This window comes from Vogesella facilis (assembly GCF_042648525.1).
GTDB classification, from domain to species: domain Bacteria; phylum Pseudomonadota; class Gammaproteobacteria; order Burkholderiales; family Chromobacteriaceae; genus Vogesella; species Vogesella facilis.
This window is the reverse complement of record NZ_JBHRXN010000009.1, coordinates 54,372-167,208: the sequence shown is the minus strand read 5'-3', so window position 1 is coordinate 167,208 and position 112,837 is coordinate 54,372. Positions and strand designations below refer to the sequence as shown.

The following is a 112,837-nucleotide window of genomic DNA, read 5'->3' as shown; positions in this document are numbered from 1 at the left end:
CAGTCGCTGCCCGCCGAGCTGATTACGCGTTTCGAGCGTGATGGCTGGCTGCTGATCCGTAATTACAACGACGAGATCGGCGCATCGCTCGGCGAAGCCTTCGGCAGCAACGATCATTACGCGGTGGAGAACTATTGCCGTGCCAATGCCATCAAGTTTGCGTGGCAACCAGATGGCTCGCTACGCACCTGGCAGCACCGCAGTGCGGTGGTCAGACATCCCGTTACGGATCAACGCTGCTGGTTTAACCAGGTCGCCTTTCTGAATGAATGGACCATTGAGCCAGAGGTTCGCGAATACCTGGTGGATAGCTATGGCGAAGATGGCCTGCCGTTCAATACCCGCTTCGGCAACGGCGACCCGATCAGCCCGGAGACCGTACAGCTGATCAACAAGGCCTATAGCGACAACACCATGCGCGACCAGTGGCAACCTGGCGACATGATGCTAGTGGACAACATCCGCATGGCACATGGCCGGGAAAGCTTTCAGGGTACCCGCGAAGTGCTGGTCGGGATGGCTGACGCGGTGAGTCTGGGATAAGCCACCGCGCTTGATTCCACGGATGCTTGACGGCACCCGTTGTCAGAGCAAAGGAGTTCGTAATGTCAGCAAAGGAATATTCGACGTTGCTACAAAACGGGCCAGTAGCAACGGAGCAAACCACGAGGCGATATCGCCGACAGCCCGCAGAAATGGCCTTGGCGGTACTGCAGGCCAAGGTATTGATCTGCGACCCGATATCCGCTGTCGCTGTAGCACGACTACGCGATAGCGGGCTGCAAGTCGACGAGAGGGTCGGACTCTCCGCCGAAGCGCTGGAGGCGCTCATTGGCGGTTACGATGCCATCGTCGTCCGATCCGCCACGCGACTCACCGCCAAGCAGATCGCCGCGGCCAACCGCTTGCGACTGATCGTGCGTGGCGGCATCGGCACTGACAATATCGACCTCGACGCCGCCGCAAAACGCCACATCCCGGTATTCAACACCCCGAAAGCATCGACCGCCTCGGTTGCCGAGTTGGCCCTGGGTCAGCTGCTTGCCCTGGCACGGCGCACCCCGCAGGCGGATGCCGCGTTGAAGGCCGGGAAGTGGCCGAAACGTGAATTCTCGGATGGTGTTGAACTCAAGGACAAGACGCTGGGCATCATCGGCGTGGGGCGGATAGGCGGCACCTTGGGACGCTACGCTTTGGCACTCGGCATGCGCATCATCGGCACTGACACCAACACCATGCCGGCGGGCAGCTTCGACGGTCTCGAACTCGTCCCGCTGGCAGCCCTGCTCGCCCGCGCTGACTGCATTTCGGTACATACCCCGAGCCTGGATGGCCAGCCTGTTATCGGCCGGCAAGAAATTGCACAGATGAAAGATGGCGCCCTGCTGATCAACTGCGCACGCGGAGGCCTGATAGACGAGGCGGCGCTGCTCGAAGCCCTTGAGTCCGGCAAGCTCCGCGGCGCCGCCCTTGACGTCTTCAGTGAGGAACCGCCCCAGGAGCAGCGTCTCATCCACCACCCCCAGGTCATCTGCACACCACACCTTGGCGGCGCCACACGAGAAGCCCAGGCCCGCATCGGGATGGAGGTCGTCCGGATCTTGCTGGATGAACTGTAGTGCGTGCTACCACGGAGAGTCACATGCTGCTGCCAGCAGAGCATGAAGTGCATATCTGGTGTGTCAGTCTGAAAGTGACGCCAGAAACGGCGGCCCGCCTCTACGCATCACTTTCCATCGACGAACAGGAACGAAGCTCACGTTTCCATTTCCAGCACGATCAACAGCACTTTGTGGTTGCGCACGGAGCATTGCGCGACCTCCTGGGGCGCTATCTCGCGCTACAGCCAGCACGACTAAGCTATGTTTACAACGCATTCGGCAAGCCGGAACTCAGCCCTGTACTTGGCAGCCGGCTCAGATTCAATCTGTCCCACTCCGCCGATCTTGCCCTCATCGCGATTGCGGCCAACGTTGACGTCGGTATTGATCTTGAGGCCATCCGTGAACAAAGCGGGTATGCGGCAATCGCTCAGCAATTCTTCGCCGCAACGGAAATCCAGCAGCTGGACAGGCTCCAGGGCCGCGGTTACACCGAGGCTTTCCTCAGGTACTGGACCAGAAAAGAGGCGTATCTGAAAGCCCGCGGCGACGGCCTCACCATCCCCTTGGATAGCTTTACCATCCCTCAAGCAAGTAATCCGCCATACGCCTTACCTGGCTGCCAAACTCCGGAAGAGAGTGTCAGGATGGAGGGCTGGTCGCTCTATGATCTACAGCCTGCTCCCGACTACCTGGGGGCACTGGCCATTGAGGGAAACGGCTGGGGCTTAAAGCAATATCAGTGGATGCCATAGAAGGGGCAATCTGAATCGCCTCTGCGCCTGTAGTCATTTCTGATGGCAGCTTCACAGCCCTAACCGTTCCATGCATTGAGCATTGTCGAACGTCGCCTTTGGCCAACGATTTGCCGCTGACCATATTGGTTAGGCAGCTGGTCGGCCAAAGCGGACACCAGAGCGGAACGCACTAATCGGCAGCTTTATGGTACTAACCAGCCATCAGAAAGTGGCTACCCGAGCAGGGGAAATTCAGCCTGCAAGTGAGTGATGCGGACGTTTAAGAAGAGGCTGCCATCTCTTGACTCTACCGAACGGAGGCAGGCCCTCCCTCGTACTTGCCACGATTGTCACGGGATACCCGCCAATGTAGCAGTGACCTCATCGACTAGCTGGCATGCAAGGCGCGACTCACGCATGCCCCGGCGCCGTAGTGGATTGCGCCGTTGCAGACAGCAACTCTGAAATCACCCTCCGCAGCCAGCGGTTACCCGGGTCGTGGTGATAGCGTTCGTGCCAGTGCTGCTTGACTGCGTAGTCCGGCAGCTCGAACGGCACTGGAAACACCCGGAAGCTGCCACGCCCCTCCAGCACCTGTGCCAGCCGCTCCGGAATGGTAACCAGCATGTCGGTCTGCTCAACGACGAAGGCAATGCCCAAGTAGTTGGGCACTCGTAACGCCACCTTGCGGGCAATGCCCTGACGCACAATTTCACGATCCAGAATCAAGTGTCCGGTACCGGAGGACGTCACCACCGCATGCTCTTCGGCCTGGTACTGCGCCAGTGTCAGGCGGTCCTGTATGCGCGGGTGGTCAGTGCTGGCCACACATACATAGCGCTGGCGGAACAGCGCCTGCTGATAAAAGCCGGCTTCCAGCTGAGGCATGAAGCCCAACGCCAGGTCTGCCTCGCCGGATTCCAGCATGCGCGGCGTATCCGCAGACAATGGCACGATATCGATATGCACACCGGGCGAGGTGCGACGCAGGTGCGCCCACAGCCTGGGCAGCAGAACCAGCTGGCTGATGTCGGTCATGCTGATGCAGAACCGGCGTTCTGAGCTTGCCGGGTCGAAATCGATACGGTGGCCGAACACCAGGTTGAGCGAATCCAGCGCCTGCCGCACCGCGTGCTCAAGCTCCCGCGCCATCGGCGTCGGCTCCATGCCGTTGCCGATGCGCACGAACAGCAGGTCGGCAAAGTGCTCGCGCAGCTTCGCCAGCGCAATGCTTACCGCCGGCTGGCCCAGCCCCAGGTTGGCCGCAGCCCGCGTCACGCTGCGCGTCTTGTAGATTTCGTCGAATACCTGCAGCAGACGTATATCCGGCGTTTGCATCACCCCCACCTTTATTCGATTTTCGAATTAAGTACATTGATAGCATTGCATAGACCGAATGTCGACGGCTGCCTACATTGCCATCACCACAACAGCAAAACATCTGCCTTGAGCTGGATCATCACTTTCCAGATGACATCCCGGCAGATGATCCGCACAGATGGAGATGACAATGTTGGAACTTGCCCGACTGGACGACCTGCCCGCCGATTACCGCGCCGCCCTTGGTGAGCAGAACCTGGTGCCTCTGTGGCCCAGCCTGCGCGCGGTACTGCCGCCGGGCCAGCCGCGCCCGCGCACCCAGGCCACCTGCTGGCATTACGAAGCCCTGCGACCGCTGCTGCTGCAGGCCGGCGAGCTGACTCCGATCGAAAAAGCCGAACGCCGCGTGCTGGTGCTGGCCAACCCCGGCCATGGCCTGGACAAGATGCAGGCCAGCGCCGCCATCTACCTCGGCATGCAGCTTTTGCTGCCCGGCGAGATTGCCCCGTCGCATCGCCACACCCCTAATGCGGTGCGCATGATCGTGGAAGGCGAAGGCGCCTACACCACCGTGAACGGCGAAAAATGCCCGATGCAGCGTGGCGACCTGATCCTGACCCCGACCGGGCTGTGGCACGAACATGGCCACGATGGCGACGCGCCGGTGGTGTGGCTGGATGTACTGGACTTGCCGCTGGTGTACTACATGGAAGCCTCCTACGTGGAGGAAGGCCAGCCGCAAACCATCACCGGCCTGGGCAGCGAACGCGCCTACCTGCGTGGTGGCGTGGTGCCATCGCCGGTATTCACCCGCACCAACCCGCGCTACCCGATGCTGCGCTACCCGTGGGCAGACGTACGCGCCGCATTGCTGGCGCTCGCCGCACAACAGCCGGCCGGCGAGGCGGTGCAGGTCGCCTACGTGAACCCGGAAACCGGCAGCGACTGCCAGAACATCCTCGGCTACTCGGCACTGATGCTGCGCCCCGGCGAAACACTGCAGCTGCCGGCACGCTCACCGGCCACGGTACTGCACCTGATCGAAGGCGCGGCCGAAGCCGGCATCGGCGGCAAACCATTCACGCTGGCCGAGGCCGACACCTGCTGCGCCCCTGGCTTTGCCCCGCTCACCCTGCGTAACCGCAGCAGCGAGCAGCCCGCCTTCCTCTTCATCGCCGACGAAGCCCCATTGCACAAGAAGCTGGGACTCTACGAAGTCCGCCACGGCTGATACCGGCACACACAGCAAGGAGACAGACATGAAAACCACTCTTCCCGTGATTGTTGCCGGTGGCGGCATCGGCGGCCTGGCTGCCGCACTGGCACTGGTACGCCAGGGCTTTGCCGTACAGGTACTGGAACAGGCGCCGCAAATCGGCGAAATCGGCGCCGGCATCCAGCTTGGCCCCAATGCCTTCCATGCCTTTGACGCACTGGGCGTGGGCGACAAGGCCCGCAGCCGCGCCGTCTACACCGACGAAATGGTGATGCATGACGCACTGGACGAAAGCCTGGTTGGCCGCATCCCCACCGGCGAGGCATTCCGCCAGCGCTTCGGCAACCCGTATGCGGTCATCCACCGCGTGGATGTGCACCTGTCGCTGCTGGAAGGCGCGCAGGAGACCGGCCGCGTCGAGTTCCTCCCCGGCACCCACGTCGAGCGCGTGGAGCAGGACGCCGACGGCGTGACCGTCTACGACCAGCGCGGCAAGGCCTATCGTGGCTGCGCGCTGATCGGCGCCGACGGCGTGAAATCGGTGGTGCGTCAGCAGTTCGTCAATGACCCGCCGCGCGTCTCCGGCCACGTGGTGTACCGCGCGGTGATCGACAAGAAAGACTTCCCGGAAAACCTGCAGTGGAACGCGGCCAGCATCTGGGTGGGCCCTAACTGTCACCTGGTGCACTACCCGCTGCGCGGCGGTGAACAGTACAACGTGGTGGTGACCTTCCACAGCCGCCAGCAGGAGCAATGGGGCGTTACCGAAGGCAGCCCGGAAGAAGTGCAAAGCTATTTCCAGGGCATCTGCCCCAAGGCGCGCCAGCTGATCGAGCTGCCCAAGAGCTGGAAGCGCTGGGCTACCGCTGATCGTGAACCGATCGACACCTGGTCGTTTGGCCGCGTCACCCTGCTGGGCGATGCCGCCCACCCCACGCTGCAATACCTGGCGCAGGGTGCCTGCATGGCCCTAGAAGATGCCGTGACACTGGGCGAAGCACTGCGTGCATGCGACAACGATTTCAGCCGGGCGTTTGCGCTGTACCAGCGCTCCCGCGTGGCCCGCACCGCACGCATCGTACTGTCCGCCCGCGAAATGGGCCGCATCTTCCACGCCAGGGGCGTGGAGCGCCTGGTTCGCAATGACCTCTGGAAAGGCCGCAGTGCCGAGCGTTTCTACGACGCCATGGAATGGTTGTACGGCTGGAACGCCGACAACTGTCTGGCCCGCGACTAAGGGCGCCGCCATGCTGAAGCTCTACAACTTCTTCCGCAGCGGCACCTCGCACCGCCTGCGCATCGCCCTGAACCTGAAGGGGCTGGACTACCAGTACCTGCCGGTGGATCTGCGCAGCGAACAGCACCGTGCGGCCGACTTCCTGGCACTGAACCCGCAAGGGCTGGTGCCGGCACTGGTGGATGGAGGGCAAACGCTGATCCAGTCGCCGGCCATCATCGAATGGCTGGAGGAACGCCACCCTGAACCGCCACTGCTGCCGCAAGCACCGGACGAACGTGCCCGCGTGCGCGCACTGGCGGCAGTGGTGGGCTGCGACACCCACCCGCTAAACAACCGCCGGGTACTGGAATACCTGCGCCGGCAGCTGGGCTGCGAGCAGGCTGCCGTCGATGCCTGGTGCCACACATGGATCTGCGCCGGCTTCGACGCGCTGGAAGCGCTGCTGGCCAGTGACCGCCAGCGCGGCGACTTCTGCTTTGGCCACGCACCGACGCTGGCCGATATCTACCTGGTGCCGCAGGTGGAAAGCGCGCGCCGCTTCAACGTCGACCTGCGCCCCTATCCGCTGATCACGGCGGTGGACCACGCCTGTGCGCAGCTGGATGCCTTCCGCCGCGCCGCACCGGCCGCGCAGCCAGATGCCGTCTGACCCCACACTCATCACACACAGAAAGAATCCGCCATGAACTACCTGTTCCCACCTGCCGCCCCTGCCGGCCTGCCCATCGTTGGCCGTAACGAACTGTTCCCGGTGCGCCGCGTGTACTGCGTTGGCCGCAACTACGCCGCCCACGCCCGCGAAATGGGCTTCGACCCGGACCGCGAACCGCCGTTTTTCTTCTGCAAGCCCAATGACCAGCAATCCGTGGTGGCGGTGGCCGATGGCGAAACCGCAGTCATCCCCTACCCGGCGCAGACCGGCAATTACCACTACGAGATCGAACTGGTGGTTGCCATCGGCAAGGGAGGCAAGGACATCGCGGTAGCCGATGCGGCCAACCATATCTTCGGCTACGCCGTGGGCCTGGACATGACCCGCCGCGACCTGCAGATGAAGATGCGCGAGATGGGCCGCCCGTGGGAAGTGGGCAAGGCCTTTGACTATTCGGCCCCGGTCGGCCCGCTGACCGCCCGCAGCGACAGTGGCGACATCGACAGCGGCGAGATCGTGCTGACTGTGGATGGCGACACCCGCCAGCGCAGCGACCTCAGCCACCTGATCTGGAATGTCAGCGAGACCATCGCCAACCTGTCCACCCTGTTCGAGCTGCAGCCGGGCGACCTGATCTTTACCGGCACGCCGGAAGGCGTGGGCGCGGTGCTGACCGGGCAGACCATGCTGGCGCGCATCGACGGACTGAGCCCGGTCACGGTCCAGGTCGCCTGATTCCCCTTGCTGCACAAAAACGGAGACGGCATGCACGACATGCCGCCCACAACACTACACAGGAGATAACCCATGCGTGCCTCTATGGACGTTCAGCGCTTCATTGACGCTCTGCCGTTTTCCCGGCTGCAACGCCGCATTCTGTGGCTGTGCTTTCTGGTGGTAGCGGTCGACGGATTCGACACCGCCGCCATCGGCTTCATCGCTCCCGCCATCCGCGAGGAATGGCACCTCACCGCAGCAGCGCTGGCACCACTGTTCGGCGCCGGCCTGTTCGGCCTGATGGCCGGGGCGCTGCTGTTTGGCCCGCTGGCCGACCGTTTCGGCCGCAAGACCATCCTGGTGCTGTCGGTAGGCTTCTTCGGCCTGGCCAGTCTCGCCTCCACCGCCGCGCCCGACCTGACCTGGCTGATCGCGCTGCGCTTTCTAACCGGGCTGGGTCTGGGGGGCGCCATGCCCAATGCCATCACGCTGACGTCGGAATACTGCCCCGATACCCGCCGCTCCAGTCTGGTGACGCTGATGTTCTGCGGCTTCACCATCGGCTCGGCACTGGGCGGCCTGTTGTCGGCACAGATCCTTACCAGCTTTGGCTGGCGCGGCGTGCTGTTCCTCGGCGGCGTGCTGCCGCTGCTGCTGGTGCCGGTTCTGCTGCGCAGCCTGCCGGAGTCGTTGCGTTTCATGGTGCTGAAGCGCCGCCCGCAGGCTGACATCGATGCCGTGGTGGCACAGCTGGCACCGCAGCAGGGCGAGCAGCCACAGCTCACTGCCCATGAAGCCAGTGAACAGGCACCGGTGCGCGAACTGTTCCGCCCGCCGTTTGCCGTCGGCACCGTGCTGCTGTGGGTCAGCTTCTTCATGAGCCTGCTGATCATCTACCTGATCTCCAGCTGGCTGCCGACGCTGCTGCACAACACCGGTGCCAGCCTCAGCCGCGCCTCGTGGATCACCGCCACCTTCCAGATTGGCGGCACCATCGGCGCCATCCTGCTGGGGCGGCTGATGGATCGCTTCGGTTCCAGCCGCACCCTGGCCATCACCTATGTCATCGGCGCGGTGTTCGTCTCGCTGTGCGGCATCAGCGGTGGCCAGCTGTGGCTTCTGGTGCTGGCGGTGTTCGGCGTGGGCTTCTGCGTGAGCGGCTCGCAAGTGGGTGCCAATGCGCTGGCGGCGGCGTTCTACCCCACCAGCAACCGCGCCACCGGCGTGAGCTACGCCAACGCGGTGGGCCGTTGCGGCTCGGTACTGGGTTCGCTGTCTGGTGGCTGGCTGATGGCGATGCAGCTCGACATGGGGGTGATACTCAGCCTGCTGGCGATACCGGCGCTGATCGCCGCCGCCGCCATCAGCCAGTTGGGACGCGTGAATCGCCAGACAGGAGCATCTACGGCTCAACCGGAGCGGGCCAGCTAGTCAGCTATTTACTGTACAGTCCCTGGGCAACCAATTCACGGCCTCCTTCTACAGGAGGCCGTTTCTTATGCTGCGCCTGAACGGCTCAATCCACCCTTTGCTGGACGAGTGTGTCCGAAATTCTTTGTAAAACAGCCTTTGCGCATTCGCCGTTCGAAAGGCAGTTGAGGCCATTTCCAATATGTGCTCCTATGACTGCTTCGGCCGACGACTTGCCGCAGGCTGGGCTGGCGAGGCTGCTGGTCGGCCAAAACGGTCTATTACCCCATTTGTCCTGAACGTCTGCTCAGAGTCACATACCGGCCATTTCTCTGTTGCCGGCACCGAACGTCAGCTTTCTTCCCCTTTGGAACGCGTAGGAGCGTGTTACCATCTGCGCCGCGCTGTTTTTATTGCTTTGCAGCATAGGGCGGCGCCACGCTGCTGTGGCAGCACCCTTGTCCTGATGCGGCCAACGTTGGCCGCATTGCCTGTCGTCTTCCCGCCTTGTCGCCGGTCGCGGCGTAACCTGTTTCCTGCCGCCGCACGGCGCTTCCCATGATCATTCTGAAAAACGTGGCCTTGCGCCGCGGTACCAAAGTTCTGCTCGACAACGCGTCGGTGACGCTCAATCCCGGCGAGAAAGTCGGCCTGGTCGGCCGCAACGGCGCCGGCAAATCCTCGCTGTTCGCGGTGCTGAACGGCTCGCTGCACGAAGACGGCGGCGATGTGTCGATCCCGTCGCAATGGCGCATGTCGCAGGTGGCGCAGGACATGCCGGAAACGGCGCAGACGGCGACCGAGTTTGTGATCGAAGGCGATACCACCCTGCTCGCCGCGCAGCAGGAGGTGGCCGAGGCCGAGGCCGGCGAAGACTATATGCGCATGGCGCACGCCTATACCGCGCTCAACGACGCTGGCGCCCACGATGCGCCGGCACGGGCGCAGGCGCTGATTCTCGGCTTGGGTTTCAGCGTCGCCGAGCTGCAGCAGCCGGTGAACAGCTTTTCCGGCGGCTGGCGCATGCGGCTGCAACTGGCGCGCGCGCTGATGTGTCCGTCCGACCTGCTGCTGCTGGACGAGCCGACCAACCACCTGGATCTGGACGCACTGGTATGGCTGGAAGCGTGGTTGAAGCAGTACGCCGGCACCATGGTGGTGATCAGCCATGACCGCGAATTCCTCGATGCCGTCACCAACGTGACGCTGCACGTCGACAATGCCAAGCTGGTGCGCTACGGCGGCAATTACAGTAAGTTCGAGGACATGCGTGCCGAACAGCTGGTCCTGCAGCAGGCGGCGCAGGCCAAGCAGCAGGAAAAGATGGCGCACCTGCAGAAGTTCATCGACCGCTTCAAGGCCAAGGCCAGCAAGGCGAAGCAGGCGCAGAGCCGCGTCAAGGCGCTGGAGCGGATGGAGAAGATCGCGCCGGTGCTGGCCGATGCCGAGTTCCAGTTCGAATTCAAGGAGCCGATGAGCCTGCCGAACTCGATGCTGTCGATGACTGGCGCGGTGTTCGGCTATCCGGCGGCGGAGGGTGCGCCGGAAGATACGCCGCCGACGGTGATCGTGCGCAACGTGAACCGCACCGTGCTGGCCGGGCAGCGTATCGGCATTCTCGGTGCCAACGGCCAGGGCAAGTCGACGCTGGTGAAAACCGTGGCCGAGGCGCTGCAGGCGGTTGGCGGCGAGATCATCCGCGGCAAGGGGCTCAATATCGGCTACTTCTCGCAGCAGGAGCTGGACGTGCTGCGGCCGGAGGACGATCCGCTGCAGCACATGTTCCGTCTGGTGCGCGACACCCCGGCGGCGATGCGGCCGTCGGCCAACGATTGCCGCGAGCAGGGGCTACGCAATTTCCTCGGCACCTTCAACTTCAGCGGCGACATGGTGAAGCAGGCGGTCGGCAGCATGAGCGGCGGCGAGAAGGCGCGGCTGGTGCTGTGCATGATCGTGTGGCAGCGGCCGAACCTGCTGCTGCTGGATGAACCGACCAACCATCTGGACCTCGCCACCCGCGAGGCGCTGAGCGTGGCGCTGAACGAGTTCGAAGGCTCGGTGATGCTGGTCAGCCACGACCGGGCGTTGCTGCGCGCGGTGTGCGACGAATTCTGGATGGTGTCGCGTGGTGGGGTCAGCGATTTCGCGGGCGATCTGGACGATTACCAGGTCTACCTGCTGGAAGAGGCCAAGCGCCGGCGCGAAGAGGCGGCCGGCAAGCGTTAAGCCAGCCCGTCTGCGCGTTAGCCCCTGCGGCCAAGCATGGGGCAGGATTGCCTGCAGGAGCCGGGGCAGTCCATGAACGAAATGTCAGCTACCGGTCCCAAAGTGGAAATACCCTGATTAGCTAGATAGACGTTTAACAAGGTTGACGGCTCAAGTAAGTGAGCACTCGCAGCAAGGGGCCGTCAGTATCGCCCAGGCGCCCCTGCACGCAGGCTGGCCACCAAATGGTCAACCAGTGCGCGAACCTTGGCCGCCCCATTGGGTCCGCTGCGGTGTACTACATGGATGGGCAAGGGCGGCGGCTCGTATTCGGTCAGTAGCACCTGCAGGCGTCCTGCGCTTTCCCATTCCCTGATCTGATATGACAGTAACCGGGTAATGCCCGCGCCCCGGGTCGCCGCGACGATGGCCGCATCGTTGCTGCTGACCTGCATACGGGGGTGAATACGAACCGCCAGAGGCATACCTTGAGCCTGGAACTTCCACTCGACGGTAGGGCTGACGGCAGAGGCCGAGATAATCTGGTGTCCCAGCAACTGCTCGGGGTGTGTCGGAGTGCCATTCCGCGCCAGATATTCGGGCGAGGCGCAGACCACGCGGCGCACCTCACCCACACGCTGCGCCCGCAAATCAGAGTCGGGCAACTCGCCGATGCGCACGCCGATGTCGATCCCTTCTTCGAGCATATTGACTACCCGGTCGAGAAATAGCGCCGAAATCTGCAATTGTGGATGCTGATGCATGAAATCGACCAGCACCGGGGTGACGTGGATCCGGCCAAACAGGGTGGGGGCAGTCACTGCCACATGGCCGCGCAGGCTGGCGTTGATCCCGGCGGCGGCATCGTCGGCTTCGTCGGCCTCGGCGAGAATTCGCCGCGCGTCTTCCAGATAGCGCTGCCCTGCTTCGGTGGTGCGCACCAGTCGGGTAGTCCGGTGCAACAGCTTGACCCCAAGGCGTGCCTCCAGGGCGGCCACCGCGCGAGTCACTGCCGGGGCCGAGAGACCCAGACGACGGGCACCGCCGGCAAAGCTCTCGGCCTCAGCCACCGCGACAAAAGTGCTCATCAGATGAAAGCGGTCCATTTGATTATTCCACTTAATGGAATAATGAATTGTGTTCTATGAGGATTCTTCTTTCAAGTGGAGTTTGGCAAAGTGACCTCACCCGCTGTTCCACCGCTTGTCGTGACAGCGAGGCCCTTCCCACTCAATCAGGAGAATCACCATGTCCCGTCTGCCCATCCCCGCCGTCGAACACGCCCTGCCCGCTGCTCAACCGCTACTCGCGGCGGTTCATCAGCAACTGGGCGTGGTTCCCAATCTGATGAAACTGGTGGGCAACAGCCCGGCGGCTCTCGAAGGCTACTTGGCGCTCAACGGCGCACTCGCCAAAGGTAACCTCGATGTGCGCCTGCGTGAGCGGATCGCGCTGACCGTGGCCGAGCTCAACGGCTGCGCCTACTGCCTGGCCGCCCATAGCTACCTGGCGACGAATCTGGCCAAGCTCGACGCCGCCGAGGTGGACGCCGCCCGCGACGGCCGCTCCGCCGATGCCAAGGCCGATGCGGCGCTGCGCTTTACCCGCCGGGTGGTCGAGTCGCGCGGTCAGGTGAGCGATGCCGAACTCGCCGCCTTGCAGGCCGCCGGCTTCGGTCCCGGCGAAGTGCTCGAGATCGTGCTCAACGTAGCCCTCAATCTGCTGACCAACTACGTCAATAACGTGGCTGCCACCGAGATCGACTTCCCCACGGTCGAGCTGCGTAAAACCGCCTGATGCCCGTCGCCCCGCCTGGCGCGGGGCGCCACATCGAGCAGGAGATCGCCATGCCCCGCGCCTTTGCCCGCATCGCCTTCACTCCCCGGGTCCTTGCTGCCCAAGAAGCCCACGGCAGCCGCCAGGCCTATCGCCCGCTGCTCGAAGGGGCGGATCGCGACGGCCCGGACCCAGGGAGCCAACTGGGCCCTCGCGAAGCCGCCTTCATAGCCGAGCGCAGCAGCTTCTACCAGGCCACGGTGTCCGAGACCGGCTGGCCCTATGTCCAGCACCGGGGCGGACCGACCGGTTTCCTGCGGGTGCTCGACGCCAGGACGCTGGCCTACGCCTCCTTCGCCGGCAACCGCCAATACATCAGCGAAGGCAACTTGGCCGGTGATGACAGGGTGGCGCTGATCCTGACCGACTACGCCAACGGGCGCCGCCTCAAACTGTGGGGCCGTGCCTCGCTGCTGGAGGCCACCGCCGCGCCGCAGCTGTGCGAAGCCTGCAGCGATCCGGCGTACAGCGCTCCGGTCGAGCGGCTGATCCTCATCCGCGTCGAGGCCTTTGACTGGAATTGCCCCAAGCACCTGCCCCGGCTTTACGACGAAGCCCAAGTGCGCGCCATCATCGAGGCCGACCGACAGCGTCGGAAAGGCTAGGGAGCCCCCATGTTTGTCCTAGGAAAACACCTGAGTGCCGCTTTGGCGCGCATCGCCCAGCTCGAAGGCGAATTGGCCGGACGAGATGCCAAACTGGCGCAGGCCGATGCCCAACTCCGCGCCAGCGACATGCAGCGGCAGAGCGCCGAAGCACGCCACATGCAAACCCGGCAGTTACTCGCACAACTGCAAAACGTCGGCACCGCCATGACCCACGCGCAGACCAGCATGGGCGGCCTGGCCCAGGGCATGCGCGCCGAACGAGACCGTGCCCGCGAAACCTGCGCCGCCGCCGATCAATGCACCATGGAGATCTCCGCCATCGCCGAGCAGCTCGGCCACCTTGCCAGGGACTCGGTAGCCGCCGCCGAACAGGTATCCAGCCTGGATGGACGCGCCCGGCAGATCGGCGGCATCGTGCAATTGATCAAGGACATTGCCGACCAGACCAACCTGCTGGCGCTGAATGCCGCCATCGAGGCTGCCCGCGCGGGCGATGCCGGACGCGGCTTCGCGGTAGTGGCCGACGAGGTGCGCAAGCTGGCAGAACGGACTACCGGTGCGACCGGCGAAATCGCCGATTTGGTCGCTGCTATGCGTAATGACAGCACGGCCAGCCGCAGCCAGATGGAAATTCTTGCTACGCAAGCGGGGGAGTTCAGCCGCAACGGCAAGGCCGCCACCGCCACCATGAGCCACGTGCTCAAACTATCGCGCCTTGCAGAGGGCAGCACGACCGCCTCATCCCTGCGGGGCTTTTGCGAGGTGGCCAAGATCGACCATCTGCTGTTCAAGTTCCGCGTATATCGCGTCCTTTTTGGCATGTCGCAAGAAGGCGCACCAGACTTCGTTGACCACACCCAGTGCCGCCTTGGCCAATGGTATTACACCGGCGAAGGGCAGCAGCACTCTCACCTGCCGGCCTACAAAGACATGGATGCACCGCACCTGAGCCTGCACAAACACGTTCAGGACGCGCTGACCGCCCACCGTCGAGGCGATCCTGTCGCCACCCTGGCCGCCGTGGTCGCCATGGAGGCGGCGGGTAGTCAGGTACTGGCCGCGCTTGAGCGCATGGCGCAGGTGGCGGAGTCCGCCTAGCCAGTGAATCTCATGGTGTCCAACCAACCCAGACGTCATTGTGATTCCGCCATCAGGGCGACAGCTGCGCTCAGAAACCAGTGGTTAGACCAACGTTGCCTTGAGCGGCCGGAACGGGTCAAAAGTGAGCGTACCCCAAGTCAGAAGCCGCCCTTCGGCTTCGGTACAAGGAAAAGGCCGATATGTAACCCTAAACGGACGCTCAGGGCAGATGGGGGGAAGGCCGCTTAGGCCGACGATCTGCCACTGCTCACGGCGGACGGGCTGCAGGTCGGCCAAAGCGGCCCGTCACCATATCAGCACCATCTTCTGCCTTAGGAAAACAAAGCCGACAATCACTACTCAGCGATAGCACTCTCAACTAAACACTGGTTTGGCACCAGACTGGGGAGCAGATCACTGCTACAGGCCAGCGCCCCTGTCTCCGTGTCACAACCATAAAACTATTCAGCTGGCAGCTACACAGCGGTTAATCACCGTACCGATTCCCGACAACGTCCCTGCCAGCACATCGCCAGCTCTTAGAAAACGGTTGTAGTGGGAGCCATTACCTGCCGGCGAACCGGTAATCAGAATGTCCCCGGGAAACAGACGCACGCGACTGGAAAGGTACTCGATAAGCCGTTGCACACCGAAGATCATGTCGGCAGTGCTTTCGTCCTGCATCACCTGCCCGTTTAGGCAAAGCCTGATCCTGATGTCCTGCGGGTCAGTAACCAGCTCGGCTGGCACAATGTACGGCCCCATGGGAGTGTAGCCAGGCAGACTCTTGGCCATGACCCAATCAGAACCAATGGCCTTCAGATCTTGGCGATGCACCAGCTCGCGATTGGTGATGTCGTTGACGATGGTATAGCCGGCAATGTAGTCGTAGGCATCGGCGGCGGCGACATGAAACGCCTCTTTGCCGATCACTACCGCCAGCTCCAGCTCCCAATCCGGCTGCGACACATTGGCAGGCAGCGGAATGTCATCGAACGGCCCGGTGATGGACGACCAGGCCTTGGTAAAGATATAGGGCTCACCGTTGGCAGCCCTATCGTCCATCAGCTGCTCGGCATAGGCGCGCGCCGCGGCGGCGCTCATGCCCTGGGTGGCCGGATCGCGCGCCTGGTCAACAATCAGATCGATAACGTGCTTGCGGTAGTTGGCACCGGAGCAGAAAAACTGCCGCGGCTGCTCCAGTGGGGCATGTACCCGCAACAGCGCCACATCGACAAACGGCAGCCCACTCTCGCCATGCTGCAGCAGATGGTTGGCCGCATGGCTGATCGCCGCCTGATTTTTATCCCAGGCATCGAACACGTCCAGCAGCGTGGCACCCGGCAGCAGGTCATGGCCCAGTTTGCGGCACAGCGGCTGCAACGCACGCAGGGACACGACCCGGCCCTGCCCCAGGATCAGGCCGGCAAAGGGCAATGCTCCGGCGATGGAGAACGTACCCAGCGCATAGGCCGGTGTCGTGTTGCTCATGCCTTTCCCCTTCAGGATGCGGAACCAGCCTGCTCGTCCATCTCGTGGCCAAGCGCCTTGAAACGCCCGATAAAGGCCCGCATCGGCTCATGCAGCTCGGCAAACACCGGGTGGCCGCGGTGTTTGAGCATGACCTCGGAGAACAGCTTCAACCCCAGTGCCAGCGATGCGGCGGCATCGGCATCGAACACCGCCTTGGCGCGCGAACGCTCGATAATGCTGAACACATCATCGTGATTGCCGGTTTCGAAACTCAGGGGGGGGTGCAAGGCAGCATCGGCTTTCGGCGATGCCAGGTGCTCCAGCGTCACCCGGTAGCGGTGTTCTCGTTTCATGTGGAGGTCCCTGCCGCAGTGGCATTGTGTATCAGTCGCCCGATATCCCCGTCATGGCGAAAACCGATTGACTCCGCCGCCCGGGCATCAAGTGGCGGGTAGCAGCCGAAAGCCGCTTCCAGTTGTTGGTCTGGCCGGTAGCTTACCAGCGCGCGCCGGTCTGCGCCGTAAACCTCGGCTAGCCCATCGACCAGTTGCGCCATGCTCAGCCGCAGCACCGGCAGCGTGAATTCGCGCCGCTGCTGCAGCAGGTCCGGCGCCAGCCGTGCCGCATGCAGCAGGTTATCGACACAGCAGCCGACCGACATCCACCATGCCACCGCCTGCGCCGATACCGGGCAGGTAAACGGCTCGCCGGCAGCCAGCTTCCAGAACACATCGCTCATGAAGGCGGACAGCAGGCCGGATGGCGCCGGTGGGCGCGCCACGATGCCGGGTAGGCGCACGCTGCAGCCATCCAGCCAGCCGCGGCGGCTGTAGTCGCCCAGCAGGATTTCACCCATCAGCTTGTGCGCGCCATAGGACAAGCCGGGGCGCAGCGGCGAGGCATCATCCACCAACGCCGGCAGCGGCGAGCCATACACGGCAATGGTGCTGGTGAACACCACCCGCGGGCAGTTGCCCTGCTGGCACAGGCGCTCGAACAAGGCCAGCGTGGCCTGCAGGTTTACCTGCAGCCCCAGCTCGTAATTCCGCTCCGCCGCACCACCCGGCAGGCTGGCCAGATGGAACACCAGCTGCGGCGCCTCGCGCAGCGCCGCGTCCAGCACCGCCGAGTCGGCAATGCTGCCGGTCACCACCTGCAGCCGGGCATCGTCCGGCAGACCGTCAGCGCTCATGTCCAGCACCGTCAGCCGTGTCAGCGGCGGCTGCCCCGGCAGCACCCGTTCCGCCGCCAGCAGACGCCGTACCAGTTCGCGGCCAACAAAGCCATTACCGCCAGTTACCAGCACGTTCATGCCGTCACCTCCGCCGCCACCATGCGGTGCTCGATGGCACCAAACACCGACTGGCCATCCTCGCCCAGCATCTCGAAGCGCAGCACTTCGCCATACTGCATGAACGGGGTGCGCGACTCGCCATGATCGATCATCTCCACCGCCCGGCGCTCGGCGAGGCAAGCGGAGCCCACCTCACGATAGTGCGGGCTGGAGAAGGTGCCGGTTGCCAGCACCGTGCCGGCGCCCAGGTTGCGGTTGTAGGCCAGATGGCTGATCAGCTGACCAAAGCTGAAGTCCATCTCGCGGCCATTGGGCTGGCCGAACCATTCGCCATTGCGGCTGACGCGCATGTCCAGCTGCACCCGGCCATCGCGCCAGGCTGCGCCCAGCTCGTCCGGCGTCACCGCCACCGGGCCGAACACCGTGGCCGGCTTGGCGTTGATGAAGCCGAAGCCCATCGACAGCTCGCGGAACAGGTGTGCGCGCATCGACACATCGTTCAGCAGCACGAACAACTTGATGTGCTGCTCCGCGTCTTCGGCGGCGATACCCATCGGCACGTCGTCGAGGATGGCGGCCACCTCGCCTTCGAAATCGCAGTTGTCGGCTACGGTAGGGAACGGGTAGTCGTCGCAGGGGCCGAGAAAGTCATCACCCTGCCGCTGTACCAGGATCGGAATGCCCGGCGTTTTCTTCACCGACAGGTTGTAGGCCTGCTCCATGATCTTGCCGTGGTTGAGAAAGGCCGAGGCATCGACAAACTGGTAGGCCCGCGGCAGCGGCGCGGCTACCGCCTGCGGCTCGAAGCCGAAGGCATCGGCAGCCTCGCCAGCGTTGAGCGCGCGGTACTCGGCCTGCAGCAGCGGCTCAACCTCGGCCCAATGCTCGATCGCCTGCTGCATGCTGTTTGCCGCCCGGGCCCGCACCGCGTGACGCAGGTCGCGCGACACCAGCAGCAGGCGGCCATCGCGGCTGCCGTCTTTCAACGTTGCCAGTTTCATGTTGTGTCTTCCTTGCAGTAATGGTTAGCGGCTTGCGGCCCACAGCTCCGGCGCCTCGATCAGCTCGATCAGGCTGCCGGCGTTGTCACGCAAAAACGCCATCGGCGTGCCTTGCACCGTTTTCTGGAACACGATGTCGGCGCCCTTTTCGCGCAGCCCGGCTACGGTCGCCACCACGTCCTGCACGGCGTAGCAGACATGCTTGTTGCCATGCGTCAGCAAGTCGCGATTCGGCTCGCGGCGCTCGGCCGGTAGCGGTGCGGCGCCGTCCAGCTGGAACAGCTCGATACGGAAATTGCCGCGGCGCATGAAGGCCACGTGCGCGGGAATGATGTCGATGAACACCCGGCTTTCCAGCTCGAAGCCGAACATGCGGCCATACCAGTCGATGGAGGCATCCAGATCCGGCACGCTGATGCCGGCGTGGTGCGGTTTGATGTCGGGATAGTGGCTCATGTGTGCGCTCAACTCAGTTGCCGGCCGCCATCGACGGGAATCACGGCACCGGTGGTAAAGGTTAACTGGGTAGCCACCGCCAGCACGGCGGCGGCGACTTCTTCCGGTTCTGCCAGCCGCTGCAGCGGCGTGCGTCCGGCCTGCTCGTCACGCCAGGCCTGATCCATGCTTTTCACGAACTCGGTGTCCGCCAGCCCAGGCGACACCGATACCACGCGAATAGCGGGGGCCAGCGCCCGCGCCAGCGATCTGGTCATGTTGTCCACCGCCGCCTTGGAGGCGCAGTACATGACATTGCTGCCCATGGCGCTGACGGCGGCAATCGACGAGATGTTCACCACCAGCCCGGCGCCATGCTGTGCCAGCAGTGGCTGCAAAGCGCGCACGGCGGCAAACGGGCCACGCACATTGGTAGCCAGGATGTCGTCGATCAGCGCATCGTCCAGCCCAGCCAGATCGGCATGCGCGACAAAGCGCGTGGTGCCGGCACAATTGACCAGCAGATCGCAGCGGCCATATTGCCCGCCGATCTGTGCGGCCAACGCCTGCAGTGCCTGGCTGTCGGTCACCGGCGCGGCCACCGCCGCATGCGCCGGCTCGGCCACCGGCAGCATGGCCGCCAGGGTCGCCGCCGCATCGGCCGAACGGTTATAACCCACCAGCACGGTAGCCCCGGCCGCAGCCAGGCCACGGCAGATTGCCTCGCCGATACCCCCGGCGCCACCGGTCACCAGTGCCACTTTTCCTTTCAGGGATTGCGTCATCAACACCTTCCTCCCCGCCTTACCGGCGGCCAGCCGGATAGCCCGGCTATGGTTTGTTTGCAGCAAGGTTGGCCGCAAGCCTGCGGCCAACCTTGCTGCCTATGGCCAGCTCAACCTGGCAAGCAATGGCCGCAACCGGCATGGAGCGGTACCCCATGCAGAAGGCAGGCATTGCCGCCGGCTGAACCTGGTACACACCTGGCCGGCCGCGGCTCAAGCCGGCTGCTTGAAGCGGCGCACGCGGATATCCGCCTGCTCCTTGTGACCACTCATGTGCTCGTAGCCGCATAGCCGCGAGCAATACTCGCCCACCAGCACGCTGGCCTCGTCGGTCAGCACGCGCTGGTAGGTGTGGGTCTTGATGAACTTGCCCACCCACAGGCCGCCGGTATAGCGGCCGGCACCTTGCGTCGGCAGGGTGTGGTTGGTGCCGATCACCTTGTCGCCGTAGGACACGTTGGTACGGTGACCGAGGAACAGCGCGCCATAGCGCGTCATGCGCTGCAGATACCAGTCCGGGTCGCGCGTCATCACCTGCACATGCTCGGAGCACAGCCGTTCGGCCTCCTGCAGTGCCTCTTCGTCGTTGTCGCACAGGATGATCTCGCCATAGTCGCGCCACGACACGCTGGCCACCGGGGCGGTATCCAGCCGCGCCAGCACCTGTTCGATGGCTGCTGGCAGCTCGGCGGCGATCTTGGCGCTGGTGGTGATGCAGTACGCCGGCGACGTCGGGCCATGCTCGGCCTGCCCCAGCAGATCCACCGCCACCAGCTCGGCGTCCACGCTGTCGTCGCAGATCACCATGGTTTCGGTGGGGCCAGCGAACAAGTCAATGCCGACACGGCCGAACAGCTGGCGCTTGGCTTCCGCCACATAGGCATTGCCGGGGCCGACGATCATGTCCACGCCGGCGATGCTGTCGGTGCCGATGGCCATCGCGGCCACCGCCTGCACCCCGCCCAGGCAGTAGATTTCATCGGCGCCGGCCAGATGCATGGCGGCCACAATCTCCGGGCACGGCTTGCCGTCGAACGGCGGCGCGCAGGCGATCACGCGCTTGACGCCGGCTACCTTGGCGGTCAGCACACTCATGTGCGCCGAGGCGATCAGCGGATATTTGCCTCCCGGGATGTAGCAGCCCACCGAGTTCATCGGGATATTGCGATGCCCCAGGATCACGCCCGGCAGGGTTTCCACCTCCACATCCTGCATCGATTCACGCTGGATGGTGGCAAAACGACGGATCTGGGTCTGGGCAAACTTGATGTCTTCCAGCGTCTTGTCACTCAGCTGCGCGATGCAGGCGTCGATTTCCGCCTGCGACAGGCGGAAGCTGTCCGGCGACCACTTATCGAACTTGGCACTGTAATCGCGCACCGCGGCATCGCCGCGGGTCTCGATATCGGCCAGGATGCCCTCTACCGTGGCACGCACCTGGGCGTTGATATCGGCTTTGGCTGCGGCCGGTTTGCCGCGCTTGAGGTACTGAATCATGCTGCTCTCCTTTGTCGTCATCGGGTGCTGGCAGCCGCCAGGCGGCATGCCGTCAAACGTGTTATTCCAGCTCTATGTCCAACGTGTTGATGAAGCGGCCAACCATGTTGTAGGACGCGATCACCCCCACCAGCTCCACCAGTTGTGCCTCGTCCGGCAGCACCGCACGGGCGGCCGCCACCGCGGCGGCGCTGGCGCTGCTGTCACGCGTCATTTCCACCGCCAGCCGCAACACCGCCCGTTCGGCGGTATCGAACAGCGCGCTGTTGTTGATGGCGGCGTGCAGGTCGCCCAGCGCGGTAAATTGCTGTTCGCTGCCGCCGGCCTTCAGCCATTCGGCGTGGTGGTGGTGCAGTTCGTAGCGGCAGTTGATCTGTGCCGATACCGCGCACATCGCCAGTTCGCGCAGCCGGTACGGCAGCGCCACCTCGTTGCGCACCGCGCGCAGGAAGCCGTTCCAGCCACTGACGAACGGCTGGCTGTGCAGCAGCATGCGGTCGATGTTCAACAGCCGGCCGCCACGGCGGGCGCGGATCGCTGCCACCATCTCGGCCGGCGCGCTGTCTTCTTGCTTGAAAGGGATACGGGCCATCGTGGCTCCTCAGTTACCGTCGCTGATGGTGGTGCCACCATCGATAATCAGGTTCTGGCCGGTGATGAAGCTGCCGGCCGCCGAGGCCAACAGTAGCGTCATGCCGGCCACGTCTTTCACCTCGCCGACCCGGCGCAGCGGGGTCTGGGCAATGCGCCGCGCCATGAGTGTCGCGTCGTCCAGCATCGGCCCGGCAAAGCGGGTGCGGATCACCCCCGGCGAGATGGCGTTGACGCGCACGTTGTGCGGCCCCCACTCCACCGCCAGGTTGCGTGCCAGCTGGGCCACGCCGGCCTTGGACAGGCCATACAGGCCGATGCCCTTGTTGCCGCGCACGCTGGACAGACTGGCGGTAAGGATCACCGCGCCATCGCCGCGTGCCGCCATCGGCGGAATCGCCAGACTGGTCAGCCACAGCTGGCTTTGCAGATTGATGCGCATCACCTGCTCCCAATCGGCGTCGCTGGTTGCGGCCAACGGTCCGGGGGCATGGCCGATGCCGGCATTGCATACCAGGATGTCTACCTGGCCGTAGCGCTGGCAGGCGGCGGCAAACAGCGCGCCCACCTGCTGCCGATCGCCCACGTCGCAGGCCACAGCACAGGCCTCGATACCCTCGGCCCGCAACGCCGCCTCTGCCGCCAGACATTCATCCGGCTCCAGCCCGGAAATCACCACCTTGGCGCCGGCCTGCCCCAGCGCGGCGGCCATGGCGTATCCCATGCCGCGGCTGGCGCCGGTGAGCAGCGCCACCTTGCCGGACAAATCGAACAAGCTGTGCACCGGCATGTCAGGCCACCTTCTCTTCGCTGGCCAGCAGCGCGGCGTCGTCAATTTCCTGCGCGGAGGGCTTGCTGCTGCGCGGCAACAGGAAGTGCGCCAGCGCCGGCAGCAACACCATCGCGCCCACCATATTCCACAGGAACATGAACGCCAGCAGGATGCCCATGTCGGCCTGGAACTTGATCGACGACAGCACCCAGGTGGCCACCCCTGCGGCCAAGGTGGCTCCGGTCAGCAGCACCACCTTGCCGGTAAAGGCCAGCGCGCCGTGATAGGCGTCGGACAGGCTCTGGCCGGCGCGCATGCGCACCAGCGTCACCGACAGGATGTACAGCGCATAGTCGACGCCGATGCCCACCCCCAGCGCGATCACCGGCAGCGTCGCCACCTTCACCCCCATGCCCAGCACCACCATCAAGGCTTCGGCCAGCACCGAGGTCAGCATCAGCGGCAGGATGGCCACCAGCACCGCGCGCCAGGAGCGGAAGGTAATGAAGCACAGCACGGTCACCGCGCCGTACACCAGCAGCAGCATCTGGTGCCAGGCATCCTTCACCACGATGTTGGTGGCAGCATCGATACCGGCACTGCCGGCCGCCAGGCGGAAGTGCACATCCTTGCTATTGTTGGCCGCAGCAAACGCCTCCACATGCTGCACCACGCGGCTGAGGGTATCGGCCTTGTGATCCCGCAGGTATACGTACAGCGTCAGCAGGTCGCAGGAGTCGTTGTACAGGCCGCGCGGTGCGCCGGCGGTGATGAAGTTGAGCATTTCCTGGTTCTTGATCAGCTCGAACCATTTCGGGTTGCCCTCGTTCAGCCCGGTCAGCACGAAGCGGTTGAGCGTGGCCAGCGAGCTGGTGGATTCCACCCCCGGCAGCTGGCGCAGCTGCCACTCCAGCGCATCCACTTGCTGCACCACGTCGTAATTGGCGCAGCCGCCGTTGCCCGGCGTTTCCACCATCACCGCGAACACATCGCTGCTGGCGCCGAAGTTGTGATTGATGAAGGCCATGTCACGGTTGTAACGCGAGTCGGCGCGCAGCTCCGGCGCGCCCGGATCGAGGTCGCCGATCTTCAGCTGGCGGCTGCCCAGCACGCCGGCCACCGCCAGCAGCAATGCCACCACGATGGCCACCACCGCACCGCGGCGGCGGGTGAAGCGGTCGAGAAACGCCCACAGCGGGTGGCGCACGCCAGACTGGCGCTCGGCCAGCTCGGCCTTGACGCTGCGCGCCGCGGCGGCGGCGCCAACGCCGGTGTAGGACAGCAGGATCGGCAGCAGGATCAGGTTGGTGAAGATCAGCACCGCCACCCCCAGGCTGGCGGCAATCGCCAGCTCCTGGATCACGCGGATGTCGATCATCAGCAGCACGGCAAAGCCCACCGCATCCGCCAGCAAGGCGGTGAGGCCGGCCAGGAACAGGCGGCGGAAGGTAAAGCGCGCGGCGATGTATTTGTGGGTGCCGCGGCCGATGTCCTGCAGGATGCCGTTCATCTTCTGCGCGCCGTGGCTCATGCCGATGGCGAACACCAGGAACGGCACCAGCATCGAATACGGGTCCAGGTCATAGCCCAGGGTGGCGATCAGCCCCAGCTGCCACACCACCGCAATCAGCGAGCTGGCCACCACCAGCGCGGTGCTGCGCAGGCAACGGTTGAACCAGTACACCATCAGCGTGGCGATCACGATGGCGATGGCGAAGAACTGCAACACTTCGCGCAGGCCGTCGATCAGGTCGCCGACGATCTTGGCAAAGCCGGTGATGTGAATGCCGACGCCCTGCTGCGCGTACTTGGCGCGGATCTGCTCCAGCTGGCCGGAAATGGCGGCGTAGTCGATCTCGTGGCCGTTGGGCAGCTTGTCCAGCAGCGGCACATAGATCACGCTGGACTTGCCATCCAGCGCCACGATCTGGCCGATCTCGCCGGAGCGCGCCACGTTGGCCTGCAGCTTCTGCAGGCTGTCGGCACCGCCATCGTAGCCGTCCGGAATCACCGGGCCGCCTTCCATGCCCTCTTCGGTCACGCCGACCCAGCGGGTGTTCGGCGTCCACAGCGATTTCATGCTGCGGCGATCGACACCGGGAATCAGGAATACTTCGTCGTTGATCTTGCGTACGGTCTCCAGATACTTGGCGTCGTAAATGCTGCCGCCAGGGTTGGCCACCGCGATGCGTACCGCGTTGCCCAGCCCGAACAGCTCGCCCTTGTGCTTGAGATAGCTGGCGATATACGGATGACCGGCCGGAATGGTCTTCTCGAAGCTGGCGTTCAGGCGCAACCCCAGCGCCTGCCAGCCCAGCAGCAGGGTGACCAGCGCGCACAGCACGATCACCAGCAGCCGGTTATTGAACAGCAGCCGCTCCACCCCATTGCCGGAACGGGTGTCGAACTCTGCCAGCGACGCCACCACGGCGTCGTCGGAATGATTTGGATGCTTCATGATTGCCCCTGTTACATCACTGTGGGCGGCCCGCGGCTGGCGGCGGACCGAATCGCTAGGCCGTGCTTACGGGCGCAGCACGCCGCGCAGGCTGGTGACGATCAACTGACCATCGTCCAGCTGCAGCACACCGGTCAGCGGTGGTAGCGGCGGCGTAGCCAGCGGGCGGATGGTTTGCCCCATGTCGCTGGACGCCAGCAGCTGGCCGGCCTGGTTGGCCAGCAGCAACATGCCTTTGCTGCTGCGGCTGCTGGCCACCACCGACACCGGCGCCGGCAGCGTCAGCTGCTGCCAGCTGGCGCCCTGATCGGCAGAGCGGTAGACGTTGCCGCGCAGCCCGGCCAGCAGCACGTTGCCGTGCTCATCGGCCTGGGCGGTGAAGTAGCTGCCCTGGTACGGCGTGCTCAGCCGCTGGAACGGGCCGCCGCCCAGCGTGCTGCGAAATGCCAGCCCCTGCTCGCCGGCCAGATACACGGCATTGCCGCCGACCGCGATGCTGTACAGGTGGTGTGCCTGCGGGTTGTCCAGCTGCGCGGCCAGTGATTGCCAATGCTGACCACCATCGCTGGTGGCGAAGATCAGCCCGTAGGCGCCGACAATCAGCCCGCGGCGGGCATCGAAGAAATGCACATCCAGAAACGGTTTGTCCGGGCCATCGGCCACCAGCCGCTGGGCATTGGCCAGCGCCTTGGCCACGCCGGCATCGCCGGCCGGCGCAACCTTGGCGCGTGCTTCTACCTCGGCCAGCGCCAGTGCGGCAGCGCGTTTGCCGTCCAGCTGGCGCTGCCAGCTCTTGCCGCCGTCAGCCGAGTGCAGCACGGTGCCGAAGTGCCCCACCGCCCAGCCCTGGCTGGCGCTGGCAAAGTGCACCGCGGTCAGCGTCACGCTGACCGGCACCCGTGCCTGCTGCCAGCTTTTGCCCTGATCGTCCGAATACAGCGCCAGGCCGCGCTCGCCCACCGCCACCAGCCGCGCCCCGGCGCGGGTCACCGCCTGCAGCACCGCCCGTTCCGGCTGCGCCACCGCTACCGCCGCGCGCAGGTCGGCCTCGGCCACCGGCGCCGCCTGCACGTTGGCCGCAAGTACAGCACCGAGCATTAGCCCCAGTGCCACGGCACGGGCGGCGGCGGTTTGTAGAAACAAGACATTCATGTTCGATACCCCACGGTAAGACGCCTCGATGCCGCTCAGAAATTGATGCCGCCATCGACATAAAACGTCTGGCCGGTGATGAAGTCGGAATCGCGCGATGCCAGAAAGGCGACGATGCCGCACAGGTCCTGCGGCTCCTCGGTGCGCTTGATCAGCTGCGCCTGGCGCACCGCCTCGAACAAGGCGGCCGGAATGTGCTGCTCGGAGGACGGCGTGCGGGTCAGCCCCGGGCAGACCGCGTTGACGGTAATGCCCAGATCGCCGAACTCCGCCGCCAGCGCGCGGGTAAGGCCGATGCCGGCCATCTTGGTGGTGACATAGGCGGCAAAGCCGGGCATCGGCGTGCCGATGGTGCTGGAGGCGATCTGCACGATGCGGCCCCAGCCGCGCTCGACCATGCCGGGGGTCAGCGCCTGCGCCAGCAGCAGCGGCGCCTCGACATTGACCGCCTCGAAGCGGCGGAACTCGTCCAGGCTCAGCTCCGCCCACGGCACCAGCGGCATGTGCGCGGCGTTGTTGACGATCAGGTCGCAACGGCCGAACCGTTCCAGCACGCTGGCCGCAAAGCGGCGCACCGCGTCGGCATCGGCCAGATCCACCGCCTCGGCATAGGCTTCACGCCCCAGTGCGCGCACGGCGGCGGCGGTGGCTTCCGCCACCACCACATCGGCGATGGCAATGTGATAGCCGTCGGCCGCCAGGCGGCGGGCGAAGTGGCTGCCCAGCGCGCCGGCGGCACCGGTAATGACGGCAACGCGTTCTGCTTGCTGCGAATTCGGCATGAATGTCTCCTCTTTTTTTGATTGCTGTGTCACATGCGCTGCATGCGCGATCGCCAAGTGCTGTGCCGCCTTGTGCGATCGGTGTGTTGCTACCTTAGCCGCGGCCGCATCCATCTTAAAAATCGTTTATTTGGATTATTTGAATCCGTGATACCGATACATAAAACCGGCCACGCGTCACCGCCCAGCGCCGCGCCGGCAAAAAAAAAAGCGCTGCCGGACATCGGCAGCGCCAAAGCAAGGTACAACCACCACAACGCCGCCGTGCTGTCACGGCACGGCGGAAACCTTCAGGCCCGGAACGCGGACACCGATAGCGTCAGCTCGCCTGCCAGCGCCCCCAGCTTGCGCGCGGCGCCGGCCACCTCGGCCACCACCCGGTTGTTCTGCTCCACCATGCGCGCGATGTCTTCCACATTGCGCGCCACATCGGCGCTGCCGTCGCTTTGTGCGTTGATCACCCCGGCGATGCGGTCGATCTCGCCGTTCATCGACGCCACCGCGCCGCTGGACGCCTGCACCGCCGCCTGCAGCTTCGCCAGCTGCGCCAGCAAGCCGGCCAGCGACTGCTGCCCGGACTGCAACGATGTGCCGACCGCGCTGGAGCGCGCCCCCAGCGCCACTGCCACGTCCTCGATATCGCCGGCCGCGCTGCCGGATTGCTCGGCCAGCTTGCGCACCTCGTCGGCCACCACGGCAAAGCCCCGCCCCTGTTCGCCGGCGCGCGCCGCTTCAATCGCCGCATTCAGCGCCAGCAGATTGGTCTGCGCGGCGATGGCCTTCACCTGGGCGGTCAGGTCGGCAATGGCGGCGGTACGGGCGATGAAATCCTCCACCGCCCCGCGCAGGTCACGGAACGAGGCCTGCACCTGATGCACCTCGTCGTGCATCCACTGCAGCGCCGCGCCGCCTTCCTCGGTATCCCTCAGGCTTTGCAGCGAACTGCTGCGCAGCAGGTTCATGCCGGCGGCCATCGCCTGCACCCCGGCGGAGATATCGTCCATCGCGCGGGCCGCCGCCTCGGTCGCCCGGCTCTGCTCCGCCGCGCCACATTCGGCAGCGCCGGCGTCCGACGCCAGCGAGTTGGCCGCATCGTTCACCCCCGCGGCGCCGTTGAGCACCTTGCGCACCAGCGCCTGCACACCATCGATCAGCTGGTTGAAGGCGGCGGCGCTCTGCGCCACTTCATCGCGGCCCACCATCGCCGCACGCTGGGTCAGGTCGCCGGCCTGCAACTGCAGTGCCGCACTGCGGATATCGTTGATCGCGCCGACAATCTGGGCACGAATCAGCAGCGCGCTGCCCAGGGTCAGCAACAGCGCGCCGGCACAGGCCAGCGCCAGCAGCGTGGTGGCGGTGCGGCCAACCTTCAGCGCCTGCCGGTACTCCTCGCGACTGAGCTGGTCCTGAATGCGGTTCAGCTTGCCGGCCGCGGTCAGCACGCCGCTGAACCAGTGCCACACCATGCCGACGCGGTTTTCTTCCAGCGCGGCATCGCCCTGCCCGATGGCGGCAAGCAAGGCCTGCACTTCGTTACGGTAGCCGGCCAGACCGCTGCGCACTTCGGCATATGCCGCCTGTTCGCCCGCAGTCAGCCCCACCGTTCTGGCGGCGGCATCCAGCTGCCGGCTAACCGTTTGCAAATCGCCGGCCAGCCCGCCGGCCTGGGCGCGGATATCGGCCAACGCGCCGCTGTCGCTGCGATCCAGCGCGCGGTAGTCATTCAGCAGCAAGGCCAGGTCTTCGTTGATGCCGCGCACGGTGCCCACCTGTTGCGCGGTGTCCTGCAGCCGCTTGAAGCGGGTGTGGTAGATGTTTTCCAGCGCCGCCTGCTGCGTCTGCAGGCCGTAGTAGCCGCAGGCGGCCACCAGTAGCAGCAGCACGGTGACAATGGCCGGAGTGAGCAACAGCTTGGTGCCGATGGACCAGCGCGCCAGCAGCGGGGTACGGAGGTGTTTCATGGCAAAACCTGTCAACTGGGGTGTCCGCCACGCGCGGACATGGCCAATGGCCGCCCGGGCGCAGCATGCGGCACACGGAATAAGAAAGCCGGCAGCCGGTAGCGCACTGCCGACAAGGGAGAAACCGGCCAGCCGCCATGGCAGCGCGCTGGCGGATGGCGCGCTCAGCGCCCGGCCAGACTGTGGCGGATCGCCGGCTGGTACTCGCCAGCCAGCAGCACGAACAGCATGCGGCAGCTCTGGCCGGAGCGATTGGCCCAAGCATGGTTGGTGCCGCGCTGGATCACCACATCGCCGCTGCGCAGCACTACCTCGCTGTCGTCCAGCAACAGGGTGATCTCCCCGCTTAACACCACGCCGTAGTCCACCGTCTCGGTGCGGTGCATCAGCGGGTGCGGCGAGTCGGCCGTCACCGTGCTGGCCTGCGCCGCGCCGAGGCTGGCAAACGCCTGCCGCATGTTGGCCGCACCATGTGCCAGCAGTGCCTCGCTGTCCGGCGGAATATCCACCATGCGGATACGGCTGCCGGCTGGCGGCGGCGACAGCTTCAGCGGGCCAACGGTGGGATCGGCGGCATTATCGATAGCTGCCGGGCTGCCGGCGGTGGACCAGATTTCGTGAAACACCGTGCCCGGAATGTGCGCCAGCGACAGCACGGTGGGCAGCGCGCCATCGGCGCTGATTACCGCACGGCCATCGGCGGCATGGCCGGTGATCACGCGACGTACAGGTGGCAAAGTCATCATTTCGCCTTTTCAGGACGCAAGCCGGCCCGTTGCCGCCGCACAAGCGGGGCAAAAGGCAAACTGCATCAGGAATGGAGCCGGCCCACGACTACGGGCCGGGTTGGCCGCAGCCGGCGCGCCGATGGCGCCGGCCGCGTGCCGGTGCGTTACAGCGGTGCCCGCAACGCTTCCATCGCATGCATCATCACGGCGCGGTGTTCTTCCAGCGAACCACCGTCACGCTCGATCTGCCCCATGCGACCGGACGCCGTCACCACCAGCCGGGCGCGGTCGTAGTGACGGCCGGCATAGGCGGTGAGCGCGCCTTCCAGGAAATGGCGGCGACCAAGCTCCTCCGCCAGCACCAGCGCGCCTTCGATGGCAATGCCGGCACCGGAGGCCAGGTGCGGCGTGGTGGCATGCACGGTGTCGCCAAGCAGCACCAGGCGGCCACGGTGCCACGGCGCCGGAATCATGTGCCCGGCCAGCGGACGGTAGACAATGCGATGGTGTGTCAGCGTACCGTCAAGGAAGCCGCGGCGAATGTCGCCCACCGCACCGCCAAACTCGGCGATCAGCTCCGCCAGCATCGCCGGCCACTGCTCCGGCGGGATGAACTCCATGCCCTCGCGGCGATCCAGCACGAACAGATAGCTCTCGTCCGGGCTGACCGGGTTCAAGCCGGCCTTGGTGGTGGCACCCATGAAGATGGTGGAGTTCTGCCGCGTGCGCGGCACCACCGCGCGCCAGGAACCCTGGCCAGAAAACTTGGGGCCGGGAAAGTCTGGCAACACCAGCTGACGCAGCTTGGAGTTGACGCCATCGGCGCCGATCACCAGGTCGTAGCGCCCCTGGCTGCCATCGCTGAAACGCACATCGACGCCGTCGGCATCCTGCTCGATATGCTCGAAGGTCAGCCCCAGGCGTACCCGCACCCCGGCCTCGCGCACCGCGGTGGCCAGAATATCGGCCAGCACCGGGCGCATAATACCGCCGGCCGGCGGCATGTCTTCCGCCCCCAGCGCCGGCGCCAGCGGCACGCTGTTCAGCAGGCTGCCGTCGGCGGCGCAGATATCGACATGCGTCCAGTGCCCGCCGCGGCGCAGCACCTCGTCCACCACCCCCACTTCGCGCAGCGCGCGCAACGATGGGCCGCTGATGGTGATGCCGGCACCATCCGGTGCCCAGTCCGGATTCAGCTCCACCAGATCGACTGCCACACCCTGCTTGCGCAGCTGGATGGCGACACACATGCCGCCGACGCCACCGCCCACTACCAGAACCTTGTTCACCAATGCCATCACCTGCTCCTCTATTCTCTGTTTGTTAGCCAGGCATACAGCTCACCGCCGCCATCCACTTCCAGCGGCACCGGCTGCAGATACTGCCCAAGACACGGCCCCTGCACACACCGCCCACTCTCCGGCAGGAACTGTGCGCCATGGGCGTAGCACACGATGCGTGTGCCGCTGCTATTCAGATAGCCATCCCGCCGCCAGGCCATCGGCGCACCGTCCACGTGCGGACAGGCATTGCGATAGCCGTAAACCTGGCCGCCATGACTTAGCACGAACAGCGCATCCTGCCCGCGATCGAACGGGTCGAAACCGCGCGCCACGCCGTCGGCAATATCGTCACGCCGGCATAGCCATATGCGGCGGGCGTTCTCAGGCATAGGCGCCGTTTTCCGGGCAGCCCGGGCCTGGCGCCCATTTCTTGCGGTACTGCAGCAGGAAGGCCTGCGAGGTATCGGCTCCCACATTGGTGACACGCGGTTGCCAGCTATCGTCATGCAGGTCCATGTCGGCATCCATCTCGATATGGCAGCCGAACGGGCTGTTGAAGTACCAGAACCAGTTGGAGCCGAGGATGTGGCGACCCGGCCCCCAGAACGGCTGGTAGCCTTTTTCCAGGAAGCGGTTGCCGTGCTGCATCACTTCGCTGGGGCCGGCAAAGTGGAAGGTAAAGTGCTCGACGCCCTGCATGTGCGCCGGCATGCCGATCAGGAAATGGCTGTGGTGATCCAGCGTGCCGGCCGGCTGGATGAAGGGGCCGAGTTCGGCAAAGCGGTCGGTACAGCGAAAACCCAGACGCTCGACATAGAACGCCTCGGCCTTTTGCACGTCCGGCACGAAGTACACAATGTGCGACAGGCTGCGCGGGCGAATCACCGCGTCCACATCCACCCCCAGATGGTTGGCCGCACGCTGCAGCGCCGCACCGGGAGCATTGGACAGCTCGCCCGGCGTGGTCACCGCTTTACGCACGCTGAGCTGGAAGCCGATGACAAAGCCGGAGTCATCCACGGTTTCGATGGCACCATCGGCCAGCTGCTTCACCTCGCGGTCGCGCCCCAGTTCGTCGGCGATGGCGGCCAACGTTGCCGCGTCGGCCACGCCCATCACCGTCTTGCGCAACATGCAGCCGGTGGCCAGCGCCGGCGGCAGCGTGCTGTCGTCGGCACGGGCGATCACCACCGCGGTGCCATCCTGCGCCTCGAAGCGGCCGCCATGCTCGCCGGCGCCCACCGGGGTCAGGCCGTAGTCGGTAAGGAATTGCGTGCAGCCGGCGATGTCGTCCACCCCGAACACGATTTCATCAAGTCCAACGATATTCATGCTGATGTCTCTCTCTAATTGTGGTTATCAGGTGGTGGGTGGTGGTTTTTAACGTCAGACGGTACGGCCGCCCAGGGTCTCGGCAACCCAGTCGGCGATGTAGGCACCGGCATTGGCGCTGTTGTCGAAGCTGGAATGCTGCACGCCGCCTTCGCGGTCGGTGAATACCTTCAGCTCGCGCTTGGGGCTGTTCACCAGCTGCTCATAGGTGCGCTCGGCCCATTTCAGCGGAATCTGCGAATCCTTCTCGCCGTGGGTGACCAGGAACGGCACCTTGATGCGGTCGAGCACGCCGTCCAGGTGCACGTTCTCGGCGATCTGCATGAAGTCGTCGATGCTGTCGCCGCCCCACACCCAGCGCACGTGCTCCCAATAGTGCGGCACCGGGAAATCTCCTTCGCGCTGCAGGCGTTTCTTCTGCACATCGCGCCAGTCGTGGTTGGCACCCCACACCACGCCCATGGCGAAACGCGGCTCAAACGCCACCGCACGCGGGCAGTAGTAACCGCCCAGCGACACGCCTTCCAGGCCGATGCGCTGCGGGTCGATGTCGTCGCGGGTTTCCAGGTAATCCACCACCTTGCTGGCCCACTGCTCGCTGTTGAACACCGCCTTCAGCCCCTGCAGGCGCAGCGCCTCACCGGTGCCCGGCTGGTCGATGATCAGCGACGCCACGCCACGCTGTGCCAGCCAGCGCGGCAGGCCAACGAAGTATTTCATTTCCTTGGTGCTATCCAGGCCGTTGACCTGTACCAGCAGCGGCTGACGCCCCTGCACGCCTTCGGCGCGCACATACAACCCGGCGATATGGCTGTCACCGTAGGGAATCTCCACCCGCTGGCAATTGGCATGCGACAGCGCGATGCCGCGGTTGAACACCTGCTGGAAGCGGGCATACAGCGCAGTACGCGTCGGGTCACCATGGCCCAGCATGCGCTCGGCGGTCAGGTAGTAGATGGCCGCGCGCTGCAGCTTGTCGCCGGCGGAAATCAGCCGCCCCTGCTCTTCATCGTCGGCCGCCAGGCTGCACAGCTTGTCGCCCATGCGCACCCAGCTTCCGCGGAAGGCGCGCACGCCTTCGGCATCCGGCTGCCTGGAGGCTTCGATCAGCGGCGCGCACATCTCCTCGATTTCGCCGATGCGCGCGCCCATCTCGATGGCCAGGTCGATGCCCAGGTTCCACACATAATTGGTCGGAAAATATCGAAACACGCTATTGCTCCTTGATTTTGAAATCCGGTTTACCAGGCAGTGGAACCGCCATCGACGGGAATGTCCGCGCCGGTAATCCAGCTGGCTTCATCCGAGGCCAGGAAAATGGCACACCAGCCGATGTCCTCGGGCTGCCCCAGCCGCTTGATCATGGTCTTGTCCAGCACCGCGTCGCGGAAGCCGGGAATGGTGCTCAGCGGGATGCGGGTGGCGCTGGTTTCGATCAGCGCCGGCGAAATGGTGTTGGCACGGATGCCATGCGCCCCGCCCTCCATCGCCAGTTGCCGCGTCATCGCCAGCACCCCGCCCTTGCCGGCGCAGTGCGCCAGCGCCGGCAGCGGCTTGAAGGCACCGTGAGCATTGGCCGAGGCAAAGTTGATGATGGCGCCACCGCCCCGCGCCTTCAGCTGCGGCCAGGCGGCCTGGCACGGCAGGAACACCACGTCCAGCTCGCCGCTCAGCGTGCGTTTCCAGTCGGCGTGGTAGTCCATGTCCTCGATCCACTTGAAGGCGCCGAAGGCACCGGCATTCACCAGCACATCCAGCCCGCCGTGGCGCGCCACGGTGAAATCGACCAGCGCCTGCACCTGCGCCGGGTCGGTCAGGTCGCACGGCTGCAGGCTGTCGATATGCAGCCCCTCGGCCGCGGCCAACCTTACGGTGTCCTGCGCCGCGGCGGCGTCGATATCGGCACCCACCACCCGTGCACCCTCGCGGGCAAACATCAGCGCACAGCCGCGACCGATGCCGCTGCCGCTGCCGGTGACGATGGCCACCTTGCCGGCCAGACGGCCGTTGCCTGCTGTGTTCATCTGCGCACCCTCCCGCTGCGGCATCAGTGCACGATGCCCAGCGAGTGCCGGACGCCGTTGAGATCGGTACGCACAAAATCGAAGTACGCCACCTTGATGTCGGCGAACTTGCCGGCAGCGTCCAGCTGGTACATCACCAGCCCGCTGTAGTCGAAGCTCTCGCCGGCGCGCACGCTGCCGAACAGGCTGGCCGCGTCGTCCTGCTGCACGGCAAAGTGGGTTTCCAGCCACACCGCCAGCGTGCTGCCGTCACACACGAAGCGGCGCACACTCAGCGTTTCCTTCATCTTTCCCCAGATCTTGGCGTAGTGATCCTTCATGCCCTGCACGCCGCAGTAATGCAGGCGACCGTTCTGCACCGTGACCTCGGGCGCCAGGAAATCGTCGAAGGCACTGGCGTCTTCGGCGTTGAAACGGGCGATGTACTGCTCGAAGCGGTTGCGGTCCATTACTCGCCTCCCTTGCGGAATGGCAGCGTGGCCAGGAAGGCCAGCTGCTTGACGCCCAGCATCTTCAGGCCGGCGCGGGCCGAGGCCGCATCCAGGCGGGCTTCCATCGGCATGGTGCCGAAGCTCTTGCCCTTGATCACCAGCTCGTCGCCCACGCGCTTGAGCGATTCGACATTCATCAGCTCTTCGTCATTGGGGCCGCGCAGTACCAGGCCGCTGGACACGTTGGCCACAGGCTTGGCGGCCGGCGGCAGCGGTGCCGCGCCATCCTGCCGCGCGCCCTTGGCCACCGAGTTGAAATCCATGCCCAGCGCTTCGAACATCTTGATGGCGGTGGCGCGGCCGGCGCCGTACACGCCGCCACCCGGATGCTGGAACGGGCCGGCCAGGAACAGCCGCTCCACGCCCGGCACGGTGAACTGGCCCAGGTCCGGCGTCGGACGGTGGCCGGCGCTCTGGTACAGATACGGCGCCACGCCGTGCAGGTCGCCGCGCATCATGCTGTTGGGGCTGCTGCGCTCCAGATCCACCGGGCTGACGATCTTGCGGGCAATGATGTTGTCGCTGCTGAGGTTGGACACGTACTTGCGGTAGTGCGCCAGCGACAGGTCGCCGATCTCTTCCTTGAATTCGTCCCAGTGCTTGTCGGCCCAGCGCGGGTCTTTCACCTGATACGGCGCGAAGGTGATGCCGTGGAACATGCCGGCACCGGCCGGCACCCGCGTCTTGTCGCCGATGCTTTCGTCGCCGCCGGCGCACAGGCGGCGCTCGGTAATCAGGCCGCGCTTGAGGTCGTCGAAGTCGGCCAGCATCTCGTCCAGTTTGTCGGTGGCCATGAACTCCAGCATGGTGGCGTAGCCCACCTCCTCGCCGGCGTAGTATTTGGCGTTTTCCTTCAGGTCGTAGTGGCTGACCATGATGGAGAACGGTGCCAGCGTGGCGCGTTCGGCACGCTTGAGCACCGGCTCCGGCACGCCCTCGACAAAGCGGCGGATCACGTGCGGGTGCAGCGCGCCGATTACCGCATCGCGCGCCATGATGCGCTCGCCGTCGGCCAGCTCCACGCCGCTGGCGCGGCCGTCGCTGGTCAGGATGCGTGCCACTTCGGCATTGCAGCGCACTTCGCCGCCGTGGCTTTCGATACAGCGCACCAGCGACTCGGTGAGCTTGCCGCTGCCGCCGATCGGCTGCGACACGCCGTAGGTGTGGATGATGCCCGGCATCAGCAGCACGCCCATGCCGGTGCCCAGCTCGTTGGGCGCCTGCAGGTTCTCGCTTACCAGCCGCAGCAGGTGGATCTTGATCTTGTCGTTCTCGTACAGCTGGTTCACCAGGTCGAGGCAGTCGCGGTTCATGTAGTCCAGCATGGTCCGCCCTTCCTCGGTGCGGTCGAGCATGGCGAACAGCTCGCCCAGCGGCGGCGGCGGCGTGTACAGCCCCGGCATGAACACTTCCAGGAACTGCTGGCTCATTTTCACGAACTGGCGGTAAGTCTCGGCGTCCTTCGGCGACAGTTTGGCGAAGCACTCGCAGGTCTTGTCGATATCCTTATAGGTGTACAGCACCGACTGGTCGGGAAAGATGGTGGCGTGCGGCACCGGCGAGTAGTGGTAGTCGAGACCGTGCTGCGACAGCAGCCCCAGCTCGTCCTGGCGCAGCATTGGGTTGCCCTGGATCATGATGTGCACGCTGGAATGCTCGTCATGCCAGTAGCCGGGGGTATTCAGCTGCTGGGTGGATACGCCGCCACCCGGGTAGGATTTGCGCTCCAGCACCAGCACTTTCTTGCCGGCCTTGGCCAGGTAGGCGGCCGCCACCAGGCCGTTGTGGCCGGCGCCCATGGCGACGATGTCGTATTGCTGCGTCATGTATGTCTCCTTGCAAACCGCCTCAGTCGTTACCGAGCGGGCGAATGTTCTTATCGTGTTTACGGATGCTTGATGCCGCGGCACTGCGCTGGCGGGAGGCCAGCAGCAACAGCAGCAGCGCCACCGGGGCCAGCAGCGCGCCCATCAGCTTGATGGCGGCGGCGATGCCACCGCTGTAACCGGCCAGGCCAACCACCACCAGCGGGGTCAGGAACTGGCCGAGGAAGAACGCCGCCATCCAGGCGCCGGTACCCAGCGCGCGATGCGATTGCGGCAGGTTGTTCATGTTCCACACCTGCAAGGTGGGCATCAGGATGCCGCAGCCGATACCGGTCAGCACCGCGCCGCCCGTCACCTGCTCCATGCTGTACGCGCTGCCGGCCAGCAGGTAGCCGCAGGCGACGATGCCGAACGCCAGCCCCAGCCGGGCGCTGGTGCCCAGCCCGCGGCGCAGCACGCTGCGGAACAGCAGCGAGCCCACCACCACCGCCAGCTGCGCCAGCGAGGCGATCAGGCCGACCTGGGTACTGGATACCACGCCGACGCTTTGCAGCAGATAGGCGATGTGTACCTGCACCGCCATAAAGGCGATACCACCGGCCAGCGTCACGCCGCAGATGCCCAGCTGCCGGCGGGCACTCCACGGCAGCTCATCGGCGTCCACGGCCTGGACCACGTTGGCCGCACGGCGCTTGGCCGGCTCCCACAGCAGCCACAGGGTCAGCGGTGCCAGCAGCAGGCTGATGGCGTACACCCCGAACGGCACCCGCCAGCCGAACTCGCCCAGCGCGCCGCCAACCGCGATGAAGATCACCGCCGAGGTGGAGGCAAAGGTGGTATTCAGCGCCAGATAGCGTTCGCGCTGTACGCCACGGAAGTAGTCGCCGATCAGCGCGGTGCAGCAGGTCATGATCACCGCTTCGGCCAGGCCGACCCCGATGCGGGTGGCAAAGATGGTGTGCAGCGAGTCGATCCACAGCGGACTGACGCCGAAGGCGGCATACGCCACCAGCGCGGCAACCAGCAGCCGCTTGCGGCCAACCTTGTCGGCCACCGCGCCGATGAACAGTGACAAGGCGGCAATCACCAGCCCGGGCGCGGTCAGCACCAGCGGTACCAGGAACTCGACGCGCTCGACACCGGCAAAATGGGTCTGCATTTTGGGCAGGATGGGCGCGATCACTACCGCGGCCAGCACCGACATGCAGCCGCAGAGCAGCAGCAGGTAGGCATGCAACGGCCGGGCAAGCGGCGCGTGCTGTTGTGTAGAAGTCATGATGAAGGCTCCGATCTGAGGAGGTTCGGTATGCCCCGGCGGCGACAAGGCCGCCGGGGCAACGCAACACTAGGGCTTAGCGAACCCCCTCGCCGGCCATCGCCTCCGGCGTGAAGGTGGTATCGGCATACACCGGCATCACCTTGTACTGCTCTTTGGAGTCGTTGGTCAGGCCGTCGACATACCAGGCACCGGACAACAGGTCATAGAAACCGAAGCTCTGTGGCGACACGGTGGCCGGGATGTCCGGCATGCTGACCGGCAGCGAGAAGCCCATCTGCCACAGCTGGCCATTACCGTCCCAGTGGTCGGCCAGCACCGCATTCCAGGTGTCCTCGTCCACGTAGTAGCGACGCTTGGACGCCAGGTGGCGCTTGCCCGGGGCCACGGTGGCTTCCACCACCCACACGCGGTGCAGCTCAAAGCGCTGGTCTTCCGGGTTCAGGTGGTTGTCCAGCAGCACCTTGCTGATCGGGCGCTGGAACATGCGGTTGGCGTTGTAGGGGATGTACATCTCCTTCTTGCCCAGCACTTTCCAGCTGAAGCGGTCGGTACGGCCGTTGAACACGTCGGTCTGGTCGAACAGCGAGATGCCGGCGCTGGCCGGGGTCGGTGTATCGCAGCAGGCGTTCGGCAGCTTGCGTACCCGGCGCTGGCCGGTCATGTACACCCATACCTGCGCCTTGTCCGGATCGATGTTTTCGCGGCCAACGATGGACTCGCCGGCACGGATGGCCGGGCCGTAGTTCAGCAGCCGGATGCTCCACATCACGCCCTGGTTATCCTTCTCGAACTTGTCGAGCGAGCCATCCTTGAAGTAGTACGGCATCTGGAAGTCGCCGGAGGCAAACACGGTCGGCACGTGCTTGCCGTCGGCGGTGGTCTGCATGCCGCGCACGTCGACGTGGAAGGAGCTGCCGCGCCAGCGCGACAGGTGGTTCCACATGATTTCTTCGCCGCTCTTCGGAATCGGGAACGGAATGCCGCCGTAGGCGCCGGTCAGCTTGTGGTTGACCAGCTTGGCGCGGGTGGCGTTGTCCAAGGTGTTTTCATACACCCACTGCGGCGCGGCCGCGGTACGGTGCGTCTGGTACACCGGCACCTTGAAGGTCTTCGGGTACTTCTTCAGCATCGCCTTGAGGCCATCGGTCAGCTTGTCGTTGTACTGCGCCATATTGTCGGCGGTAATCACGAACAGCGGCTTCTCGTCGGCAAACGGGTCCGGACGGCGGCCGCCGTTCTTGAAACCGGCGCTCGGTTTGGTGCTGCCACCGCTCCAGGCGGGAATGCTGCCATCCTTGTTGCCGGCTTTTTCGGCGCCGAACGGGGTCAGCTCGCCTTTCAGCTTGGCAGCCTCGTCCGCGGACACCGCGGCGTGGGCGCCCGCGGCGGACAACATCAGCGCGGCCAGCACGGTGGCGCGCAGCAGGGTCACTTCTCTCATCTGTGTCTCCTCTTTATTAGAATGTGCGGCGTACCGACAGCGCGATGTAGTCGCGGTCGGCAAGGTTCTGCTTGTAGGAACCGTGACCATTGGCGTCGATGCCGTTGTCCACCGGGCCGAAGTAGTGGGTGTAGCTCAGGCCGAAGCGCCAGTCGTCCAGGTAAGTACCGTTGACCCCGATGCTGAGGTCGCCCACTTTCTCGCCATTGAACGACGCCACCACCGCGGAATTGCCGCTCAGGCCGTAGCCGATGCCGATCGGTACCGACAGGTCCAGCCCCGGCAGTACCTGGCGGTATTTCGGCTCGTACACCACGCGGATATTGGTGGCATCGCGGGTGGCATTGGGGTTGAGCGCCGAGGCGTTCTTGGTGATGGAGGTCATGCGGTTCCAGGCGATTTCACCGAGGAAATCCGCCTCGCGCGCGATCCACGACGGCCCCAGGCTGGCCAGCCAGTTCACCTGCGCATGCGCCGATTTACCAATCGCGTACAACGCGTTGTCGCTGTTGTCGGCGGTGCCGGTCACGTCGATCTGCGCGTCGCTGGCCAGCGGCGTGTTGTGGCGCACCGAGACCTCGGCCGCGACGTTGACGTTCTCGAAGGTGGTGGAGGCGCTCGCACCGAAAGTTTTTACCCCTTCCGGATATACCCAGCGGTATTGCCCGCTCACCGGCAGGATGTAAATCTGCGGCCCGGTCTCGTGGTAGCGTGCGGCATACAGACCGTAGTCGACATCGCCGGAACGCATGCGCAGGCTTACCCCGCCCTGCCCGGAATCCTTGGCCTCGATGTCGCTGGCACGGTCAAGTTTGCCCAGCCCCGGCACGTAGATGCTCTCCGCGCCATCGCTCAGCATGTCGATGCCGGAGAAGTAGCTGCCGGCGCCCGGCAAGCGGGTCTTGTCCCACTCCAGCTTGTAGAACATGCCCAGCGCCACATCCGGGGTGATCTGCAGCTGGGACGACAGCTGGTTCACCGGCCGCATCAGCTCCTGGAACTTGGTATTGGGCACCGACATGGCTTTCACCACGTCGATCGGCGCCATGGCGTTGGCAATGCCGTTGCCGCCAAAGAACAGGCTCTCGCCCCACAGCACGGTGTGGCGGCCCAGGCGGGCGGTCAGCGGCATCCCGGCCAGGTCGGCCTTGCCGAACACGAAGGCATCCAGCAGCTCGGCGTCCTGGCCATGCAGCTTCTTGGTGCCGTCGGTGAATTCGTTGTTGGCCACCGATACGTTGTTGGAGGTGGCCGCCGAATCGTTGTCGTTGCCGCCGTTGTATACCGAGTCGTACCAGGCGGCGCCACTGACGCGGAAGCCGTAGTTTTTCTTGTACACCACGTCCAGCTCGGACAGCAGATCCAGGCGATTGGAAATCACCCCGGCGTTGCGGAAGTTGCGGTCGCCGTCATCGGTGTTGGCAAAGCCGCTGAACGGCGCGGCGGTGAGGCGCGAATCGGCATCCTGCAAGCGATAGGCCGCGGAATACTTCACCGTGTTGTCCCAGCGGATGCTCAGGTCTTCGTTGTCGGTGGCGATCTCGAAGGCCTGGGCGCTGGCTGCGGCCAGGCCGCAGGCGATGGCCAGTACCAGCGGGCGCAGCTGGCTGCGTTTACTGCCCTGGCGACGGTGCGTGTTGATTTGACTGTTTCCCACTGTCTCTCCTCCTGTGTTTGTTGTGCCGCCCGCGCGGGGCGTGCCAGTGGTACTGCGTGCGCTGCTTATTGCCTCCAGTGCGCCAGAGGCTGCCCCGCTACCGGAGCGCGGAAAAAGGGCAGCCGGTCTCCGGCCAGACTACCCAAATACACGGTTTGCAGGTCCGGCCCGCCAAAGGTCAGGCTCGCCATCATCGGCGCCAGCGTGCCCTTGCAGGCGCCCATCAGTTCCGGGGTGGTGGTGCCGGCCTGGTAGTGCTGTTCATAGATGGCCAGAGCCTCGGGGTTGCCGTCGTCCAGCAGCGTGAGCACTTCGCCTTCCGGGGTCAGCGCGATCAGGCGCTCGGTCAGGATCAGGGTGATCCACAGATTGCCGTAGGCGTCGAAGGCAAAGCCGTCGGGGAAGCCGCCGAGGTCGGCCGGGCCGTAGATTTCGCGCGCCAGCTCCTTGCCGTCTGCGCCGATGCGCACGCGGGAGATGCGCCGGGCATTGGTTTCCACCACGTACAGCCACTCTTCGGCGGCATCGAAGCGGATCTCGTTGGTGCCGACAAAACCGTCCGCCACGATGCGAATGCCGTTGTCGTCGATCACGCCGACATAGCCATCGGCGGTTTTTTCATTGATGGAGCGGGTCCACGGCACCTGGCGGGTGGTGACCGAGAACCAGATACGGCCACGCGAATCGCACAGCACGAAGTTGGCCTTGCCCAGCGGCTGGCCGTCGATCTGGTCATACAGCAGCCGCGACTGGCCATCACGGCTCATCAGCTCGATGGCATCAGTGCCGAAATTGGCGATCACGATGTTGCCGTCGCGGTCGAACGCCAGGCCGTTGGGCAAGGTGCCGCCCAGCATGCGCTCGGCGGCCGAGGCATCTGCGGCCAACCCTTTGCCGGCCTGCTGCGCCACCAGGGTCTGGCGGCCATCCGCCGTGATGTGCACCACGCCGCCACGGGCGTCGGCAGTCCACAGCGAGCCATCCGGCTCCGCCAGAATGCACTCCGGCCGCTGCAGGCCTTCGCCGAGGGTGCGGATGGCGGCGCGATCCAGCTGCCAGCCTTTGAGTGGGTTGTTAGCCATGCAAGGTTTCCCCTTTGCCAAGGTGATGGGTGTGGTGATGGGCAGCAGGCGCGGCGGCGCCGGGTGGCGGCAGCGTGATGCCCAGCAGGCGTTCCGCATTGCCATGCAGCAAGGCGGCGCGCTGCGCGGCCGTCAGCTCGGTGAGTTCGCCCAGCAGCTGGTGCAGCTCATAGCTGCCCATATCGAACGGGTAGTCGGTGCCGAGCACCACCTGCGAAATGCCCACTTGCGCGATCAGCGCCCGCAATGCCTGCGGCTGGTACACCAGCGAGTCGAACCAGATTTGGGAGAGATATTCGCTGGGCGCCTTGGCGCAGCCGCCCGCCTCCGGCCGCACGCGGTAGCCGTGGTCGCTGCGCCCGGGATAAAACGGCAGGTAGCCGCCGCCGTGTGCGGCCAACAGTTTCAGGCCGGGATGGCGGTCCAGCGTGCCGCTGAAGATCAGCTGCGACAGCGCGATGGTGGTCTCCAGCGGCTGGCCGATCAGATTGGAGAGGTAATACGGCGCCAGCCGTGGCCCCAGACTGCTGCCGAACGGATGGATGAACACCACGCAGCCCAGCGCCTCCGCCTTGGCCCAGAATGGCGCAAACGCTTCGTCGGACAGCTCGAGCCCGGCAATGCAGGTGGAAATCTCGACCCCGCGCAGGCCAAGCTGCCGCACCGCCACCTCCAGCTGCTTTACCGCCAGCTGCGGGTGCTGCAGCGACACCGCACCCAGCCCGAGCAAGCGCGCCGGCTGTTCGGCGCACAAGCCGGCAATGGCTTCGTTCTGCAGCGTCACCAGCTGCTCGGCCAGCTCCGGCGGCGCCCAGTTGTTGTATTGCGCCGGGGACGGGCTGACGAGCTGGATATCCACGCCCATGGCATCCATGTCCGCCAGGCGGGCACTCAGGCTGGTCAGACGCGGGGCAGCCGCCGGCAGCATGTGCTGCAGGTTGTGCTGCACCGAGGCCGGCCCCGTGCTGCGATCGAATGCGCTCTTTTCCGCCAGCCGAGCCGGCTGCTCGGCCACCAGCGCCTCTGCCGCCGGTACAAATGCGTGACAGTGCACATCCACCGTCAGCTGCGACGGCACGCGCGCCGCTGCGGCCTGTTTGGCCTTGCCGGCTGCGGCGCAATCCGGCAAGCAGCCGGCGCCACAGGTATGCAGCTGGATGGTATTCATCGCCACCCCACCTGCCCGGCATGGGCTGCCATTACAACAGTCGTTGCGAGCATGCCCGCGCCGTGCCAACGGCACATGCCACGGGTGGCGCAGCTCCCGCCACCGACCGGCATGCCTGCACTACCGTCCACACTCATCGCCATGTTCTCGCCCTCTATCCTGTTGCGTGGTTCGCTGCTCACCGCGGTAACCAGGTATTCCGGCCAGCGCATCGACAGCGTTTGAACAGAGCATAGAGTGGCGCTCAACATCCGTTAAATCGTTTGTTACTATGTCATGTATCGAAGATGTGGATACCTAAGCCACGACGAAACCGGAACTGGACCCCAGATGCGCTTCAATCGCCTAGACCTGAATTTGCTGGTGGTGCTCGACGCCCTGCTCACCGAACAGAACATCACTCGCGCCGGACAGCAGGTGTTCCTCAGCCAGTCGGCCACCAGTGGCGCACTGGCCCGGCTGCGGGAGTTTTTCAACGATGAATTGCTGGTGCAGGTTGGCAGAAAAATGGTACTGACGCCGCTGGGGGAAAGCCTGGTGAAGCCGGTGCGCAGCATCCTGCTGCAGGTGCAGACTACGATTGAGCAGCGCCCCGAGTTCGACCCGACGCAGTCGCAGCGCAAGTTCACCTTCATCATGTCCGACTACACCGCGATGGTGCTGATGCCGGCAGTCGTCCGCCAAGCAGCCAAAATCGCACCCGGCATCACCTTTGAACTGATCACACCGACTGATGCGCCGATAGAAGAACTGGAGAATGGCAACGCTGATTTTCTGCTGCTGCCAAGCAATGCCATCTCGGAAAAGCACCCGAGCTGCAGCATTTTCTCGGAAGACTTTGTCTGTATCTGCTGCCGCGACAATCAGCAGATCGAAGAGGAAATCAGCATCGACCAGTACCTGAAACTTGGCCATGTGATTGTGAGTTTTGGCTCGCTACGGCGCCCCAGCGTAGATACCTGGCTACTGGAAAAATACGGTATTGATCGCCGGCCGGAAATTACCGTTCCCACCTTCACCGCCGTGCCGCAGTATGTAATTGGCACATCGCGCATTGCCACCATCCACCGGCGGCTAGCCAATTTTTGGGCCCAGCATCTGCCCATCCGCATCCTGCCAACCCCTATCGCCATCCCGACCATGGGCTGGAGCCTGCAGTGGCACCAGTACAAGGACATCGACCCTGCCACGCACTGGGTCAAGCAGATGATTCAGGATACGGCAGCGGACATGTACTGACTCTGAATCGCCCCGGCGTTTCGAGATACTGCAGTCACTGCCCCATGGCTTTTTCAATAACTTTGTAGAGAAGTCAGATTTTTTCAGAAATTCTTCGCCGATTCAGCTTCGCTGTGAGTTCACAAAGATGAAAAAAGCCTTGTCTGGCAAGGCAGGAAATTTTCACTAACTTTCCCTCCCTACATATAGGGGGCGGATTAATTAAAAAATCTGGGCACGAGACGTGAAATGCCCGTCCCTCCCAGCCGCAACGACCCCGCGTCCGAGAGGTCGCGGCACAAGGCTCGCAGCGATATTGGCCCTACTTACCAAGGGTGCTTTGTACCTTTAGCGCGCCGCTGTAATTGTTCTCGTGGTGGCTACGGATCAGCTGCTCGGACAGACCATTGAGGTTGGCCGCATCGCAGGCCAACGGTTGGATCTGGTAAGTCATGGGCACTCTCCTTCCGGTCGATGTCAGTGATGCAGCAGCGGGTACAGCAGCAGGCCGATCGCAGCGGCACCACCGACGATCACCGGCTCTTGCAGCTTCTTGAAACGCCACAGCAACAAGACGGTGCCAAGCGCCAGCAGCACGGTGGGCACGTCAATCAGCGAACGTTTGGCGATCACGATGACGGAGCCGGTGATCGCACCGACCGCCGCAGCGGTGATGCCGTTCACGAATGCCACCACCCCCGGCAACTTGCCATACTTCTTGAAGTACGGTGCAGGCAGCACGGTGAACAGGTAGCACGGCAGGAAGGTGCCCAGCGCCGCCACGCAGGCACCTGGCAGCCCGGCGACCAGGTAGCCGATGAAGCCCACCGTGATCACCACCGGCCCCGGCGTGATCATGGCGACGGCAACGGCATCGACGAACTGCTTGTCGTTGAGCCAGTGATGCTCAGTTACTACGCCGCCGTAGAGGAACGGCACGATGGCCAGTCCAGAACCGAACACGAACGCCCCGGCCTTGGCGAAGAAGACGCCAATCTGGCCCAGCAACGATAAATCCAGCTCGGCCAGCAAGCCGCTGATGCTCGGCAACTGGGCAACGGCGACCGCATTCATGCTGCCTTTGCCCAGCCATTTGGGCGGCGCATTCCAGAGCCAGCTCACGATACCGGCCGCCAGGAACAGCCAGGCGATTTCCGACTCGGTGACCACCGTGACGGCGAGCAGGGTCAGAAAGATGGCCCACAGCAGCTTGTCCTTGCCGACGCTCTTGGTAGTCAGCTTGTGGGCGCTGATCGCAATGATGCCGATCACCGCGGCACCGACCCCGTAGAACACGGCCTGCATCCATTGCAGTCCGCCAAATTGCTGATAGGCCCAGCCCAGTGCCACCACCATCAGGAACGAGGGCAGCACGAAGGCCAGCCCGACCAGGGTGGCGCCCAGGGTGCGGTAATGCACATAGCCCAGGTAAATGGCGGTTTGTGCGGCCATCGGCCCTGGGGCCAGCTGGGCCAGGGCGATGCCTTCCTTGTAGTCGGACTCGGAGATCCAGTCGAGACGCTCGACCAGGTCGCGGTGCATGTAGCCGACCAGGGCCACCGGCCCGCCGAAACCGAAGGTGCCAAGGCGCAGGAAGTACAGCACCAGCTGCCACAAGGTGTAGGCAGGATGCGTACTGAGGGGCGCGGTATTGCTGGCATTGCTCAAGGTGATCTCCTGCTTCGGAAAGATTGTCAGGGGAGCTTACGGTTTGGCCGTACCCTGGAAATGGGTGTAGAGCGAGTCCAGGACGTTGCTGATGTCAGCCAGCAGCAGGTCATCGTCCGCGATCCGGCTGCGCGCGCCGCCCAGCACGGCTTCGAAGCCGACGCCCTCCGGCACCACGCTGCCGCTGACATCGAGTGCGTGCACCAGCTCACCGAGTCGGGCCAGGGCCGGATCGTGCTCGAAGCCGAAGCTCGCCAGCAGCACCTCGAACGTCACCCGCTCCCCGATATGAGAGAACGTCGCCCCGTCGAAATCGAAGCCCAGCGCTTCCACCGGGCAGGCGTGGATGTCGGTCAGCCAGACGAAGCGAGCCGCGGGGTCGATGAAGCGGCGGATCAGCCAGGCCGAGGCAATTCGATCCACCCATGGCCGCGCCCGGGTGGCCCACAGTCGCTGCTGGTAGTCAGCCAGGGCGCGGCGGGGGATGTCGCCGTCAACCGCCAGTGGCTCATCCGGCGCGTAGTGGCGGGTCAGCCGCTTCTCGGCGTCGTTGCATTGCCGACGGGCCGATTCCAGCGATTCACCGGTAAAAAAGTCGATGGCGGCAATCGCTTCCAGCTCCTTGCGCAGCTGGCGCAGACTGCGCCGGGCTTCGCCCTCCGACGCCGGTAGCTGTGCCAGCAGCGCCGCCAGCGCCTCGCTCCATTGCTGGTAGGCCTCGCTCCGGTCGAACAGCGCCCGCCATTCCGCCTGGGCTGTTGGGTCGTCTTCCACCACCTGCAGCACGTGGGCCATACCATCTGCGGCCAACAGCTCATCGCGCAAGTTGACCAGCGCCTGGCGCAGTTCGGGCCGGGCCGGCAACAGGTAGACGCCGTCGCGTAGCGCGGCAGCGCCGATCGCTTTCATCTGCCGCCAGAGCCGCACCCGCAGGGTGCCGTTTTGCCCTGCCACGCTGGTGACCAAGGCGAGCCAGTTGATCTGATCCATTGCACCTCCTTTGCAATGAACATTACACCATCTGTAATGTTGGTGATATTACATTTAGCGCAAAACTCATTACACTTACCAGTAACCGACTGGAGGCCGGCACAAGCCTGGACAGTTCAGACGTCAGGAAGTCTTGCTACTGGATCTCGGTTTCCTTGTCTTTTCCTATCCCCCCGGATAGGATGTAAAGCCATGAGCACACACACCTCCCACCCTGACATCATCAAACGGCTCAAGCGCGCCGATGGCCACCTCAAGAGCATCATTGCCATGCTCGAAGAGGGACGCAGCTGCCTGGACATTGTCCAGCAGCTTCAGGCCGTCGAAAGCGCCGTCACCAATGCCAAGAAAATCCTGGTGCATGACCATATCGAGCACTGCCTGGAACACGCGGTGCGCGAGGGCCAGCAAAGCGCGGACGCTACCCTGCGCGAGTTCAAAGAGATCACCAAATACCTGTAGCGGACGTCTGTCCGGCGCGGAACAGGGCGACTACCTGGCAAGTGAGAAATCGTCATGAATTGGAAAGAAGGACTACGCCAGACTGGCGTGCCGGCGGCGCTGGGCGCCGCGCTGTTATTCGGCGCGGGGACGCCGTTTGCCAAGCTGCTGCTGCACAACGTGAACCCATGGCTGCTGGCCGGGCTGCTCTACCTGGGCTCTGGCGTTGGCCTGACACTGTACCGTCGCCTGACGCGGGCGCCAGCCGTCCGCTTGCCGCGCCATGAAGCCCCATGGTTTATCGGGGCCATCGTGTCGGGCGGTGTCATCGGACCGGTGCTGCTGATGCTGGGGCTGACCGGGATGCCCGCTTCCGGGGCGTCGCTGCTGCTCAATGCCGAAGGCGTGTTCACCGCGCTGCTGGCCTGGTTCGCTTTCAAGGAAAACTTCGACCATCGCATTGCCTTGGGGATGGTGGCCATTGTTGCAGGGGCACTGATCCTGAGTTGGCCGGGCGAGGCACGCTTCGCTGGCGTGTGGCCGGCACTGGCGATAGTTGGCGCTTGCTTCGCCTGGGGTATCGACAACAACCTGACCCGCAAGGTCTCCCTGACGGATGCCACCTGGATCGCCTCGGTCAAAGGGCTGGCGGCCGGTTCGGTCAACCTGGCGCTGGCGTTAATGCTGGGGGCGTCTCTGCCGCCGCTACCCAACCTTGCCGGCGCCATGATCGTTGGCTTCCTTGCCTATGGTGTGAGCCTGGCGCTGTTCGTGGTAGCGCTGCGTCACCTCGGTACGGCTCGCACCGGTGCCTATTTCTCGGTTGCGCCGTTCTTCGGTGCGCTGCTGGCGCTGGCCATGGGGGAACCGATCACCCTACCGCTGTTGCTTGCCGGTGGCTTGATGGCGCTCGGCATCTGGCTGCACCTCACCGAACGCCACGAACATGAACACACGCATGAAGCGTTGGAACATGAGCACGAGCACGTGCATGATGCGCATCACCAACACAAGCATGACTATCCGGTTGCACCAGACACCAAGCACCGGCATCAGCATCGGCACGATGTGCTGACACATTCCCATCCGCATTTCCCTGACTCGCACCACAGGCATAAGCACTGACCTAACGGTCCACTCTGGGGGCACCTGCAGGCATTCATCACATAGCGATGGATCGTCCGCTTAGGCCGACGCCCTGCCGGTGACGCTCGCTTGACTGCCGGGAGGTCGGCCAAAGCGGACAGCCACAAGCAGAGGTGAGTGCGCCTACCTTTTTGCACAAAGCGGCTACTCGACAGCCAATGTAAGAGCAGACAGTCTTACCTCAGCTTTCAGACACACCCTCCAGCTGATGTAGTCGACCGATCAGGCAGGAAAATCCGCAGACTGCAGTACACCAAGAGAATCCAGCTTGAGATGCCGTTCAAGCATGTCGGCAAGGCGGTCAATATGCTTATCCCGCTCGGCGCGGTAGTCATGCGCCGCCGGCTGCTGCAGCCCGGCCCAGCGCAGCAAGGCCTGGCAAGCCTCCGGGTGGTCGAACAGGCCATGCAGGTAGCTGCCCAGCACCTGGCCGTCGGCAGACACCGCACCGTCACAGCCGCCGGCCAGCGTGACAGCCGGCTTATCCAGCGCCGGGCCGCTCGACACGCCCATGTGTATCTCGTAGCCGCTTACCGCTGCGTCAGCAAATGCCAGCCGTCCTTCAGCCTGGGCCAGCCGCTTGTGAGCAGTCAATGTGGTTTCCATATCCAGCAGGCCAAAGCCGATTGAGCTGCCGGCAGGGCCTTCCAGCCCGAATGGATCATGGAGTTGCCTGCCCAGCATCTGGAAGCCACCACAGATGCCGATCAACTTACCGCCATAGCGCAAGTGGCGATGGATGGCGGGCTCCCAGCCATTGGCACGCAACCAGTCGAGATCATGACGAACGTTCTTGCTACCGGGCAGTACCATCAGGTCGGCCGGCGGGATCGTTTCGCCGGCACGCACCACGCTCACCGCCACCTGCGGGTGCAGCCGCAGCGCATCGAAATCGGTGTGATTACTCAGCCGCGGCAGCGCCGGCACCACCACGCGCAAGCGCTGGACGGCGCCCGCTGCCGGCAGCGCGGCGCCCTGGCTCAGGCTGTCCTCGGCTTCGATATGCAGCCCCTGCAGGTACGGCAGCACGCCCAGCACCGGCTTGCCGGTATGTTGCTCCAGCCAGTCTATGCCGGGCTGCAGCAGGGCCACGTCGCCGCGAAAGCGGTTGATCACCAGCCCTACCACCCTGGCCCGCTCGCTCGGCGACAACAGCGCCAGCGTGCCCACCAGGTGGGCAAACACGCCGCCACGGTCAATGTCGGCCACCAGCAGCACCGGGCAGTCCACCGCCTCGGCAAAGCCCATATTGGCGATATCGCCCTCGCGCAGGTTGATCTCGGCCGGGCTGCCCGCCCCCTCCACCACCACGCACTGGTACTGTGCGGCCAGCCTTTGATGCGACTCCAGCACTGCCTGCATCGCGCGCGGCTTGTAGGCGTGGTAACTGCGCGCATCCATGTTCGACAGCACCCGCCCCTGCACGATCACCTGCGAACCGGTATTACTGTTGGGTTTGAGCAGGATGGGGTTCATGTCGGTGTGCGGCTCGATGCCGCAGGCCAGCGCCTGCACCGCTTGCGAGCGGCCGATCTCGCCACCGTCCACCGTCACCGCGCTGTTGAGCGCCATATTCTGCGGTTTGAACGGCGCCACCCGGATACCTCGTCGCGCCAGCAGGCGGCACAGCCCGGTGGCAAGCGTGCTCTTACCGGCATCGGATGTGGTCCCCATGATCATCAGGGTTTTGGCTGGCATGGCTAAACTCCGTACGCTTTTTCGGGCATTGGCCCTAGAATTGCGGTCTTTCGATTCGGCTGTCGGTAGCCAGATCGCGCCCCGGGCGCGGCAGCACCGACCAGAACGGCCGAGATTATATAGGCGCATCCGGTGTTCACTTCCGTTTTTCTGCTGCTGGCGGTACTGCTCGACAAACTGCTGGGCGAGCCGCGCCGCTGGCATCCGCTGGTGGGTTTCGGCAGCCTGGTGCGGCGCGTCGAGGCGGCGCTCTACCCGGCCGACCCCGGCCACGCATCCATGCTGCAAATGCGGCTGCGCGGCGTGCTCGGCATTGCCTTACTGCTGTTGCCGTTCAGCCTGCTGGCAGCCCTGCTGGCGCGGCTGCCCTACCTTGGCGGCGTTGCCAGCGTCGCGCTGCTCTACCTCGCCATTGGCGCCAGGAGCCTGGGCCAGCACGCGCAGGCGGTGGTCGATGCGCTGCACGGCAACGATCTGCCGCTGGCCCGCCAGCGGGTCGGCATGATCGTCAGCCGCGAAACCGCTACGTTGGCCGCACCGGACGTGGCGCGCGCCACCATTGAATCGGTACTGGAAAACGGCAGCGACGCGGTGTTCGCCGCAGTGTTCTGGTTCCTGCTGCTGGGCGCACCGGGTGTGGTGCTGTACCGGCTCGCCAATACCCTGGACGCGATGTGGGGCTACAAAAACCAGCGCTACCTGCACTTTGGCTGGGCCGCGGCACGCTTTGACGATGTAATGAACTACATTCCGGCCCGGCTCACCGCCCTGACCTACATCGTTCTTGGCAATCTCCGCGACGGCTGGCGCTGCTGGCGCCAGCAGGCGCCCACCTGGTACAGCCCGAACGCCGGCCCGGTGATGGCCGCCGGCGCCGGCGCGCTCGGCGTGACGTTGGGCGGCGCCGCCCGCTACCACGGCAGCCTGAAGCAGCGCCCTGCGTTAGGGGTTGGCCGCATGCCCGGCACGCACGACATCAGCCGCGCGATACGGCTGGTCGACCACGGTCTGGTGCTGTGGGTGGCTCTGGCGCTGCTGGCCGGCACAATGATGGAGCTGAGCGGTGCTTGAACACGGAGGCGGCATTCTCGCCGCGGCGCGGCGCTACGGCATCCCGCAGCAACAATGGCTGGACCTGTCCACCGGGCTGAACCCGCACGGCTGGCCGGTACCCGCGCTGCCTGCCAGCTGCTGGCAGCGCCTGCCAGAAGAGCACGACGGCCTGGAGGACGCCGCCGCCGGCTATTACGGCAATGCCAGCCTATTGCCGGTGGCCGGCTCGCAGGCGGCCATCCAGGCGCTGCCGCTGCTGCGACCGGCTGGCTGCGTGGGGCTATTGGCCACCAGCTATGCCGAGCATGCCCATGCCTGGCAGCGTCACGGGCACCAGGTCGAAAAACTGACCCCCGAGCAGATAGACGCGGCGCTGCCGCAGCTAGACGTACTGTTGCTGGTGAACCCGAACAACCCGACCGGCGCCCGCTTTGCGGCGGCGACCCTGCTGCGCTGGCATGCCGCCCTGGCCGCACGCGGCGGCTGGCTGATCGTCGATGAGGCGTTCATGGACTGTGCGCCCGCCGACAGCCTGGTACCGCAAAGCGGGGCTGCGGGCCTGATCGTGCTGCGCTCGCTCGGCAAGTTCTTCGGCCTTGCCGGCGTCAGGGTCGGCTTCGTATTCGCCTGGCGCGAACTGCTCGACGCCTTGCGCGAGGCCCTGGGACCCTGGACGCTGGCGGGGCCGGCGCGCGCCGCGGCCCGGCTTGCCCTGCTCGATACCGGCTGGCACGCCGACACGCGCAGCCTGCTCGCGGCCGAGGGAAACCGCCTCGCCACCCTGCTGCACGCGCATGGCCTGCCGCCAAGCGGCGGCACAGCGCTGTTCCAGTGGCTGGACCACCCGCAAGCGCCCGCCCTGCATGAATTCCTGGCACGGCGGGGCATACTCTGCCGCTTTTTCGCCGGGTCGCACAGCGTGCGCTTCGGCCTGCCGGCCGACGAGCCAGGCTGGCGGCGCCTCGCAGACGCGCTGCAGGCCTTTCACGCCGCCCGGCAGGGTTCCCATTCCAGCTAGCGTCACGTATCATCCGCCACCAGCAAATGATGGCGCCCATACGGGTTAAACGGGAATGCGGTTCAATGCCGCAGCTGCCCCCGCAACTGTAAGTGACGAGCCAGCGCAACAGCACCACTGGGCCCAACCCGGGAAGGTCGCGCACCGGCAATGACGCACGAGCCAGGAGACCGGCCATCACTTTCAGTCGACGTGGGTTGAAACCGGGCGGGGTGTACCGGGGGATAACAGCGAACGGCCGAAACCAGTCGTTCAGTCCTCTCTCGCGGCGATACTCCTAGTTGAGGTATCTCATATGGCTTCGCTGCACGCTGCCCGATCCGTCCGGCGGACACTGTCCACCAGCCGGGCCTCCGCCTTGCTGCTGCTGGGCCTTGTTGCGGCCAACCTGCTCGCCTGGAGCTGGGCGCTGACCGCCTTCAGCGGCCACCCCGCCCTGCTCAGTACCGCCCTGCTGGCCTACCTGTTCGGTCTGCGCCACGCGGTGGACGCCGACCACATCGCCGCCATCGACAATACCGTGCGCAAGCTGATGCAGCAGCAGCAGCGCCCGCTTGGCGTGGGCTTCTTCTTCTCGCTGGGCCATTCGGCCGTGGTCATCATCGCCGTCGCACTGATCGTGTTCGCCACCGCCACCCTGCAGAGCCACGTCATCGGCTTCAAGCAGATCGGCAGCGTGATCGGCACCAGCGTGTCGGCACTGTTCCTGCTGGGCATCGCCCTGATCAACCTGTCGGTGCTGCGCGACGTGTGGCAGCACTTTCGCCGCGTCCGTCGCGGCGAACGCATCGACGAAGCGCAACTCGACCTGCTGCTGGGCAATCGCGGCCTGCTGGCCCGCATGCTGCGCCCGCTGTTCCGGCTGGTAACGAAGAGCTGGCACCTGTTCCCGATCGGCTTCCTGTTCGGGCTGGGCTTTGACACCGCCACCGAAATCGGCCTGTTCGCCATGGCTGCCGCCCATACCAGCGACGGCATCCCCCTGTGGCACCTGATGGTGTTTCCGGTGCTGTTCACCGCCGGCATGGCGCTGATCGACACCATCGACAGCATGCTGATGGTCGGCGCCTACGGCTGGGCCTTCGTCAACCCGGTGCGCAAGCTCTGGTACAACCTGACCATCACCCTGATATCGGTAATCGTTGCCGTGGCGATTGGCGGCCTGGAAGCACTGGGGCTGATCGCCGACCGCTTCGCGCTGTCCGGCGGCGTATGGGACTGGATCACCGCGCTCAACGAGAACCTGGCCCACTTCGGCTACTTTGTGATTGCACTGTTCATGGCGAGCTGGGCAATCTCGGCCGCCATCTACAAGTGGAAGCGCTTCGACAGCCTGACCGAAGCGCGCTAACCCTTAGCCGGACGCCCCGTCGCGTCCGGCACATTCCCGCCGCGACCCAATGAGAACCCACGACAAACACGTGCTGATGTGCACCGGCCCGCGCTGTACCGAAAACGGCGCCGAGGCCGAGGCCATGTTCAAGCAGCTCGGCCAGGCCATAGACGCCTGCGAAGGCCTGCGCGCCAAGCGCACCCGCACCCATTGCTTCGCCGTCTGCAAGGAAGGCCCCATCGTCGCCGTGTACCCGGACGGCACCTGGTACCGCAAGGTGGACGCCAGCGCCATCCAGCGCATCGTCAGCGAACACCTGCGCGACGGCCACCCGGTGGCGCCGCTGATCTTCCACCAACTCGGCATCGGCGATGTCGAACCGAAGGATGAAGCATGAGCGCCCGCATCGTACTGCTTAGCCACGCCGGCACCGACCTGTCCGCGCTGGCACGCGCCCGCGCGCTGCTGCCGGACGACTTTGCCGCCGTCGAGGCGGTGAACCTGCAAACCGTGGACAGCCCGGCGCGCATGGAAGCGCTGCTTGGCTCAACGTTGGCCGCAGCACGCGTGCTGCTGGTACGCCTGCTCGGCCGCGCCAGCGCCGTGCCCGGCTTTGACGCGCTGCGCCGCGACGCCGAGGCGAACGGCCGCGCGCTGATCGTGGTCAGCGGCACCGGCGAGCCGGACCCGGAACTGGCGGCGCTGTGCAGCGTGCCGCCGGCGCTGCAGCACGAGGCCACCGCCTACCTGCAGGCGGGCGGCACTGCCAATATGGCGCAGCTGTTGCGCTGCCTGTCCGACCGGCTGCTGATGACCGGCTGCGGCTACCTGCCGCCGGCGGCGCTGCCCGATCACGGCATCTACCACCCGGAGCTGGCGGGCCTGGCCACGCTGGACGACTGGCAGGCAGTCTGCAACCCGGCCTGGCCGACCGTGGGCATCACCTTCTACCGGGCGCACTGGCTGTCCGGCAACACCCGTTTCATCGACCAGCTGGTCGATGCGCTGGCCGAGCGCCAGCTCAACGCGCTGCCGGTGTACACCGCCTCGCTGCGCACGCTGGGCGCATCCGGCCTGCCGGCGGCGCTGGACTTCTTCGCCGACGGCGATGCCAGCCGTATCGATGCGCTGATCAATACCACCTCGTTCGCCATGGGCGATGTGAATGCCGACGGCCCCACCGCGGCCGGCTGGTCGGTGGCGGCGTTCGAGCGGCTGGACCTGCCGGTGATCCAGGCCATCACCAGCAGCATGACCGTGGCGCAGTGGCAGGCATCCGAGCGCGGCCTCAACCCGCTCGACACCGCGATGAACGTGGCGCTGCCGGAGTTCGACGGCCGCATCATCGGCGTGCCGATCTCGTTCAAGCACGAGCAGGACGAAACCGAATACGCACCGCTGCCGGACCGGGCGCGCCGCGTGGCCGGCATTGCCGCGCGCCAGGTGGCGCTGCGCCGCACGCCAAACGACAAGAAGCGCATCGCCTTCATCTTCACCAACTCCAACAGCAAGGCCTCGCAGATCGGCAACGCCGTCGGCCTGGACTCGCCGGCCTCGCTGTTCGCCCTGCTGCACGCCATGCGCGAGGCGGGCTACCACCTGCCCGACCTGCCCGAATCGAGCGACGCGCTGATCCACACCCTGATCGACCGCGGCGCCTACGACGAGGACTACCTCACCGCCACGCAACTGCAGCAGGCGGTGGCCAGCGTGCCGGCGGCGCGCTATTCCGAGTGGTTCGCCCAGCTGCCGCCCGCGCTGCAGGACAAGATGCAGCAGCGCTGGGGCGCGGCACCGGGCCAGGCCTATGTGCACGACAACAAACTGGTGTTCGCCGGCCTGGAATACGGCAACGCCTTCGTGGCGCTGCAGCCGCCGCGCGGCTACGGCATGGACCCGGACGCGATCTACCACACCCCCGACCTGCCGCCCACCCACCACTACTACGCGCTGTACTGCTGGCTGCGCGACGACTGGCGCGCCGACGCCATCGTGCACGTCGGCAAGCACGGCACGCTGGAATGGCTGCCCGGCAAGGGCGTGGGCGTGTCGGAAAACTGCTTCCCGGACGCGCTGCTCGGCGAGCTGCCGATGTTCTACCCCTTCATCCTCAACGACCCGGGCGAAGGCTCGCAGGCCAAGCGCCGCGCGCATTCGGTGATCATCGACCACCTGACCCCGCCGATGACCACCGCCGACACCTACGGGCCGCTGGCGCAGCTGACCCAGCTGGTGGACGAGTACTACCAGGTGGAGATGCTGGACCCGGCCAAGCTGCCGCTGCTGCAGCAGCAGATCTGGGACCTGATCAAGGAAGCCAGGCTCGATACCGACCTGGCGGCGATGCTCAAGCACGACCATGATCACGACCATGACCATGATCACGACCATCATCATGACCATGACCACCACGATCACGACCACCACGCCCCGCAGCCGGCTGCCGGCAAATACCGGCTGCAAGCAGCCAAACCGGTGGCGACCCGGCCGGCGCAGGCCAGCGGCAAGTACCGGCTGAGCCCGGCCCAGGCGCACCATCAGCATGGCCACGGGCATCACCATGGCCATGATCATGATCACCATCACGACCATCATGACCACCACCACCATGGCGACCATCACCATGACCACGACCACGAGTGGGACGACACGCTGAACGAGGATGGCGTGCCGCTGACGCTGGCCAAGATGGAAGGCGTGGACGTGGCGCACCTGATCGAGGACATCGACGGCTACCTGTGCGAGCTGGGCGCGGCGCAGATCCGCGACGGCCTGCACATCCTCGGCAAGGTGCCGCAGGATGCGGCGCTGATCGACATGGTGTGCGCGCTGGTGCGCCTGCCCAATCTGGCGATTCCCGGCCTGCCGGCCGGCGTGGCCGCGGCGCTGGGCGTGGACTGGCAGATGCTGCAGGACGAACAGGGCAAGCGCCTGGCCACCGTGCCGGAGGCGCTGCAACGCCTGAGCGCCAGCCCGCTGATCACCCGTGCCGATGCCCATGACGCCATCCGCGCGCTGGGGCGGCAGCTGATTGCCGGCCTGGCCGACCGCGGCTTCGACGCGGCCGCGATCGACACAACGTTGGCCGCAACGCTGCCCGGCATCGGCGCCAGCGACGCGCTCAGGACCACCCTCGGCTACGTCTGCCGCGAACTGGTACCCAACCTCGCACGCACCACGGAAGAGATCGCCAACCTGCTGCGCGGCCTTGCCGGCGGCTACGTGCCGGCCGGCCCCAGCGGCGCACCCACCCGCGGCATGGCGCATGTGCTGCCCACCGGCCGCAATTTCTACTCGGTGGATCCGCGCAGCCTGCCGTCCCAGGCGGCATGGCGCATCGGCACCGAACTGGCCGGCGAGGTGCTGGCGCGGCATCGCAAGGAAACCGGCCACGATCCGGAGTCGGTCAGCATCAGCGTGTGGGGCACCAGCGCCATGCGCACCCACGGCGACGACATCGCGCAGATCCTGGCGCTGCTCGGCGTGCGCCCGCGCTGGCAGGCCGAGAGCCGCCGCGTGGCCGGCATCGAGGTAATTCCGCTGGCCGAGCTGGGCCGCCCGCGCATCGACGTGACGGTGCGCATCAGCGGCTTCTTCCGCGATGCCTTCCCGCACCTGATCCACCTGGTGGACGAGGCGGTGCACACCGTGGCGCGCCTTGACGAGCCTGTCGAACAGAACTTCGTGCGCAAGCACTACCTGGCGGACCTCAAGCAGCAGCTGTTCGCCCGGGAAGCCGCAGCCGACACCGAGCAGCAGGCGCTGTACCGCGTGTTCGGCTCCAAGCCCGGCACCTACGGCGCCGGCATCCTGCCGCTGATCAACGAGCAGAACTGGGAGACCGACGCCGACTTCGCCACCGCCTACATCAACTGGGGCGGCTACGCCTACGGCCGGCAGGCCAATGGCGCCGACGCGCGCGACGCCTTCCGCCACCGCCTGTCCGGCGTGGAGGTGGCGCTGCACAACCAGGACAACCGCGAGCACGACATTTTCGACAGCGACGACTACCTGCAGTACCACGGCGGCATGATCGCCACCATCCGCAGCCTGACCGGCCGCCAGCCGCGCCACTACTTCGGCGACAGCCACAACCCGGACAACCCGGCGGTGCGCGGGCTGAAGGAGGAAGTACTGCGCGTGTTCCGCTCGCGCGTGGCCAACCCCAAGTGGATCGCCAGCATCCAGCAGCACGGCTACAAGGGCGGGCTGGAGCTGACCGCCACGGTGGACTACCTGTTCGGCTACGACGCCACCGCCCACGTGGTGGACGACTGGGTGTACGAGCAGCTGGCAGAGACCTATGCCTTCGACCCTGCCATGCAGCAATTCTTCGCCGAGAGCAACCCGTGGGCGCTCGGCGCCATCACCGAACGGCTGCTGGAAGCCGCGCAGCGCCAGCTGTGGGCAGAACCCCGGCCGGAAACGCTGGCGGCGCTGCAGGCGCTGCACCTGCAAAGCGAAGCGCAGCTGGAAGCGCGCGGCGAGAACCCGACACCATGAGACACAACTACCCCTTTGCCGCCATCGTCGGCCAGGAACAGCTCAAGCGCGCACTGCTGCTGTGCGCCATCGACCCGACCCTGGGCGGCGTGCTGATCCGCGGCGACAAGGGCACCGCCAAGAGCACCGCCGCGCGCGGCCTCACCGACGTGCTGCCGCCGATCCGGCGCGTGGCCGGCTGCGCCTTCAACTGCGCGCCGGATGCGCCGCTGGCCGAATGCGAGCCCTGCCAGAGCAGCCACGCCGAGCATCGCCATTCGCCGGTGCCCTTCGTCAACCTGCCGCTGGGCGCCACCGAAGATCGCGTGCTGGGCAGCCTCGACTTCGAGCGCGCACTGAAGGACGGCAAAAAAGCGTTCCAGCCCGGCCTGCTCGCCGCCGCGCACCGCGGCCTGTTGTATATCGACGAGGTCAACCTGCTGGCCGACCACCTGGTGGATGTGCTGCTGGACGTATCGGCGATGGGCCGCAACACGGTGGAGCGCGAAGGGCTGGCGATCAGCCACCCGGCACGCATCACCCTGCTCGGCACCATGAACCTGGAGGAAGGCGAACTGCGCCCGCAGCTGCTGGACCGCTTCGGCCTGATGGTGGAAGTGAGCGCGCCGCGCGACCCGGCCATCCGTACCGAGGTAGTGCGCCGCCGGCTGGCGTTCGAGGCCGACCCGGCGGGCTTCATCGCCAACTGGCAGGCGGATACCGACGCGCTGCGCGCCACCATCCGCAGCGCGCAGGACACGATCGCCGGCGTCGCCCTGCCCGATTCGCTGCTCGCCTTCATCAGCCAGCTGTGCTGCGAGTTCGAAGTAGCCAGCCTGCGCGCCGACATCGTGATGCACAAGGCGGCGCGCGCCATTGCCGCGCTGGCCGGCCGCGACACGGTAACGGCGGAAGACGTGCGCGATGCCGCCGAACTGGTGCTGCCGCACCGCCGCCGCAAGAAGCCGTTCGAGCAGCCCGGCCTGGATCGTGACAAGCTCGACGAGCTGACGCGCCAGGCCGCGCCGCCGCCACCGCCGCCGTCTGAATCCGGCCACGGCGAGTCCGACACAGCGGACGAGGCCCCGGACAACGCACCGGATGACGGCCACGAGCAGCCCGGCCACGCCGCCGAACAGCTATTCGCCGCCGGCCCGGCGGCCGAAGTTGGCCGCATAGAAGTCACTGCGCTTGGCGCGCACGATGCCAGCGGCCGGCGCAGCAGCGTCAGCGGCACCCGGCGCGGCCACAGCGTGAGTGCGGTGAAGAACGAAGCGCCCAGCCAGCTGGCGGTGGATGCCACCCTGCGCCACGCGCTGCTGCGCAACCCCAACGATTTCAGCGTCACCCGCGCCGACCTGCACCAGAAAGTGCGCGCCGGCCGCGAGGGCAATCTGATCCTGCTGGTGGTGGACGCCTCCGGCTCGATGGCGGCGCGCCGCCGCATGGAACTGGTGAAGTCCTGCGTGCTGGGCCTGCTGCAGGACGCCTACCAGCGCCGCGACCAGGTGGCGGTGATCGCCTTCCGCGCCGACGCGGCCGAACTGGTACTGGCACCTACCCGCCAGGTGGAACAGGCGGAGCAGGCGCTGCGCGAGCTGCCCACCGGCGGACGCACCCCGCTCGCCCACGCCCTGCAGCTGGCCGCGCAGACGCTGGCAAAACAGAACGAACTGACGCCGCTGTTGGTGCTGCTGTCCGATGGCCGCGCCAATATCGCGCTCGACGCCGGCGCCGACCCGTGGCGTGAAGCCTTGACGTTGGCCGCAAGCATTGCCGGGCTCGGCACGCCGGCGCTGGTGCTGGACACCGAGGAAGGCTTCGTCAAGCTGGGCCGCGCCCGTGAACTGGCACAGGTGCTGCAGGCCGACTACCTGCCGCTGGAGCAGCTCGGCAGCGAGCAGCTGACCATGACCATCCGCCAAAGGCTGCCGCAATGAAGCCGGGTAAGGTTTACCTGATAGGCGCCGGCCCCGGCGACGTGGAACTGCTGACGCTGAAGGCGGTACGCCGCCTCGGCCTGGCCGACGTGGTGCTGATCGACGATCTGGCCAACCCCGAGGTGCTGCAGTTCGTGCCGCAGCACGCCGAGGTGGTCTACGTCGGCAAACGCGGCGGCTGTGCCTCGGTGGCGCAGGCCGATATCGAGGCGCGGCTGCTGGCCGCGGCGCGCGCCGGCCACTGCGTCGCCCGCGTCAAGGGCGGCGACCCCTTCGTGTTCGGCCGTGGCGGCGAGGAAATGCAGACGCTGCTGGCCGCCGGCATCGAAGTGGAAGTGGTCAACGGCATCACCGCCGGCCTGGCGGTACCGGCCACGCTGGACATTCCGCTGACCCACCGCGACTACGTGCACGGCGTCACCTTCGTCTCCGGCCATACCCACCAGGGCGACGAGCCGGACTGGGCGGCGCTGGCCGCCAGCGGCATGACACTGGTGATCTACATGGGGATGAGCCGGCTCGGCTTCATCACCGCACAATTGCAACACGGCCTGCCGGCCGACACCCCGGCGGCGGCGATCCAGTACGGCACCCGCCCGCAGCAGCGCCAGGTGGTCGCCACGCTGGCGACGCTGGCCAGCGCGGTTGCCACCGCCGGCCTCGGCAGCCCGGCACTGGTGGTGGTAGGCCCCACCGTGGGCCTTGCCCGCCTGCCGGCGCACGGCCAAACCATTGAAAAGGAATCCACATGATTGTCTGCATCGGCGCCGGCCCCGGCGACATCGGCTACCTGCCGCAACGCTCGGCGCAACTGATACGCGAGGCCGACGTGGTGGCCGGCTTCAACGCGGTGATCGACGTGGTGCGCTCGCTGATCCCGGACACTGCCGAGGTGATCCAGATGGGCTACCGCGACCAGGTGGCGCAGCTGGACATCGTTGCCGAGCGTCACCATGCCGGCAAGAAGTGCGTGGTGGTGTTCATGGGCGACATCCACTTCAGCGGCTTCCAGTACCTGGAGCGCGTCGAGCGCGCCTGCGGCCACCCGGTGGACACCATCCCGGGCATTTCGTCGGCCCAGATCCTCGCCTCGCGCGCCAAGGTGTGCTTCGACGAAACCACCTTCGTCACCTTCCACCGCCGTGGCGACCTGACCCCGTTCAAGCGCCACCTGGTGCACGTGCTGCAGGATCAGCGCAACGCCATCGTGATTCCCTGCCCGTGGGACGAGGCGCGCTCCTTCATGCCCTGGCACATCGCCGCCTACCTGCTGGAAAACGGCATCCCGGCCGAGCACCGCGTCGAAGTGTGGGAGAACCTGACCCGTGGCGATGCCGAGTGGCACGGCACGTTGGCCGCATGCGCCGAGCAGCGCTTCTCCGACATGAGCATCATGCTGATCCGCACGCTGCAGCCGATGGACAGCCAGATCGAGCCGACCCACAAATGAGCGCCAACGATTACGCCATCGTGCTGGCCGGCCACGGCAGCCGCGACCCGGACGGGGTCAACGAATTCATGGCGCTGGTGGCGCTGCTGCGCGAGCGCGCCGGCGGCCGCACCGTCGAGCATGGTTTCCTCGAATTCGCCACCCCGACCATAGACCAGGCGGTAGCCTCGGTGATCGCCGCCGGCGCCAGCACGGTGGTGATGGTGCCGGGCGTGCTGCTGGCCGCCACCCACGCCAAGAACGACATGCCAAGCGAGCTGCTGGCGCTGCAGCAGGCACACCCGGATACCGGCTTCCACTTCGGCGCGGCGATGGACCTGCACCCGAAACTGCTGGCGCTGTGCCGCGAACGCATCATCGAAGCGGAAGCGCGCTCGGCCAGCACCGTGTCGCGCGCCGATACCTGCCTGGTGGTGGTCGGGCGCGGCACCAGCGACCCGGATGCCAACTCCGAGATTTCCAAGCTCACCCGCATGCTGGAAGAAGGCATGGGCTTCGGCACCTCCTTTGTCTGCTATTCCGGCACCGCCAGGCCGCTGGTGGCCGACGGCCTGCGCGCCGCCGCACTGCTGGGCCACCGCCGCATCGTGGTGCTGCCCTACTTCCTGTTCGACGGCGTGCTGGTGAAGCGCATCTACGCTGCAGTAGACGACCTGGCCGCCCGCCACCCGGAGATCGAGGTGCTGCCGGCCGGCTACCTCGGCGTGCACCCGCACGTGGCCGATGTGTTCCTGGAGCGCGCGCAGGAAGGCGTGGAAGGCCGCGCCGCGATGAATTGCGCGCTGTGCAAGTACCGGGTGCAGATCGTCGGTTTCGAGGAACAGGTCGGCACGCCGCAGCAGGGCCACCATGGCCTGGTGCGCGGCCTGCTGGGCCGCAACGATGCCGCGCCGGCGCCGGCAGCGACGTGGCCGCCGTATGTGCCGCACCCGATCGAAGCGGAGAGCATGCGCATCATCGACGAAGGCCGTGACTGGTCCGCGGTGCCGGCCGATCACCAGATCGTGCTCAAGCGCCTGGTACACACCAGCGGCGATTTCGACATCGTCGACGACCTGGTGTTTTCGCCCGGCGCGGTGGAAACCGGCATCCGTGCGCTGCTGCGCTGCCGCCGCATCGTTGCCGACGTCACCATGGTGCAGACCGGCCTCAAGCGCGCGGTGCTGGACCAGCTGGGCGTGGAAACCTGGTGCGGCGTGCACGACGAGGAAACCCACCTGCTCGCCAGGGCGCAGGGCATCACCCGCTCGGCCGCCGGCATCCGCCGCGCCTGGCAGAAGTTCGGCAACGACGTGGTGGTGGCGATAGGCGATGCGCCCACTGCCATCATGGAAGTGGTGCGGCTGGTGCGCGAGCACGGCTGGCGCCCGCAGCTGGTGGTCGGCCTGCCGGTGGGCTTTGTCGGCACCCGCGAGTGCAAGGAGGAGCTGGCGCGCCTGATGCAGGTGCCGCGCATCACCAACCGCGGCACCCGCGGCGGCTCGCCGTGGGCGGCCTCGGCGGTAAACGCGATGATGATCGCGGCAATAGACCGCGTGTACCGCGAAAACCAGGAACAGCAAGCCGCGCAATGAGCGAACCTGCCCGCCGCCCCTACGACCTCGCCACGCTGGCCCCCAACGGCCTGCGCCGCGGCCGCACCACCGGCAGCTGCGCCACCGCCGCGGTAAAGGCGGCGCTGACGCTGCTGCTGCGCGGCGAAACGCAGAGCGAGGTGGAGGTGAGCCTGCCGGACCCGGACTACTACCTGCTGGTGCCGGTGGAGAAGGTAGCGCGGCTGGCCGGCGGCGTGGTGCGTGCCGAGGTGCTGAAGTACGGCGGCGACGACCCGGACAACACCGACGGCGCGACCATCTTTGCCGAGGTCGCAGTGAATGGCAGCGGCGCGGTTCGCTTCATCGCCGCCGCCGGCGTCGGCACCGTTACCCAGCCGGGCCTGCGCATTCCGCCCGGCGAGCCGGCAATCAACCCGGTGCCGCGCCAGATGATGCAGTGGGCGGTGGACGAAGTGCTGAACGGTGCGGCCAACCCCGGCTTCGACCTCGCCATCGGCTGCGTCGATGGCGACAGAATCGCCAAGCGCACCTTCAACCCGATGCTGGGTATCGTCGGCGGCATCTCGATACTCGGCACCAGCGGCATCGTGGAACCGATGTCACTGGCGGCATGGATGGCATCGATCGAGGTGTATATCCGCGTGGCGCTGGGCCACCGCCCGGCCGCCATCGCCTTCACGCCGGGCAAGATCGGCCGCGGCTACGCCGCCGACACGCTGCAGCTGGAAAAAAAGGAAGTGGTACAGATTGCCAACTTCGTCGGCGTATCGCTGGACTACACGCAGACGACGCTGCAAGAACAACAGACGAGGCTTGGCACGCTGTGGGTGCTGGGCCACCCCGGCAAGATTGCCAAGCTGCTCGATGGCGTGTGGGACACCCACTCCAGCAAGAGCGGCATGGCGATGGGCCCGGTTGCCGCCGTGGCAGCCGAAATGGGTTTTGCCGCCGACCTCGTCGACCAGATCGAGAAAGCCAATACCGTGGAAAACGTAGTGCAAATCATGAGAACCCAGGCCGACGCGCGCGGCTACTGGATGGAAATCGAGCGCCGCGTCGCCGCGCTGATGGCGCCCAGGGTGCCGAACGCGGACCGCGTGGCGGTGCGCCTGTTCAGCATGGATGGGACGCCGCTAGGAGAGGCAGCATGAACCTCGGACACTTCACCGGCGTAGGCGTCGGCCCCGGCCCTGCCGGGCTGATTCCGGTAGCGGCGCTGGCCGCGCTGCAGCAGGCCGACCTGATCTACCTGCCGCGCGCGCGTGGCAGTGAGGTTTCTGTCGCCCGCCAGTGCCTGGCCGGCCTCGCCATCCCGGAGCAGAAATTCCGCGAGATCGAGTTCCAGATGGACCCGGACCGCAGCGTGCTGTCCAGCCACTACGGCGAGTTGGCCGCAGCGGTGGCCACCGAACTGACCGCAGGCCGCCACGTCGCCTACCTGACCATAGGCGACTCGATGACCTACTCCACCTACGGCTACCTGCTCGCCGCGCTGCGCGACCAGCTGCCGGGCCTGGCCCACACCACCTTCCCCGGCGTGACCAGCTTCGCCGCCACCGCCTCGGCGCTGTCCTGGCCGCTGGGCGAAGGCAAGGAGCGGATACTGATACTGCCCTGCCCGGACGACATGGCCGCGTTGCGTGCCGACATCGCCAGCCACGACATCGTGGTGCTGATGAAGATAGGCACGCGGCTGCCGGACGTGCTCGGGCTGCTGGCCGACATGGGCATCGCCCGCCACTGCGCGTTTGCGCGCCGCATCGGCCTGCCCGGCGAGGTCCTGTGCAATGACGTGAGCCAGCTTGGCGCCGATGCCAGCGGCTACCTCGCCACCATGCTGATCCGCAAAACCGCCCGGGAGCAACGCCACCCATGAGAGTCTATTTCATTGGCGCCGGCCCCGGCGCCGCCGACCTGATCACCCTGCGCGGCAGCCGCCTGCTGGGCGCCGTGCCCATGGTGCTGTACGCCGGCTCCTTGGTACCGGCCGAGATGCTGCAGCACTGCAGGCCTGACGCGGAAATCTTCGACACCGCCGAGCTGTCGCTGGACGAGCAGGAAGCGCTGTACCGCCGCGCCCAGCTTGAAGACAAGGACGTGGTGCGGCTGCACTCCGGCGACCCGGCCATCTACGGCGCCACCGCCGAGCAGATGCGCCGGCTGGAGGCACTGGGCATCGGCTACGAAATCGTGCCCGGCGTGTCCTCGTTCACTGCCGCCGCCGCGGCGCTCGGCAGCGAGCTGACCCGGCCGGCGGTGTCGCAGTCCATCATCCTGACCCGCGTGTCCGGCCGCGCCTCGGCGGTGCCGGAGCTGGAGTCGATCGCGCGCTTCGCCGAGCACCAGGCCACCATGTGCATCTTCCTGTCCGGCCAGCGGCTGAAGCACACCATTGCCGACCTGCTGCTGCACTACCCGCCGGACACGCCGGTGGCGCTGGTGCGCCGCGCCAGCTGGCCCGACCAGGCCATCCACCGCAGCACGCTCGCCAACTTGATGAGCGAGGTGAAGCAGAAGGACTGGCTGCTGACCACGCTGCTGCTGGTCGGCCACGCGCTGTCGCGCGAAGGCGGCGTGGAGTCCAGCCTGTACGCCGCCGGCTTCACCCATATTTTCCGCGACGGCACCGACCGCAAGACCCCGCGCCCGAGCAAGCAGAAGGCGAAGGACAGCGCGTGAGCGATATCGCGATCTGGCTGGTGCGCGACGACGCCCTGCCGCTGGGCCAAAGGTTGACTGCAGCGCTGGGCGCCACGCTGTACCAGCCGTGGCAGACACCGGGCGACAGCCCGCGCGAGCAGTTCCGCCGCTGCTTCCACCAGCACCGCCAGTGGGTGCTGGTGATGGCAAGCGGCATCGCGGTGCGCTACCTCGACGGCCTGCCGGCAAGCAAGTACAGCGACCCGGCGGTGGTGGTACTGGACGAAGCAGCACGCTTCGCCATTCCGCTGCTGTCCGGTCACGAGGGCGGCGCCAATGCACTGGCCTACCAGGTGGCCCGGCTCACCGGCGCCACCCCCGCCGTCACCACCGCCACCGAGGCGCTGAAACCGCTGACGCTGGGCATAGGCTGCCGCCGCGGCAAGCCGCTGCACGACATCGAACGCGCGGTGCTGAGCGCACTGGGCACGCGCGGCCTGGCCGAAGTGCGCGAGGTCGCCACCATCGACCTCAAGGCCGACGAAGCCGGCCTGCTGGCGTTCTGCGAGCGGCATGCGCTGCCGCTGCGCGTGATCTCCCGCGAAGATGTGGCCGCGCGCGGCTGGACGGGGCAGCCATCCGACTGGGTGCAGCAGAACGTCGGCGTGGCCGGCGTGTGCGAGCCATGCGCACTGATCGCCAGCCCGCGCGGGCAGCTGATCGTCCCCAAAACCGCGTTCGATGGCGTCACCGTCGCCATCGTCGAGGACCGCCCGCAGACGGCGGTTCGCCATGAACCATGAAGCACGGCGCAGCAGCGCCCTGCATTGCAGAAAGATGAAACCATGACCGGCAAACTCTACCTGGTCTCCGTCGGCCCCGGCACCGCCGAGCTGATTCCGCCGATGGTGAGGGACGCCCTCGCCGCCAGCGAGGTGATCGTTTCCTACGAGCTGTACCTGACCTGGATCCAGCCGTGGATCACCGGCAAGGATATCCGCACCCTGCCGCTGACCCAGGAGCGCGAACGCGCCCGCCTGGCGCTGGAACAGGCACGCGCCGGCAAGACGGTGGCGCTGATCTCCAGCGGCGATATCGGCATCTACGCCATGGCCACGCTGGCCTACGAGGACATGCTGGAGAGCGACAGCTTCGACGTGCAGCTGATTCCCGGCATTACCTCGGCCAACGCCTGCGCCTCGCTGCTGGGGGCGCCACTGTCGCACGACTTTGCCACCCTGAGCCTGTCCGACCTGCTGTGCCCGTGGGAGTGGATCGAAAAGCGCGCCCGCCACATCGCCGAGGCGGACCTCGCCGCCGTGTTCTACAACGTGCAGAGCCGCCAGCGCCAGGAAGGCGTGTACCGCGTGCTGGACATCATGCTTGAGCACAAGCGCCCCGAGACGCTGTGCGGCATCGTGCACAACGCCTACCGCGAGGGCCAGACGGTGGAGGTGGTGACGCTGGCCGAGCTGCGCACGCGCCGCTTCGACATGCTGACCTCCATCGTGATCGGCAACCGCTTCACCAAGCGCAAGCGCGGCTGGATCTACTCGCCGCGCGGCTACGGCAACTGGGACGACACGCCGGACACGGTAAAAGCCGACGCGCTGCCCACGGGCGCGGTGTGGGTGTTCTCCGGCACCAGCGACGGCAATGCGCTGGCAAGCGAGATCGCCGGGGCCGGCCACGCAGTGGTGGTATCGAGCGCCAGCGACTACGGCGCGGAACTGGTCGGCCGGAACTGCCCGGGGCTGACCACCGTTGCCGGCCGGCTGGGGGTCGAACGCCGCCGCGAGCTGCTGCGCGACAGCGCGGCACGCGCCATCGTCGATGCCACCCATCCGTTTGCCAGCGATATGTCGCAGCAGCTGATTGCGCTGGCCGCCGAGCTGTCGCTGCCCTATCAGCGCTACGAGCGCCCGGGCAGCGCCAGTGCCGCGCCGGCCGCCCATGTGCAGCGCGTTGCCAGCATGGATGATGCCGCACAGCTGGCGATGCGCTGCGGCCAACGTATCTTCCTCGCCACCGGCAGCAAGGAGCTGGTGCGCTTCGTCAAGGCCGATGGCGCCGCCGCGCAGCAATGGTTCGTGCGCCTGGCGCCGGACCCGCAGCACCTGCAGCGCGCCATCGACGCCGGCATTCCGCGCGCCAACCTGCTGGCGATGCAGGGGCCGTTCTCGCAGGCGGCCAACGAGACGCTGTGGCGCGACTGGGGCATAGACTGCGTGGTCACCAAGGATTCCGGCGATGCCGGCGGCTACGGCGCCAAGGTGGCGGCCACGGCCGTGCTGGGCATTCCGCTGATCGTGGTGGAGCGCCCCCGCATCGACTACCCCGCCGTCAGCACCGGTTTCAGCGGCGTGCTGGCAGCCCTTGCGGAGGCCCGGCCATGAGCACGCCACGCATTCCGGTTACCGTGATCACCGGCTTTCTTGGCGCCGGCAAAACCACCCTGCTGTCGAACCTGATTCGTGACAGCAAGCAGCGGCGCCTCGCCATCCTGGTCAACGAGTTCGGCGAAGTGTCCATCGATGGCGCGCTGCTGCGCAATGAAGGCAGCGGCGCCGAGATCCACGATCTGGCCAATGGCCTGGTCGCCTACGACGATGACGCAGACTTCCTGCCCACCATGCTGGCGCTGTGGCAGCGCCGCAGCGTGATCGACCATGTGCTGATCGAGACCTCCGGGCTGGCGCTGCCGTCGGCGGTGATGGAACAGCTGCAGGGCGAGGTGCTGGCGCCCTGCTTCGTGCTCGACGCCACGCTGGCGGTAGTCGACACCCCCTTGCTGCTGGACGGCGCCTTTGGCCAGCCCGCAGGCGAGGCGCGCAGCATCGACGCCCCGGTGGCCGAGCTGTTCGAGCTGCAGCTGGCCAACGCCGACATCGTGGTGCTGAACAAGATCGACGGCCTGGACGACGAGGCGCTGCTGGCGGCCGAAAGCCGCGTGCGCGCGCTGGCACCGTCTATCCGCTTCATCGAACTGGCCCACGAGGCCAGGCTCGACACCCGGCTGACGCTGGGCCTGCACCTGCACGAGCCGGCCAACAGCGCCCACCGCCACTACGGCCCGGTGGCCAGCATGCCGGGGCTCACGATGCGCCCGCTGGCCAACCAGGGCCTGCTCGACGGCCACAGCCACAGCGGGCTGGGCGCGCACAGCCACGGCCTGGCCACCCACAAGCACTTCCATGAGCAGGACCCGGGCTGGCAGTCGTTCATGATCCGCAGCAAGGAACAACAGCACCCCGACACCCTGCGCGACGCCGTCGCCGCCCTGGCCCGCAGCGAACCCATCCTGCGGGTAAAGGGGTTCGCACCGTGCGCAGCAGGCCGGCTGCTGATCCAGGCGGTGCGCAGCCGGGTCGAGGCCAGCATTGACCCTGCAGGCACGGCACGCCAGGCGCAACTGGTGTTCATCGGCTACCACCCCAGCCGCCCGCGCCTGCTGGAACGCCTGCAGCAGCTCACCGGCACGGCATGGCACTAGACGCACGCCCATGAATTCATGAAGGAAAGCAGATGAAAACCGATCACGAATCGCACCAGCGCATGACCGAGCGGCGCAAAGCCGGCTTCGAGAAGAAGAAGGCGGCGGCAACACAGGAAAAGGGCCTGCTGATCGTCAATACCGGCACCGGCAAGGGCAAGAGTTCGGCGGCGTTCGGCATGGGCCTGCGCGTGGTGGGTCACGGCATGCGCCTTGGCGTGGTGCAGTTCATCAAGGGTGCGCTGCACACCGCCGAGCGCGACCTGCTGGGCGGCTTCGACAACTGCGACTTCCTCACCATGGGCGATGGCTATACCTGGAACACGCAGGACCGCAGCGCCGATATCGCCACCGCCCGCAAGGGCTGGGACGAGGCGCGCCGCATGATAGCCAGCGGCGACTACGACATGGTGATCCTCGACGAACTCAATATCGTGCTGAAGTACGAATACCTGCCGCTGGGCGAGGTACTGGCGGTGTTCGCCGCCCGCCCGGCCAACCTGCACGTGGTGGTCACCGGCCGCCATGCACCGGAAGCGCTGATCGAGGCCGCCGACCTGGTGACCGAAATGCGGCTGGTGAAGCACCCCTACCGCGAACAGGGCATCAAGGCGCAGCAGGGCGTCGAGTACTGAGATGAGCACCGACACCGTCCGCCACTGCCCGGCGCTGTTCCTCACCGCGCCGGCCTCGCACCAGGGCAAGACCACACTGACCGCCGGCCTGGCGCGCTACCACCGCGCCCAGGGCCGGCGCGTGCGCGTGTTCAAGACCGGCCCGGACTACCTCGACCCCTATATCCTGGAACAGGCATCGGACCACCCCGTGCATTCGCTCGACCTGTGGATGACCGGCGAGGACGACTGCCGGCGCCGGCTGTACGCGGCCGCCGCGGATGCCGACCTGATCCTGATCGAGGGCAGCATGGGGCTGTTCGACGGCACGCCATCCAGCGCCGACCTGGCCGCCACCCTGGGCGTACCGCTGCTGGCGGTGATAGACGCCACCGGCATGGCGCAGACCTTCGCCGCCGTGGCGCACGGCCTGACGAGCTTCCGCCCCGGGCTGGCTTTCCATGGCGTGCTGGCCAACCGCGTGGCCAGCGCCCGTCACGCCGAGATGCTGCTGCAGGCGCTGCCGCCAGAGCTGCGCTGCGTCGGCACCGTGCTGCGCGACGAGGCCATGGCACTGCCGGAACGCCACCTCGGCCTGGTGCAGGCCCAGGAAGTAGACGACCTCGAAGCGCGGCTGCAGCAGGCCGCCGCGCAGATTGCCGGCACGGCACTGGTCGAGCTGCCACCGGCGGTGGCCTTGCGGCCAACCTTTGCCGCTGCCGTGCCACCGCTGCTGGCCGGCACAACCATCGCCATCGCCCGCGACAAGGCGTTTTCCTTCATCTACCCGGCCAATATCGAACTGCTCGCCGCGCTGGGCGCAACGCTCGCCTTCTTCTCGCCGCTGGCCGACGAGGCGCTGCCGCCCGCCGACGCCGTCTACCTGCCCGGCGGCTACCCGGAGCTGCACCTGGCCACGCTCGCCGCCAGCCAGCGCACCGCGGCCGGCCTGCGGCAGCACGTCGCCGCCGGCAAGCCGCTGTACGCCGAGTGCGGCGGCATGCTCTACCTGCTCGATGCGCTCACCGACAAGGCCGGTGCCAGCGGCGCCATGCTCGGCCTGCTGCCCGGGCATGCCACGCTGGGGCGACGCCTGGCCGGGCTTGGCCTGCAATCGGTAACGCTGGGCGGCGGCGAGCTGCGCGGCCACACCTTCCATTACACCAGCCTCGCAACGCCCCTGACCCCGGCTACCCATGCGGTGCGCAACAGCAGCCCGCTGCCGGGCGAGGCGCTGTATTGCCACGGCAGCATCGTCGCCAGCTATCTGCACCTGTACTTTTCATCCAACCCCGTCGCCACCGCCAGGCTGTTCACGGGCAAGGCCACACCATGAATCGATATAACGACCTCGAAATTGCCGCCGTCTACCGCGCCATTCGCGAGCGGCGCGACATGCGCCACTTCCTGCCCGACCCGATTGACCCCGAGCTACTCGCCCGCCTGCTGCAAGCCGCGCACCTCGCCCCCAGCGTCGGCTTCATGCAGCCATGGCGCTTCATCCGCATCAGCGATAGCCGGCTGCGCCGCGACATGCACGCGCTGGTGGAAGCCGAACGCGTACGCACCGCCGTGGCGCTGGGTGAACGCGAGGACGAGTTCATGCGGCTCAAGGTGGAAGGCATTCTCGACTGTGGCGAGGTGCTGGTGGCAGCGCTGATGGATGAGCGCGAGCGCCATGTCTTCGGCCGCCGTACCTTGCCGGAGATGGATCTGGCCTCGGTGGCCTGCGCCATCCAGAACATGTGGCTCGCCGCCCGCGCCGAAGGCATCGGCCTGGGCTGGGTTTCGCTGTTCGACCCGCTGGCGCTGGGCGAGCTGCTACAGCTGCCGCCCGGCGCCAAAGCGGTAGCCATCCTCTGCCTCGGCCACGTGGAACAGTTCTACGCCAAACCCATGCTGGAGCAGGAAAACTGGGCACAGCGCCAGCAGCTGGAAAGCCTGCTGTTCGAGAACCATTGGCAAAATCACGCCCCCTCAGCTGAATGAAGGTTGCCAAAATCAACAGACAGCTTTTTTGATAGCCCCGTCCACATCCGGGCATGTGCGGAATGCTGTGTAAACCGGTCGCTACCCATCAACCGGTTGAAAGACTGCTATGGCCGGATTCTGTTGAAAAACGCCTGCCCCTTCGGCGTGACGGCAAACCATGCCCAGTGCATTAGGATGCCGAGGTGCCGATATGCCGGGGCAGCAGAGAGGCACCAATAGCTTAGAAAATCGGCCTGCCCAGATCATTTTTAGGGTGAAAGTCATGAAAAATGGCTTTAACAACCAAAGCCAACTGCTACTCCGGCGGGTTTGTCAACAGAATCGCTGAATTGCACGCGTTGGCTACCCGGCAGGTACAGGAGCACCACTCGACTTCAAGCGCCATTGATCTTGATGTACTGACAGGATGGTTTGAGTCAGCGGCGAAATATCGAGTTGCCAATAGGCTTGGCTGGGGGCCTGCAACACATGCAGGATGACTGCTTTTATTACACTGGCGTGGGTGATAATCAGCGTATGTCCAGGTACCCAGCGATAGTGCTCGAGCCATTGGCTGATCCGCTCGATTGCACTGCTTATGGACTCCCCGCCGTGTGAAGCTAGTTCCGGGTCGGATAACCACGAGGCAATCTCGAGCGGCTCCGATACCGCGACCTCCTTGAGTGAACGCCCAGCCCAGCGCCCGTAGTTCACTTCGCGTAAAGCGGGCTCAATCGTGGGCACGAGGCCCAATGCCCTGGCCGTGTGCTGAGCACAGCGCGCCGGGCTGCACAGCACCTGGTCTGACCGGCTGAAGACATGGGCCAAGCCTGCAATGCTTTCGGTTTGTTCGAAATCTAGTGGTTCATCCGCCGGAAACCGCCCTGCACGCAGGGCCGCGGTCGCCGGCAGACACAGCAAGGTAATGCGCGTCGTCATTCTGTTACCACCCTTTCAATCGCCAAAGTTCTTTGACATGTCGGCGTGCCCCTCTAGAATGCACAGCACTTCGATGGGAAGAAGCTGGTGAGAAACCGGCACGGTCGCGCCACTGTGTATCAACCTGATGCGTCGTTTCGACGAATGAGGCTGAAAAGTCAGACCTTCACATTGAAGCATTCATCCGTTTCGGGACGCGTCATCCTCAAGGAGATACATCATGCACGCAAGCATCACCATCACACCGACCATTCAACCGGTATCCATCCCTGTTCGCGAACTGCTGCCATGGGCGATTTTCGGCAGCATGCTCATGCTCTTGGCCATCTACTTCGTTGGCATTGAAGAAGGGGCTGCCGCCATCTTCAACAACATGTATGTGCACGAGCTTGTCCATGATGGACGGCACTTGCTCGGCTTCCCCTGCCACTAAGGCGGGGCCATCATGGTAAGGAGTCTTCTGATCCGCGGCATGATCGCGGGCTTTCTGGCGAGCCTGTTAGCGTTTGGTTTTGCCAAGATCGTCGGCGAACCGCAGGTGAATCGTGCAATTGCCTTTGAAATGCAGATGGAGCAGGCAAAAAGCAACGAGCATGCGCATGAGCATGAGCATGACGCTACACCAGAACTAGTCAGCCGCGATGTGCAGTCCGGCATAGGCCTGTTCATTGGTGTAGGGGTATTTGGTACCGCTGTCGGTGGTCTGTTTGCACTGGTATTCGCCTTTGTTTACGGCCGTGTTGGCGCATTGCGTGCCCGTGCTACGTCAGTGCTGATGGCCCTGCTCGGCTTCATCGCGTTTGTACTCGTACCCTTCCTCAAGTACCCGCCCAACCCGCCGGCGGTGGGCGACCCTGGAACCATCGGCTCACGTACGGCGCTGTTTTTCACGATGATCGGCCTGTCGTTGGCAGCGCTGGCAATTGCGTTGTTTGTTGCTCGAAAACTCACCGCACGCTTCGGAACCTGGAACGCCACGCTGAGCGCAAGCGCGGTGTTCTTGGGATTGGTACTGCTGGCTCAATGGCAACTACCCGAGGTGAACGAGATTCCGGACCAGCTCTCGGCCGTGCTGTTGTGGCGCTTTCGGATGGCCTCGTTTGGCATCCAGGCAGTGCTGTGGACCGGTCTTGGCGTGTTGTTCGGCAGCTTGGTGGAACGCCTGCTGGAAGAGCGGCACAGCGCTTATCGTATTAGCTAAGTCGGAGTCTGCCCCTTCGCAAAGAACCCCGCCACGGCGGGGTTCTTCTTTTCCCTCCACCAGAAAAACTGTTTTGGTCGGAGGTGCCCTGCTGCTGAGGAAAGTAGCCATTTAGACAGCACGTATCGCCACGAGCAGCAAGCAGCTAACTGCCTGATTGCAGACGTTGCGCAGGGTACATGACCGTTTTGTACGTGTGCGCCAATCAACCGATTGCCGCCCAGACCGTGGATCAACTGCTCGACGACCTAGACGTTGAGGAGCGCAAGGGAGCTCTGGCGTCAGCAGACCGCCCTGGCTTGCTGCCGCTGCCCCCTCAGATCACCCGCAGTTGTACATTTAACTCCAGCCGAACGAGAGGCTGATACGCAGACCGCAGCAGCATAGAGTGTCAGGAACAACAGATTGTTCTGCCCCACTCCCTGTGGACACCAACTTAACGCCTCCCCACCTGGCTACCCGCGGCTTGCACGAAAGCGTGCCTCGGCCTCCCGAAACAGCGCCTTTGCGTGCTCAACGTTCCATGGCTGTTCGATGAGCGTTTCGTGATCCCATTCACTTCGCGGTACGGGGGGCGCGAAGAAATCACCGCCATAAACGTGTAGCGCACAGGCCATCTTCCCTATCGGATTCAGCACCGAGTGAATGACGTCGCGATCGAGCGTGGCAACATCGCCAGCACCCAGCGACTGAGCACCGGCTGCCGCGATCGTCGTTCCCGTCCGCTGCCAAAAGACGTTGTCCTCGCGCCCGGTATAGATACCGACCACCGAAAACATTTGGTGATTGTGCGGCATCAAACTCATGCACGGCGCCCAGACAAAGCTGATGACGGTAAGGTCGGGCGACCGGAAGAGCGGGGTAAGTCCGGCATGTTCAGGCTCACCAAGCTCGGCCATTATTCCAGCGCTGTCCGCAACCGCTTCGGCCACCAACTCGCTAATCGCCTCATGGCCTCCGGAAATAGCGCTCAAACAATCCTAGATAAAACGCTCCTTGCTGAACATGATCCCATGCCCTCCCGATCTGGTTCATCGTGCCAGGGAAGATCCTCGCAAGTGGATGATTCCTTTGGCTATTGACCAAGGTATAGCTCAAGCCAAGCACTCGGGCCGCGGCCTCTCAGGGGATTTCTGGGAGGACATCCGTACAAGCAAGCTTGCTGGTTAAGGGCTGTTTGGCTTTTCGCGTCACGACGCTGCGCCCGCCCGGCATCCAGTTGACGTGCGATGACCGCCTGACTTTGCTGGTGCAGCACTCCGGTTGCAGCCGTATCCATGTAATAACTTAGCCATCCACCCCGGCCGATCATCGCCACAGCGACCTGCCCGCGGAGCGGTGAGCCACGGCCGGTTTGCGCAGAATTGCGGACACCCCAGCCTGACAAAGGCAGGCGTGCCGCACCGGTCTCACCCCAGCCCCACCCGTTCACCCACTCCCAGCAGACACCTCGTTCGCGGCGCTTTTGCTGCCGGCGTGCTAGTGCAACGCCCTGCGCTGCAGCCACGCAGCACACCGAAGGTGCAAGCCGGCAACACCTTGAGACGATACGGTTTTTCTGCTATTTTGATTTTGTACATTATCAATTAAGCACCATGAGACTTGCACACCTCTCCCGCCCGGCCCTGGCCGGCTTTCCGTCGCCGGCGGCGGACCTGCCCACCGACGAGCTGGATCTCAACACCCTGCTCTGCCCGGACCGCATGGCCACCTTTTTCCTGCGCGCGCGTGGCGATGCGCTGGCCGACAGCGGCATCCTGGATGGCGACCTGCTGATTCTCAACAAGGGGCTGACGCCGCAACATGGCGACCTGGTGGTGTACTGGGAGGACAGCGGCTTTGTCGTTCGCAAGCTTGCCCGGGTAAACGGGCAATGGTGGCTGGGGCACCGCGACGCCCAGCGGCGCTGGCGCGAACAAGCGCCGCCCGCGCATTTCGATGCGCTGCTGTGGGGCGTCATCGTCGGTGTGGCGCGGCAGTTGCATCGCCCCTCGGCAGCCGGTCATGCGCACTGAACCCTGCTACGCCCTGCTCGACGGCAACAATTTCTACGTTGCCTGCGAGCGGCTGTTCAACCCGGCCTTGCAGGGCATCCCGGTGGTGGTGCTGTCCAACAACGATGGCTGCATCGTGTCGCGCTCGGCAGAGGCCAAGGCCATCGGCGTGCCGATGGGAGTCGCCTTTCACGAAGCGCGCAATCTGCTGTATCGCCACCGCGGCAAGGCGCTGTCGTCCAACTACGAGCTGTACGGTTCGCTATCGCGCCGCATGATGACGTTGGCCGCACGCTATGCCAGCGCGCAGGAAATCTATTCCATCGACGAGTGCTTCCTGGATTTTGCCGGCCAGGCCGACCCGCAGCAGCAGGCACGCCAGCTGCGGCTGGCGGTGCAGCGTAAGCTGGGGCTGCCGGTCAGCATTGGTCTGGGGAGCAGCAAGACGCTGGCCAAGCTGGCCAATCTGGTGGCCAAGCAGCAGCCACGCTTCGGCGGCGTGTTCGACTGGCGCATGCTGGATGCCACCGAGCGTCAGCAGCTGCTGCAACGGCTGGATGTCGGCATGGTATGGGGCATTGGTCACCGCTTGCGCGAGCAGCTGCAGGGGCTGGGCATTGCCAGCGCGGCACAGTTGGCCGCGGCCAACCCAGCGTGGGCACGACAGCGTTTCGGCCTGGCGGTGGAGCGCACGGTACGCGAGTTGCAAGGCGAGGCCTGCCTGAGCGTGGCGGACGTGGCGCCGCCACGCCAACAGATTCACTCCACGCGCTCGTTCGCACGACGACTGGATGAGCTGGCCGAGCTGCAGGCGGCCATCAGCCACCACGTGGCCCGCTGCGCCGAAAAACTGCGCGCCCAGCACAGCGCCACCCGCCTACTGCACATCATGCTGCGCACTGGCCCGGCCGAGCGTGGCGGCAGCGTGCAGCAACAATACTGGGCCAGCCTGCCACTGCTGCTGCCCGCCACCGACAGCCGCCAGCTGACCGCCGATGCGCTGCAGTTGCTGCAGCGCCTGTATCGGCCGGGTGTGCGCTACCACAAGTGCGGGGTCATTCTGGACGAACTGGTCGACGCCGATTTCAGCCGCCAGGGCGACCTGTTTCTGGCGGGGGAATCGGCCCGCAGCCAGCAGCTGATGCAGGCGCTGGACGGCATCAACCAGCGCTTTGGCAAGGACAGCATCCGCGTGGCCAGCAGCCTGCTGGGCAATGGCCGCTGGCATATGCGCCAGGACCAGCGCTCGCCGCGCTGCACCACCCGCTGGGATGAAATTATGAGCGTCAGCACCTGACAAGCCAGGCCGCGACAACAAAATGCGGCCAACGTTGGCCGCAAAAGGAGGAGGAGAAACACGGTACAACTCAGGACACACAACAAAACGTATCTGGCATAGCTTCAGCCTAGTCGTGTTTGCCGAGAAGACAAGCAAGAAAAAACCCCGGCAAGTGCCGGGGTTTCTTTGCGCGAGGCGAAGGCTTAGTTGTCAGCCTTGGCCATGCGGCGACGGTCGTGCTCCTGCAGCCAGCGCTTGCGGATACGGATGGATTTCGGGGTGATTTCCACCAGTTCGTCGTCGTCGATGAACTCCACTGCGGATTCCAGCGTCAGCTTGATCGGCGTGGTCAGACGCACGGCTTCGTCGGTACCGGAGGCGCGCACGTTGGTCAGCTTCTTGCCTTTCAGCGGGTTCACTACCAGGTCGTTATCGCGGCTGTGAATGCCGATGATCATGCCTTCGTACAGCTTGTCGCCCGGGGACACGAACATGCGGCCGCGGTCTTCCAGGTTCCACAGGGCGTAGGCCACGGCTTCGCCGTTGTCCTGCGAGATCAGCACGCCGTTGTGACGGCCCGGCAGGTCGGCTTTCACCGGTGCGTAGTCGTCGAATACGTGGCTCATCAGGCCGGTACCGCGGGTCATGGTCATGAAGTCGGACTGGAAGCCGATCAGGCCGCGTGCCGGAATATGGTATTCCAGACGGGTACGACCCTGACCGTCGGATTCCATATTGGTCAGCTCGCCACGACGACGGCCGATTTCTTCCATCACACCACCCTGGTGGGCATCTTCCAGGTCGATGGTCAGGTTTTCGTACGGCTCGCTCTTCTGGCCGTTGATTTCCTTGAACACCACGCGCGGCTTGGCCACAGCCATTTCGAAGCCTTCGCGACGCATGTTTTCCAGCAGAATGGTCAGGTGCAGTTCGCCACGGCCGGACACGCGGAACACGTCGGAATCCTCGGTGTCTTCCACGCGCAGAGCCACGTTGGTCAGCAGCTCTTTGGTCAGACGGTCGCGAATCTGGCGCGACGTCACGAACTTGCCTTCGGTACCGGCCAGCGGCGAGGAGTTCACCATGAAGTCCATGGTCAGGGTCGGCTCATCCACCGACAGCATCGGCAGGCCTACCGGCTGATCCTTGTCGCAGATGGTCACGCCGATACCGATATCGTCCAGACCGGAGATGATGATGATGTCACCAGCTTCGGCTTCTTCCACCGGTACGCGATCCAGACCCTTGTAACCCAGCACCTGGTTGATGCGGCCGGCTGCCACCTGGTCGTCGTGGTTCATTACCACCACCGCCTGGCCCGGCTTGATGCGGCCGTTCAGTACGCGGCCAACACCCAGACGGCCGGTGTAGGTGGAGTAGTCCAGTGCCGAGATTTGCAGCTGCAGCGGTGCATCGGCGCTACCTGCCGGGGTCGGCACGTGCTTGAGCACGGTCTCGAACAGCGGGCGCATGTTGTCGGACTCTTCTTCCAGTTCCAGCTTGGCGAAGCCGTTCAGACCGGAAGCGTAGATGATCGGGAAGTCCAGCTGCTCGTCGGAGGCGCCCAGCTTGTCGAACAGGTCGAAGGTCTGGTCTACCACCCAGTCCGGACGTGCGCCCGGACGGTCAACCTTGTTGATCACCACGATCGGGCGCAGGCCCAGGGCCAGTGCTTTCTTGGTCACGAAGCGGGTTTGCGGCATCGGGCCTTCCACCGCATCCACCAGCAGCAGCACACCGTCCACCATGCCCAGCACGCGCTCCACTTCGCCGCCGAAGTCGGCGTGGCCCGGGGTATCCACGATGTTGATGTGCACGCCTTCGTAATCGATGGCAGTGTTTTTGGCCAGAATAGTAATGCCGCGTTCTTTTTCCAGATCGTTGGAATCCATCACGCGTTCGTCAACCTGCTGGTTGTCGCGGAAGGTACCGGACTGGCGCAGCAGTTGGTCAACCAGGGTGGTTTTGCCGTGGTCAACGTGGGCAATGATGGCGATATTGCGAATTTGTCGGGTCATGGGTGCTCGGTGTTCAGCGAAAAAGTCGCGCGATTCTATCATGAACAGGGTGACACTGCAGTGAAAGCCGCTATTTTTCGGTACACTGCGCCGTTTTGGGGAGCAACACCTATGTATGACTGGAATGCGCTGTGGCATGTCCATGACGACTACCGCACCGGCTACGCCGGGCCGGCGGCGGACATCAACCAGCTGGCCGACGAGCTGGGCGGCAAGCTGCTGAAGTCCGCACGCGACGAACACGACCTGGCGGTCTACGACACCGGCGACGCCTATACCCTGCTGCGCCACGACAACGGCCTGCAGATGCTGAGCCTGGCCAAGCGTCACCTGTTCGATATCGGCGTGCGCCTGGTCACCACCGACGAAGGCCAGCCACTGGCGCTGCCCTACCTGGAAGTGCTGGTCGACAACCTGGCCACCGGCGAGGAAGCCGTGTGGCGCGGCGAAGTCGGCTGCAACGCTGCCGGCGAACTGGAAACCGGCGGCGAAACGCTCAGCGCGGACACGCCGCCGAGCATGCAGTTCCAGCTGTCCTTCAGCAATGAAGCCCGCTTCCACGCCGCGCTACAGGAAGCCTGGCAGGAGGCGGCCGAGCACATCACGCTGGATGCCGCCGCCTGGTTCAACGCCGAGGCACTGGAAGACGCGCCGGCCGAGCCGCCGCTGGATGCCCGCATCCAGCAGATGTGCGACCGTTACGCCGAGATCATCCGCCGCGAGCAGGCCATGCTGTCGCGCCGCTTTGCCGATGCCGAACTGCACCTGGTGGCCGAAGTGCTGCGCGGCGTGCACTTCGACGGCGCCGAATCCTGCCGCGGCCTGTGGCTGGCGGTGGAGGCGCGTATCCTGCACGACGAGCTGGACCACAAGTACAAGGTAGACGGCGAGGCGCTGCTGGATAAGCTGCGCCTGCTGGGCTACACCCAGGAAGTGGCGCTGATCGAGGCGCTGGCGCCGGTGCAGCCGTAACAGCCTGGCCGCAAGCAAACGGGCGACCACTGGTCGCCCGTTGTTGTTTCCGCCCGCAAGCTTTTGCGCGTTCGCGCGCGCAGCTCAGCCGGTAATCACCGGCATCAGGCTCAGCACCACCTTGCCCAGGTTGCGGTTTTCCTCCACGTAACGGTGCGCATCGGCCACCGCCGCCAGCGGATAGATGCTATCCAGCGTGACATGCGCGCGACCGTCCTGCAGTGCCGGCAGCACTTCCTGCGCCAGCGCTGCGGCCAACCTGGCCTTCACCGCCTCCGGCTGGCTGCGCAGCGTGGAGCCGATGATCTTCAACCGCTTCACCAGCAGCAGCCCCAGGTTGAGGCTGCCCTGCACGCCGCCCATCACGCCGATCAGCACCAGACGGCCATCCTGTTTCAGCGCCGCGATATTGTCGTCGAACAGCGACGCCCCCACCGGGTCCAGCACCACGTCCACGCCACCCAGTTCCTTTATATAGGCAGCAAAACCCGGCTGGCGGCTGTCGATCACCGCATCCGCGCCCAGGCTGCGGCAGAACGTGCGCTTTTCCTCGCTACTGGCACTGGCGATCACCGTGCAGCCCAGCAGGCTGGCCAGCTGGATCGCCGCCGCGCCGACACCGCTGGCCCCGGCGTGAATCAGCACCGTTTCGCCGGCGCGCAGCTGGGCGATTTCCACCAGGTTGAACCAGGCGGTCATCCACGCCTCCGGCAGGCTGGCCGCTTCCGCCCAGCTCATCAGGTCCGGCTTGGGGATCGCCGCCGAGCTGTCCAGCAGCGCGAACTCGGCATAGCCACCGCCGGACACCAGCCCGAACACGGCGTCGCCTTCCTGAAAGCGCGACGGGCCGTTGACGGCATCCACCACCCCGGCCACCTCCAGCCCCAGGATAGGCGACGCACCCTTGGGCGGCGGATATTTGCCCTCGCGCTGCACGATGTCGGCGCGATTGATCCCGGCCGCCAGTACGCGCACGCGCAGCTGCCCCGGGGCCGGCCCCGGTTTCTCCACCACGTCCAGCCGCAGGGTGTCCACCCCGCCGGCGCCGGACTGTACAACCGCCTGCATAGCCATGCTTGACCCTCCACAAACCAGGCAAATGTTCTTGCATTACAATAGCACGCCATGAACCAGCCCTGTTTTCACTGCCACCTGCCGGTACCCGCCGGCCAGGATTTCCCCATCCGCTACCGCCAGCGTACCGAACAAGCCTGCTGTGCCGGCTGCCAGGCCGTGGCGCAGACCATCATCGACAGCGGGCTGGGCGATTACTACCAGCACCGCACCGACGGCCAGCAAAAGGCCGAGGCCCTGCCGGCCGAACTGCTGCAACAGATCGCCCTCTACGACTCGGACAAGCTGCAGCAGAGCTTCGTTCGCCACGAAGACGGCGCGGTGCGCGAGGCCACGCTGATGCTGGAAGGCATCACCTGCGCCGCCTGCGTGTGGCTGAACGAACAGCACGTGCGCCAGTTGCCGGGCGTGCTGGGCGTGGACATCAACTACAGCAGCCACCGCGCCCGCGTGCGCTGGGACAACAGCCAGCTACAGCTGTCGCAGATCCTGCATGCCATCGCCGAAATCGGCTACCGCGCCCACCCTTACGACAGCGCGCGCCAGGAGGCCGCGCAGCAGCGCGAGCGCAAGCAGGCGCTGAATCGGCTGTGGGTGGCCGGGTTGTCGATGATGCAGGTGATGATGTACGCGGTGCCGATCTACATGGCGCCGGAAGGCGATATCGAGCCGCAGTGGCTGTGGATTCTGCACTGGGCCAGCTTCGTGCTGACCCTGCCGGTGGTGCTGTACTCGGCGGTGCCGTTCTACCGCGCCACCTGGCGCGACCTGAAAACCCGCCGCGTGGGCATGGATACCCCGGTGACCATCGGCATCCTTACCGCGTTCTTTGCCAGCCTGTGGGCGCTGCTGCACAAGGTGGAACACGGCGTGTACTTCGACTCGGTGTCGATGTTCATCTTCCTGCTGCTGGGCGGCCGCTACCTGGAAAGCATGGCGCGGCGCAAGACCGGCGAGGCCACCGAACGGCTGGTGAAACTGGTGCCCGCCTTCGTGCACCAGCTGGATGGTTGGCCGCATAGCCACGAGACGCGCGAAGTAGCTGCGGCCAACGTTGAGCCCGGCGCGCAGCTGCTGATCAAGCCGGGCGAGACCGTGCCCTGCGACGGCCGCATCCTGGACGGCCACAGCAGCGTGGACGAAGCGCTGCTCACCGGCGAAAGCACCCCGATCCGCAAAGACGCGGGCGACACGGTGATTGCCGGCAGCGTCAACCAGACCAGCCCGCTGGTACTGAGCGTCACCCAGACCGGCAGCGACACCCGCCTGGCCGGCATCGTGCGCCTGCTGGACCAGGCGATGGCGGAGAAACCGCAGCTGGCCAAACTGGCAGACCGCTTTGCCGCCTGGTTCGTCGCCCTGCTGCTGCTGGCCGCCGCCGGCACCTACCTCGGCTGGAGCCTGCTGGACAGCCCACAGCATGCGCTGTGGATTACCGTGGCGGTACTGGTGGTGTCCTGCCCGTGCGCGCTGAGCCTGGCCACCCCGGCGGCGCTGACCGCCGCCACCGGCCACCTGGCGCAGATCGGCGTGCTCACCACCCGCGGCCATGCACTGGAAACGCTGGCCAAGATCAGCGACGTCGTGTTCGACAAGACCGGCACCCTCACCCATGGCCGCATGCAGCTGCTGGCCACCCAGGAAGCGGCCCATGCCGAGCCGACGCCGGCCATCGTGCTGGCCGCCGCGCTGGAGCAATCCTCCGAACACCCGATCGCCCGCGCGCTGAGCGCCGCGGCACATGACGCCCCGCTACCGACCGTGAGCGCGCTGCGCAACCAGCCCGGCCGCGGCGTGGAAGGCAGCATCGCCGGCCAGTGCTGGCGGCTGGGGCAGCCGGATTTCGTCGCCGAACTGAGCGGCGCCGCGCCGCAACCCGCGCTGCCAGCCACCGCCACCGTGGTGGCGCTGGGCGACGCGCGCGGCATCAAGGCCTGGTTTGCCGTCGGCGACCAGTTGCGTGACAGTGCCACGGCACTGATCGGCCGCCTGCAGGCACAGGGCCTGCGCGTGCACCTGCTGTCCGGCGATGCCAAGCTGGCGGTGGCCACGTTGGCCGCAGAGCTGGGCATTGCCCACTACCGCGCCGGCGCCACGCCGGAAGACAAGCTGGCCTATGTCAGCCAGCTGCAGCAGGGCGGCGCCCGCGTGCTGATGCTGGGCGACGGCGTCAACGATGCGCCGGTACTAGCGCGCGCCGACGTGTCGCTGGCCATGGGCGGCGGCACCGATGTCGCCCGCGCCAGCGGCGACATGGTGCTGATGGGCGACGATATCGCCCAACTGTCCGGCGCGCTGGCGCTGGCGCGACGCACCATGCGCATCATCCGCCAGAACCTGCTGTGGGCGGCGGTGTACAATCTGGTGGCGCTGCCGCTGGCGATTGCCGGCCATGTCACCCCGTGGCTGGCCAGCTTGGGCATGGCGGCCAGCTCGCTGCTGGTGGTCAGCAACGCGCTGCGGCTAGTCAAACGGAGCAAGTAATGGAAAGCCTGTATTTATTGATCCCCGTCAGCATCCTGCTGGTGTTCGTGATTGGCCTGCTGTTCTGGTGGTCCACCCGCTCCGGCCAGTTCGACGATCTGGAAGGCCCGGCGCACCGCATCCTGATGGACGACGACAGCCCGCCGCGCGACGACGACGCACACTGAACACCGACACTGCGGCCAACCTTCCAAGGTTGGCCGCAGTGCTTTGGCGCCGCGATATGCCATGACAATCGCCGGCGCAATGGCATAATCTGGCCGCGCCCGCGCCGCCAGCGCGCGGCCCCACCACCAACGCAGTACGGCACGCGCGCCGCGTGTGCCACCGGCACGGATCTCTCGGCATGAAAATCCTCATTCTCGGCGGCGGCCAGGTCGGCGCCAGCGTGGCAGAAAACCTGGTTGGCGAAGGCAACGATGTCACCCTGGTCGACCAGGACAGCAACCTGCTGAAGCTGCTGCAGGACAGGCTGGACATCCGCACCGTACAGGGCAACGCCGCGCAGCCGGGCATCCTGCAGGAGGCAGGCATCGAGGAAGCCGAGATGCTGCTGGCGCTGACCCGCAACGACGAAACCAATCTGGTGGCCTGCGCGCTGGCCGCGCAGCGCTACAACGTGCCCACCCGCATTGCCCGCCTGCGCGCCAGCGATTACGTGGACGGCGAACAGCCGGTGATGGCGCAATTCGGCGTCGAACACGCCATCTGCCCGGAACAGATCGTCACCGACAGCCTGCAGCGCGTGCTGGCCTACCCGCGTGCGCTGCAGGTGCTGGATTTTGCCGGCGGCCTGCTGCAGCTGGTGGTCACCCGCGCCGAGGCCGGCGGCAAGCTGCTGGGCAAGCCGCTGCGCCAGCTGCGCGCCGACATGCCGGACAGCAACTGCCGCATCTGCGCCATCTACCGCCAGGACAAGCTGGTGCACCCGGACGGCGACACCGTGCTGGCGGCCGACGACGAAGTGTTCTTCATCGCCGCCCGCGCCGACGTGCCGGCCATGCTCGGCGAACTGTGCGCCGAGGCAAAACCGGTGCGGCGGGTGATGATCGCCGGCGGCGGCAATATCGGCTACCGGCTGGCGCGCATGCTGTCCGGCGCCTACGAGGTCAAGCTGATCGAACACGGCGCAGCGCGGGCGCGCTGGCTGGCGGAGAACCTGCCGCAGGTGCTGGTGCTGCACGGCGAAGCCACCGACGAGGGGCTGCTGGAAGGCGAGAATGTCGACGAGATGGACGTGTTCTGCGCGCTGACCAACGACGACGAGGACAACCTGATGTCCACCCTGCTGGCCAAGCGCATGGGCACGCGGCGGGTGATCGCGCTGGTGAACCGCGCCAGCTACGTGGACCTGCTGGAAGGCAACCGCATCGACATCGTGATCTCGCCCTATCTGTCCACCATCGGCTCCATCCTCGCCCATCTGCGCCGCGGCGACGTGGTGGCGGCGCAGCCGGTGCGCCGCGGTGCCGCCGAGGTGATGGAAGTGGTGATCCACGGCGACGAGAAAACCTCCAGCCTGGTTGGCCGCACGCTGCAGCACATCACCCTGCCGCGCGGTTGCAGCATCGTGGCGGTGCTGCGCGGCACACAGGTGCTGATGGCGCACCACGATTTGCAACTGCAGGCCAACGATCACGTGATCTTTTTCGTGCATGGCCGCCATAAAGTGCGGCAGATCGAGAAACTCACCCAGGTCAAACTGGGGTTCTTCTGATGGCCATCCGCGGCATCCACCACCTTGCCATCATCACCGCGGATTACCCGCGGGCACGGGCGTTCTATACCGCCACGCTGGGCTTTGCTGTGCTGTCCGAGCATTACCGCCAGGCGCGCGATTCGTGGAAGCTGAATCTGGCGCTGCCCGACGGCAGCCAAATCGAGCTGTTCAGCTTCCCCGCGCCGCCGCCGCGGCCAAGCCGGCCGGAAGCCTGCGGCCTGCGCCACCTGGCGCTGCGCGTCGACAAGCTGGACGAGGAAATCCGCCGCCTGCAGGCCGCCGGCGTAGTATGCGAGCCGGTGCGGGTAGACGAGTACACCGGCCAGCGCTTCACCTTTCTGGCCGACCCGGACGGCCTGCCGATCGAGCTGTATGAACAGGCGGACTGAATGAGCAAGCTGCTGCCCATCCTGCATGTGCTGTCCAAGCTGGTGCTGCTGTACTCGCTGCTGTTCGCCGTCCCCTGCGCGGTATCGTGGCTGTACCACGATGGCACTGCCCGCCACTTCGCCCTATCCGCGCTGGCCGGCGGCGCCGGCGGTAGCCTGCTGTGGCTGCTGACCCGCCGTTTCGAGCGCGAGCTCAAGCCGCGCGACGGCTTCATCCTGGTGGTGCTGCTGTGGGTCACCTTCGCGCTGATGTCGGCCATCCCGATGCTGCTGTACGTGCCCGGCCTCAGCTTTACCGACGGCTTTTTCGAGGCCATCTCCGGGCTGACCACCACCGGCTCCACCGTGCTGGCCGGGCTGGACCGCCTGCCGCCGGCCATCAACTTCTGGCGCCATTTCATCAACTGGGTGGGCGGCATGGGCATCATCGTGCTGGCGGTGGCGATCCTGCCGCTGCTGGGCATCGGCGGCATGCAGCTGTACAAGGCCGAGATCCCTGGGCCGATGAAGGACAGCAAGCTGGCGCCGCGCATCGCGCAGACTGCGGCCAACCTGTGGTACGTGTATGCCGCGCTCACGCTGCTGTGCATGCTGTGCCTGTGGCTGGCCGGCATGACGCCGTTCGACGCGCTGTGCCATGCGCTGGCGGCGATGTCGCTCAGCGGCGTATCCACCCACGATGCCGGCATCGCCTACTTCGATTCGCCGGCCATCGAGCTGGTGCTGTCCTGCTTCATGCTGCTGGGCGCGCTGAACTTTGCCACCCATTTCCTGTGCTGGCGCCAGCGCAGCCTGCGCTTCTACCTGCTGGATGTCGAGGCCCGCCACATCGTGGCGCTGCTGGCCGCCAGCATCCTGCTGCTCAGCGGCTGGCTGTGGTGGCTGGACATCTACAGCTTTCATGCCGCGCTGCGCCACGTATCATTCAATCTGATCTCCATCGCCACCGACGCCGGCTTTGCCAGCGTCGACTACGCGCAGTGGCCGCTGCTGGTGCCGCTGTGGATGCTGTTCCTGTCCTGCGTGACGGCCAGCTCCGGCTCGGTCGGCGGCGGCATCAAGATGATCCGCACCCTGATCCTCACCCGCCAGGGCTACCGCGAGATGAGCAGCCTGCTGCACCCGCGCGCAGTGCTGCCGCTGATGATAGGCACGCGGGTGATTCCGGACAGCGTGGCGTTTTCGGTGCTGGGCTTCATTTTTGTGTATTTCATCAGCGTGGTGCTACTGACTTTCACCATGCTGGCCAGCGGCCTGGATTTCATGTCGTCTTTTTCGGTCATAGTAAGCTGTATCAATAATGCCGGCCCCGCCCTTGGCCAACTGGGTCCGGCCAGCAATTACGCCGGCTTGAGCGATTTCCAGACCTGGGTCTGCAGCTTTGCCATGCTGCTGGGCCGCCTGGAAATCTTTACCATCCTGATATTGTTCACCCCTACTTTCTGGCGAAAATAATCATGCTGCACACCCCCCCCACTGCCGGCGGTCAACGCCGGTACGCCAGAGCACCTTGGCTGCGCCCGCTGGCGCTGGCGCTGGCACTGTTGCCGGCCACCAGCCATGCCCTGAGCGACAACCAGCTGTTCGATGCCCGCGACGCCTACCGCAAGGGCGATGTCGCCACCCTGGCCAGCATCAGCGCGCAGGCCGACAGCGGCCTGCTGGACAACTGGCCGGCCTACTGGCAGGCACTGAAGGCGCTGGAAGGCGGCGACAGCGTGCCGGCGCGCGCCTTCATCAACCGTTTCCGCAGCGGCTACCTGGTCGAGCGCACCCTCAACGAGCTGATCGAAGACCTGGGCCGCCGCTACCAGTGGGACGAGCTGCTGCAGGTGGCGCCAGCGCTGGCAGATAGCGCCCGCGACGAGGAAACCGGCTGCTACATCACCCTGGGCACCCTGCAGCGCCGCCAGAGCGAGCGCCCCGACAGCGACTACCTGTCCACCACCCTGCCCGATGGCTGCGCCCGCCTGATCGACGAGCAGGCGTCGCGCCAGCTGCTCACCCAGGCCCAGGTGGCGGCACGCTTGCGCCAGCTGCTGAACGGCAACTTCCAGACCACCGCGCGCCGGCTGGCGCAGGCTGCCGGGCTGGATGGCGAGTTCTTCCGCCCCGGCGGCAACGAGCAGCAGGTGCAGGCCATCGTCAAGCTGGGCAAAAGCAACTACAGCGGCGCGCTGGACAGCCTGGCCCGCGCCCGCAGCGGCCTGTCCGACGCCCAGGCCGGCTTTGTCTGGGGCCAGCTGGGGCTGGCGGCGGCGCGACGGCTGGACATGCAGCAGGCGCTGGATGCCTACGCCCAGGCCGACCCGGCGCAGCTGACCGACGAACAGTGGGAATGGTGGCTGCGTGCCGCGCTGCGGCTGCAGGATTGGGCCAAGCTGGAGCAGATCAGCCGCGCACTGCCGGCCGACCTGGCCGCCAAGGGCGGCTGGCAGTACTGGCGCGCCCGCGCACTGCGTGCGCTGGGTCGCGGCGCCGAAGCCACCCCGCTGCTGGTGAAGACCAGCTTCGAGCATAACTACTACGGCCTGCTGGCCCGCGAAGAGCTGGGCGCGGCGCTGGAGGCGCAGCCGGAACGCATCGCCGCCGGCAGCACGCAGCAGCAACAGTTGGCCGCAGAGCTGCCGATCCGCCAGGCCATGGCGCTGTTTGCGCTGGCCGAACGCAGCGGCCGTGGCGAATGGCGCGAAGAAGGCCGCCGCGTCTGGCGCTGGGCGCTTCGCGATCGCAGCGACGAGCAGTTGCTGGCCGCCGCCGAACTGGCGCGCAGCAACGGCCAGTACGATATGGCGATCTACGCGGCGGAACGCACCAAGACCAGCCACGACTTCGGCCTGCGCTACCTGGCGCCGTACCGTGACATCACCCGCCCCTACGCGCAGCAGCTGGAAATCGACGAAGCCTGGGTATACGGCCTGATCCGCCAGGAAAGCCGCTTCTACAACGTGGCGCGCTCCGGTGTGGGCGCCAGCGGCCTGATGCAGCTGATGCCGGCCACCGCGCGCTGGGTCGCCGGCAAGATCGGCCTCGGCAACTACCAGGTAAACGACATCGACACCAATATCCGCCTGGGCACCTGGTATCTGCGCTACGTGCTGGACAACCTGCAGGGCCAGCCGGTGCTGGCCACCGCCGCCTACAACGCCGGCCCCGGCCGCGCGCGCGGCTGGCAGGCCAGCCTGCCGCTGGAAGGCGCCATCTACACTGAAACCATCCCGTTCAACGAAACGCGGGATTACGTGCAGAAAGTCATGGCCAACGCGGTGTACTACGCCGGTGCCTTCCGCCAGCCCGGCGGCTCGCTCAAGCAGCGCCTGGGCGTGATTCCGCCGCGCTAGACCAGCCATACAGGGATTACACACCATGAAAATTGCCATTATTGGCGGCGCCGGTTTCATCGGCAGCTACATCGCCGAACAGCTGAGCCGCGACGGCCACAGCCTGGACATCGCCACCCGCAACCGCGAACGGCATCGCGAGGCGTTTCTGCATCTGCCGACGGCGGAGCTGGTGGAATGCAATGTGCACGACCGGCAGCAACTGTTTGACTTGCTGGCTGGCCACGACGCGGTAATCAGCATGGTGGGCATCCTGCATGGCAGCCGCGCCGCCTTCGAACGCGCCCATGTCACGCTGGTGGGCAATATCGTCGCCGCCTGCCAGCAGCTGGGCATCCGCCGCCTGCTGCACATCAGCGCGCTGGGCGCCGCGGAAAACGCGCCCAGCGACTATCAGCAGACCAAGGGCAAGGGCGAAGCGCTGGTGCGGGCCAGCGGCCTCGACTACACCATCCTGCGCCCGTCGGTGGTATTCGGCGCCGGCGACAGCTTCCTCACCATGTTCGCCAGCCTGGCCGCCAGTGCACCGCTGCTGCCACTGGGCGGCGCCGACACGCGCTTTGCCCCGGTGTGGGTGGAGGATGTCGCCCGCGCGGTGGCCGCCTGCCTGCGCAAACCGGCCAGCATCGGCCAGACGCTGGAGCTCGCCGGCCCCGGCGTTTACACCCTGCGCCAGCTGGTGGCGTATGCGGCCAACCTTGCCGGCCACCCGCGCCCCATCATCGCCCTGCCGGAAAGCCTGGCCATGCTGCAGGCCACGCTGATGGAGTGGCTGCCCGGCCCCACGCTCCTGAGCCGCGACAACGTGCGCTCGCTGCGGGTAGACAACGTCAGCAGCCAGCCCTTCCCCAGCGCCCTGCTCGGCTTTGCGCCCGCGGCGCTGCAAAGCGTGGCGCCGCTGTACCTGGGGCAGGCCGGCTTCAAGCGCCAGCTGGATGGCTACCGGGCCAAGGCGGCACGCCGATGAAGTGCTATATCGTTGGCGGCGCGGTGCGCGACCGCCTGCTGGGGCTGCCGGTAAAGGACAGGGATTGGGTAGTAGTGGGCGCCACGCCGGAGGCGATGCAGGCACGCGGCTTCCGCCCGGTGGGCAAGGATTTCCCGGTATTCCTGCACCCCAGGACGCAGGAGGAATACGCGCTGGCGCGCACCGAGCGCAAGGTTGGCCGCGGCTATCACGGCTTTACCTTTCACGCCGCGCCGGACGTGACGCTGGAAGAAGACCTGATCCGCCGCGACCTCACCATCAATGCCATTGCCGAGGATGACGACGGCAGCCTGATCGACCCCTACGGCGGCATCGCCGACCTCCGCGCCCGCGTGCTGCGCCATGTCAGCCCGGCGTTTGCCGAGGATCCGGTACGCATCCTGCGCCTGGCGCGCTTTGCCGCCCGCTTCGACTTCAGCGTGGCGCCGGAAACCATGGCGCTGATGCGGCAAATGGTGGCCGCTGGCGAGGTGGATGCGCTGGTGGCGGAGCGGGTGTGGCAGGAACTGGCCAAGGGCCTGATGACCGACACCCCGTCGCGCATGCTGCTGGTGCTGCGCGACTGCGGCGCGCTGGCGCGGCTGCTGCCGGAGGTGGATGCGCTGTTCGGCGTGCCGCAGCGCGCCGACTACCACCCGGAGATCGACACCGGCGACCACGTGCTGCGGGTGCTGGATTACGCTGCGGCCAACCATGAGCCGCTGGCGGTGCGCTTCGCCTGCCTGCTGCACGACCTGGGCAAGGCACTGACGCCGGCCGACATCCTGCCGCGCCACATCGGCCACGAACAGCGTGGCGAAGCGCCGCTGCTGGCGCTGTGCGAGCGGCTGCGGGTGCCGAGCGACTGCCGTGACCTGGCGCGCATCACCGCGCTGCAGCACACCAAGGTGCATACCGCCTTCGCCCTGCGCGCCGACACCGTGCAGCGCCTGCTGCGCGACTGCGACGCGCTGCGCCGGCCGGAGCGCTTCGGCCAGCTGCTGGCTGCCTGCCTGGCCGACGCCCGCGGCCGGCTGCACTTCGAAACCGTGGACTACCCGCAAGCCGACTACCTGGCCGCCATGTTGGCCGCAGCCGCCGCGGTGGATGCCGGCGCCGTGGCGCGCGACTGCGTCGACAAGAAGGCCATCCCGCAGGCGGTGGACGCCGCCCGGCTGCAAGCGCTTGTCGCCTGCAAGCAGCAGTGGGCGGCCCGCTGCTGAGTCCGCGCGGCGGGCCATGGACAGCAAAACGGCCAGGCGTCAGCGCCTGGCCGTTTTGACTTTCATCCTGCCGCTCAGTCCCAGAAGCTGAAGTTGCCGCTGGCATCGCGGCGCGGCTGCAAGGTAACGGTGAAATCCGGAAACAGCCCGCGGCGCACATGCCAGCTCAGCAGCAGGGTCAGCACCGCCAACAGCAGCAGCCACAGTTCGAGCAGGCCGCCCGCCAGCGCCTGCTCCAGCAGCTGCGGCAGGCGGATCAGCGTGTACAGCAGGTAGACATTGAACGCCGCCGCCTGGTAACGCAAAAAGCCGGCGGCAAAGGCGATCGGCACCAGCGCGTAGAACAACGCCAGCCACAGACCGGCACTGCCACCCAGCAGCTGACCGCCGCTGTAGCCGGCGAACAGCGCCAGCAAGGCCTGCAGCACCATCACCACGATCAGCGCGCGGTTCTTCTGCCGCAGCTGCGCCTGGCGCGCCGGGCTGGCGCTGGCGGCCAGCAGATACGCCAGCCGGGCATCGTTGCCGGCGCTGCCGCGCAGTTCGGCATAGATCTCCTGCTTGGGGCGCCCCGCCTGCAGCAGGCTGGCGGTGCGGTGGGAAAGTTCGGCGTTCTGCATGATGTTCTCCGGCGACAAGGGCGGCATTGTGCCATGGCACACGGCGTTAGGGGCGGCAAATACCGGCGGCCCCGGCAAGGACAACTGGATAACTTATCGGCGGCAGCTTATATAGAAGCTATTGTTATTCGATATGGAGGCATCATGCCCAGCCACGTCCTGATCGCAGAAGACAGCAGCAGCCAGCGCGCCATCTTGGCCACGCTGTGCCGGCAGCTGCCCGATGTCGAGGTGCACGAGGCACCAGATGGGCGCTGGGCATTGCAACGGGCGCGCCAGCTGCCACAGCTGGACCTGGTAATCACCGACCTGAACATGCCCGGCATGGATGGCATCGAGCTGATCGAGCAATTGTCGCGGCTGGTGCAGATTCCCACCCTGTTGCTGCTGAGCGGGCACATGCCGGAACTGCTGGCCGGCTGCATGCGCGCGGCGGAAGAACTGGGTTTCCCCGCCATCGCCTACCTGGCCAAGCCCATCGATGTCGAGATGTTCCAGAGCGAGGTGCGGCGCCTGCTGCTGGCCGCCAAACGGCCACCCAATCTGGAGCGCGCCATCCCGCTGGCCGAGATTTTCAGCGGCCTGGCGCAGAACCAGTTCTGCGCCTTTTTTCAGCCCATCTTCAGCCAGAGCGCGCACCGCGCGGTGCAGATCGAAGCGCTGGCGCGCTGGCAGCATCCGGCCTACGGCATCATCGGCCCCGGCAGCTTTATCGACCGCCTGGAGCACGAGGGCTTTATCGTGCTGCTGACGCGGCGCATCGTGCAGACCAGCCTCGACCTGCTGGCGCGCGACCCGTGCGCACAGGATCTGCGGCTGTCGATCAATCTGTCGCGCAGCCTGCTGGAGGACGCGGATTTTTTCGACTGGCTGGTGGGCGAGGTGGCGTCCCGCGGGCTGTCACCGCAACGCATCGTACTGGAAATCACCGAAACCATGGCCTTCAGCGATCTGGGGCACACGCTGGTAACGCTGCTGCGGCTGCGCATGCGCGGCTTCGAGCTGTCGCTGGATGATTTCGGCACCGGCCACACCAACCTGGAGCAGCTGAAAGAGCTGCCGCTCACCGAGCTGAAGCTGGATCGCAGCCTGATTCGCGGCATTCACCGCTCGCCGCGCAGCCAGAGCATTCTGGACGGCATCATCCGCATCGGCCGCGAGCTGTCGCTGCGCATCGTGGCCGAAGGGCTGGACAACGGCCACGACCTGGCTTACCTGCAGGGGCGCTACCCGGACCTGGAGCTGCAGGGCTTCCTGCTCAGTGTGCCGGTCAGCGCCGGCGAGCTGTCGCAACACCTGGGGCTGGACGACCCGGACAGCAGCGCCCAGGCCTGATGCCGCGCTAGCCCGCCTCGCGGCGATTGCGGCGCCAGTCCCACGGCGCCTGCGGCGTGGCTTGCTGCCACAAGCCCAGCCGCTCCTGCTCGGCCTGCTGCTGCGCCGCCTCATAGCGGGCAAAATCGCTGCCGCTCTGGGTTTTCTGCGCATATTGCCGGTAATGCCAGGCATAGCCTTGCTGCACCAGCAGCAGGTTGATGTCCTGATCCTGGCGCCACACGCGGCCAACGTTGCGGCCATAACGATCCTGCTCGATCACCTCTACCCGCACCGGCTGGCGGAACACCTGCTCGGACAGCGCCTGGCGCGCGCGCTGGCCATAGGGCTGCGCCTTCTCAGGGGCATCGATAAACGCGAAGCGCACCTTATGCTGCCGCTGCGCCGCATCCAGCAGCGTCAGCGTATCGCCGTCGGCGATCGCCACCACCGTACCCTGCAGCTCTGCCCCCGCCGGCGCCGACGCCGCGCCGCCATGCTGTGGCCACAGCCAGGCCGCCAGCGCTGTCACGAGCACCAGCGCGGCCAGCAGCTTGCGCACCGGATTGGCATTGGAAAACAGGGTATTGATGGCGGCCAGCTGGCGACGATTGATGGGCATGGGGCATCCTCCAGGCAGAACGGTAAAATGAAAAACGGCCCGCAGGCCGTGTGTGCATCAGCTTTCCTGCTGCAGCCGTCGCGGTCGCCACAGCACGTCGCTAACGTTGGCCGCAGCGTTGAGATGGCGGGTCAGGATGAACAGCACGTCAGACAGGCGGTTCAGATATTGCCGCGGCAGCGCCGGCAGCGTGCTTTCTTCCTCACCCAGCGCCACTACGCTGCGTTCGGCGCGCCGGCACACCGCGCGCGCCTGGTGCGCCAGCGCCGCCGCCTTGCAACCGCCGGGCAGGATGAACTCCTTCAGCATCGGCAGTTGCTCGTTCCAGCCGGCCGCCTGCTGTTCCAACATCGCCAGCTGCGCCTCCTGCAGCGCCTGATAGCCGGGTACGGCCAGCTCGGAACCCAGGTCGAACAGGTCGTGCTGCACCTCGGCCAGAAACGCATCCACCTCGGCGGGAATGCTCTCGCAACGGATCAGGCCGACGATGCAGTTAAGCTCGTCGACTTCGCCCAGCGCATGGATACGCGGCGAATGCTTGGAAACGCGGCTTCCATCGCCAAGGCCGGTGGTGCCGGCATCACCGGTACGGGTGATGATGCGGGATAAACGGTGACCCATCAGTTGTCCTTGCCGTGCCGGGGCGCCACTTCGTCGAGCGCTTCACGTAGCGACTCCTTCAGCGACTGCGCCAGCATCATGTCAAAATCTTCTTTCATCTGCTGCATAACGCCGGAGATCAGCGATTTTGCCTGCTGCTCCAGTGCATCCTGCATCCACAAGGTCAGCTCGACCTTCATGCGCGGCAATACCCGCGCATACAGCGCCTCGATCAGCGCGTCTTCATCCACATTGCCCAGTGGCGCAGTGGCCGCCAGCGGCGGCGTGACCGACTCGACGCGGATGTCGCTACCCTCCAGCGGCAGCGGCGTTGGCGCCATGGTGAACGGAGGCGCAACGGTCAGTGCCGGTTCGCCGTCCTCCGCCGCCGGCTGACGGCGAGAACGCATCACCATCGCCTCCGGCTCCAGCGCCATCGGAGCCTGCGGCGCTTCGGCATGCAGATCCCGCGCCCAGTCCAGCTCGACATCGCGCTCGTCGGCACTGCTGCGCAGCTGATCGCGCAGCGGCCAGCCATCGCCGCCGGGCAGTTGTTCGGCGGACGCGCCCAGCTGTGCCGCTGCGGTAGCGGCAGCCGCCGCACTGGCCAGGCCCAAACCGCCGCCCAGCACGCCAGTCGGCAGGCTATCCAGCGAGATGGTCTGCAACGGCGGCTCGGCAGGCGCGCGTGGTGCATCCGGCGGCGCATCCAGCATGGACCAGTCGGCGGCCACCTCGGCGGTCACAGCAGCCGCAGCCACAAGCGGCGGCCCGTCCGCTGCCGGCAAAACCGACTCCGCACCGGCAAGGCTGTCGGCCAGCACCGGCGCCAGCTCGGCCTCGGCTTGTTGCGGCCAACCGGCCTCATCGTCGAGCGCCGCTTCCGCCTCCGGCTGCCAGTCGGCCGAATCCAGCGGTGCGGCGGCCGGCGACGCCGGCATTGCGGGTCTGGCGACCAGCTCCTCCAGCTCGGCTGGCACCGTCTCTTGCGGCCAACCATCGTCGTCGGCCAGCGAATCGGCCACGTCAGTCAATACCGGCACCACCGCTGCCGCTGTTTCCGGCGGCAATGTCGCTGCTGCAGTTGCCGCTACGGTATCCACCGCCGCCTCGCGGCCCGGCACGGCGGCATCCTCCGGCGGCATCGCTGCTGCTGCGGTTACTTCCGGCTGTGCCAGCGGCTCCGCCAGCCAGTCCGGTACCACGGGCTCGCCCAACGACCAGTCCGCATCGGCGGCAAGCACGGCATCTTCCGCAGTGGCCGACAACGCCGCAGACTCCGGCAACTCGGCGCCAGAGATAGCCTCACTCGGCTCGCCAGCCTCGAATTCACCAGGCATGGCCGCTTCCACCGCAAACGCGGCATCGACCGGCAGCGCCTCTGCGGCGACAACCGCGTCATCCCACGGGGCGGCGCTGATCGAACTTGCCGCATCAAGGTTGGCCGCATCGACTGCCAGCCCTGCTACGGCCGGAGGGGCCACCTGCGGCGCCTCTCCAGCCGTCACGGCCGGCTGCAGCGCGGCCAGGAAATCATCCATCGACACGTGGTAACTGCCATCCAGCTCCGGTGCAGGCATGTCGGCTTCTTCCGCCAGCAACGGCGGCTCGGCAGCCAGCACGTCGGACACAACCGGCGGCAGCGCCTCGTCGGCGGGTTCCGGCAAGGCTGGCGGCTGCCAGTTGTCGGCCCATACCGGATCCGGTTCGGCCGCCGGAATCAGCGTGCTGTCAGTCGCCACGTTGGCCGCGGCGTCGGCCAGGAATGCATCGGCAGGCAGGTCCGGCATTTCTGCCGGCGCCGCAAACTGGTCCAGTTGTGCCGCCAGCGCCGCCACCGTGCTCTCGTCACTGTCCACGCTGCACGGCTCGGCAACAGGCATGGCAGCCGCATCGGCTGCGGGCAGCAGCGGCTCGAAGCGTGCACGGGCAAACAGTGCGTCCAGCCCGGCTTCGGCCGATGCTGCTGGCGCCGCAGCGCCGGCGGCATCCAACAGAAAAGCAAAGTCGGCGTTCTCGGCCGCTGCGCCCTCGCTGTCTGCCATGATGTTCATGCCCGGCAACACGTCGTCCAGTGTCAGCTCGCCCGGCTGATCCACCTCCAGGTCCAGCGACGGCAGGCTCTCGATCAGCTTGCTGGCATCCAGGGCCGGCGGCTGGTCGGCCTGGCTGTCGGCCACTTCGCCCAGCACGTCATCCAGCGACAGCTCGGGCGGCAGCTCCAGTTCGGGGATGTCTTCGGCCGGCAGGCTGCGTGCCAGCTCGTCCAGTTCGGCGCTGAAATCAAAAGCCGGCACGTCCAGGGCGCCGACGTCTTCATCGTCGACCACCTCGGTCAGCACCGGCAGGTTTTGCAGATTCCAGTCGTTTGCGCTCTGTTTCGGATCGGTCATGCCGCATCACTCATGTTGTGATGGTGAATGTCAAAGCCCAGGTCGAGGTAGCGGCGGTAGCGCTTGCGCGCCACCGCTTTGGACGCCTCGTCCTGGCCTACCACTTCCAGAATACGGGAAAACGCCGCCGGATCGGCCGGCATGTCGGGAGACAGGTTCAGTAGTACCCGCCCGGCGGCGGCTTCGGGAAATTCGCCGGCGGCCAGCCAGATCGGCGTCATGCCGGCTTCCGGCTGCTGCCATTGGCAATGCGGGATGAAGGAGATATCGCCGAATGACCACAGCGCCTGGCTGAATGCCTGCAGCGCCGATTCATCCGGCAAGGCGATCAGCAGCGACTCTCCCTTGCGGTACACCGTCTGCGCCGCCCGGCAGGCAAAGTGCCGGGGCTGCGCTACGTGGGTGTAAAAATCAATCCGCGTCATCTTCTACCGCTTCGACTACTTCACGGCGTGGCCGGCCACGGCGCACCACGTTGCCCAGCGCGATGTCGGCGCGATCCTGCAGGAATTGCACCAGCATCGGCACCGGACGCCCGGTGGAGCCCTTGTCCTTGCCACTACGCCAGGCGGTACCGGCGATATCCAAGTGCGCCCAGTCGTAGGCCTTGGCGTAGCGCGACAGGAAGCAGGCGGCGCTGATACTGCCACCCGGACGGCCGCCGATATTGGCCATGTCGGCGAACGGACTCTTCAGCAGCTCCTGGTATTCGTCCCACAGCGGCATGTGCCAGGCGCGGTCGCCGACTTCTTCGCCCGCCTGCCACAGCTCCTTGGCCAAACCATCCTGATTGCTGTACAGGCCGGTGGCCACATTGCCCAGCGCAATCACGCAGGCGCCGGTCAGGGTAGCCACGTCCACCACGGTAGCCGGGTTGAAACGCTCGACATAGGTCAGCGCATCGCACAGCACCAGACGGCCTTCGGCGTCGGTGTTCAATACTTCCACCGTTTGGCCGGACATGGTGGTGACGATGTCGCCCGGCTTCAGCGCACGACCGGACGGCATGTTTTCGCAGGTGGCCACCACGCAGATCAGGTTCAGCGGCAGTTTCATTTCCACCGCGGCACGGAAGGCGCCGAGCACGGCGGCAGCGCCGCCCATGTCGTACTTCATTTCGTCCATGCCTTCGCCCGGCTTCAGCGAGATGCCGCCGGAGTCGAAGGTCAGGCCCTTGCCCACCAGCACCAGCGGACGGTCACCCTTGTCCTTGGCGCCGAGGTGCTTCAGCACCACGAAGCGGGCCTCCTCGTCGCTGCCCTTGGCTACCGACAGGAAGGAATCCATCTTCAGTTCGGCGATTTCCGCCGGCCCCATCACTTCGGCCTCGGCACCGAACGTCAGCGCCATTTCGCGCGCGGTTTCCGCCAGGTAGCTAGGGGTGCAGATATTGCCCGGCATATTGGCCAGATCCTTGGCCAGCTTCATGCCGGCGGCGATGGCCAGGCCACGACCCAGGCCGCGCTCACCATCGGTCAAGTCGCTGCGACGCGGCACCGCCAGGGTGAACTTGCGCGGCTCCTTGGTTTCTTCCTGCCGCGACTTGAAGCGGTCGAAGCGATACAGCGCATCCTGGGTCACCACGGTGGCCTGCTCGATCATCCACTCCACGTCGTGTTTCTTCACGTGCAGCTCGGTGAGGTAGCTCACCACTTCGTTGGCCTGGGTGCTGGCCAGCGCTTTTACCGATGCGCGAATCGCCTCACGGTATTCCTTGGCGCGGAAATCGCGCTCCTTGCCCAAGCCGACCAGCATGACGCGGTCGCACAGGGTATGCGGCACGGAATGCAGGATCAGGGAAGAGCCCAGCTTGCCATCCATGTCGCCACGCTTGAGCACGTCAGCGATGAAGCCATTGGAGATGCGATCCAGCAGATCGGCAGCAAAAGACAGTTTGCGGGTTTCGTAAACGCCGACCACAACGCATGCTACGCGCTGCTTCTCAGGGCTCCCGCTTTTAATGTTAAACTCCATAAGACGCTCCACCGTGTGTGTTGGGTTCTTCAAGGCGCATTCCAGCAGGCTTGTGGCCCACTCGGAACCGGCCGCCAAGCCACGATTCCTGGCCGGCAATCAATCGATTGAAACCTTTCCAATTATCACTACCCTACCGACGGATTGTCAAAACAGGCCCGTTTTTATGCTTTTTCAAAAAAGCCTCAGCCGCGAGCTGACTTATACCAGTATCGGCGTTTTTTCCGTTTTATTCGCGATTTTGCTCTCTACCCAGACCATCAACATGCTGGGACGTGCCGCCCAGGGTCTGATTGCCAGCAACGCCATTTTTGCCCTGATCGGCTTCTGGTCGATCGGCTTTTTCCCGGTGCTGATGATTCTGACAATTTTTGTCAGCGTCATCGTGGTACTGACCCGCATGTCGCGCGAGCAGGAAATGGCTGTGTGGATGGCCAGCGGCAAGTCGCTCACCGACTGGATCTCCCCGGTAATGCGCTTCGCCCTGCCGCTGTGCCTGCTGATTGCCGCCGGCACCACCATCGTCGAACCGTGGGCCACCCAGCGCAGCAAGGAATACGCCGAGACCATGAAGCAGCGCGAAGACATGACCGCACTGTCTCCCGGCATCTTCAAGGAATCGCAAAGCGGCGACCGCGTGTACTTCATTGAAAGTTACTCGGTACTGTCCGGCGCCACCCGCAATGTGTTCGTGCAGGTCACCCGCAATGGCGAGGTGTCGTCCATCTTCGCCAAGGAAGGCCAGGTCAGCACCGATGAGGAAGGCAACCGCATCCTGATGCTGCAGGACGGCCGCCGCTATACCGGCGAACCCGGCAATGGCAACTTCGAAGTACTGGAATTCAAGCGCTACACCGTCAAGATCACCGAGGCGGGCCAGCTGGCGCGCCCGAGCATCAATAGCGAAAGCCGGCCGACGCTGGAACTGCTTGGCAGCAGCGCCCCGGCCGACAAGGCCGAGCTGGCCTGGCGCCTGTCGCTGCCGCTGTGCGGCCTGATCCTGGCGCTGCTGGCGATCCCGCTGAGCCACTACAACCCGCGCGCCGGCCACACCTACAACCTGATCTTTGCCCTGGGTTCCTACCTGCTGTACCAGAACCTGCTCTGGCTGCTGCGCGACGGCATTGCCAGCGGCAAGATTCCCACCGCACTGGGCATCCTGCCCGCCCATTTACTGATGCTGGCACTGGCCTTGCTGCTGCTGCACTACCACAACCGACCGGCCCGCCCGATGCTGCAACGCCTGAAAAACCTGTTGCGGAGACAGTCCGCATGAAGCTGATCCGCAACTATCTGCTGCGCCGCTTTAGCGCCGCCACCGTGTTTGTGCTGGTCAGCCTGCTGGGGCTGTACGGCTTCTTCGATGCCATTCAGCAGCTACCCAGCCTGGGCAAGGGCAACTACCACGCCGGCACACTGGTGACCTATGTACTGCTGCAGGCCCCCGGCCATGCCTACGAGCTGATGCCGCTGGCGGTGCTGATCGGCGCCATGGTGGCCATGTCGCAACTGGCCGGCAGCTCGGAGTACACCGCCATCCGCACCAGCGGCGTGTCGCTGCGCGATATCGCCAGCACCAAGCTGCTGTTCGGCGGCGTGATCGCCATCATCGCCCTGCTGCTGGGCGAATTCGGCGCGCCGTACGCCGAGCAGCAGGCGGAGCGGATCAAGCTGCACGCCACCCATTCGCTGGTGGCGCAGGAATTCCGCTCCGGGCTATGGGTGAAGGACGACAACAACATCATCAATATCGGCGAGATGCTGCCGGACAACACCCTGCTCGGCGTCCGCATCCAGACCTACGACCAGAACTACCGCCTGACGCGCGTCCGCTACGCCGAGCGTGCCCAGTACCTGCCGGACAGCCAGGAATGGCGGCTGCAGAACGTGCGGCAGTCCGACCTCGCTGCCGACAGCGTCAAGGTTGGCCGCATCGCCGAAATGAACTGGCATTCCATCCTGCAGCCGGAACTGCTGTCGGTACTGCTGGTGGTGCCGGAGCAAATGTCGGCGCTAGACCTGATGACCTATATCGAGCACCTGCGCAACAACAGCCAGAAGACCCAGCGCTACGAGATCGCACTGTGGAGCAAGCTGTTCTACCCGCTGGCCTGCATCTCCATGGCCATGGTGGCGCTGGCGTTCACGCCGCTGAACGGCCGCCACAACGACCTGGGCATCAAGCTGTTTGCCGGCATCTGCATCGGCATCGCCTTCCACTTCAGCAACCGCCTGTTCGGGCACATGGGCCTGCTCTATAACTGGAATCCGATCATTTCAGCCACCTTGCCCACCCTGCTGTTTCTTGCCGCAGGGGTGGCCGCCATCTCGCGACAGGAACGAAGATGAGCTCCGACAGCCGCAACACCCATTGCAAGCGCTGGCGCCAGGCCCTGCAGCAAGGGCGTGAGGCGCTGGCCGCCGACTACCGCGAGCAGCGCAACGCCCGCGACTACCTGTTGCGGCACGGCCAGCTGGTCGACGGCATCATCCGCTCGGCCTGGGAGGTGCTGGGCATGGGGCAGCGCGCGGCGCTGCTGGCAGTGGGCGGCTACGGTCGCGGCCAACTATTCCCGTATTCCGACATCGACCTGCTGCTACTGCTGCCGGAAGCCACCTCGCAAAGCCTGAACGGCTTCGTCGAGGACTTCATCGGCGCGATGTGGGACATCGGCCTGGAAGTCGGCCACAGCGTACGCACCGTGCAGCAGTGCCTGAGCGAAGCGGCGCAGGACATCACGGTGGAAACCACGCTGCTGGAAAACCGTCTGCTGGCCGGCAACCCGGCGCTGTACCAGCAACTGAACGCCGCGGTAGAAAAGCATCGCGACCCGCTGGCGTTCCTGGAAGGCAAGCTGCTGGAGCAGCAGCAGCGCCACACCAAGCACTTCGGCGTAACCAGTAACCTGGAGCCCAACGTCAAGGAAAGCCCGGGCGGCCTGCGCGACCTGCACACTATCCTGTGGATCAGCAAGGCCATCGGCGTGGGGCAGAACTGGGAATCGCTGACCCGCAACGAGATTCTCACCCCGTCGGAAGCGCGCCTGATCCGCTACAGCGAGCGACAGCTGGAGCAGATCCGCATCGACCTGCACCTGGCGGCGCGGCGCCGCGAAGACCGGCTGATCTTCGACCTGCAACAGCAGGTGGCCAGCATGGCCGGCCTCGCCGACAACAAGGCCAAGCGCGCCAGCGAGCAGCTGATGCAGCTGTATTACAAATCGGCCAAGAACGTCAGCCAGCTCAACGGCATCCTGCTGCCCAATCTGCGCGCGCGGCTGCTGTGCGACGTGCCACGCACCACCCAGCAGCTGGACCAGCACTTCTACAGCGTCAACAACATGCTGGGCATCTACGACAGCGACGTGTTCGACCGCGAACCGTCCACCATCCTGCTGGCCTTCCTGCACATGCAGCGCCACGCGCTGAACGGCATGGCGCCGCGCACCCTGCGCGCGCTGTGGCATGCCCGCCGCCAGATCAACGAGCGCTTCCGCCACGACCCGCAGAACCTGCAGCTGTTCATGCAGCTGTTCCGCGAGGGCCGCGGCCTGACCCGCACCCTGCGGCGCATGAACCTGTACGGAGTGCTGGGCAAATACTGGCCGGCGTTCGGCCGCATCATCGGTCAGATGCAGCACGACCTGTTCCACGTCTACACCGTGGACGAACACATCCTGATGGTGGTGCGCAACCTGCGCCGCTTCGCGGTGCCGGAGTTCACCCACGAATACCCGCTGCTGTCGCGGCTGATCAATGACTTCGACAAGCCGGAACTGCTGTACATCGCCGGCATGCTGCACGACATCGCCAAGGGCCGCGGCGGCGACCACTCACAGCTGGGCATGGCCGACGCGGCGCAATTCTGTGACACGCACGGCATCGCCGGCGACGACCGTGCGCTGGTGATCTGGCTGGTGCAACACCACCTCACCATGTCCAGCATCGCGCAGAAGCAGGACATCTACGACCCGGCCACCATCCAGCAGTTTGCCGATCTGGCGCAACGCCCACGCTGGTTGGCCGCACTCTACATTCTGACGGTGGCCGACATCCGCGGCACCAGCCCCAAGGTGTGGAATGCGTGGAAAGCCAAGCTGCTGGAAGACCTCTATCACGCCACGCTGCGTACGCTGACCCGCGGCGGGCAGATCGATGCCGATTCCGAGCTGGAAGAACGCAAGACCGCGGCGCGCAAGCTGCTGCGCCTGAACACCGTACCGGAAGGCGCCGAACAGGCGTTCTGGGCGCAGCTGGACATGGTGTACTTCCTGCGCCACGAACCGCGCGAGATCGCCTGGCATACCCGCCTGCTCAATCGCTGCCTGCACACCACAGAGCCGGTGGTGCGCGCCCGCCTGCTGGACGACAACAAGGACGGTCTGCAGCTGCTGGTATACACCCCGGACCAGCCGGAGCTGTTTGCCCGCATCTGCGCCTTTCTGGGGCGCCACAACTACAGCATTGCCGACGCCAAGATCTACACCACGCGCCACAACTACGCGCTGGATACTTTCCACGTGTTCCTGCCGGAATTCCACGACAGCAACTACCGCGACCTGATCAACTTCATCGAGTTCGAGCTGGCCGCCACGCTGCAACGGCAGGATCCGATCCAGCTGCCGCCCAAGGGCCGCCTGAACCGCCACCAGAAGCACTTCCCGATCCGCCCGCAGGTGCTGATCCGCCCGGACGACAAGGGCCGCCACTATGTGCTGTCGATCACCGCTGCCGACTCCCCCGGCCTGCTGGCGCGCATCGCCAAGGTATTGTCCGATTACCGCGTCAGCGTCGATTCGGCCAAGATCATGACGTTGGGCGGCCGGGTGGAAGACTCGTTCCTGCTGTCGTCCGCCTGCCTCGGCGATGACAAGACCCTGCTGGCATTGGAAAACGACTTGATCAACAGCCTGCGCATCTAGACCCGCCATGCTCTATTTCGAAGACCTCACCCCCGGCCTGCGCTTCCACACCGCCAGCGTCACGCTGAGCGAGCAGGATATTCACGCCTTCGCCCATCAGTACGACCCGCAGTATTTTCATACCGACAACGCCCGTGCCGTAGGCAGCGTGTTTGCCGGCCTGGCGGCCAGCGGCTGGCACACCAGCAGCCTCACCATGCGCCTGGTAGTGGACAGCGATTTCGGCCGCAGCGTGGCAGGCGGCCTAGTAGGCATGGGCGTCGACAAGATGCGCTGGCCGCGGCCAACCCGCGCCGGCGACACGCTGCAGGCCAGTGTGGAAGTATTGTCGGGGAAGCGCTCCGGCTCGCAGCCGGACTTTGGCGTGGTGAAACTGCGCTGGGTGACGCGCAATCAGCAACAGGAAGAAGTGATGTCACTGGAAACGGCGATCTGGGTGGCGGTGCGCCAGCCCTGATCGCCGTCGGTCAACGGCCGTCGCTCAGCGGCCGTTGCTATGCCACTTGCGGTAATCGCGGGTCAGCTTGTCCAGATCGGATGCGGCCAACTCCAGGTGCTGCGAACTGCCCAGCACCGCATCGGCAGTGGCGATGTTCTGCTCACCCAGCATCGCCAGCTGCTCCACCGAAGCGGCCACCTGGTGCACCGACGACGACTGCTGCGCCATCTGCTCCACCAGCGTATGCGCAAACTGCCGCGCCTGATCGGCGATCTGCAACAAATTCTGCAGATGCTCGCCGGACTGGCGAATCTCGTTGCTGACCTGGCCCACCTCAATCACCGACTGGTCCATATTGCCACTGACGCTGTCGGTAATGGCCACGATATGCTGCACGGTCTCGGTAATGCCATCGGTGGCCTGCGCCGTGCGTTCCGCCAGCTTGCGCACCTCATCGGCCACCACGGCAAAGCCGCGCCCCATCTCGCCGGCACGGGCCGCTTCGATGGCGGCATTCAACGCCAGCAGGTTGGTTTGCTCGGCAATTTCATGGATCAGATCGGTCATGCTGCTGATCTTGCCCATTGCCTGCTCCAGCTGCAGCAAATCGGCCTTGGAGCGATGTACCGAATCTACCGCCTGCACCGCAGCATTTGCCGCCGACTGCATCACCGCCTGCCCGGTGGTGGCCGCCTGGCGAGTGGCATCCGCCCCTTGTTCGCTTTGCTCGGCCATGGTCGCCACCTGCGCTACGCTGCCGCTGATTTCTTCCATGCTGGTGCTGATGTGATGCAGGCCGGTGCCCTGTTCGCGCGCCCGCGCCACCAGACCCTCCACCTCACCGCTCAGGCTGCGCGCCTGCTGGTAGGTCAAGCCCCCGGCGGACAGGCTGTCGGCCACCAGCGCTCGCTGGTGCAGGCGCAGCCCTTCCAGGCTGTCCATCATGGCGCCCAGCTGGCCGCCAAGATGCGTGCGCAGCGGGTGCTCCAGCCGCCCTTCCGACAGGGCCATGAAACCGTGGTGGATGCGTTCCATCACCACGCCTTCACGATGGCGCCACCAGTACGATGCCGCCCCCAGGCCAACAAAGCTGATGCCGCCAACCAGCTGGCGCACCACATCGGCCAACCCCGGCCACACCGCAGCCAGCAGCAGGCCGGCACTGAAGATACCGGTCAGCACAAAGCCGGCACGACCGGAATCCGACCGTTTCTGCAGCGCCTGCAACGTCGACGGCATCGCCGCCTGCTTGTTGCGCAACTGCACATAAAACGCCTCGGCCGCCGCGATTTCATCGCGCTTGGGCGTGCTGCGCACCGAAATGTAACCGATCAGCTTGCCGTGCTCGGTCAGGGGCGTGACATAGGCTTCCACCCAGTAAAAATCGCCGCTCTTGGCGCGGTTCTTCACCAGCCCGCGCCACGGCTTGCCCTGCTTGATGGTGTCCCACAGATCGCCGAACGCCTCCGGCGGCATGTCCGGGTGGCGCACGATGTTGTGATTGCGCCCCAGCAGTTCGTCTTCGCTGTAGCCGCTGATGTCGATAAAAGCACGGTTGGCGTAGGTGATGGCGCCTTTGAGGTCGGTCTTGGTAACAATCGGGCGGGCGGGATCAAGAAACAGTTCGTTGGCCGTGACCGGCATATTGATTTTCATAATGGTTTCTTAATGATGTGTGCGTGTTGGCGGCAAGATTATCAAACAACGCTAATCAAGCCCACTGTTAAATACGGTGCCTGCTTGGGTATAGCGAAGGGGGCCGTGCCTGCCAACCGCCGCCAGCAAAACCGCCTGCACCCGCAGCATACGAACGGCAGCAGCATGCCTGCACTGTCAGTATGGATTTTCATCCTCCCGACCCGCTTGTGCGCAGCGCCGACCGCGCAAAAGGCGGCGGCGCCCAGGTACAAAGGTTGGCCGCATGCGGCCAACCTGCTTGCCGGCTAGCAGGCGACGACGATCATTTCCACGTCGCGCAACGCCGCCAGACCCATGCCGCCGGCGTAGCTGATCGACGACTGCAGGTCTTCCTTCAGCTCCACCAGCAGCCGGGCCATCGAGCCCTTGTACTCGACTAGGATCTTTTTGCCTTCGACGTTCTTGTATTCGCCCTTGTTGAACTGCGAGGCGCTGCCGAAGTATTCCTTGTAGTGCTTGCCGTTGATTTCGACGATCTCACCGGCCGATTCGTCGTAGCCGGCAAACAGCGAGCCCGCCATCACCATGCTGGCGCCGCAGGCCAGCGCCTTGGCCACGTCGCCGTGCTCGACGATGCCGCCGTCGGCAATCACCGGCACCGTCACCGCCGCGGCACAATCGCGCACGGTGGCGATCATCGGGCGATGAAAGCCGGTCTTGTTCTTGGTGATGCACACCCGGCCGCCGGCGATGCCGGCCTTGATGGCGTCGCAGCCCCAGGCCTGCAGCTCGCGCGCCGCGTCGGCGGTGGCGATGTTGCCGCCGATCAGGAAGCTGCCCGGGAATTGCTGCTTGACGTGGCGTATCATGCGCTCGGCCTTCACGCACCAGGCATTGGCGACATCCAGCGTGATGTACTCGGGCACCAGCCCGGCAGCCTGCAATGCGGCCAACTGCTCCAAGGTGTCGTCATTGACGCCGATGCTGATCGAGGCGAACAGGCCCTTGGCCTGCATGTCGCGCACAAAGCCCACGACATCCATGTTGAAACGGTGCATGGTGTAAAACCAGCCATGACGGGCGAAGTATTCGCAGGTTTCGGCATCCACCACGCTCTTCATATTGGAGGCGTACAGCGGCATGTCAAAGCGGCGCGGCCCGAACTGGACCGAGGTGTCACATTGCTTGCGGCTGTCGACGACGGTTTTCCGGGGTAGCAGGTAAACATCGCCGTAATTGAGTTCAGTGTTGAACATTGTGTGCTCCATGTGCATTCAGGGTGGTATGCCGCCGTTCCGGAATAGCGACATAAAACTGGGGGCCCCAAATAAAAAGCGGAAGCCGCTTGGCTTCCGCTTGCAATTCTTCCTGCGCTTGCTCCGCAGAGCTGTCGCACACAAACCTGATCAATCTAGCGAAGCGAATACGGGGCGTCAAGCCTACGCCATCAGTTGTCCAGCCAGCGCAGAATACCGCGCCAGGCCTCCAGATCCCGCGCCGCACGCGAGGCCGGCAGGTCGAACAGGGTCATACCGTTGGCCGCGGCTTGCACGTACAGCTGCGTGTCGCGCAGCCAGCCCAGCACCGGCACCTGCAGTTCCGTCAGGAACTGCTGCAGCTCCCGCGCCGAGCGGGTGCGCGGATCGACCCGCATGCCCACCACCCCGACAAAGGCCCGCTGCTTGCGCACCGCTTTTTCCTGCAGCAGCTGCGCCAGAAACTCGCGGCTGGCCCACATATCAAACGGCGATGGCTGGATCGGCACGATCACCCGGTCCACCCGCGCCACCAATGCGGCCAACTTCTTGCCCTGCAGGCCGGCTGGGCTATCCAGCACCACCACCTGGGTGCCCTTGGGCGGCTTGGCCGGCTCGCCCGGCGCCAGCTGCCAGCCATCGATATACGGCAGCGGGGTCGGCCGGCAGGACAACCAGGACAGCGAAGTCTGCTGTTTATCGACATCGCCCAGCATCACTCGTGAGCCCTGTGCCGCGTAAAACCCGGCCAGATTGGTCGCCAGAGTCGATTTGCCACTCCCCCCTTTGGGATTCGCAATCAGAATCGAATACGCCATACTGCCCTTCTTTATTATCTTGATGTCCTACATCTCCAGCCACGATGCAATGTAACACGCCCCCTTCTTTTGCCGCCCTGCTTTTCGATATGGACGGCCTGATGATCGACACCGAAAGCCTGTCGGCCCGCGCCTGGCGCGATGCGGCCGCCGCGCTGGGCATCCCGCTGCAGCAAGCGCATATCGACGCCATGGTCGGCCTCGCCATGCCGCTGTGTCTGAGCTACCTGATTGCCGAGCTGGGCGACGAGGCGCAGGCACGCCGGCTGGAGGCCCTGAGCCGGCAGCAGTACCACCACGCCCTGCAGCAACAGGACATCCCGCTCAAGCCGGGCATCGTCCAGCTGCTGCAGTGGTGCGAACAGCGGCAGATTCCGCGCGCGGTGGGCACCGCCACCCAGCGCCAGCTGGCCGACGTCAAACTGGGGCGCACCGGGCTGGCCCGCTACTTCGAGCACACCATTGCCGGCGACGAAGTCGCCCGCACCAAGCCGGCGCCGGATGTCTACCTGCAGGCCGCCGCGCGCCTGCAGGTAGCACCCGAGCATTGCATCGTGCTGGAAGACTCGGCCTACGGCGCCCAGGCGGCGCTGGCGGCCAACATGCGGGTGATCGTGGTGCCGGATTTGCAGCCGCCACCGGCCGAGATAGCAAAACAGGCCCTGGCGGTATGCCAGGACCTGTTTGCCGCGCAGCAGCTGCTACAGCGCCTGCTCAGCCTTCCGCATTGATACGCGCCACCAGCTGCTGCAGCACGTCGGCAGCCTGATCGTTGGCCACCTGGCAGGTGCCCGCGGCCTCGTGGCCACCGCCGCCGTACTCCAGCATCAGCGCGCCGATATTGCTGCGGCCGCTGCGATCGATAATCGACTTGCCGGTGGCCAACACCGTATTTTGCTGGTTCAGCCCCCACATCACGTGGATGGATACCTTGGCCTGCGGATACATGGCATAGATGGCGAAGCGGTTGATCGGGTGGATCAGCGCCTCGTGGCGCAAGTCCAGCACCACCACCTGCCCCTGCATGCTGGCACAACGCCGCAATTGCTCCTTGGCCTGGATTTCGTGCTCGAAGTACAGTTCGACCCGCTCACGCACATCCGGCAGTGCCAGAATCTCCTCGATGGTGTGGTTCCGGCAGTACTGGATCAGGTCCATCATCAGCGCATAGTTGCTGATGCGAAAATCCTTGAAGCGCCCCAACCCGGTACGCGCGTCCATCAGGTAATTCAGCAGCACCCAGCCCTTGGGGTTAAGGATGTCCTCCACACTGAACTGCGCGGAGTCGGCCTTGTCCACTGCCGTCATCATGTCTACGGCAATATTCGGGAAACGCTCCTTACCGCCGTAGTAATTGAATACCACCCGCGCCGCCGACGGCGCCGCCGGATCGATAACGTGGTTGGCGCGCCCGCCTTCGTTGCGCAGGGTCTCGGAGAAATGGTGGTCAAAGGCAAGATGGGCAGACGGCACGTACGGCAGGTTGGTCGTGATGTCGCGCGGGCCAATCTCTACCTTGCCATCCTGCATGTCCTTGGGGTGGACAAACTTGATATCGTCGATCAGGCCCAACTCATTAAGCAGCACCGCACATACCAGGCCGTCAAAATCGCTACGCGTCACCAGACGGAATTTCTCACTCGCCATGCTTTTCTCCAGTTCATTGTCATGTTCAGGTGCATTCATCATAGCCAGACTGTCCGCTTTTATCGAATGCCGGAATGTGCCGGGATTCTCCAGCAACTGGTTACAAATGAACGAAAGCACCGCGTACCTGTCAGACTTGTGCTGCCCCTGCCCTGACCGCATAATCCGCCACATGAAATTCCTTACCGACCTGTTCCCCGTCATGCTGTTCTTTGGCGCCTACTGGCTGACCAAGGACATGTTTCTCGCCACCGGGATCGCCATTGGCGCCACCGTGGTCATCGTCGCCCTTACCTGGCTCAAGCACCGCAAAGTGGACACCATGCAATGGGTCAGCCTGGCGCTGATCGTGGTCATGGGCGGCGCCACGCTGCTGCTGCACGACAAGCACTTCATCATGTGGAAGCCCACCGTGCTGTACTGGCTGATGGGTGGTGGCCTGCTGATAGGCCAGCTTACCGGCCGCATCGGCATGCGCTCGCTGATGGGCAGCCAGATGACGCTGCCGGATGCTACCTGGAAAAAACTCAACCTAGCGTGGAGTGTGTTTTTCCTGCTGCTGGGCGCGGTCAACCTGGTTGTTGCCTACCAGTTCAGCGAAGAAGTGTGGGTCAATTTCAAACTGTTTGGCGGCTTTGGCCTGATGATTATCTTCGTGATCGCCCAGAGCCTGTACCTGTCCAAATATATCGAGGAAACCCCCTGATGCTGTATGCCATTACCGGCCAGGACGTACCGGATTCCCTTAGCCAGCGCCTGGCGGCCCGCCCGGCGCACCTTGAGCGCCTGCAGGCACTGCAGGCTGCCGGCAAGCTGCTGCTGGCCGGCCCGTTCCCCGCCATCGACAGCAACGACCCAGGCCCCGCCGGCTTTAGCGGCAGCCTGATCGTGGCCGAGTTCGACAGCCTGCAAGCGGCGCAAAGCTGGGCCGACGCCGACCCGTATGTCGCCGCCGGCGTGTATGCCCAGGTAAGCGTCAAGCCGTTCAAGAAGGTGCTGCCGGCATGAGCGACATCGCCGCCCTGCTGCAGCAACGCCTGCAAAGCCTGCATCCGGAACACCTGCAAGTGACCGACGATAGTGCCTCCCACGCCGGACATGCCGGCGCCAAGTCCGGCGGCCACTTCGACATCGTGATCGTTACCTCTGCCTTTGCCGGCAAGAACCGCCTGCAACGCCAGCGTATGGTCTATGACGCGGTGGGCGACCTGATGCATCACGGCATCCATGCGCTGTCCATGCGCACCCTTACTCCAGAAGAAATCTGATTCATGAAACTGACTAGCAAATTCCTCGCCGCCGCCGCCCTGGCCGCTGCGGCCAACCTGGCTGCCGCCGTACCGGTTGCCACCGTCAATGGTGTCGTCATCGACAAGGACACCCTGGATAAAGTCGTGGCCCAGGTGGTGCGCGAGAACAATGGCCGCCTGCAAGACACCCCCGCACTGCGCGAAGAACTGCGCCAGACCCTGATCACCCGCGAACTGGTGCTGCAAGCCGCTACCAAGGGTGGTCTGGACAAGAGCCCCGAGTTCGTCCGCGCGCTGGAAGAATCGCGCAAGGATCTGCTGCAGCAGGCATTCTTTGCCACCGCGGTGAAAAACCGCCCGGTGACCGACGCGCAGATCAAGGCCGAGTACGACCGCTACGCCAGCCAGTTCAAGGGTGCCAAGGAAGTGCAGGTGCACCAGATCGTGCTGGCCGATGAGGCTGCGGCCAACAAGGTAATTGCCGAACTGAAAAAAGGCGGCAAATTCGACGCACTGGTAAAACAGTCCATCGACGCCAACAGCCGCAACCGTGGCGGCGACATGGGCTGGGGCAACCTGGCCACCATGGAAGCGCCGCTGGCGGAAGCATTGAAAGCCATCCCCAAAGGCCAGGTCAGCGCCAAGCCGCTGAAATCGGCGCAGGGCTGGCACGTCTTCCGCGTCGATGACAGCCGCGATGCCAAGGCTGCGCCGCTGGAGGCAATCAAGCCGCGCATTGCGCAAGAGCTGCAAAAGAAAGTGATTCAGGACGCCGTCGGCGAACTCCGCCAGAAGGCCAACATTCAATAACCCAACGAAAGTCAGCAATGAGCAAATTTTTCAAGCAGACCCTGATTGCCGCCGCACTGGCCACCGCCGCCGCTGCCGCGCTGGCTACCCCGACCGTTAACGGTGTCGGCATCAGCCAGCAGCGTATCGACGCCGTGGTAAAAATGATGGAAGCCCAGGGTCAGCAAGCCAATCCGCAGATGGCGGAAATGGTGACCGATCAGCTGGTGACTGCCGAAGTGCTGCGCCAGGAAGCGGTAAAGAAAGGCTTGGACAAGTCGGCTGAGTTCCTGGCCGAGATGGAAAACGCCCAGGCCATGTCGCTGGCCAACCGTTACATCAAGGAATTCATCCGCACTAACCCGGTAACCGACGCCCAGCTGAAAGCCGAGTACGACAAGGTAAAGGCCGAGTTCCCAGAGAAGAAAAGCTACCACGCCCGCCACATCCTGGTAAAAACCGAGGCGGAAGCCAAGGCCGTGCTGGAAGCACTGAAGAAGGGCAAGCCGTTTGACGCCCTGGCCAAGGAAAAATCCATCGACCCGGGCAGCAAGGTGAACGGCGGCGACCTGGGCTGGAACGAGCCGGCAACCTTCGTGGCGCCGTTCTCCGAAGCCATGGTGAAGCTGGCCAAGGGCCAGGTAAGCGCCACCCCGGTAAAAACCCAGTTCGGCTACCACATCATCAAGCTGGACGATGTGAAGACCGAGGCCGCGCCGGCGATCGACCAGCTGCGCCCGCAGCTGGAACAGCGCATCCAGTCGCAGCGCATCGAAGCGCTGATCAAGGACCTGAAAGCCAAGGCCAAGATTCAGTAAGCGCCCGCGCGCAAGCAAAAAGCCCTCCGTATGGAGGGCTTTTTTCATGGCCAGGTTGGCCGCAGCTCAGCCGAAACGCCGCGCGGCGTCCAGCGCCAGGCCACTGCCAATACTGCCGTAACGATCCCCCTCCACCGCGCGGGCATTGGGGAACATTGCCGCCACCCGCTGCCGCAGCAGCGGCACGCCGCTGGAGCCGCCGGTGAAAAAGATGGTGTCCACCTGCCCGGCCTGCAACTGCGCATCCTGCAGCAGGCGGCCGATGGTGCTTTCGATACTGCCCAGCAGCAG

General features: G+C 65.4%; 104 protein-coding genes, 1 pseudogene and 1 riboswitch (2 of these 106 only partly in view). Of the genes and pseudogenes, 58 read left to right on the top strand and 47 right to left on the bottom strand.

Annotated elements, in window-relative coordinates; all coding sequences use genetic code 11:
- The 3 genes from ACFOLG_RS03635 to ACFOLG_RS03625 form a co-directional block, all read left to right on the top strand.
- Positions 1–543 carry the 3' portion of a TauD/TfdA family dioxygenase gene (locus ACFOLG_RS03635; RefSeq protein WP_386088479.1) on the top strand. It extends 447 nt beyond the left edge of the window, so 543 of the gene's 990 nt are visible here — the last part of the coding sequence; its start codon lies off the left edge, out of view; the stop codon is at positions 541–543.
- Positions 544–605: 62 nt separating this feature from the next.
- The gene (locus tag ACFOLG_RS03630) at positions 606–1,619 is read left to right on the top strand and encodes a hydroxyacid dehydrogenase (protein WP_386088476.1); all 1,014 of its coding nucleotides are present in this window, start codon (positions 606–608) and stop codon (positions 1,617–1,619) included.
- 23 nt (positions 1,620–1,642) lie between these two features.
- Positions 1,643–2,356 carry a 4'-phosphopantetheinyl transferase family protein gene (locus tag ACFOLG_RS03625; protein WP_386088474.1) on the top strand — a complete coding sequence of 238 codons (714 nt, stop codon included), beginning with the start codon at positions 1,643–1,645 and terminating at the stop codon, positions 2,354–2,356.
- A gap of 393 nt (positions 2,357–2,749) precedes the next feature.
- Here ACFOLG_RS03625 and ACFOLG_RS03620 read toward each other — a convergent pair whose 3' ends face one another.
- The gene (locus ACFOLG_RS03620; RefSeq protein WP_386088473.1) at positions 2,750–3,676 is read right to left on the bottom strand and encodes a LysR family transcriptional regulator; all 927 of its coding nucleotides are present in this window, start codon (positions 3,674–3,676) and stop codon (positions 2,750–2,752) included.
- 172 nt (positions 3,677–3,848) lie between these two features.
- Here ACFOLG_RS03620 and ACFOLG_RS03615 point away from each other — a divergent pair, with 172 nt between their 5' ends.
- From ACFOLG_RS03615 to ACFOLG_RS03590, 6 genes are all read left to right on the top strand, one after another.
- Positions 3,849–4,889, top strand: coding sequence for a cupin domain-containing protein (locus tag ACFOLG_RS03615; RefSeq protein WP_386088471.1), 1,041 nt, complete (start codon positions 3,849–3,851; stop codon positions 4,887–4,889).
- A gap of 28 nt (positions 4,890–4,917) precedes the next feature.
- A complete protein-coding gene (locus ACFOLG_RS03610) occupies positions 4,918–6,111 on the top strand; it encodes a 3-hydroxybenzoate 6-monooxygenase (protein WP_386088469.1) in 1,194 nt (397 codons plus the stop codon).
- Between the two features lie 10 nt (positions 6,112–6,121).
- On the top strand, positions 6,122–6,763 hold the full coding sequence (gene maiA / locus ACFOLG_RS03605) for a maleylacetoacetate isomerase (protein WP_386088466.1): 642 nt from the start codon (positions 6,122–6,124) through the stop codon (positions 6,761–6,763).
- A 33-nt stretch (positions 6,764–6,796) separates the two neighbouring features.
- On the top strand, positions 6,797–7,501 hold the full coding sequence (locus ACFOLG_RS03600; protein WP_386088464.1) for a fumarylacetoacetate hydrolase family protein: 705 nt from the start codon (positions 6,797–6,799) through the stop codon (positions 7,499–7,501).
- 72 nt (positions 7,502–7,573) lie between these two features.
- Positions 7,574–8,914, top strand: coding sequence for an MFS transporter (locus ACFOLG_RS03595; RefSeq protein WP_386088461.1), 1,341 nt, complete (start codon positions 7,574–7,576; stop codon positions 8,912–8,914).
- A gap of 537 nt (positions 8,915–9,451) precedes the next feature.
- Complete coding sequence (locus ACFOLG_RS03590) at positions 9,452–11,119, top strand: ABC-F family ATP-binding cassette domain-containing protein (protein ID WP_386088459.1); 1,668 nt, start codon at positions 9,452–9,454, stop codon at positions 11,117–11,119.
- Positions 11,120–11,301: 182 nt separating this feature from the next.
- Here the strand turns inward: ACFOLG_RS03590 and ACFOLG_RS03585 are convergent, their stop codons facing one another.
- Positions 11,302–12,204: a LysR family transcriptional regulator gene (locus tag ACFOLG_RS03585; protein ID WP_386088443.1), complete on the bottom strand. Its 903-nt coding sequence runs from the start codon at positions 12,202–12,204 to the stop codon at positions 11,302–11,304.
- Positions 12,205–12,346: 142 nt separating this feature from the next.
- Between ACFOLG_RS03585 and ACFOLG_RS03580 the strand changes: the two genes are divergently transcribed.
- The 4 genes and pseudogenes from ACFOLG_RS03580 to ACFOLG_RS03565 all read left to right on the top strand — a co-directional run bounded on the left by ACFOLG_RS03580 (position 12,347) and on the right by ACFOLG_RS03565 (position 14,640).
- Complete coding sequence (locus ACFOLG_RS03580; protein ID WP_386088441.1) at positions 12,347–12,895, top strand: carboxymuconolactone decarboxylase family protein; 549 nt, start codon at positions 12,347–12,349, stop codon at positions 12,893–12,895.
- Between the two features lie 50 nt (positions 12,896–12,945).
- Complete coding sequence (locus tag ACFOLG_RS03575; protein ID WP_386088439.1) at positions 12,946–13,539, top strand: pyridoxamine 5'-phosphate oxidase family protein; 594 nt, start codon at positions 12,946–12,948, stop codon at positions 13,537–13,539.
- Between the two features lie 9 nt (positions 13,540–13,548).
- Positions 13,549–14,181: pseudogene (locus tag ACFOLG_RS03570) on the top strand (methyl-accepting chemotaxis protein); the annotation flags it as partial.
- A complete protein-coding gene (locus tag ACFOLG_RS03565) occupies positions 14,167–14,640 on the top strand; it encodes a CZB domain-containing protein (protein ID WP_386088673.1) in 474 nt (157 codons plus the stop codon). The pseudogene ACFOLG_RS03570 and the gene ACFOLG_RS03565, both read left to right, overlap by 15 nt.
- A gap of 447 nt (positions 14,641–15,087) precedes the next feature.
- Here the strand turns inward: ACFOLG_RS03565 and ACFOLG_RS03560 are convergent, their stop codons facing one another.
- From ACFOLG_RS03560 to ACFOLG_RS03435, 26 genes are all read right to left on the bottom strand, one after another.
- Positions 15,088–16,113, bottom strand: a complete 1,026-nt coding sequence (locus tag ACFOLG_RS03560) for a fumarylacetoacetate hydrolase family protein (RefSeq protein ID WP_386088437.1) — start codon at positions 16,111–16,113, stop codon at positions 15,088–15,090.
- Between the two features lie 11 nt (positions 16,114–16,124).
- Positions 16,125–16,448 carry a DUF3861 domain-containing protein gene (locus tag ACFOLG_RS03555; protein ID WP_386088435.1) on the bottom strand — a complete coding sequence of 108 codons (324 nt, stop codon included), beginning with the start codon at positions 16,446–16,448 and terminating at the stop codon, positions 16,125–16,127.
- Positions 16,445–17,407, bottom strand: a complete 963-nt coding sequence (locus ACFOLG_RS03550) for an NAD-dependent epimerase/dehydratase family protein (RefSeq protein ID WP_386088432.1) — start codon at positions 17,405–17,407, stop codon at positions 16,445–16,447. Before ACFOLG_RS03550 ends, ACFOLG_RS03555 begins: the two co-directional genes overlap by 4 nt.
- Positions 17,404–18,390, bottom strand: a complete 987-nt coding sequence (locus ACFOLG_RS03545) for a fumarylacetoacetate hydrolase family protein (protein WP_386088430.1) — start codon at positions 18,388–18,390, stop codon at positions 17,404–17,406. Before ACFOLG_RS03545 ends, ACFOLG_RS03550 begins: the two co-directional genes overlap by 4 nt.
- Positions 18,391–18,414: 24 nt before the next feature.
- On the bottom strand, positions 18,415–18,846 hold the full coding sequence (locus tag ACFOLG_RS03540) for a VOC family protein (RefSeq protein WP_386088428.1): 432 nt from the start codon (positions 18,844–18,846) through the stop codon (positions 18,415–18,417).
- Between the two features lie 8 nt (positions 18,847–18,854).
- Positions 18,855–19,610 carry an SDR family NAD(P)-dependent oxidoreductase gene (locus ACFOLG_RS03535; protein ID WP_386088426.1) on the bottom strand — a complete coding sequence of 252 codons (756 nt, stop codon included), beginning with the start codon at positions 19,608–19,610 and terminating at the stop codon, positions 18,855–18,857.
- 213 nt (positions 19,611–19,823) lie between these two features.
- Positions 19,824–21,107 carry a histidinol dehydrogenase gene (gene hisD, locus ACFOLG_RS03530; protein ID WP_386088423.1) on the bottom strand — a complete coding sequence of 428 codons (1,284 nt, stop codon included), beginning with the start codon at positions 21,105–21,107 and terminating at the stop codon, positions 19,824–19,826.
- Between the two features lie 61 nt (positions 21,108–21,168).
- On the bottom strand, positions 21,169–21,699 hold the full coding sequence (locus tag ACFOLG_RS03525) for a carboxymuconolactone decarboxylase family protein (RefSeq protein ID WP_386088421.1): 531 nt from the start codon (positions 21,697–21,699) through the stop codon (positions 21,169–21,171).
- A 9-nt stretch (positions 21,700–21,708) separates the two neighbouring features.
- Complete coding sequence (locus ACFOLG_RS03520; RefSeq protein ID WP_386088419.1) at positions 21,709–22,488, bottom strand: SDR family NAD(P)-dependent oxidoreductase; 780 nt, start codon at positions 22,486–22,488, stop codon at positions 21,709–21,711.
- Between the two features lies 1 nt (position 22,489).
- Positions 22,490–24,928: an efflux RND transporter permease subunit gene (locus tag ACFOLG_RS03515; protein WP_386088417.1), complete on the bottom strand. Its 2,439-nt coding sequence runs from the start codon at positions 24,926–24,928 to the stop codon at positions 22,490–22,492.
- Between the two features lie 66 nt (positions 24,929–24,994).
- The gene (locus ACFOLG_RS03510; protein ID WP_386088415.1) at positions 24,995–26,080 is read right to left on the bottom strand and encodes a WD40/YVTN/BNR-like repeat-containing protein; all 1,086 of its coding nucleotides are present in this window, start codon (positions 26,078–26,080) and stop codon (positions 24,995–24,997) included.
- Positions 26,081–26,115: 35 nt separating this feature from the next.
- Positions 26,116–26,862 carry an SDR family NAD(P)-dependent oxidoreductase gene (locus tag ACFOLG_RS03505; RefSeq protein ID WP_386088413.1) on the bottom strand — a complete coding sequence of 249 codons (747 nt, stop codon included), beginning with the start codon at positions 26,860–26,862 and terminating at the stop codon, positions 26,116–26,118.
- 290 nt (positions 26,863–27,152) lie between these two features.
- Positions 27,153–28,823 carry a methyl-accepting chemotaxis protein gene (locus tag ACFOLG_RS03500; RefSeq protein ID WP_386088411.1) on the bottom strand — a complete coding sequence of 557 codons (1,671 nt, stop codon included), beginning with the start codon at positions 28,821–28,823 and terminating at the stop codon, positions 27,153–27,155.
- A 164-nt stretch (positions 28,824–28,987) separates the two neighbouring features.
- Positions 28,988–29,566, bottom strand: coding sequence for a cupin domain-containing protein (locus tag ACFOLG_RS03495; RefSeq protein ID WP_386088408.1), 579 nt, complete (start codon positions 29,564–29,566; stop codon positions 28,988–28,990).
- 149 nt (positions 29,567–29,715) lie between these two features.
- Positions 29,716–30,849, bottom strand: coding sequence for an FAD-dependent oxidoreductase (locus ACFOLG_RS03490; RefSeq protein WP_386088406.1), 1,134 nt, complete (start codon positions 30,847–30,849; stop codon positions 29,716–29,718).
- Between the two features lie 11 nt (positions 30,850–30,860).
- Complete coding sequence (locus ACFOLG_RS03485) at positions 30,861–31,223, bottom strand: Rieske (2Fe-2S) protein (protein WP_386088404.1); 363 nt, start codon at positions 31,221–31,223, stop codon at positions 30,861–30,863.
- Positions 31,216–32,166 (bottom strand): VOC family protein, encoded by a 951-nt coding sequence (locus tag ACFOLG_RS03480; protein WP_386088402.1) that lies wholly within the window; start codon positions 32,164–32,166, stop codon positions 31,216–31,218. Before ACFOLG_RS03480 ends, ACFOLG_RS03485 begins: the two co-directional genes overlap by 8 nt.
- A 54-nt stretch (positions 32,167–32,220) precedes the next feature.
- A complete protein-coding gene (locus tag ACFOLG_RS03475) occupies positions 32,221–33,378 on the bottom strand; it encodes an alpha/beta hydrolase family protein (RefSeq protein ID WP_386088400.1) in 1,158 nt (385 codons plus the stop codon).
- Positions 33,379–33,407: 29 nt separating this feature from the next.
- Positions 33,408–34,190, bottom strand: a complete 783-nt coding sequence (locus tag ACFOLG_RS03470) for an SDR family NAD(P)-dependent oxidoreductase (RefSeq protein ID WP_386088398.1) — start codon at positions 34,188–34,190, stop codon at positions 33,408–33,410.
- Between the two features lie 23 nt (positions 34,191–34,213).
- A complete protein-coding gene (locus ACFOLG_RS03465) occupies positions 34,214–34,639 on the bottom strand; it encodes a nuclear transport factor 2 family protein (protein WP_386088396.1) in 426 nt (141 codons plus the stop codon).
- Positions 34,639–36,591, bottom strand: coding sequence for a phytoene desaturase family protein (locus ACFOLG_RS03460; protein ID WP_386088394.1), 1,953 nt, complete (start codon positions 36,589–36,591; stop codon positions 34,639–34,641). The genes ACFOLG_RS03465 and ACFOLG_RS03460 overlap by 1 nt, the downstream gene beginning before the upstream one ends.
- The gene (locus ACFOLG_RS03455) at positions 36,530–37,783 is read right to left on the bottom strand and encodes an MFS transporter (protein ID WP_386088391.1); all 1,254 of its coding nucleotides are present in this window, start codon (positions 37,781–37,783) and stop codon (positions 36,530–36,532) included. Before ACFOLG_RS03455 ends, ACFOLG_RS03460 begins: the two co-directional genes overlap by 62 nt.
- A 76-nt stretch (positions 37,784–37,859) precedes the next feature.
- Positions 37,860–39,227 (bottom strand): DUF1329 domain-containing protein, encoded by a 1,368-nt coding sequence (locus ACFOLG_RS03450; protein ID WP_386088389.1) that lies wholly within the window; start codon positions 39,225–39,227, stop codon positions 37,860–37,862.
- 16 nt (positions 39,228–39,243) lie between these two features.
- Positions 39,244–40,884 carry a DUF1302 domain-containing protein gene (locus ACFOLG_RS03445; protein WP_386088387.1) on the bottom strand — a complete coding sequence of 547 codons (1,641 nt, stop codon included), beginning with the start codon at positions 40,882–40,884 and terminating at the stop codon, positions 39,244–39,246.
- A gap of 65 nt (positions 40,885–40,949) precedes the next feature.
- A complete protein-coding gene (locus ACFOLG_RS03440; protein WP_386088384.1) occupies positions 40,950–41,966 on the bottom strand; it encodes an SMP-30/gluconolactonase/LRE family protein in 1,017 nt (338 codons plus the stop codon).
- Complete coding sequence (locus ACFOLG_RS03435) at positions 41,959–43,134, bottom strand: amidohydrolase family protein (RefSeq protein ID WP_386088382.1); 1,176 nt, start codon at positions 43,132–43,134, stop codon at positions 41,959–41,961. The genes ACFOLG_RS03440 and ACFOLG_RS03435 overlap by 8 nt, the downstream gene beginning before the upstream one ends.
- Positions 43,135–43,464: 330 nt before the next feature.
- On the opposite strand from ACFOLG_RS03435, the gene ACFOLG_RS03430 reads away from it, so the two are divergent.
- Positions 43,465–44,373: a LysR family transcriptional regulator gene (locus ACFOLG_RS03430; protein ID WP_386088379.1), complete on the top strand. Its 909-nt coding sequence runs from the start codon at positions 43,465–43,467 to the stop codon at positions 44,371–44,373.
- Between the two features lie 301 nt (positions 44,374–44,674).
- Here ACFOLG_RS03430 and ACFOLG_RS03425 read toward each other — a convergent pair whose 3' ends face one another.
- The 3 genes from ACFOLG_RS03425 to ACFOLG_RS03415 are packed head-to-tail and all read right to left on the bottom strand — an operon-like array spanning position 44,675 to position 47,010.
- The gene (locus ACFOLG_RS03425) at positions 44,675–44,806 is read right to left on the bottom strand and encodes a hypothetical protein (RefSeq protein WP_386088376.1); all 132 of its coding nucleotides are present in this window, start codon (positions 44,804–44,806) and stop codon (positions 44,675–44,677) included.
- 23 nt (positions 44,807–44,829) lie between these two features.
- A complete protein-coding gene (locus ACFOLG_RS03420; RefSeq protein WP_386088373.1) occupies positions 44,830–46,020 on the bottom strand; it encodes a chromate transporter in 1,191 nt (396 codons plus the stop codon).
- A 36-nt stretch (positions 46,021–46,056) separates the two neighbouring features.
- Positions 46,057–47,010 carry a chromate resistance protein ChrB domain-containing protein gene (locus ACFOLG_RS03415; protein ID WP_386088371.1) on the bottom strand — a complete coding sequence of 318 codons (954 nt, stop codon included), beginning with the start codon at positions 47,008–47,010 and terminating at the stop codon, positions 46,057–46,059.
- Positions 47,011–47,202: 192 nt separating this feature from the next.
- Between ACFOLG_RS03415 and ACFOLG_RS03410 the strand changes: the two genes are divergently transcribed.
- A complete protein-coding gene (locus ACFOLG_RS03410) occupies positions 47,203–47,472 on the top strand; it encodes a metal-sensing transcriptional repressor (RefSeq protein WP_386088369.1) in 270 nt (89 codons plus the stop codon).
- A gap of 54 nt (positions 47,473–47,526) precedes the next feature.
- Entirely contained in the window at positions 47,527–48,576 is a 1,050-nt protein-coding gene (locus ACFOLG_RS03405) for a DMT family transporter (RefSeq protein WP_386088367.1), read from the top strand.
- 243 nt (positions 48,577–48,819) lie between these two features.
- Here ACFOLG_RS03405 and ACFOLG_RS03400 read toward each other — a convergent pair whose 3' ends face one another.
- On the bottom strand, positions 48,820–50,295 hold the full coding sequence (locus tag ACFOLG_RS03400; RefSeq protein WP_386088365.1) for a cobyric acid synthase: 1,476 nt from the start codon (positions 50,293–50,295) through the stop codon (positions 48,820–48,822).
- Between the two features lie 132 nt (positions 50,296–50,427).
- Between ACFOLG_RS03400 and cbiB the strand changes: the two genes are divergently transcribed.
- From cbiB to bluB, 18 genes are all read left to right on the top strand, one after another.
- Entirely contained in the window at positions 50,428–51,366 is a 939-nt protein-coding gene (gene cbiB / locus ACFOLG_RS03395; RefSeq protein ID WP_386088363.1) for an adenosylcobinamide-phosphate synthase CbiB, read from the top strand.
- Entirely contained in the window at positions 51,359–52,366 is a 1,008-nt protein-coding gene (gene cobD / locus ACFOLG_RS03390; RefSeq protein WP_386088362.1) for a threonine-phosphate decarboxylase CobD, read from the top strand. The genes cbiB and cobD overlap by 8 nt, the downstream gene beginning before the upstream one ends.
- A 13-nt stretch (positions 52,367–52,379) precedes the next feature.
- Positions 52,380–52,559, top strand: a riboswitch (cobalamin riboswitch).
- A 102-nt stretch (positions 52,560–52,661) separates the two neighbouring features.
- The gene (locus ACFOLG_RS03385) at positions 52,662–53,717 is read left to right on the top strand and encodes a HoxN/HupN/NixA family nickel/cobalt transporter (RefSeq protein WP_386088360.1); all 1,056 of its coding nucleotides are present in this window, start codon (positions 52,662–52,664) and stop codon (positions 53,715–53,717) included.
- A gap of 49 nt (positions 53,718–53,766) precedes the next feature.
- Complete coding sequence (locus tag ACFOLG_RS03380) at positions 53,767–54,096, top strand: (2Fe-2S) ferredoxin domain-containing protein (RefSeq protein ID WP_386088358.1); 330 nt, start codon at positions 53,767–53,769, stop codon at positions 54,094–54,096.
- Complete coding sequence (locus tag ACFOLG_RS03375) at positions 54,093–58,202, top strand: cobaltochelatase subunit CobN (protein WP_386088356.1); 4,110 nt, start codon at positions 54,093–54,095, stop codon at positions 58,200–58,202. Before ACFOLG_RS03380 ends, ACFOLG_RS03375 begins: the two co-directional genes overlap by 4 nt.
- Positions 58,199–60,121: a putative cobaltochelatase gene (locus ACFOLG_RS03370; RefSeq protein WP_386088354.1), complete on the top strand. Its 1,923-nt coding sequence runs from the start codon at positions 58,199–58,201 to the stop codon at positions 60,119–60,121. Before ACFOLG_RS03375 ends, ACFOLG_RS03370 begins: the two co-directional genes overlap by 4 nt.
- Complete coding sequence (gene cobA / locus ACFOLG_RS03365) at positions 60,118–60,873, top strand: uroporphyrinogen-III C-methyltransferase (protein ID WP_386088352.1); 756 nt, start codon at positions 60,118–60,120, stop codon at positions 60,871–60,873. The genes ACFOLG_RS03370 and cobA overlap by 4 nt, the downstream gene beginning before the upstream one ends.
- Entirely contained in the window at positions 60,870–61,571 is a 702-nt protein-coding gene (locus ACFOLG_RS03360) for a cobalt-precorrin-7 (C(5))-methyltransferase (RefSeq protein ID WP_088967772.1), read from the top strand. Before cobA ends, ACFOLG_RS03360 begins: the two co-directional genes overlap by 4 nt.
- Positions 61,568–63,145 (top strand): precorrin-8X methylmutase, encoded by a 1,578-nt coding sequence (locus ACFOLG_RS03355; protein ID WP_386088350.1) that lies wholly within the window; start codon positions 61,568–61,570, stop codon positions 63,143–63,145. The genes ACFOLG_RS03360 and ACFOLG_RS03355 overlap by 4 nt, the downstream gene beginning before the upstream one ends.
- Entirely contained in the window at positions 63,142–64,278 is a 1,137-nt protein-coding gene (gene cbiD / locus ACFOLG_RS03350) for a cobalt-precorrin-5B (C(1))-methyltransferase CbiD (RefSeq protein WP_386088348.1), read from the top strand. The genes ACFOLG_RS03355 and cbiD overlap by 4 nt, the downstream gene beginning before the upstream one ends.
- The gene (cobI, locus tag ACFOLG_RS03345; RefSeq protein WP_386088346.1) at positions 64,275–65,003 is read left to right on the top strand and encodes a precorrin-2 C(20)-methyltransferase; all 729 of its coding nucleotides are present in this window, start codon (positions 64,275–64,277) and stop codon (positions 65,001–65,003) included. Before cbiD ends, cobI begins: the two co-directional genes overlap by 4 nt.
- Positions 65,000–65,806, top strand: a complete 807-nt coding sequence (cobM, locus tag ACFOLG_RS03340) for a precorrin-4 C(11)-methyltransferase (RefSeq protein ID WP_386088344.1) — start codon at positions 65,000–65,002, stop codon at positions 65,804–65,806. Before cobI ends, cobM begins: the two co-directional genes overlap by 4 nt.
- Positions 65,803–66,570: a cobalamin biosynthesis protein gene (locus ACFOLG_RS03335; RefSeq protein ID WP_386088342.1), complete on the top strand. Its 768-nt coding sequence runs from the start codon at positions 65,803–65,805 to the stop codon at positions 66,568–66,570. Before cobM ends, ACFOLG_RS03335 begins: the two co-directional genes overlap by 4 nt.
- A gap of 42 nt (positions 66,571–66,612) precedes the next feature.
- Positions 66,613–68,163, top strand: coding sequence for a precorrin-3B C(17)-methyltransferase (gene cobJ / locus ACFOLG_RS03330; protein WP_386088340.1), 1,551 nt, complete (start codon positions 66,613–66,615; stop codon positions 68,161–68,163).
- Entirely contained in the window at positions 68,160–69,260 is a 1,101-nt protein-coding gene (locus ACFOLG_RS03325; protein ID WP_386088338.1) for a CobW family GTP-binding protein, read from the top strand. Before cobJ ends, ACFOLG_RS03325 begins: the two co-directional genes overlap by 4 nt.
- A 32-nt stretch (positions 69,261–69,292) precedes the next feature.
- Positions 69,293–69,895 carry a cob(I)yrinic acid a,c-diamide adenosyltransferase gene (gene cobO, locus ACFOLG_RS03320; RefSeq protein ID WP_386088336.1) on the top strand — a complete coding sequence of 201 codons (603 nt, stop codon included), beginning with the start codon at positions 69,293–69,295 and terminating at the stop codon, positions 69,893–69,895.
- A 1-nt stretch (position 69,896) separates the two neighbouring features.
- Entirely contained in the window at positions 69,897–71,210 is a 1,314-nt protein-coding gene (locus ACFOLG_RS03315; RefSeq protein ID WP_386088334.1) for a cobyrinate a,c-diamide synthase, read from the top strand.
- On the top strand, positions 71,207–71,863 hold the full coding sequence (bluB, locus tag ACFOLG_RS03310) for a 5,6-dimethylbenzimidazole synthase (protein WP_386088332.1): 657 nt from the start codon (positions 71,207–71,209) through the stop codon (positions 71,861–71,863). Before ACFOLG_RS03315 ends, bluB begins: the two co-directional genes overlap by 4 nt.
- A gap of 345 nt (positions 71,864–72,208) precedes the next feature.
- On the opposite strand, the gene ACFOLG_RS03305 is transcribed toward bluB, so the two are convergent.
- The gene (locus ACFOLG_RS03305; RefSeq protein ID WP_386088329.1) at positions 72,209–72,784 is read right to left on the bottom strand and encodes a histidine phosphatase family protein; all 576 of its coding nucleotides are present in this window, start codon (positions 72,782–72,784) and stop codon (positions 72,209–72,211) included.
- Between the two features lie 220 nt (positions 72,785–73,004).
- On the opposite strand from ACFOLG_RS03305, the gene ACFOLG_RS03300 reads away from it, so the two are divergent.
- Together ACFOLG_RS03300 and ACFOLG_RS03295 are read left to right on the top strand one after the other, a co-directional pair.
- Complete coding sequence (locus ACFOLG_RS03300; RefSeq protein ID WP_386088327.1) at positions 73,005–73,217, top strand: CbtB domain-containing protein; 213 nt, start codon at positions 73,005–73,007, stop codon at positions 73,215–73,217.
- A 12-nt stretch (positions 73,218–73,229) separates the two neighbouring features.
- Positions 73,230–73,985 (top strand): CbtA family protein, encoded by a 756-nt coding sequence (locus ACFOLG_RS03295; RefSeq protein ID WP_386088326.1) that lies wholly within the window; start codon positions 73,230–73,232, stop codon positions 73,983–73,985.
- Positions 73,986–74,440: 455 nt separating this feature from the next.
- On the opposite strand, the gene ACFOLG_RS03290 is transcribed toward ACFOLG_RS03295, so the two are convergent.
- Positions 74,441–74,959, bottom strand: a complete 519-nt coding sequence (locus ACFOLG_RS03290; protein ID WP_386088324.1) for a hypothetical protein — start codon at positions 74,957–74,959, stop codon at positions 74,441–74,443.
- Positions 74,960–75,580: 621 nt separating this feature from the next.
- Between ACFOLG_RS03290 and ACFOLG_RS03285 the strand changes: the two genes are divergently transcribed.
- Positions 75,581–76,000 (top strand): LexA family protein, encoded by a 420-nt coding sequence (locus ACFOLG_RS03285; RefSeq protein ID WP_386088322.1) that lies wholly within the window; start codon positions 75,581–75,583, stop codon positions 75,998–76,000.
- Entirely contained in the window at positions 75,990–77,276 is a 1,287-nt protein-coding gene (locus ACFOLG_RS03280; RefSeq protein WP_386088320.1) for a Y-family DNA polymerase, read from the top strand. Before ACFOLG_RS03285 ends, ACFOLG_RS03280 begins: the two co-directional genes overlap by 11 nt.
- 185 nt (positions 77,277–77,461) lie before the next feature.
- Here ACFOLG_RS03280 and typA read toward each other — a convergent pair whose 3' ends face one another.
- Positions 77,462–79,276 carry a translational GTPase TypA gene (gene typA, locus ACFOLG_RS03275; protein ID WP_386088318.1) on the bottom strand — a complete coding sequence of 605 codons (1,815 nt, stop codon included), beginning with the start codon at positions 79,274–79,276 and terminating at the stop codon, positions 77,462–77,464.
- A 111-nt stretch (positions 79,277–79,387) separates the two neighbouring features.
- Between typA and ACFOLG_RS03270 the strand changes: the two genes are divergently transcribed.
- The gene (locus tag ACFOLG_RS03270) at positions 79,388–80,248 is read left to right on the top strand and encodes a hypothetical protein (RefSeq protein ID WP_386088316.1); all 861 of its coding nucleotides are present in this window, start codon (positions 79,388–79,390) and stop codon (positions 80,246–80,248) included.
- An 84-nt stretch (positions 80,249–80,332) separates the two neighbouring features.
- Here the strand turns inward: ACFOLG_RS03270 and ACFOLG_RS03265 are convergent, their stop codons facing one another.
- Positions 80,333–81,322 carry an NAD(P)H-quinone oxidoreductase gene (locus tag ACFOLG_RS03265; protein WP_386088314.1) on the bottom strand — a complete coding sequence of 330 codons (990 nt, stop codon included), beginning with the start codon at positions 81,320–81,322 and terminating at the stop codon, positions 80,333–80,335.
- A gap of 51 nt (positions 81,323–81,373) precedes the next feature.
- Between ACFOLG_RS03265 and ACFOLG_RS03260 the strand changes: the two genes are divergently transcribed.
- From ACFOLG_RS03260 to ACFOLG_RS03225, 8 genes are all read left to right on the top strand, one after another.
- On the top strand, positions 81,374–83,806 hold the full coding sequence (locus ACFOLG_RS03260; protein WP_386088312.1) for a heavy metal translocating P-type ATPase: 2,433 nt from the start codon (positions 81,374–81,376) through the stop codon (positions 83,804–83,806).
- A complete protein-coding gene (gene ccoS / locus ACFOLG_RS03255) occupies positions 83,806–83,973 on the top strand; it encodes a cbb3-type cytochrome oxidase assembly protein CcoS (RefSeq protein ID WP_386088310.1) in 168 nt (55 codons plus the stop codon). Before ACFOLG_RS03260 ends, ccoS begins: the two co-directional genes overlap by 1 nt.
- A 179-nt stretch (positions 83,974–84,152) precedes the next feature.
- Positions 84,153–85,523, top strand: coding sequence for a Trk system potassium transporter TrkA (gene trkA, locus ACFOLG_RS03250; protein ID WP_386088308.1), 1,371 nt, complete (start codon positions 84,153–84,155; stop codon positions 85,521–85,523).
- Entirely contained in the window at positions 85,523–85,915 is a 393-nt protein-coding gene (gene gloA2, locus ACFOLG_RS03245; protein WP_386088306.1) for an SMU1112c/YaeR family gloxylase I-like metalloprotein, read from the top strand. Before trkA ends, gloA2 begins: the two co-directional genes overlap by 1 nt.
- The gene (locus tag ACFOLG_RS03240) at positions 85,916–87,370 is read left to right on the top strand and encodes a TrkH family potassium uptake protein (RefSeq protein ID WP_386088304.1); all 1,455 of its coding nucleotides are present in this window, start codon (positions 85,916–85,918) and stop codon (positions 87,368–87,370) included.
- A gap of 2 nt (positions 87,371–87,372) precedes the next feature.
- Positions 87,373–89,256 (top strand): lytic transglycosylase domain-containing protein, encoded by a 1,884-nt coding sequence (locus tag ACFOLG_RS03235; RefSeq protein ID WP_386088302.1) that lies wholly within the window; start codon positions 87,373–87,375, stop codon positions 89,254–89,256.
- Positions 89,257–89,281: 25 nt separating this feature from the next.
- Entirely contained in the window at positions 89,282–90,223 is a 942-nt protein-coding gene (locus tag ACFOLG_RS03230; protein ID WP_386088300.1) for a complex I NDUFA9 subunit family protein, read from the top strand.
- Positions 90,220–91,446: a multifunctional CCA addition/repair protein gene (locus tag ACFOLG_RS03225; protein WP_386088298.1), complete on the top strand. Its 1,227-nt coding sequence runs from the start codon at positions 90,220–90,222 to the stop codon at positions 91,444–91,446. Before ACFOLG_RS03230 ends, ACFOLG_RS03225 begins: the two co-directional genes overlap by 4 nt.
- Positions 91,447–91,520: 74 nt before the next feature.
- On the opposite strand, the gene ACFOLG_RS03220 is transcribed toward ACFOLG_RS03225, so the two are convergent.
- The gene (locus ACFOLG_RS03220) at positions 91,521–92,066 is read right to left on the bottom strand and encodes a hypothetical protein (RefSeq protein WP_386088296.1); all 546 of its coding nucleotides are present in this window, start codon (positions 92,064–92,066) and stop codon (positions 91,521–91,523) included.
- A gap of 144 nt (positions 92,067–92,210) precedes the next feature.
- Here ACFOLG_RS03220 and ACFOLG_RS03215 point away from each other — a divergent pair, with 144 nt between their 5' ends.
- Positions 92,211–93,401, top strand: coding sequence for an EAL domain-containing response regulator (locus tag ACFOLG_RS03215; RefSeq protein ID WP_386088294.1), 1,191 nt, complete (start codon positions 92,211–92,213; stop codon positions 93,399–93,401).
- Positions 93,402–93,408: 7 nt separating this feature from the next.
- Here the strand turns inward: ACFOLG_RS03215 and ACFOLG_RS03210 are convergent, their stop codons facing one another.
- The 5 genes from ACFOLG_RS03210 to ACFOLG_RS03190 are packed head-to-tail and all read right to left on the bottom strand — an operon-like array spanning position 93,409 to position 98,969.
- On the bottom strand, positions 93,409–94,002 hold the full coding sequence (locus ACFOLG_RS03210; protein ID WP_386088292.1) for a thermonuclease family protein: 594 nt from the start codon (positions 94,000–94,002) through the stop codon (positions 93,409–93,411).
- 57 nt (positions 94,003–94,059) lie between these two features.
- Entirely contained in the window at positions 94,060–94,623 is a 564-nt protein-coding gene (locus tag ACFOLG_RS03205) for a cob(I)yrinic acid a,c-diamide adenosyltransferase (protein ID WP_386088290.1), read from the bottom strand.
- The gene (locus ACFOLG_RS03200; protein ID WP_386088288.1) at positions 94,623–96,995 is read right to left on the bottom strand and encodes a hypothetical protein; all 2,373 of its coding nucleotides are present in this window, start codon (positions 96,993–96,995) and stop codon (positions 94,623–94,625) included. The genes ACFOLG_RS03205 and ACFOLG_RS03200 overlap by 1 nt, the downstream gene beginning before the upstream one ends.
- The gene (locus ACFOLG_RS03195) at positions 96,992–97,420 is read right to left on the bottom strand and encodes a DNA polymerase III subunit chi (protein WP_386088286.1); all 429 of its coding nucleotides are present in this window, start codon (positions 97,418–97,420) and stop codon (positions 96,992–96,994) included. The genes ACFOLG_RS03200 and ACFOLG_RS03195 overlap by 4 nt, the downstream gene beginning before the upstream one ends.
- On the bottom strand, positions 97,407–98,969 hold the full coding sequence (locus ACFOLG_RS03190; RefSeq protein WP_386088284.1) for a leucyl aminopeptidase: 1,563 nt from the start codon (positions 98,967–98,969) through the stop codon (positions 97,407–97,409). Before ACFOLG_RS03190 ends, ACFOLG_RS03195 begins: the two co-directional genes overlap by 14 nt.
- Before the next feature lie 166 nt (positions 98,970–99,135).
- On the opposite strand from ACFOLG_RS03190, the gene lptF reads away from it, so the two are divergent.
- The 4 genes from lptF to ACFOLG_RS03170 are packed head-to-tail and all read left to right on the top strand — an operon-like array spanning position 99,136 to position 104,348.
- A complete protein-coding gene (lptF, locus tag ACFOLG_RS03185) occupies positions 99,136–100,245 on the top strand; it encodes an LPS export ABC transporter permease LptF (RefSeq protein WP_386088282.1) in 1,110 nt (369 codons plus the stop codon).
- Complete coding sequence (gene lptG, locus ACFOLG_RS03180; protein WP_386088280.1) at positions 100,242–101,318, top strand: LPS export ABC transporter permease LptG; 1,077 nt, start codon at positions 100,242–100,244, stop codon at positions 101,316–101,318. The genes lptF and lptG overlap by 4 nt, the downstream gene beginning before the upstream one ends.
- Positions 101,315–103,891 carry a [protein-PII] uridylyltransferase gene (locus tag ACFOLG_RS03175; protein ID WP_386088278.1) on the top strand — a complete coding sequence of 859 codons (2,577 nt, stop codon included), beginning with the start codon at positions 101,315–101,317 and terminating at the stop codon, positions 103,889–103,891. The genes lptG and ACFOLG_RS03175 overlap by 4 nt, the downstream gene beginning before the upstream one ends.
- A 7-nt stretch (positions 103,892–103,898) precedes the next feature.
- Positions 103,899–104,348, top strand: coding sequence for a MaoC family dehydratase (locus ACFOLG_RS03170; protein ID WP_386088276.1), 450 nt, complete (start codon positions 103,899–103,901; stop codon positions 104,346–104,348).
- Between the two features lie 24 nt (positions 104,349–104,372).
- Here ACFOLG_RS03170 and ACFOLG_RS03165 read toward each other — a convergent pair whose 3' ends face one another.
- From ACFOLG_RS03165 to ACFOLG_RS03155, 3 genes are all read right to left on the bottom strand, one after another.
- Complete coding sequence (locus tag ACFOLG_RS03165) at positions 104,373–105,986, bottom strand: methyl-accepting chemotaxis protein (protein WP_386088274.1); 1,614 nt, start codon at positions 105,984–105,986, stop codon at positions 104,373–104,375.
- A 287-nt stretch (positions 105,987–106,273) separates the two neighbouring features.
- Positions 106,274–107,224, bottom strand: a complete 951-nt coding sequence (locus ACFOLG_RS03160; protein WP_386088272.1) for a GMP reductase — start codon at positions 107,222–107,224, stop codon at positions 106,274–106,276.
- 191 nt (positions 107,225–107,415) lie between these two features.
- A complete protein-coding gene (locus ACFOLG_RS03155; protein WP_386088270.1) occupies positions 107,416–108,042 on the bottom strand; it encodes a nucleotide-binding protein in 627 nt (208 codons plus the stop codon).
- A 44-nt stretch (positions 108,043–108,086) separates the two neighbouring features.
- Here ACFOLG_RS03155 and ACFOLG_RS03150 point away from each other — a divergent pair, with 44 nt between their 5' ends.
- Positions 108,087–108,773 carry an HAD family hydrolase gene (locus ACFOLG_RS03150; RefSeq protein WP_386088268.1) on the top strand — a complete coding sequence of 229 codons (687 nt, stop codon included), beginning with the start codon at positions 108,087–108,089 and terminating at the stop codon, positions 108,771–108,773.
- Here ACFOLG_RS03150 and ACFOLG_RS03145 read toward each other — a convergent pair.
- On the bottom strand, positions 108,757–109,689 hold the full coding sequence (locus tag ACFOLG_RS03145) for an exopolyphosphatase (RefSeq protein ID WP_386088266.1): 933 nt from the start codon (positions 109,687–109,689) through the stop codon (positions 108,757–108,759). The two genes, ACFOLG_RS03150 and ACFOLG_RS03145, sit on opposite strands and share 17 nt — an antisense overlap.
- Positions 109,690–109,861: 172 nt before the next feature.
- Here ACFOLG_RS03145 and ACFOLG_RS03140 point away from each other — a divergent pair, with 172 nt between their 5' ends.
- The 5 genes from ACFOLG_RS03140 to ACFOLG_RS03120 are packed head-to-tail and all read left to right on the top strand — an operon-like array spanning position 109,862 to position 112,546.
- Positions 109,862–110,395, top strand: a complete 534-nt coding sequence (locus tag ACFOLG_RS03140; protein ID WP_386088264.1) for a septation protein A — start codon at positions 109,862–109,864, stop codon at positions 110,393–110,395.
- Positions 110,395–110,697: a YciI family protein gene (locus ACFOLG_RS03135; protein ID WP_386088262.1), complete on the top strand. Its 303-nt coding sequence runs from the start codon at positions 110,395–110,397 to the stop codon at positions 110,695–110,697. The genes ACFOLG_RS03140 and ACFOLG_RS03135 overlap by 1 nt, the downstream gene beginning before the upstream one ends.
- Positions 110,694–110,957 (top strand): BolA family protein, encoded by a 264-nt coding sequence (locus ACFOLG_RS03130; RefSeq protein ID WP_386088260.1) that lies wholly within the window; start codon positions 110,694–110,696, stop codon positions 110,955–110,957. The genes ACFOLG_RS03135 and ACFOLG_RS03130 overlap by 4 nt, the downstream gene beginning before the upstream one ends.
- A gap of 3 nt (positions 110,958–110,960) precedes the next feature.
- Positions 110,961–111,749: a peptidylprolyl isomerase gene (locus tag ACFOLG_RS03125; protein WP_386088258.1), complete on the top strand. Its 789-nt coding sequence runs from the start codon at positions 110,961–110,963 to the stop codon at positions 111,747–111,749.
- A 17-nt stretch (positions 111,750–111,766) separates the two neighbouring features.
- A complete protein-coding gene (locus ACFOLG_RS03120) occupies positions 111,767–112,546 on the top strand; it encodes a peptidylprolyl isomerase (protein WP_386088256.1) in 780 nt (259 codons plus the stop codon).
- 66 nt (positions 112,547–112,612) lie between these two features.
- Here the strand turns inward: ACFOLG_RS03120 and ACFOLG_RS03115 are convergent, their stop codons facing one another.
- Positions 112,613–112,837 carry the final stretch of an Hsp70 family protein gene (locus tag ACFOLG_RS03115; RefSeq protein WP_386088254.1) on the bottom strand. Its footprint extends 1,029 nt past the window's final position, so 225 of the gene's 1,254 nt are visible here — the last part of the coding sequence; its start codon lies off the right edge, out of view; the stop codon is at positions 112,613–112,615.

What these genes read in the sequence shown, in the direction of transcription:
- ACFOLG_RS03630 (WP_386088476.1), top strand. Translation starts at nt 606, where the DNA reads ATGTCAGCAAAGGAATATTCGACGTTGCTACAAAACGGGCCAGTAGCA.
- ACFOLG_RS03625 (WP_386088474.1), top strand. Translation starts at nt 1,643, where the DNA reads ATGCTGCTGCCAGCAGAGCATGAAGTGCATATCTGGTGTGTCAGTCTG.
- ACFOLG_RS03620 (WP_386088473.1), bottom strand. Translation starts at nt 3,676, where the DNA reads ATGCAAACGCCGGATATACGTCTGCTGCAGGTATTCGACGAAATCTAC.
- ACFOLG_RS03615 (WP_386088471.1), top strand. Translation starts at nt 3,849, where the DNA reads ATGTTGGAACTTGCCCGACTGGACGACCTGCCCGCCGATTACCGCGCC.
- ACFOLG_RS03610 (WP_386088469.1), top strand. Translation starts at nt 4,918, where the DNA reads ATGAAAACCACTCTTCCCGTGATTGTTGCCGGTGGCGGCATCGGCGGC.
- maiA (WP_386088466.1), top strand. Translation starts at nt 6,122, where the DNA reads ATGCTGAAGCTCTACAACTTCTTCCGCAGCGGCACCTCGCACCGCCTG.
- ACFOLG_RS03600 (WP_386088464.1), top strand. Translation starts at nt 6,797, where the DNA reads ATGAACTACCTGTTCCCACCTGCCGCCCCTGCCGGCCTGCCCATCGTT.
- ACFOLG_RS03595 (WP_386088461.1), top strand. Translation starts at nt 7,574, where the DNA reads ATGCGTGCCTCTATGGACGTTCAGCGCTTCATTGACGCTCTGCCGTTT.
- ACFOLG_RS03590 (WP_386088459.1), top strand. Translation starts at nt 9,452, where the DNA reads ATGATCATTCTGAAAAACGTGGCCTTGCGCCGCGGTACCAAAGTTCTG.
- ACFOLG_RS03585 (WP_386088443.1), bottom strand. Translation starts at nt 12,204, where the DNA reads ATGGACCGCTTTCATCTGATGAGCACTTTTGTCGCGGTGGCTGAGGCC.
- ACFOLG_RS03580 (WP_386088441.1), top strand. Translation starts at nt 12,347, where the DNA reads ATGTCCCGTCTGCCCATCCCCGCCGTCGAACACGCCCTGCCCGCTGCT.
- ACFOLG_RS03575 (WP_386088439.1), top strand. Translation starts at nt 12,946, where the DNA reads ATGCCCCGCGCCTTTGCCCGCATCGCCTTCACTCCCCGGGTCCTTGCT.
- ACFOLG_RS03565 (WP_386088673.1), top strand. Translation starts at nt 14,167, where the DNA reads ATGGAAATTCTTGCTACGCAAGCGGGGGAGTTCAGCCGCAACGGCAAG.
- ACFOLG_RS03560 (WP_386088437.1), bottom strand. Translation starts at nt 16,113, where the DNA reads ATGAGCAACACGACACCGGCCTATGCGCTGGGTACGTTCTCCATCGCC.
- ACFOLG_RS03555 (WP_386088435.1), bottom strand. Translation starts at nt 16,448, where the DNA reads ATGAAACGAGAACACCGCTACCGGGTGACGCTGGAGCACCTGGCATCG.
- ACFOLG_RS03550 (WP_386088432.1), bottom strand. Translation starts at nt 17,407, where the DNA reads ATGAACGTGCTGGTAACTGGCGGTAATGGCTTTGTTGGCCGCGAACTG.
- ACFOLG_RS03545 (WP_386088430.1), bottom strand. Translation starts at nt 18,390, where the DNA reads ATGAAACTGGCAACGTTGAAAGACGGCAGCCGCGATGGCCGCCTGCTG.
- ACFOLG_RS03540 (WP_386088428.1), bottom strand. Translation starts at nt 18,846, where the DNA reads ATGAGCCACTATCCCGACATCAAACCGCACCACGCCGGCATCAGCGTG.
- ACFOLG_RS03535 (WP_386088426.1), bottom strand. Translation starts at nt 19,610, where the DNA reads ATGACGCAATCCCTGAAAGGAAAAGTGGCACTGGTGACCGGTGGCGCC.
- hisD (WP_386088423.1), bottom strand. Translation starts at nt 21,107, where the DNA reads ATGATTCAGTACCTCAAGCGCGGCAAACCGGCCGCAGCCAAAGCCGAT.
- ACFOLG_RS03525 (WP_386088421.1), bottom strand. Translation starts at nt 21,699, where the DNA reads ATGGCCCGTATCCCTTTCAAGCAAGAAGACAGCGCGCCGGCCGAGATG.
- ACFOLG_RS03520 (WP_386088419.1), bottom strand. Translation starts at nt 22,488, where the DNA reads ATGCCGGTGCACAGCTTGTTCGATTTGTCCGGCAAGGTGGCGCTGCTC.
- ACFOLG_RS03515 (WP_386088417.1), bottom strand. Translation starts at nt 24,928, where the DNA reads ATGAAGCATCCAAATCATTCCGACGACGCCGTGGTGGCGTCGCTGGCA.
- ACFOLG_RS03510 (WP_386088415.1), bottom strand. Translation starts at nt 26,080, where the DNA reads ATGAATGTCTTGTTTCTACAAACCGCCGCCGCCCGTGCCGTGGCACTG.
- ACFOLG_RS03505 (WP_386088413.1), bottom strand. Translation starts at nt 26,862, where the DNA reads ATGCCGAATTCGCAGCAAGCAGAACGCGTTGCCGTCATTACCGGTGCC.
- ACFOLG_RS03500 (WP_386088411.1), bottom strand. Translation starts at nt 28,823, where the DNA reads ATGAAACACCTCCGTACCCCGCTGCTGGCGCGCTGGTCCATCGGCACC.
- ACFOLG_RS03495 (WP_386088408.1), bottom strand. Translation starts at nt 29,566, where the DNA reads ATGACTTTGCCACCTGTACGTCGCGTGATCACCGGCCATGCCGCCGAT.
- ACFOLG_RS03490 (WP_386088406.1), bottom strand. Translation starts at nt 30,849, where the DNA reads ATGGCATTGGTGAACAAGGTTCTGGTAGTGGGCGGTGGCGTCGGCGGC.
- ACFOLG_RS03485 (WP_386088404.1), bottom strand. Translation starts at nt 31,223, where the DNA reads ATGCCTGAGAACGCCCGCCGCATATGGCTATGCCGGCGTGACGATATT.
- ACFOLG_RS03480 (WP_386088402.1), bottom strand. Translation starts at nt 32,166, where the DNA reads ATGAATATCGTTGGACTTGATGAAATCGTGTTCGGGGTGGACGACATC.
- ACFOLG_RS03470 (WP_386088398.1), bottom strand. Translation starts at nt 34,190, where the DNA reads ATGAACACAGCAGGCAACGGCCGTCTGGCCGGCAAGGTGGCCATCGTC.
- ACFOLG_RS03465 (WP_386088396.1), bottom strand. Translation starts at nt 34,639, where the DNA reads ATGGACCGCAACCGCTTCGAGCAGTACATCGCCCGTTTCAACGCCGAA.
- ACFOLG_RS03455 (WP_386088391.1), bottom strand. Translation starts at nt 37,783, where the DNA reads ATGACTTCTACACAACAGCACGCGCCGCTTGCCCGGCCGTTGCATGCC.
- ACFOLG_RS03450 (WP_386088389.1), bottom strand. Translation starts at nt 39,227, where the DNA reads ATGAGAGAAGTGACCCTGCTGCGCGCCACCGTGCTGGCCGCGCTGATG.
- ACFOLG_RS03440 (WP_386088384.1), bottom strand. Translation starts at nt 41,966, where the DNA reads ATGGCTAACAACCCACTCAAAGGCTGGCAGCTGGATCGCGCCGCCATC.
- ACFOLG_RS03435 (WP_386088382.1), bottom strand. Translation starts at nt 43,134, where the DNA reads ATGAATACCATCCAGCTGCATACCTGTGGCGCCGGCTGCTTGCCGGAT.
- ACFOLG_RS03430 (WP_386088379.1), top strand. Translation starts at nt 43,465, where the DNA reads ATGCGCTTCAATCGCCTAGACCTGAATTTGCTGGTGGTGCTCGACGCC.
- ACFOLG_RS03425 (WP_386088376.1), bottom strand. Translation starts at nt 44,806, where the DNA reads ATGACTTACCAGATCCAACCGTTGGCCTGCGATGCGGCCAACCTCAAT.
- ACFOLG_RS03415 (WP_386088371.1), bottom strand. Translation starts at nt 47,010, where the DNA reads ATGGATCAGATCAACTGGCTCGCCTTGGTCACCAGCGTGGCAGGGCAA.
- ACFOLG_RS03410 (WP_386088369.1), top strand. Translation starts at nt 47,203, where the DNA reads ATGAGCACACACACCTCCCACCCTGACATCATCAAACGGCTCAAGCGC.
- ACFOLG_RS03405 (WP_386088367.1), top strand. Translation starts at nt 47,527, where the DNA reads ATGAATTGGAAAGAAGGACTACGCCAGACTGGCGTGCCGGCGGCGCTG.
- ACFOLG_RS03400 (WP_386088365.1), bottom strand. Translation starts at nt 50,295, where the DNA reads ATGCCAGCCAAAACCCTGATGATCATGGGGACCACATCCGATGCCGGT.
- ACFOLG_RS03385 (WP_386088360.1), top strand. Translation starts at nt 52,662, where the DNA reads ATGGCTTCGCTGCACGCTGCCCGATCCGTCCGGCGGACACTGTCCACC.
- ACFOLG_RS03380 (WP_386088358.1), top strand. Translation starts at nt 53,767, where the DNA reads ATGAGAACCCACGACAAACACGTGCTGATGTGCACCGGCCCGCGCTGT.
- ACFOLG_RS03375 (WP_386088356.1), top strand. Translation starts at nt 54,093, where the DNA reads ATGAGCGCCCGCATCGTACTGCTTAGCCACGCCGGCACCGACCTGTCC.
- ACFOLG_RS03370 (WP_386088354.1), top strand. Translation starts at nt 58,199, where the DNA reads ATGAGACACAACTACCCCTTTGCCGCCATCGTCGGCCAGGAACAGCTC.
- cobA (WP_386088352.1), top strand. Translation starts at nt 60,118, where the DNA reads ATGAAGCCGGGTAAGGTTTACCTGATAGGCGCCGGCCCCGGCGACGTG.
- ACFOLG_RS03360 (WP_088967772.1), top strand. Translation starts at nt 60,870, where the DNA reads ATGATTGTCTGCATCGGCGCCGGCCCCGGCGACATCGGCTACCTGCCG.
- ACFOLG_RS03355 (WP_386088350.1), top strand. Translation starts at nt 61,568, where the DNA reads ATGAGCGCCAACGATTACGCCATCGTGCTGGCCGGCCACGGCAGCCGC.
- cbiD (WP_386088348.1), top strand. Translation starts at nt 63,142, where the DNA reads ATGAGCGAACCTGCCCGCCGCCCCTACGACCTCGCCACGCTGGCCCCC.
- cobI (WP_386088346.1), top strand. Translation starts at nt 64,275, where the DNA reads ATGAACCTCGGACACTTCACCGGCGTAGGCGTCGGCCCCGGCCCTGCC.
- cobM (WP_386088344.1), top strand. Translation starts at nt 65,000, where the DNA reads ATGAGAGTCTATTTCATTGGCGCCGGCCCCGGCGCCGCCGACCTGATC.
- cobJ (WP_386088340.1), top strand. Translation starts at nt 66,613, where the DNA reads ATGACCGGCAAACTCTACCTGGTCTCCGTCGGCCCCGGCACCGCCGAG.
- ACFOLG_RS03325 (WP_386088338.1), top strand. Translation starts at nt 68,160, where the DNA reads ATGAGCACGCCACGCATTCCGGTTACCGTGATCACCGGCTTTCTTGGC.
- cobO (WP_386088336.1), top strand. Translation starts at nt 69,293, where the DNA reads ATGAAAACCGATCACGAATCGCACCAGCGCATGACCGAGCGGCGCAAA.
- ACFOLG_RS03315 (WP_386088334.1), top strand. Translation starts at nt 69,897, where the DNA reads ATGAGCACCGACACCGTCCGCCACTGCCCGGCGCTGTTCCTCACCGCG.
- bluB (WP_386088332.1), top strand. Translation starts at nt 71,207, where the DNA reads ATGAATCGATATAACGACCTCGAAATTGCCGCCGTCTACCGCGCCATT.
- ACFOLG_RS03305 (WP_386088329.1), bottom strand. Translation starts at nt 72,784, where the DNA reads ATGACGACGCGCATTACCTTGCTGTGTCTGCCGGCGACCGCGGCCCTG.
- ACFOLG_RS03300 (WP_386088327.1), top strand. Translation starts at nt 73,005, where the DNA reads ATGCACGCAAGCATCACCATCACACCGACCATTCAACCGGTATCCATC.
- ACFOLG_RS03295 (WP_386088326.1), top strand. Translation starts at nt 73,230, where the DNA reads ATGGTAAGGAGTCTTCTGATCCGCGGCATGATCGCGGGCTTTCTGGCG.
- ACFOLG_RS03285 (WP_386088322.1), top strand. Translation starts at nt 75,581, where the DNA reads ATGAGACTTGCACACCTCTCCCGCCCGGCCCTGGCCGGCTTTCCGTCG.
- ACFOLG_RS03280 (WP_386088320.1), top strand. Translation starts at nt 75,990, where the DNA reads ATGCGCACTGAACCCTGCTACGCCCTGCTCGACGGCAACAATTTCTAC.
- typA (WP_386088318.1), bottom strand. Translation starts at nt 79,276, where the DNA reads ATGACCCGACAAATTCGCAATATCGCCATCATTGCCCACGTTGACCAC.
- ACFOLG_RS03270 (WP_386088316.1), top strand. Translation starts at nt 79,388, where the DNA reads ATGTATGACTGGAATGCGCTGTGGCATGTCCATGACGACTACCGCACC.
- ACFOLG_RS03265 (WP_386088314.1), bottom strand. Translation starts at nt 81,322, where the DNA reads ATGGCTATGCAGGCGGTTGTACAGTCCGGCGCCGGCGGGGTGGACACC.
- ACFOLG_RS03260 (WP_386088312.1), top strand. Translation starts at nt 81,374, where the DNA reads ATGAACCAGCCCTGTTTTCACTGCCACCTGCCGGTACCCGCCGGCCAG.
- ccoS (WP_386088310.1), top strand. Translation starts at nt 83,806, where the DNA reads ATGGAAAGCCTGTATTTATTGATCCCCGTCAGCATCCTGCTGGTGTTC.
- trkA (WP_386088308.1), top strand. Translation starts at nt 84,153, where the DNA reads ATGAAAATCCTCATTCTCGGCGGCGGCCAGGTCGGCGCCAGCGTGGCA.
- gloA2 (WP_386088306.1), top strand. Translation starts at nt 85,523, where the DNA reads ATGGCCATCCGCGGCATCCACCACCTTGCCATCATCACCGCGGATTAC.
- ACFOLG_RS03240 (WP_386088304.1), top strand. Translation starts at nt 85,916, where the DNA reads ATGAGCAAGCTGCTGCCCATCCTGCATGTGCTGTCCAAGCTGGTGCTG.
- ACFOLG_RS03235 (WP_386088302.1), top strand. Translation starts at nt 87,373, where the DNA reads ATGCTGCACACCCCCCCCACTGCCGGCGGTCAACGCCGGTACGCCAGA.
- ACFOLG_RS03230 (WP_386088300.1), top strand. Translation starts at nt 89,282, where the DNA reads ATGAAAATTGCCATTATTGGCGGCGCCGGTTTCATCGGCAGCTACATC.
- ACFOLG_RS03225 (WP_386088298.1), top strand. Translation starts at nt 90,220, where the DNA reads ATGAAGTGCTATATCGTTGGCGGCGCGGTGCGCGACCGCCTGCTGGGG.
- ACFOLG_RS03220 (WP_386088296.1), bottom strand. Translation starts at nt 92,066, where the DNA reads ATGCAGAACGCCGAACTTTCCCACCGCACCGCCAGCCTGCTGCAGGCG.
- ACFOLG_RS03215 (WP_386088294.1), top strand. Translation starts at nt 92,211, where the DNA reads ATGCCCAGCCACGTCCTGATCGCAGAAGACAGCAGCAGCCAGCGCGCC.
- ACFOLG_RS03210 (WP_386088292.1), bottom strand. Translation starts at nt 94,002, where the DNA reads ATGCCCATCAATCGTCGCCAGCTGGCCGCCATCAATACCCTGTTTTCC.
- ACFOLG_RS03205 (WP_386088290.1), bottom strand. Translation starts at nt 94,623, where the DNA reads ATGGGTCACCGTTTATCCCGCATCATCACCCGTACCGGTGATGCCGGC.
- ACFOLG_RS03200 (WP_386088288.1), bottom strand. Translation starts at nt 96,995, where the DNA reads ATGACCGATCCGAAACAGAGCGCAAACGACTGGAATCTGCAAAACCTG.
- ACFOLG_RS03195 (WP_386088286.1), bottom strand. Translation starts at nt 97,420, where the DNA reads ATGACGCGGATTGATTTTTACACCCACGTAGCGCAGCCCCGGCACTTT.
- ACFOLG_RS03190 (WP_386088284.1), bottom strand. Translation starts at nt 98,969, where the DNA reads ATGGAGTTTAACATTAAAAGCGGGAGCCCTGAGAAGCAGCGCGTAGCA.
- lptF (WP_386088282.1), top strand. Translation starts at nt 99,136, where the DNA reads ATGCTTTTTCAAAAAAGCCTCAGCCGCGAGCTGACTTATACCAGTATC.
- lptG (WP_386088280.1), top strand. Translation starts at nt 100,242, where the DNA reads ATGAAGCTGATCCGCAACTATCTGCTGCGCCGCTTTAGCGCCGCCACC.
- ACFOLG_RS03175 (WP_386088278.1), top strand. Translation starts at nt 101,315, where the DNA reads ATGAGCTCCGACAGCCGCAACACCCATTGCAAGCGCTGGCGCCAGGCC.
- ACFOLG_RS03170 (WP_386088276.1), top strand. Translation starts at nt 103,899, where the DNA reads ATGCTCTATTTCGAAGACCTCACCCCCGGCCTGCGCTTCCACACCGCC.
- ACFOLG_RS03165 (WP_386088274.1), bottom strand. Translation starts at nt 105,986, where the DNA reads ATGAAAATCAATATGCCGGTCACGGCCAACGAACTGTTTCTTGATCCC.
- ACFOLG_RS03160 (WP_386088272.1), bottom strand. Translation starts at nt 107,224, where the DNA reads ATGTTCAACACTGAACTCAATTACGGCGATGTTTACCTGCTACCCCGG.
- ACFOLG_RS03155 (WP_386088270.1), bottom strand. Translation starts at nt 108,042, where the DNA reads ATGGCGTATTCGATTCTGATTGCGAATCCCAAAGGGGGGAGTGGCAAA.
- ACFOLG_RS03150 (WP_386088268.1), top strand. Translation starts at nt 108,087, where the DNA reads ATGCAATGTAACACGCCCCCTTCTTTTGCCGCCCTGCTTTTCGATATG.
- ACFOLG_RS03145 (WP_386088266.1), bottom strand. Translation starts at nt 109,689, where the DNA reads ATGGCGAGTGAGAAATTCCGTCTGGTGACGCGTAGCGATTTTGACGGC.
- ACFOLG_RS03140 (WP_386088264.1), top strand. Translation starts at nt 109,862, where the DNA reads ATGAAATTCCTTACCGACCTGTTCCCCGTCATGCTGTTCTTTGGCGCC.
- ACFOLG_RS03135 (WP_386088262.1), top strand. Translation starts at nt 110,395, where the DNA reads ATGCTGTATGCCATTACCGGCCAGGACGTACCGGATTCCCTTAGCCAG.
- ACFOLG_RS03130 (WP_386088260.1), top strand. Translation starts at nt 110,694, where the DNA reads ATGAGCGACATCGCCGCCCTGCTGCAGCAACGCCTGCAAAGCCTGCAT.
- ACFOLG_RS03125 (WP_386088258.1), top strand. Translation starts at nt 110,961, where the DNA reads ATGAAACTGACTAGCAAATTCCTCGCCGCCGCCGCCCTGGCCGCTGCG.
- ACFOLG_RS03120 (WP_386088256.1), top strand. Translation starts at nt 111,767, where the DNA reads ATGAGCAAATTTTTCAAGCAGACCCTGATTGCCGCCGCACTGGCCACC.